The sequence below is a fragment of the Dietzia sp. NPDC055877 genome, assembly GCF_053615975.1.
Genome location: NZ_JBSHCV010000003.1, coordinates 285889 through 397199, shown reverse-complemented (window position 1 = coordinate 397199; position 111311 = coordinate 285889). Strand labels below are relative to the sequence as shown.

At 69.8% G+C, this 111311-nt stretch carries 106 protein-coding genes (1 of these 106 running past the window's edge); 80 read left to right on the top strand and 26 right to left on the bottom strand.

What is annotated here, in order from left to right; genetic code table 11:
• Positions 1–95: 95 nt before the first annotated feature.
• From ACWGLC_RS06230 to ACWGLC_RS06220, 3 genes are read right to left on the bottom strand one after another with little or no spacing between them, the layout of a single operon-like run.
• The gene (locus tag ACWGLC_RS06230) at positions 96–839 is read right to left on the bottom strand and encodes a succinate dehydrogenase/fumarate reductase iron-sulfur subunit (protein ID WP_452099052.1); all 744 of its coding nucleotides are present in this window, start codon (positions 837–839) and stop codon (positions 96–98) included.
• A gap of 52 nt (positions 840–891) precedes the next feature.
• A complete protein-coding gene (locus tag ACWGLC_RS06225) occupies positions 892–2868 on the bottom strand; it encodes a fumarate reductase/succinate dehydrogenase flavoprotein subunit (protein ID WP_452099051.1) in 1977 nt (658 codons plus the stop codon).
• The gene (locus ACWGLC_RS06220) at positions 2865–3521 is read right to left on the bottom strand and encodes a succinate dehydrogenase cytochrome b subunit (RefSeq protein WP_452099050.1); all 657 of its coding nucleotides are present in this window, start codon (positions 3519–3521) and stop codon (positions 2865–2867) included. The genes ACWGLC_RS06225 and ACWGLC_RS06220 overlap by 4 nt, the downstream gene beginning before the upstream one ends.
• Before the next feature lie 183 nt (positions 3522–3704).
• Between ACWGLC_RS06220 and ftsY the strand changes: the two genes are divergently transcribed.
• The 17 genes from ftsY to ACWGLC_RS06135 all read left to right on the top strand — a co-directional run bounded on the left by ftsY (position 3705) and on the right by ACWGLC_RS06135 (position 20100).
• A complete protein-coding gene (ftsY, locus tag ACWGLC_RS06215) occupies positions 3705–5183 on the top strand; it encodes a signal recognition particle-docking protein FtsY (RefSeq protein ID WP_452099049.1) in 1479 nt (492 codons plus the stop codon).
• 216 nt (positions 5184–5399) lie between these two features.
• Entirely contained in the window at positions 5400–6695 is a 1296-nt protein-coding gene (locus tag ACWGLC_RS06210; RefSeq protein WP_452099078.1) for an ammonium transporter, read from the top strand.
• 27 nt (positions 6696–6722) lie between these two features.
• Positions 6723–7061 (top strand): P-II family nitrogen regulator, encoded by a 339-nt coding sequence (locus ACWGLC_RS06205; protein WP_452099048.1) that lies wholly within the window; start codon positions 6723–6725, stop codon positions 7059–7061.
• A gap of 48 nt (positions 7062–7109) precedes the next feature.
• Positions 7110–9434, top strand: coding sequence for a [protein-PII] uridylyltransferase (locus tag ACWGLC_RS06200; RefSeq protein ID WP_452099047.1), 2325 nt, complete (start codon positions 7110–7112; stop codon positions 9432–9434).
• A 117-nt stretch (positions 9435–9551) separates the two neighbouring features.
• Positions 9552–11120, top strand: a complete 1569-nt coding sequence (gene ffh, locus ACWGLC_RS06195; RefSeq protein ID WP_452099046.1) for a signal recognition particle protein — start codon at positions 9552–9554, stop codon at positions 11118–11120.
• Between the two features lie 210 nt (positions 11121–11330).
• The gene (gene rpsP, locus ACWGLC_RS06190) at positions 11331–11816 is read left to right on the top strand and encodes a 30S ribosomal protein S16 (protein WP_295653159.1); all 486 of its coding nucleotides are present in this window, start codon (positions 11331–11333) and stop codon (positions 11814–11816) included.
• A gap of 5 nt (positions 11817–11821) precedes the next feature.
• A complete protein-coding gene (locus tag ACWGLC_RS06185) occupies positions 11822–12064 on the top strand; it encodes an RNA-binding protein (RefSeq protein WP_230928758.1) in 243 nt (80 codons plus the stop codon).
• Between the two features lie 29 nt (positions 12065–12093).
• The gene (gene rimM / locus ACWGLC_RS06180) at positions 12094–12627 is read left to right on the top strand and encodes a ribosome maturation factor RimM (protein WP_452099045.1); all 534 of its coding nucleotides are present in this window, start codon (positions 12094–12096) and stop codon (positions 12625–12627) included.
• Positions 12624–13433 (top strand): tRNA (guanosine(37)-N1)-methyltransferase TrmD, encoded by an 810-nt coding sequence (gene trmD / locus ACWGLC_RS06175; protein WP_452099044.1) that lies wholly within the window; start codon positions 12624–12626, stop codon positions 13431–13433. The genes rimM and trmD overlap by 4 nt, the downstream gene beginning before the upstream one ends.
• Before the next feature lie 164 nt (positions 13434–13597).
• Positions 13598–13939 carry a 50S ribosomal protein L19 gene (rplS, locus tag ACWGLC_RS06170; protein ID WP_230928760.1) on the top strand — a complete coding sequence of 114 codons (342 nt, stop codon included), beginning with the start codon at positions 13598–13600 and terminating at the stop codon, positions 13937–13939.
• 62 nt (positions 13940–14001) lie between these two features.
• A complete protein-coding gene (lepB, locus tag ACWGLC_RS06165; RefSeq protein ID WP_452099043.1) occupies positions 14002–14766 on the top strand; it encodes a signal peptidase I in 765 nt (254 codons plus the stop codon).
• 41 nt (positions 14767–14807) lie between these two features.
• On the top strand, positions 14808–15452 hold the full coding sequence (locus tag ACWGLC_RS06160; RefSeq protein ID WP_452099042.1) for a ribonuclease HII: 645 nt from the start codon (positions 14808–14810) through the stop codon (positions 15450–15452).
• A complete protein-coding gene (locus tag ACWGLC_RS06155) occupies positions 15449–15754 on the top strand; it encodes a DUF2469 domain-containing protein (RefSeq protein WP_007632861.1) in 306 nt (101 codons plus the stop codon). The genes ACWGLC_RS06160 and ACWGLC_RS06155 overlap by 4 nt, the downstream gene beginning before the upstream one ends.
• A 144-nt stretch (positions 15755–15898) precedes the next feature.
• Positions 15899–16315 (top strand): YraN family protein, encoded by a 417-nt coding sequence (locus ACWGLC_RS06150; protein ID WP_452099041.1) that lies wholly within the window; start codon positions 15899–15901, stop codon positions 16313–16315.
• Between the two features lie 2 nt (positions 16316–16317).
• Positions 16318–17835, top strand: a complete 1518-nt coding sequence (locus tag ACWGLC_RS06145; protein WP_452099077.1) for a YifB family Mg chelatase-like AAA ATPase — start codon at positions 16318–16320, stop codon at positions 17833–17835.
• Positions 17835–19040, top strand: coding sequence for a DNA-processing protein DprA (gene dprA / locus ACWGLC_RS06140; RefSeq protein WP_452099040.1), 1206 nt, complete (start codon positions 17835–17837; stop codon positions 19038–19040). The genes ACWGLC_RS06145 and dprA overlap by 1 nt, the downstream gene beginning before the upstream one ends.
• A gap of 100 nt (positions 19041–19140) precedes the next feature.
• Complete coding sequence (locus ACWGLC_RS06135) at positions 19141–20100, top strand: tyrosine recombinase XerC (protein WP_452099076.1); 960 nt, start codon at positions 19141–19143, stop codon at positions 20098–20100.
• Positions 20101–20151: 51 nt separating this feature from the next.
• Here ACWGLC_RS06135 and ACWGLC_RS06130 read toward each other — a convergent pair whose 3' ends face one another.
• The gene (locus ACWGLC_RS06130; RefSeq protein WP_452099039.1) at positions 20152–20757 is read right to left on the bottom strand and encodes a M23 family metallopeptidase; all 606 of its coding nucleotides are present in this window, start codon (positions 20755–20757) and stop codon (positions 20152–20154) included.
• A gap of 398 nt (positions 20758–21155) precedes the next feature.
• Between ACWGLC_RS06130 and rpsB the strand changes: the two genes are divergently transcribed.
• The 5 genes from rpsB (at position 21156) to ACWGLC_RS06105 (ending at position 25583) form a co-directional block, all read left to right on the top strand.
• Positions 21156–22037 (top strand): 30S ribosomal protein S2, encoded by an 882-nt coding sequence (gene rpsB / locus ACWGLC_RS06125; RefSeq protein ID WP_452099038.1) that lies wholly within the window; start codon positions 21156–21158, stop codon positions 22035–22037.
• A 208-nt stretch (positions 22038–22245) separates the two neighbouring features.
• The gene (tsf, locus tag ACWGLC_RS06120) at positions 22246–23070 is read left to right on the top strand and encodes a translation elongation factor Ts (protein ID WP_230928767.1); all 825 of its coding nucleotides are present in this window, start codon (positions 22246–22248) and stop codon (positions 23068–23070) included.
• Between the two features lie 238 nt (positions 23071–23308).
• Positions 23309–24034, top strand: coding sequence for a UMP kinase (gene pyrH / locus ACWGLC_RS06115; protein WP_230928768.1), 726 nt, complete (start codon positions 23309–23311; stop codon positions 24032–24034).
• A 56-nt stretch (positions 24035–24090) separates the two neighbouring features.
• Positions 24091–24648 (top strand): ribosome recycling factor, encoded by a 558-nt coding sequence (gene frr, locus ACWGLC_RS06110; protein WP_230928769.1) that lies wholly within the window; start codon positions 24091–24093, stop codon positions 24646–24648.
• Positions 24649–24704: 56 nt separating this feature from the next.
• Entirely contained in the window at positions 24705–25583 is an 879-nt protein-coding gene (locus ACWGLC_RS06105; protein ID WP_452099037.1) for a phosphatidate cytidylyltransferase, read from the top strand.
• 50 nt (positions 25584–25633) lie between these two features.
• Here ACWGLC_RS06105 and ACWGLC_RS06100 read toward each other — a convergent pair whose 3' ends face one another.
• On the bottom strand, positions 25634–26059 hold the full coding sequence (locus ACWGLC_RS06100) for a lipopolysaccharide assembly protein LapA domain-containing protein (protein WP_452099036.1): 426 nt from the start codon (positions 26057–26059) through the stop codon (positions 25634–25636).
• An 85-nt stretch (positions 26060–26144) separates the two neighbouring features.
• Here ACWGLC_RS06100 and rlmN point away from each other — a divergent pair, with 85 nt between their 5' ends.
• Positions 26145–27254 carry a 23S rRNA (adenine(2503)-C(2))-methyltransferase RlmN gene (gene rlmN / locus ACWGLC_RS06095; protein WP_452099035.1) on the top strand — a complete coding sequence of 370 codons (1110 nt, stop codon included), beginning with the start codon at positions 26145–26147 and terminating at the stop codon, positions 27252–27254.
• 82 nt (positions 27255–27336) lie between these two features.
• Here the strand turns inward: rlmN and ACWGLC_RS06090 are convergent, their stop codons facing one another.
• Positions 27337–27690 carry a DUF2631 domain-containing protein gene (locus tag ACWGLC_RS06090; protein ID WP_452099034.1) on the bottom strand — a complete coding sequence of 118 codons (354 nt, stop codon included), beginning with the start codon at positions 27688–27690 and terminating at the stop codon, positions 27337–27339.
• A 165-nt stretch (positions 27691–27855) separates the two neighbouring features.
• Here ACWGLC_RS06090 and dxr point away from each other — a divergent pair, with 165 nt between their 5' ends.
• From dxr to ACWGLC_RS06050, 8 genes are all read left to right on the top strand, one after another.
• On the top strand, positions 27856–29019 hold the full coding sequence (gene dxr / locus ACWGLC_RS06085) for a 1-deoxy-D-xylulose-5-phosphate reductoisomerase (protein WP_452099033.1): 1164 nt from the start codon (positions 27856–27858) through the stop codon (positions 29017–29019).
• A gap of 3 nt (positions 29020–29022) precedes the next feature.
• Positions 29023–30255 carry a M50 family metallopeptidase gene (locus ACWGLC_RS06080; RefSeq protein ID WP_452099032.1) on the top strand — a complete coding sequence of 411 codons (1233 nt, stop codon included), beginning with the start codon at positions 29023–29025 and terminating at the stop codon, positions 30253–30255.
• A 136-nt stretch (positions 30256–30391) separates the two neighbouring features.
• Positions 30392–31540, top strand: a complete 1149-nt coding sequence (gene ispG / locus ACWGLC_RS06075) for a flavodoxin-dependent (E)-4-hydroxy-3-methylbut-2-enyl-diphosphate synthase (protein WP_452099075.1) — start codon at positions 30392–30394, stop codon at positions 31538–31540.
• Between the two features lie 3 nt (positions 31541–31543).
• On the top strand, positions 31544–32398 hold the full coding sequence (locus ACWGLC_RS06070; protein WP_452099031.1) for a GNAT family N-acetyltransferase: 855 nt from the start codon (positions 31544–31546) through the stop codon (positions 32396–32398).
• Between the two features lie 144 nt (positions 32399–32542).
• Positions 32543–32980, top strand: a complete 438-nt coding sequence (locus tag ACWGLC_RS06065; protein WP_452099030.1) for a hypothetical protein — start codon at positions 32543–32545, stop codon at positions 32978–32980.
• Complete coding sequence (locus tag ACWGLC_RS06060) at positions 32980–33123, top strand: hypothetical protein (RefSeq protein WP_452099029.1); 144 nt, start codon at positions 32980–32982, stop codon at positions 33121–33123. The genes ACWGLC_RS06065 and ACWGLC_RS06060 overlap by 1 nt, the downstream gene beginning before the upstream one ends.
• 112 nt (positions 33124–33235) lie before the next feature.
• Positions 33236–34111, top strand: a complete 876-nt coding sequence (gene map / locus ACWGLC_RS06055) for a type I methionyl aminopeptidase (RefSeq protein ID WP_452099028.1) — start codon at positions 33236–33238, stop codon at positions 34109–34111.
• A gap of 104 nt (positions 34112–34215) precedes the next feature.
• Entirely contained in the window at positions 34216–35694 is a 1479-nt protein-coding gene (locus ACWGLC_RS06050) for a flavin-containing monooxygenase (RefSeq protein ID WP_452099027.1), read from the top strand.
• A gap of 79 nt (positions 35695–35773) precedes the next feature.
• On the opposite strand, the gene mtr is transcribed toward ACWGLC_RS06050, so the two are convergent.
• A complete protein-coding gene (gene mtr, locus ACWGLC_RS06045) occupies positions 35774–37174 on the bottom strand; it encodes a mycothione reductase (protein ID WP_452099026.1) in 1401 nt (466 codons plus the stop codon).
• Between the two features lie 5 nt (positions 37175–37179).
• Positions 37180–38211, bottom strand: coding sequence for an alpha/beta hydrolase (locus ACWGLC_RS06040; RefSeq protein WP_452099025.1), 1032 nt, complete (start codon positions 38209–38211; stop codon positions 37180–37182).
• Between the two features lie 216 nt (positions 38212–38427).
• Between ACWGLC_RS06040 and mqo the strand changes: the two genes are divergently transcribed.
• Positions 38428–39867 carry a malate dehydrogenase (quinone) gene (gene mqo, locus ACWGLC_RS06035; protein ID WP_452099074.1) on the top strand — a complete coding sequence of 480 codons (1440 nt, stop codon included), beginning with the start codon at positions 38428–38430 and terminating at the stop codon, positions 39865–39867.
• 136 nt (positions 39868–40003) lie between these two features.
• On the top strand, positions 40004–41230 hold the full coding sequence (gene cobA / locus ACWGLC_RS06030; protein WP_452099024.1) for a uroporphyrinogen-III C-methyltransferase: 1227 nt from the start codon (positions 40004–40006) through the stop codon (positions 41228–41230).
• 155 nt (positions 41231–41385) lie between these two features.
• On the opposite strand, the gene ACWGLC_RS06025 is transcribed toward cobA, so the two are convergent.
• On the bottom strand, positions 41386–42135 hold the full coding sequence (locus tag ACWGLC_RS06025; protein WP_452099023.1) for a YaaA family protein: 750 nt from the start codon (positions 42133–42135) through the stop codon (positions 41386–41388).
• Between the two features lie 58 nt (positions 42136–42193).
• Between ACWGLC_RS06025 and ACWGLC_RS06020 the strand changes: the two genes are divergently transcribed.
• Positions 42194–43945, top strand: a complete 1752-nt coding sequence (locus ACWGLC_RS06020; RefSeq protein WP_452099022.1) for a proline--tRNA ligase — start codon at positions 42194–42196, stop codon at positions 43943–43945.
• Here the strand turns inward: ACWGLC_RS06020 and ACWGLC_RS06015 are convergent, their stop codons facing one another.
• Together ACWGLC_RS06015 and ACWGLC_RS06010 are read right to left on the bottom strand one after the other, a co-directional pair.
• Positions 43946–44350: a DUF4439 domain-containing protein gene (locus ACWGLC_RS06015; RefSeq protein ID WP_452099021.1), complete on the bottom strand. Its 405-nt coding sequence runs from the start codon at positions 44348–44350 to the stop codon at positions 43946–43948.
• Complete coding sequence (locus ACWGLC_RS06010; protein ID WP_452099020.1) at positions 44347–44820, bottom strand: hypothetical protein; 474 nt, start codon at positions 44818–44820, stop codon at positions 44347–44349. The genes ACWGLC_RS06015 and ACWGLC_RS06010 overlap by 4 nt, the downstream gene beginning before the upstream one ends.
• A gap of 104 nt (positions 44821–44924) precedes the next feature.
• Between ACWGLC_RS06010 and ACWGLC_RS06005 the strand changes: the two genes are divergently transcribed.
• The 22 genes from ACWGLC_RS06005 (at position 44925) to ACWGLC_RS05900 (ending at position 70388) form a co-directional block, all read left to right on the top strand.
• Positions 44925–45470 (top strand): ribosome maturation factor RimP, encoded by a 546-nt coding sequence (locus ACWGLC_RS06005; RefSeq protein WP_452099019.1) that lies wholly within the window; start codon positions 44925–44927, stop codon positions 45468–45470.
• Positions 45467–46453, top strand: a complete 987-nt coding sequence (gene nusA, locus ACWGLC_RS06000) for a transcription termination factor NusA (protein ID WP_452099018.1) — start codon at positions 45467–45469, stop codon at positions 46451–46453. The genes ACWGLC_RS06005 and nusA overlap by 4 nt, the downstream gene beginning before the upstream one ends.
• A 143-nt stretch (positions 46454–46596) precedes the next feature.
• The gene (locus ACWGLC_RS05995; RefSeq protein ID WP_452099017.1) at positions 46597–46995 is read left to right on the top strand and encodes a YlxR family protein; all 399 of its coding nucleotides are present in this window, start codon (positions 46597–46599) and stop codon (positions 46993–46995) included.
• A 69-nt stretch (positions 46996–47064) separates the two neighbouring features.
• Positions 47065–49908 carry a translation initiation factor IF-2 gene (gene infB, locus ACWGLC_RS05990; RefSeq protein ID WP_230928790.1) on the top strand — a complete coding sequence of 948 codons (2844 nt, stop codon included), beginning with the start codon at positions 47065–47067 and terminating at the stop codon, positions 49906–49908.
• A gap of 115 nt (positions 49909–50023) precedes the next feature.
• On the top strand, positions 50024–50482 hold the full coding sequence (rbfA, locus tag ACWGLC_RS05985; RefSeq protein ID WP_230928791.1) for a 30S ribosome-binding factor RbfA: 459 nt from the start codon (positions 50024–50026) through the stop codon (positions 50480–50482).
• Positions 50479–51459 (top strand): DHH family phosphoesterase, encoded by a 981-nt coding sequence (locus tag ACWGLC_RS05980; protein ID WP_452099016.1) that lies wholly within the window; start codon positions 50479–50481, stop codon positions 51457–51459. Before rbfA ends, ACWGLC_RS05980 begins: the two co-directional genes overlap by 4 nt.
• Positions 51443–52840: an MATE family efflux transporter gene (locus ACWGLC_RS05975; RefSeq protein WP_452099015.1), complete on the top strand. Its 1398-nt coding sequence runs from the start codon at positions 51443–51445 to the stop codon at positions 52838–52840. Before ACWGLC_RS05980 ends, ACWGLC_RS05975 begins: the two co-directional genes overlap by 17 nt.
• Positions 52837–53763: a metallophosphoesterase family protein gene (locus ACWGLC_RS05970; protein WP_452099014.1), complete on the top strand. Its 927-nt coding sequence runs from the start codon at positions 52837–52839 to the stop codon at positions 53761–53763. Before ACWGLC_RS05975 ends, ACWGLC_RS05970 begins: the two co-directional genes overlap by 4 nt.
• The gene (locus ACWGLC_RS05965; RefSeq protein WP_452099013.1) at positions 53760–54566 is read left to right on the top strand and encodes a 4'-phosphopantetheinyl transferase family protein; all 807 of its coding nucleotides are present in this window, start codon (positions 53760–53762) and stop codon (positions 54564–54566) included. The genes ACWGLC_RS05970 and ACWGLC_RS05965 overlap by 4 nt, the downstream gene beginning before the upstream one ends.
• Positions 54563–55474, top strand: a complete 912-nt coding sequence (gene truB, locus ACWGLC_RS05960; protein ID WP_452099012.1) for a tRNA pseudouridine(55) synthase TruB — start codon at positions 54563–54565, stop codon at positions 55472–55474. Before ACWGLC_RS05965 ends, truB begins: the two co-directional genes overlap by 4 nt.
• Entirely contained in the window at positions 55471–56460 is a 990-nt protein-coding gene (locus ACWGLC_RS05955; protein ID WP_452099011.1) for a bifunctional riboflavin kinase/FAD synthetase, read from the top strand. The genes truB and ACWGLC_RS05955 overlap by 4 nt, the downstream gene beginning before the upstream one ends.
• 112 nt (positions 56461–56572) lie before the next feature.
• The gene (gene rpsO / locus ACWGLC_RS05950) at positions 56573–56842 is read left to right on the top strand and encodes a 30S ribosomal protein S15 (RefSeq protein WP_230928798.1); all 270 of its coding nucleotides are present in this window, start codon (positions 56573–56575) and stop codon (positions 56840–56842) included.
• 356 nt (positions 56843–57198) lie between these two features.
• Positions 57199–59469, top strand: a complete 2271-nt coding sequence (locus ACWGLC_RS05945; protein ID WP_452099010.1) for a polyribonucleotide nucleotidyltransferase — start codon at positions 57199–57201, stop codon at positions 59467–59469.
• 100 nt (positions 59470–59569) lie between these two features.
• Positions 59570–60916 (top strand): M16 family metallopeptidase, encoded by a 1347-nt coding sequence (locus ACWGLC_RS05940; RefSeq protein ID WP_452099009.1) that lies wholly within the window; start codon positions 59570–59572, stop codon positions 60914–60916.
• Between the two features lie 36 nt (positions 60917–60952).
• Positions 60953–61702 carry a 4-hydroxy-tetrahydrodipicolinate reductase gene (dapB, locus tag ACWGLC_RS05935; RefSeq protein ID WP_452099008.1) on the top strand — a complete coding sequence of 250 codons (750 nt, stop codon included), beginning with the start codon at positions 60953–60955 and terminating at the stop codon, positions 61700–61702.
• Between the two features lie 37 nt (positions 61703–61739).
• The gene (locus ACWGLC_RS05930; protein WP_452099073.1) at positions 61740–62192 is read left to right on the top strand and encodes a hypothetical protein; all 453 of its coding nucleotides are present in this window, start codon (positions 61740–61742) and stop codon (positions 62190–62192) included.
• Positions 62189–62641: a flavodoxin family protein gene (locus tag ACWGLC_RS05925; RefSeq protein WP_230928803.1), complete on the top strand. Its 453-nt coding sequence runs from the start codon at positions 62189–62191 to the stop codon at positions 62639–62641. The genes ACWGLC_RS05930 and ACWGLC_RS05925 overlap by 4 nt, the downstream gene beginning before the upstream one ends.
• Positions 62642–62677: 36 nt before the next feature.
• Positions 62678–63430 carry an FAD-dependent thymidylate synthase gene (gene thyX, locus ACWGLC_RS05920; protein ID WP_452099007.1) on the top strand — a complete coding sequence of 251 codons (753 nt, stop codon included), beginning with the start codon at positions 62678–62680 and terminating at the stop codon, positions 63428–63430.
• Between the two features lie 82 nt (positions 63431–63512).
• Complete coding sequence (gene dapA / locus ACWGLC_RS05915; protein ID WP_452099006.1) at positions 63513–64460, top strand: 4-hydroxy-tetrahydrodipicolinate synthase; 948 nt, start codon at positions 63513–63515, stop codon at positions 64458–64460.
• Complete coding sequence (locus ACWGLC_RS05910) at positions 64457–66703, top strand: ribonuclease J (RefSeq protein WP_452099005.1); 2247 nt, start codon at positions 64457–64459, stop codon at positions 66701–66703. Before dapA ends, ACWGLC_RS05910 begins: the two co-directional genes overlap by 4 nt.
• A gap of 61 nt (positions 66704–66764) precedes the next feature.
• Positions 66765–67394 carry a TIGR03085 family metal-binding protein gene (locus tag ACWGLC_RS05905; RefSeq protein ID WP_452099004.1) on the top strand — a complete coding sequence of 210 codons (630 nt, stop codon included), beginning with the start codon at positions 66765–66767 and terminating at the stop codon, positions 67392–67394.
• Positions 67395–67466: 72 nt separating this feature from the next.
• Positions 67467–70388 (top strand): DNA translocase FtsK, encoded by a 2922-nt coding sequence (locus ACWGLC_RS05900; protein WP_452099003.1) that lies wholly within the window; start codon positions 67467–67469, stop codon positions 70386–70388.
• A 32-nt stretch (positions 70389–70420) separates the two neighbouring features.
• Here ACWGLC_RS05900 and ACWGLC_RS05895 read toward each other — a convergent pair whose 3' ends face one another.
• On the bottom strand, positions 70421–70702 hold the full coding sequence (locus ACWGLC_RS05895; RefSeq protein ID WP_452099002.1) for a YciI family protein: 282 nt from the start codon (positions 70700–70702) through the stop codon (positions 70421–70423).
• A 76-nt stretch (positions 70703–70778) separates the two neighbouring features.
• On the opposite strand from ACWGLC_RS05895, the gene pgsA reads away from it, so the two are divergent.
• The 9 genes from pgsA to ACWGLC_RS05850 all read left to right on the top strand — a co-directional run bounded on the left by pgsA (position 70779) and on the right by ACWGLC_RS05850 (position 77596).
• Positions 70779–71366 (top strand): CDP-diacylglycerol--glycerol-3-phosphate 3-phosphatidyltransferase, encoded by a 588-nt coding sequence (gene pgsA, locus ACWGLC_RS05890; RefSeq protein WP_452099001.1) that lies wholly within the window; start codon positions 70779–70781, stop codon positions 71364–71366.
• Positions 71363–71905, top strand: a complete 543-nt coding sequence (locus ACWGLC_RS05885; RefSeq protein ID WP_452099000.1) for a CinA family protein — start codon at positions 71363–71365, stop codon at positions 71903–71905. The genes pgsA and ACWGLC_RS05885 overlap by 4 nt, the downstream gene beginning before the upstream one ends.
• Before the next feature lie 68 nt (positions 71906–71973).
• On the top strand, positions 71974–72288 hold the full coding sequence (locus tag ACWGLC_RS05880) for a helix-turn-helix domain-containing protein (protein WP_230929072.1): 315 nt from the start codon (positions 71974–71976) through the stop codon (positions 72286–72288).
• A 99-nt stretch (positions 72289–72387) separates the two neighbouring features.
• On the top strand, positions 72388–73215 hold the full coding sequence (locus tag ACWGLC_RS05875; RefSeq protein WP_452098999.1) for a PspA/IM30 family protein: 828 nt from the start codon (positions 72388–72390) through the stop codon (positions 73213–73215).
• A gap of 70 nt (positions 73216–73285) precedes the next feature.
• The gene (locus ACWGLC_RS05870) at positions 73286–73480 is read left to right on the top strand and encodes a DUF3046 domain-containing protein (RefSeq protein ID WP_452098998.1); all 195 of its coding nucleotides are present in this window, start codon (positions 73286–73288) and stop codon (positions 73478–73480) included.
• Positions 73481–73705: 225 nt separating this feature from the next.
• Positions 73706–74809, top strand: coding sequence for a recombinase RecA (gene recA / locus ACWGLC_RS05865; RefSeq protein WP_452098997.1), 1104 nt, complete (start codon positions 73706–73708; stop codon positions 74807–74809).
• 5 nt (positions 74810–74814) lie between these two features.
• Positions 74815–75432: a regulatory protein RecX gene (locus tag ACWGLC_RS05860; RefSeq protein WP_452098996.1), complete on the top strand. Its 618-nt coding sequence runs from the start codon at positions 74815–74817 to the stop codon at positions 75430–75432.
• 62 nt (positions 75433–75494) lie between these two features.
• A complete protein-coding gene (miaB, locus tag ACWGLC_RS05855; RefSeq protein ID WP_452099072.1) occupies positions 75495–77027 on the top strand; it encodes a tRNA (N6-isopentenyl adenosine(37)-C2)-methylthiotransferase MiaB in 1533 nt (510 codons plus the stop codon).
• Positions 77015–77596, top strand: a complete 582-nt coding sequence (locus tag ACWGLC_RS05850) for an Rv2732c family membrane protein (RefSeq protein ID WP_452098995.1) — start codon at positions 77015–77017, stop codon at positions 77594–77596. Before miaB ends, ACWGLC_RS05850 begins: the two co-directional genes overlap by 13 nt.
• A gap of 86 nt (positions 77597–77682) precedes the next feature.
• On the opposite strand, the gene ACWGLC_RS05845 is transcribed toward ACWGLC_RS05850, so the two are convergent.
• Complete coding sequence (locus tag ACWGLC_RS05845) at positions 77683–79074, bottom strand: DUF349 domain-containing protein (RefSeq protein WP_452098994.1); 1392 nt, start codon at positions 79072–79074, stop codon at positions 77683–77685.
• 256 nt (positions 79075–79330) lie between these two features.
• On the opposite strand from ACWGLC_RS05845, the gene ACWGLC_RS05840 reads away from it, so the two are divergent.
• Genes ACWGLC_RS05840 through ACWGLC_RS05830 form a run of 3 tightly spaced genes read left to right on the top strand, consistent with a single transcriptional unit; the run spans position 79331 to position 81767 of the window.
• A complete protein-coding gene (locus tag ACWGLC_RS05840; RefSeq protein ID WP_452098993.1) occupies positions 79331–80074 on the top strand; it encodes a hypothetical protein in 744 nt (247 codons plus the stop codon).
• Positions 80044–81024, top strand: coding sequence for a tRNA (adenosine(37)-N6)-dimethylallyltransferase MiaA (gene miaA, locus ACWGLC_RS05835; RefSeq protein ID WP_452099071.1), 981 nt, complete (start codon positions 80044–80046; stop codon positions 81022–81024). Before ACWGLC_RS05840 ends, miaA begins: the two co-directional genes overlap by 31 nt.
• Positions 81021–81767, top strand: coding sequence for an IclR family transcriptional regulator (locus ACWGLC_RS05830; protein WP_452098992.1), 747 nt, complete (start codon positions 81021–81023; stop codon positions 81765–81767). Before miaA ends, ACWGLC_RS05830 begins: the two co-directional genes overlap by 4 nt.
• Before the next feature lie 101 nt (positions 81768–81868).
• Here the strand turns inward: ACWGLC_RS05830 and ACWGLC_RS05825 are convergent, their stop codons facing one another.
• On the bottom strand, positions 81869–84049 hold the full coding sequence (locus tag ACWGLC_RS05825; RefSeq protein WP_452098991.1) for a malate synthase G: 2181 nt from the start codon (positions 84047–84049) through the stop codon (positions 81869–81871).
• A gap of 119 nt (positions 84050–84168) precedes the next feature.
• On the opposite strand from ACWGLC_RS05825, the gene dapF reads away from it, so the two are divergent.
• Together dapF and hflX are read left to right on the top strand one after the other, a co-directional pair.
• Positions 84169–85053, top strand: coding sequence for a diaminopimelate epimerase (gene dapF, locus ACWGLC_RS05820; RefSeq protein ID WP_452098990.1), 885 nt, complete (start codon positions 84169–84171; stop codon positions 85051–85053).
• A gap of 73 nt (positions 85054–85126) precedes the next feature.
• Complete coding sequence (gene hflX, locus ACWGLC_RS05815; protein ID WP_452098989.1) at positions 85127–86575, top strand: GTPase HflX; 1449 nt, start codon at positions 85127–85129, stop codon at positions 86573–86575.
• A gap of 54 nt (positions 86576–86629) precedes the next feature.
• On the opposite strand, the gene lexA is transcribed toward hflX, so the two are convergent.
• Entirely contained in the window at positions 86630–87298 is a 669-nt protein-coding gene (lexA, locus tag ACWGLC_RS05810; protein WP_452098988.1) for a transcriptional repressor LexA, read from the bottom strand.
• A 479-nt stretch (positions 87299–87777) separates the two neighbouring features.
• Here lexA and ACWGLC_RS05805 point away from each other — a divergent pair, with 479 nt between their 5' ends.
• Complete coding sequence (locus ACWGLC_RS05805; protein WP_452098987.1) at positions 87778–88020, top strand: hypothetical protein; 243 nt, start codon at positions 87778–87780, stop codon at positions 88018–88020.
• A 111-nt stretch (positions 88021–88131) separates the two neighbouring features.
• Positions 88132–88587 (top strand): transcriptional regulator NrdR, encoded by a 456-nt coding sequence (gene nrdR, locus ACWGLC_RS05800; RefSeq protein WP_295651783.1) that lies wholly within the window; start codon positions 88132–88134, stop codon positions 88585–88587.
• A gap of 9 nt (positions 88588–88596) precedes the next feature.
• Here the strand turns inward: nrdR and hrpA are convergent, their stop codons facing one another.
• Both hrpA and ACWGLC_RS05790 read right to left on the bottom strand, forming a co-directional pair.
• Positions 88597–92511 carry an ATP-dependent RNA helicase HrpA gene (gene hrpA, locus ACWGLC_RS05795; RefSeq protein ID WP_452098986.1) on the bottom strand — a complete coding sequence of 1305 codons (3915 nt, stop codon included), beginning with the start codon at positions 92509–92511 and terminating at the stop codon, positions 88597–88599.
• A gap of 34 nt (positions 92512–92545) precedes the next feature.
• Complete coding sequence (locus ACWGLC_RS05790; RefSeq protein ID WP_452098985.1) at positions 92546–92734, bottom strand: hypothetical protein; 189 nt, start codon at positions 92732–92734, stop codon at positions 92546–92548.
• Positions 92735–92781: 47 nt separating this feature from the next.
• On the opposite strand from ACWGLC_RS05790, the gene ACWGLC_RS05785 reads away from it, so the two are divergent.
• Entirely contained in the window at positions 92782–93642 is an 861-nt protein-coding gene (locus ACWGLC_RS05785; RefSeq protein WP_452098983.1) for a hypothetical protein, read from the top strand.
• Here the strand turns inward: ACWGLC_RS05785 and ACWGLC_RS05780 are convergent.
• Both ACWGLC_RS05780 and ACWGLC_RS05775 read right to left on the bottom strand, forming a co-directional pair.
• Positions 93617–94276 (bottom strand): potassium channel family protein, encoded by a 660-nt coding sequence (locus tag ACWGLC_RS05780; protein WP_452099070.1) that lies wholly within the window; start codon positions 94274–94276, stop codon positions 93617–93619. The genes ACWGLC_RS05785 and ACWGLC_RS05780 overlap by 26 nt on opposite strands.
• A gap of 76 nt (positions 94277–94352) precedes the next feature.
• Complete coding sequence (locus ACWGLC_RS05775) at positions 94353–95015, bottom strand: potassium channel family protein (RefSeq protein WP_452098982.1); 663 nt, start codon at positions 95013–95015, stop codon at positions 94353–94355.
• A 114-nt stretch (positions 95016–95129) separates the two neighbouring features.
• Between ACWGLC_RS05775 and ACWGLC_RS05770 the strand changes: the two genes are divergently transcribed.
• The 3 genes from ACWGLC_RS05770 (at position 95130) to dxs (ending at position 100437) form a co-directional block, all read left to right on the top strand.
• Positions 95130–97121 (top strand): APC family permease, encoded by a 1992-nt coding sequence (locus ACWGLC_RS05770; RefSeq protein WP_452099069.1) that lies wholly within the window; start codon positions 95130–95132, stop codon positions 97119–97121.
• Entirely contained in the window at positions 97118–98440 is a 1323-nt protein-coding gene (locus ACWGLC_RS05765; protein WP_452098981.1) for a class I SAM-dependent RNA methyltransferase, read from the top strand. Before ACWGLC_RS05770 ends, ACWGLC_RS05765 begins: the two co-directional genes overlap by 4 nt.
• Positions 98441–98559: 119 nt before the next feature.
• A complete protein-coding gene (dxs, locus tag ACWGLC_RS05760) occupies positions 98560–100437 on the top strand; it encodes a 1-deoxy-D-xylulose-5-phosphate synthase (RefSeq protein WP_452098980.1) in 1878 nt (625 codons plus the stop codon).
• Positions 100438–100485: 48 nt separating this feature from the next.
• Here dxs and ACWGLC_RS05755 read toward each other — a convergent pair whose 3' ends face one another.
• Positions 100486–101724, bottom strand: coding sequence for an HRDC domain-containing protein (locus ACWGLC_RS05755; protein ID WP_452098979.1), 1239 nt, complete (start codon positions 101722–101724; stop codon positions 100486–100488).
• Entirely contained in the window at positions 101721–102308 is a 588-nt protein-coding gene (locus tag ACWGLC_RS05750; protein ID WP_452098978.1) for a DUF3000 domain-containing protein, read from the bottom strand. Before ACWGLC_RS05750 ends, ACWGLC_RS05755 begins: the two co-directional genes overlap by 4 nt.
• Positions 102309–102430: 122 nt before the next feature.
• Here ACWGLC_RS05750 and hemE point away from each other — a divergent pair, with 122 nt between their 5' ends.
• Genes hemE through hemQ form a run of 3 tightly spaced genes read left to right on the top strand, consistent with a single transcriptional unit; the run spans position 102431 to position 105615 of the window.
• Complete coding sequence (gene hemE, locus ACWGLC_RS05745; protein WP_452099067.1) at positions 102431–103531, top strand: uroporphyrinogen decarboxylase; 1101 nt, start codon at positions 102431–102433, stop codon at positions 103529–103531.
• Positions 103531–104916 (top strand): protoporphyrinogen oxidase, encoded by a 1386-nt coding sequence (gene hemG / locus ACWGLC_RS05740; protein ID WP_452098977.1) that lies wholly within the window; start codon positions 103531–103533, stop codon positions 104914–104916. Before hemE ends, hemG begins: the two co-directional genes overlap by 1 nt.
• Before the next feature lie 3 nt (positions 104917–104919).
• Positions 104920–105615: a hydrogen peroxide-dependent heme synthase gene (gene hemQ, locus ACWGLC_RS05735; RefSeq protein WP_230928835.1), complete on the top strand. Its 696-nt coding sequence runs from the start codon at positions 104920–104922 to the stop codon at positions 105613–105615.
• A gap of 80 nt (positions 105616–105695) precedes the next feature.
• Here hemQ and msrB read toward each other — a convergent pair whose 3' ends face one another.
• The 4 genes from msrB to ACWGLC_RS05715 are packed head-to-tail and all read right to left on the bottom strand — an operon-like array spanning position 105696 to position 109695.
• A complete protein-coding gene (msrB, locus tag ACWGLC_RS05730) occupies positions 105696–106130 on the bottom strand; it encodes a peptide-methionine (R)-S-oxide reductase MsrB (RefSeq protein ID WP_452098976.1) in 435 nt (144 codons plus the stop codon).
• A 9-nt stretch (positions 106131–106139) separates the two neighbouring features.
• Entirely contained in the window at positions 106140–107336 is a 1197-nt protein-coding gene (locus ACWGLC_RS05725; protein ID WP_452098975.1) for a glycosyltransferase family 87 protein, read from the bottom strand.
• Positions 107337–107389: 53 nt separating this feature from the next.
• Entirely contained in the window at positions 107390–108904 is a 1515-nt protein-coding gene (locus ACWGLC_RS05720) for an alpha/beta hydrolase (RefSeq protein ID WP_452098974.1), read from the bottom strand.
• Positions 108901–109695 (bottom strand): dihydrofolate reductase family protein, encoded by a 795-nt coding sequence (locus tag ACWGLC_RS05715; RefSeq protein WP_452098973.1) that lies wholly within the window; start codon positions 109693–109695, stop codon positions 108901–108903. The genes ACWGLC_RS05720 and ACWGLC_RS05715 overlap by 4 nt, the downstream gene beginning before the upstream one ends.
• Before the next feature lie 51 nt (positions 109696–109746).
• Here ACWGLC_RS05715 and zapE point away from each other — a divergent pair, with 51 nt between their 5' ends.
• Positions 109747–110763, top strand: coding sequence for a cell division protein ZapE (gene zapE, locus ACWGLC_RS05710; RefSeq protein ID WP_452098972.1), 1017 nt, complete (start codon positions 109747–109749; stop codon positions 110761–110763).
• A 38-nt stretch (positions 110764–110801) separates the two neighbouring features.
• On the opposite strand, the gene ACWGLC_RS05705 is transcribed toward zapE, so the two are convergent.
• Positions 110802–111311 carry the 3' portion of an N-acetyltransferase family protein gene (locus tag ACWGLC_RS05705; protein WP_452098971.1) on the bottom strand. 24 nt of this gene lie beyond the right edge of the window, so only the last 510 of its 534 coding nucleotides appear in the window; its start codon lies beyond the right edge, outside the window; it ends in the stop codon at positions 110802–110804.

Below are 111311 nucleotides of genomic sequence, written 5' to 3'. Positions count from 1 at the left end.
TAGACAGCTCCACTTCACAACCGGAGGCCTTCACCTGTCAGCCGAACTCACCAACGCGAGTCGGGACAACCTCCCTGGACATCACATCTAGCCGCTCACCGGCGGCGGAACACCGAGCGCAGGCGCTCACGGTTGACGGCCCCGATCGCGCGTAGCGGGATCCCGGCGGGGCACACCCTCGAACACTCGCCGTAGAGCGAGCAGGGACCGAATTCGCGGTCCGCCTCCCGGACCATCTCCCGGGCCCGCGGGGCGCGGTCGAGCGCGGACACCGGCATGAGCGCCAGGTGCCCGAGCTTGGCACCGACGAACAAGTTCGCCGACCCGTTGGGGCACGCCGCGACGCAGGCGCCGCAGCCGATGCAGGCCGCGAAGTCCAGGGCGGTGTTGGCCGTGTCGTGGTCCTGCAACGTGCTGTCGGCGTCGGGCGCGGCCCCCGCGGGAATGCGCACGTACGCACCGGCCTCGATCACGCCGTCGAGAGCGGAGCGGTCCACCACCAGGTCCCGCACCACCGGGAAGGCGGCCGCACGCAGTGGTTCGATGCGCAGGGTGTCTCCGTCGGAGTACGCGGTGAGCCGCTGGTGGCACGACGGGGTGTTCGCCGCGGGACCGTGGGGGCGACCGTCGACCGTCACCCCGCACGCGCCGCAGATCCCCTCGCGGCAGTCGGAGTCGAACGCCACGGGCTCCCGACCGGAGTCCACCAACCGTTCATTGAGCACGTCGAGCAGTTCCAGCACGCTCATCTCCGGCCGGGCGCCGGACACGTCGTGATGCTCGTACCGTCCCGTGTCCTCCGGCCCGTCCTGGCGCCAGATGCGCAGTGTCAGATCCATGGTGTCCGCCTCCCGGTCTGAGACCGCATCGGTTGCCCCTCGTCGGTGGCTCTCATCGGTAGTCCCTCGTGGTCACACCGACCGTCTGGAATCCGAGAGGCTCGGCGTGCCGGGTGAAGGCGCGCGGGCCGCCCCGGTCGTCTCCCGTGGACTCCCACGCCGAGGCGAAGCACCACGACGCGTCGTCGCGCAGCGCCTCCCCGTCCGGTGTCTGGTGTTCGTCGCGGAAATGGGCGCCGCAGGATTCGTCCCGGTCCAGGGCGTCGACGCACATCAGCTCGGCCAGCTCCAGATAGTCGGCCACCCGGCCGGCCAGTTCGAGGACCTGGTTGAGGTGCTCTCCGGACCCGGTGACCCGGAGATCCGCCCAGAAACGGGCGCGCAGCTCACGGACACGGTCGATCGCCTCGGTGAGCCCCTCCGCGGTCCGCGTGACCCCGCACCCGGCGTAGAGGATCTGCCCGAGTTCGCGGTGGAAGTGGCCCGGCCCGGTCGTCCCGCCCACCGAGAGGAGGGCGTCCACACGCCGGCGGGCGCGGTTCACGGCGGACGCGACCACCTCGTCGTCGTCCGCCGGTAGTTCCCGTCCGAGACGGGTGGCCAGGTGCGCAGGTACCGAGAAGGGCAGGGTGAACCACCCGTCGACACTTGCGCTGAGCAGTGAGTTCGCGCCGAGCCGGTTGGCCCCGTGGTAGCCCCAGCCGCACTCTCCGCCCACGAACAGTCCGGGGACCGAGGTCTGGAGATCGTAGTTGCTCCACAGCCCACCCATCGTGAAGTGACAGGTCGGGGCGATCCGCATCGGGACCGTGTACGGGTCCTCGCCGGTGGCGTGGGTGTACATGTCGAACAGGTTGCCGTAGCGTTCGGCGATCACCTCGCGCCCCACGCGTACCAGCGCGTCCCGGAAGTCCAGGTTCACCGAGTTGCACCGGGGGCCGACGCCCCGGCCGGCCCGGATCTCGGTGGTGATCGCGCGCGAGGCCACGTCACGGGGCACCAGGTTGCCGAACGCGGGGTACCGGCGCTCGAGGAAGTAGTCCCGCTCGGCGTCGGGGATATCCCCCGGGGCCCGCGTGTCGTCGGCACGCAGCGGGACCCAGATCCGCCCGTCGTTGCGCAACGACTCGCTCATGAGGATGGTCTTGGCCTGCCAGTCGGTGTCCTTGGGCAGGGCGGTGGGGTGGAACTGGACGAACGAGGGCGAGGCGAACAGAGCACCCCGCTGGTGGGCGCGCCACACGGCCGAGGCATTGGAGTGCACGGCGAGCGTGGAGTCGCGGAAGACGGTGCCGTACCCGCCCGTGGCCAGTACGACCGCGTGCGCGGTCTCGGCCCGGATCCGGCCGGTGACCAGGTCGCGCACCACAACCCCGTGGCAGCCGGAGTCGTCGACGACGAGGTCGAGCATCTCGTGGCGGGTGTGCAGTTCCACCGCGCCCGCCCCGACCTGCCGCAGTAGGGCCTGTGTCCCGGCGATCTGGAGCTGCTGCCCGGTCTGGCCCCGGGAGTAGTACGTGCGGGAGACCTGCACCCCGCCGAAGGAACGGGTGGCCAGGACGCCGCCGTACTCACGGGCGAACGGGGCGCCGATGGCGGAGAAGTGGTCGATCACCCGCACCGACTCCTCGCCCAGTCGGAACGCCTCGGCCTCCCGACCACGGAAGTCACCACCCTTGACGGTGTCGGTGACGAAGCGGGCGACCGAGTCGCCGTCCACCCGGCGGCCCCGGGCCGCATTGATGCCGCCCTGGGCGGCGACGGAGTGCGCGCGGCGCGGCGCGTCGTGGTAGGTGAACGCCGTGACCCGGTAGCCGAGTTCGGCGAGCGCGGCGGCCGCCCCCGCGCCCGCCAGCCCCGTACCCACCACGACCACGTGGAAGTGCCGGCGGTTCCCGGGGGCGACCAGGGGGTAGGCGTCGCGACGCCGCGCCCATGCCGTGGCGGGGTCGCCGTCCGGCACGCCGCTCAACAGTGCCCGGCCGAGCGAGACGCCCGGGATCGACACCGGAGGCGGCGTGAACGTCATGTCAGCCACCCCATCTGGACAGCCACGGGGATCGCGGCATTACCGAGAAGGACCGCCACGGCGGCGATCCCGCCGATGACCGCGATACCGGCACGGCTCCGGACCCCGGTCACGCCGAGATCGCCGGCCGCTGTGCGGACACCGTGCGCGATGTGCACGGCCAGCAGCAGCATCGTGAACCCGTAGAAGGTGGCCACCCACGGCCGCGCGAGGCTCCCCACGAGGTTGGCGTGGGCCGAGCCCGGGACGAAGGAGGACGGCGCGACCGGCGGGGTGCCGGTGGTCATGTCCAGGATGTGGAAGACGACGAACAGCAGCAGCACCACGCCGGTCACCAGCATCGACCGCGCCCCGAACGATCCTGCGGACAGCCGCCGCCGATGCGGGCCCGCCGACGACCGTGAGCGGCGAACCAACACCACGGAGCACCACAGGTGGGCGACCAGGCACAGCGCGAGCACCACGCGGAGTGCCCACAGGACGCCCTCGTGCGGGACGAGGGGCTCGAGCAACGAACGCAGCCACGCGGCGTAACCGTTGAACGTGGCCGCACCGCTGAACACCTTGAGATTGCCGACCATGTGCACCACGACGAAGGCGGTGAAGACCAGCCCGGTCACCGCCATGACGGCCTTGGCGACCCAGGTGGGCACGACCGGGGCGCGGCGGATAGGGGCTCTGCGTGCACGGGGAGGGGTCGGTGGACCGGCGTGCGGTGGGGCGTGGACATCGGTCACGGCACGAGCACCTCCTTCCGGTGACGAGCGTCAGTCTAGGGCCGCTCCGGACCCCCGGGATCGAGATGACGAAGGGGGCGTTCGGCCATACTGGGCACCGTGAACACCACTACCTGGATCATCGTGGCCGTCGCCGTCGTGCTGTTGCTGGCAGTCATCGCGCTCGTCGTGGGACTGCAGCTCCGCAAAAACCGGCAGATCACCCTCAGCAAACCCGAGGAGAACAAGGAGCTCACCCAACAGGAGCGCTCCGGCAACTACCAGGCTGGAACGGGCTTCTCGTTCACCCAGGCCGGAGGGGCTGCCACCGCCGCGCCACCGAAGGAGCCGCTGCCGCGCGAGACGCCCGCCCCCGTGGAGCCCACGCAGCCCGTCGAGCCCTCGGCCCCGTCGGCCGATCCGGCGCCCGCCGCGCCGGTTGCCGAGCCCGCGCCGCCGGCTCCGACTGCCGTGCCCCCGGCGCCGTCGACGGAGCCGGAGCCGGCGCCCGAGCCGGACATCGAGCCCGGACCGAGCGCGGAGACCGTGGTCGTGGAGCCGACCCCTGTCGAGCCTGTGGTGGTCCCACCCGAGGTCCCCGACGACGAGGTGCCCGTCCACTCGCCGGACGTCATCACCGGCACCCCCGAGCCGGTCGCCCCCATCGAGCGCATCGATCCGTCCGCCGGACGCCTGGATCGACTCCGCGGCCGCCTGTCGCGGTCGCAGAACTCGGTCGGTCAGGGCCTGCTGGGACTGCTCGGTGCGGGCGATCTCGACGAGGACGCATGGGAGGAGATCGAGGACACCCTGATCATGGCCGACCTCGGCGCCGCCATGACCGAGCGCGTGGTCGACACCTTGCGCGAGGAGATCGCCACCCGCCAGGTCCGCACCGAGGCGCAGGTGCGCGACCTGCTGCGGCAGACGCTCATCGACAACCTCCACCCCGAGTACGACCGTTCTTTGCGGGCGCTGCCGAACGACGGGACGCCGGCCGTCCTCCTCGTCGTCGGCGTCAACGGCACGGGTAAGACCACCACCACCGGCAAGCTCGCCCGCGTGCTGGTCGCTGACGGCCGCGCCATCCTCCTCGGCGCCGCGGACACGTTCCGTGCCGCGGCCGCTGACCAGCTCCAGACCTGGGCCGAGCGTGTCGGCGCCGAGGTCGTGCGCGGCAAGGAGGGCGCCGACCCGGCTTCCGTGGCCTTCGACGCCGTCGCGCGGGGGGTGGAGACCGGAGTCGACGCCGTGCTGGTCGACACCGCGGGCCGCCTGCACACCAAGACGGGCCTCATGGATGAGCTCGGCAAGGTCAAGCGCGTCGTGGAGAAGAAGACCCCTGTGGACGAGGTCCTGCTCGTGATCGACGCGACCACCGGTCAGAACGGCCTCATGCAGGCGCGCGTGTTCAAGGACGTCGTGGACATCTCCGGCGTCGTGCTGACCAAGCTCGACGGCACCGCCAAGGGCGGAATCGTATTCCAGGTGCAGCACGAACTCGGCGTGCCGGTGAAGCTCGTCGGACTCGGGGAGGGCGCTGACGACCTGGCACCGTTCACCCCGGAGGCGTTCGTCGACGCGCTGCTCGGGACCTGACCCGGTCGGGGGCTGCCGTGTAGGTACCGGGACGCAGGACACAGGAACGGAACGAAAGGCGCCCGCGCGTAACCGACCGGAAACGTGCGCGCGCACCGGCCGCAACACGACGGCGGAAATCTCTTATCTCGGACGGGGTGGCGACAAGACGCCTCCCCGCGAGACGAGGAGGACCGCATCGTGACAGGTGAGTTCGATACGGGAGACACGGCCTGGATGCTCATGGCGGCATCCCTGGTGCTGCTCATGACACCCGCGCTGGCACTGTTCTACGGCGGGATGTCCCGGCAGAAGTCCGTGCTCAACATGATGATGATGTCGTTCGGGTCGATGGGCCTGGTCGGCATCATCTACCTGCTGTGGGGCTGGTCGATGTCCTACGGCGGACAGTCCGTCGGCGGCGTGTTCGCCAACCCCTTCGAGATGTTCGGGCTCTCCGGGGTGATCGGCGACGCCTCCGGCTGGGTGGCCTCGGGTTCCGGCGCCTACCCGCAGGTCGTCGACGTCGCCTTCCAGGTGACCTTCGCGATCATCACGGTGGCACTCATCTCGGGGGCGCTCGCCGAGCGGGTGAGGTTCGGGACCTGGCTGGCCTTCGCGGGCGTCTGGGTGACCCTGGCGTACTTCCCGCTCGCACACATGGTGTGGGGAGGCGGCCTGCTCTCGCACTCGGAGAACGGGATTGCCGCGAGGATCTTCGGCACCGTCGACGACGGTGAGGGCGGTTTGACCGCCGCGGTCGCCCCGATCGACTTCGCCGGCGGCACGGTCGTCCACATCAACGCGGGTATCGCCGCGCTCGTGCTGGTCCTGCTCATCGGCAGACGCCTGGAGTTCGGGCGCACCGCCTACCGTCCGCACAACCTGCCGTTGGTCATGCTCGGTGCCGCACTGCTGTGGTTCGGCTGGTTCGGCTTCAACGCCGGCTCCGCCTTCGGTGCCGACGGCGCGGCCGGGCTCGCATGGGTCAACACCACCGCGGCCGCCGCCGCCGCCATGCTCGGCTGGCTGCTCGCCGAACGGATCCGGGACGGTCACGCCACCAGCCTCGGGGCCGCCTCGGGTGTGGTCGCCGGTCTCGTGGCCATCACGCCGGCTGCGGGCTCGGTCAGTCCGCTCGGTGCTGTCGCGCTCGGAGCGGTCGCCGGCATCCTGTCCGCGCTCGCGGTGGGGCTGAAGTACCGGTTCGGATACGACGACTCTCTCGACGTGGTGGGCGTCCACCTCGTCGCCGGGCTCTGGGGCACCGTGGCGATCGGCCTGTTCGCCACCGGCACCTTCGACACCGCCGCCGGGCTGTTCTACTCCGCCGATGGTTGGAAACTGCTCGTCATCCAGGCGGTGATCGCGATGGCGGCGCTGGTGTTCACCGCGGTGATGACCACGATCGCCTGGGCGATCTGCAGGCCCCTCGGGTGGCGGATCGATGCGACCGACGAACAGTCGGGCATCGACGGCGCCCAGCACGCGGAGACGGCGTACGAACCCTCCACCACCGCGCTCATCCGCTGAGCCGGACCCACGAAAGGACATCACGACATGAAACTCGTCACCGCGATCATCAAGCCGTTCACCCTCGACGACGTCAAGGCGGCGCTGGAGCAGGCCGGAATCCACGGACTGACCATCAGCGAGGTGCAGGGTTACGGCCGCCAGAAGGGCCACACAGAGGTCTATCGCGGCGCGGAGTACGCCGTGGATTTCGTCCCCAAGATCAGGGTGGAGGTGGTGGTCGACGACGAGGCTGTCGACGCGGTCATCGCCCTGGTCGTCGACTCGGCCCGCACCGGCAAGATCGGCGACGGCAAGGTCTGGGTCACCCCGGTCGAGTCCATCGTCCGCGTCCGCACCGGCGAAGAGGGCCCGGCCGCCATCTGAGCGGCCCGCCGAGGCCCGGGTGTCGCCGCAAGGCGGAGAGGAGTCCCCATGAGCGGGACGTTCGGTATCCAGCGTGCCCGGGCGCTCCGCGAGGGACGCGCGGAACTCCTGGGTGTGTCTCCCGAGCACCTACCCGCGGACGCCCTGAGGGGCGCCCTGTGCGAGTTGTACGAGCGGGAACTCGCCCTCCTGGCCCAGGAGGCCGGCATCGGGGACCGGAGCGGGTTCGTGCTCGTCGCACTCGGCGGCCTCGGGCGCCGCGAAGTGCTCCCGTTCTCGGATCTCGACCTGGTCCTCGTGCACGAGCGGCGCCCGGACCGGGAGCTCGCGAGAATCGCCGAGTCGCTGTGGTACCCGTTGTGGGATTCCGGGATCGAGCTCGACCACAGTGTCCGGACCGTCGACCAGTGTCTGACCGTCGCCGCCTCGGACGTGTGTGCCGGGCTGAGTCTGCTGGACGCCCGCGTCGTGGCCGGCGACGCCGACCTGGGAGCGCTCGTGATCGACGGCGCGCGCCGTCAGTGGCGGAGCCAGATCGCCTCCCGATACGACGACCTGGTCGACGCGGCCGCGGCCCGCCGCCGGCGCGCCGGCGTGATCGCCCATCTCACCGAGCCCGACCTCAAGAACGGGGCGGGAGGCCTGCGGGACCGCCAACTCGTGTCGGCGCTGACGTTGGCGCACCTGTGTGACGGTCGGTCGGCCAGGCCCGAGGATCTGGCGACAGCGCATGCCAGGGTCCTCGATGCGCGGACCGAACTGCACCGCATCAGCGGCCGCCCGCGCGAGGTCCTGCACGCCCAGTACGGCGACGAGGTCGGCCGTGCGCTCGGCGTGGGTGACCGGTTCGAGTTGGCCCGGGCCCTCGGCGACGCCTCCCGCACGATCGCCTTCACCACAGACCAGGCGCTGCGGGTGTCGTGCGCGGCGCTGTCCACACGCGGGCTCACCGGATTACTGCGGCGGTCACCGGTGCGCCGTCCGTTGGCGGACGGGGTGGTGGAGCACGCCGGGGAGGTGGCACTGGCCCGGGGCGCGCGGGTCGAGACCGATCCGTGGCTGCCGCTGCGCGTCGCCTCCGCCGCGGCACGCGCGGGGCTTCCCATCGCTCCCGCGACTCTCGGGGTGCTCGCGGAGCGCTGCCCTCAGCCGGAGGGGCGGTGGCCCGCGGCCGCGCTGTCCGATCTGCTGGTGTTGTTGGGTTCCGGTGACACCCTGCCGCCGGTGTTCGAGGCGCTGGACCGCAGCGGGCTGTGGGAGCGGCTGCTGCCCGAGTGGTCCGGGATCCGCGACCTACCGGCCCGGGAGCGCACCCATGTCTTCCCGGTGGACCGCCACCTCATCCAGACGGTGGTGGCCGCCTCGCGACTCACCACCTCTGTGCGCCGGGCCGATCTGTTGTTACTCGGGGCGTTGCTCCACGACATCGGCAAGTGTCGCGCCGGGGATCACAGCGTGAACGGTGCGGAGATGGTGTGGCCGGTGGCGGTACGGCTCGGGTTGGATGATGACGACGACGAGACACTCGTGCGAATCGTTCGTCACCACCTGTTGTTCGCCAGGTCGGCAGTTCGTCACGACCCACGGGACCCGGCCACGCCCGCCATGCTCATGGCGGTGCTGGAACACGACACGGTGGCGATGGACGTCCTGGCCGCCCTGACCGAAGCGGACTCGATCGCCACCGGACCGACGGTGTGGACCGAGGGGCGGGCGGCCGCTCACGCAGCCCTGGTGGCCGCGTGCCGGGCGACACCGTCCGGTCGCCCCGGTGATCTCGAACCGCCCGCGGTGGACGCGGCCCGCCCGCACGGGCCACCCGACGTCGTCGTCGACCTCCGGACCCGGGGCGCCGGGACCCGCCACGACGTCACCCTCGTCGTGCCCGGTGGGGGACGCTCGCTCGAGGTTGCGGCACAGGTCCTGGCATTCCACCGGCTGGAGGTCGTGGACGCACGGATCGACCTGCGGCCGCCCGGCGGCATGCGGGCGACGATGACGGTGTCCACAGGATTCGGGGCGCCGGTCGACCCCCGGCTGCTCGCCAAGGACCTGCGGCGGTCGATCGATTCGGGATTACCGAGCACGATGCGCAACGCGCTGGGTCGGGCACCCGCGCACCGGCCCCCGGACGTCCCGGCGTCGGTCATCGTCAGCCCGCGCTCCGACGGGGACGGAATCATCCTGGAGGTGCGGGCCCGGGATCGGCCGGGGCTGCTCGCCACGATCGTCTCGTCGCTCCTGGGTGCCGGTGCGAGAATCGACTGGGTTCTGGTGAGAACCCGCGGCTCGGCGGTCGAGGACGCCTTCGCGCTGTCCGGGCGGGGAGCGGTTCTCGGTACGGCGGCGGTCGTCGAGACCGCCCTGTCCTGATACGGACTCGACGACCTCAGCGTGTGCTGACACGGTGTGTCCCGATACCCTGTGTGGAGTCGTCGCCGACGACACCGGGGTTCTCCGTCCCGGGCCGCGAACCAGGGAGCTGTTGCCGTGTTCGAATCCTTGTCCGACCGCCTCACAGGTGCGCTCAAGGACCTCCGTGGCAAAGGCCGGCTCAGTGACGCGGACATCGACGCCACGGCGCGCGAGATCAGGCTGGCGCTACTCGAGGCGGACGTCGCCCTGCCGGTCGTCCGCGCCTTCATCTCGCGGGTCAAGGAGCGGGCCAAGGGCGCAGAGGTGTCCGAGGCGCTCAACCCGGCGCAGCAGGTCGTCAAGATCGTCGATGCCGAGCTCACGGCGATCCTCGGCGGTGAGGCGCGGCGGATCGAGTTCGCCAAGCAGCCCCCGACCGTGATCATGCTGGCCGGCCTCCAGGGCGCGGGTAAGACCACCCTCGCCGGAAAGCTCGCACACTGGCTCAAGGGCCAGGGCCACACCCCGCTGCTCGTGGCGTGCGACCTGCAGCGCCCCGGCGCGGTGGATCAGCTGCAGATCGTCGGTGAGCGGGCCGGGGTCCAGGTGTTCGCGCCGCACCCCGGCACCTCCGTCGGTGGTGACGGCGAGGTCGTGGGGGTCCAGGAACCCGTCTCCGTGGCCCAGCGCGGACTCGCACACGCCCGCGCCAAGATGCACGACGTCGTGATCGTCGACACCGCCGGTCGACTCGGTATCGACGACGAGTTGATGGCCCAGGCGCGGGGGATCCGTGACGCCGTCCAGCCGGACGAGACCTTCTTCGTCCTGGACGCCATGATCGGTCAGGACGCCGTCATCACCGCCGAGGCGTTCCGTGAGGGAGTCGGCTTCACCGGCGTCGTCCTCACCAAGCTCGACGGCGATGCCCGAGGCGGTGCGGCGCTCAGCGTCCGCGAGCTGACCGGCACCCCGATCATGTTCGCCTCCGACGGCGAGAAGCTCGAGGACTTCGACGTCTTCCACCCGGAGCGGATGTCGAGCCGCATCCTCGGAATGGGCGACGTGCTCTCGCTGATCGAGCAGGCCGAGACCGTCTTCGACGCCACGGAGGCCGAGAAGACCGCCGCGAAGATCGGCTCGGGCGAGCTCACCCTCGAGGACTTCCTCGACCAGATGCTGATGATCCGGAAGATGGGGCCCATCGGGAACCTGCTCGGCATGCTCCCGGGCGGCAAGGAGATGAAGGCCGCCGTCGGCGACATCGACGAGAAATACCTGGACCGCATCCAGGCCATCATCCGCGGTATGACCCCGGAGGAGCGGGCCAACCCGAAGGTCATCAACGGGTCCCGCCGCCAGCGCATCGCCAAGGGTTCCGGCGTGACCGTGACCGACGTCAATCAACTCGTGGACCGCTTCTTCGAGGCCCGCAAGATGATGAGCCGGATGGCCGGCCAGATGGGCATGCCGGGCGCTGGCCGCAAGAACCAGCGCAAGGGCAAGAAGGGCAAGAAGGGGCGTGGCCCCACACCGCCCAAGAACCGCGGGATGATGCCGGGCGGCATGCCAGGTATGCCGCCCGGTATGCCCGGTATGCCTCAGGGCATGCCCGACCTGTCGCAGATGCCGCCGGGACTGGATCAGCTCCCGCCCGGCCTCGAGGGGATCGACATCAACGACCTGAAGTTCCCCAAGCGTTGACACACGCTGCTGCGCCGGGCGGGGCGATTGGTGCCCCGGCGGCACGGCGGTCTAGACTGGTCCGCCGGACGCCGTCACCGGTGGAACCACGCGCCCAAGCGCGGGTTCCGTGCCGACCGGCGGTCACCCGCAAGGCGAAACCGGGCCCCGCAACCAGTGCGGGCGTCGCTGAATCGCCACGTGACCTGCAACAGAAAGTGAGACGCCCACATGGCCGTCAAGATCAAGCTCACCCGCCTCGGCAAGATCCGCAACCCGCAGTACCGCGTGATCGTGGCCGACGCCCGCACCCGTCGTGACGGCCGGTCGATCGAGACCATCGGTCTCTACCGTCCCAAGGAGGAGCCCAGCTTCGTCCAGATCGACTCCGAGCGCGCCCAGTACTGGCTCGGCGTCGGCGCCCAGCCGACCGAGGCCGTCGAGCAGCTGCTCAAGCTGACCGGTGACTGGCAGAAGTTCAAGGGCATCGAGGGCGCCGAGGGCACCCTGAAGGTCGCCGAGCCCAAGCCCAGCAAGCTGGACCTGTTCAACAAGGCGCTCGAGGAGGCCCAGGGCGAGCCGTCCGCCGAGGCCATCACCACCAAGCGCAAGGCCGAGAAGGCCAAGAAGGCCGAAGAGGCCAAGAAGGCGGAGGAGGCCGCTGCGGCCGAGTCCACCGAGGGCGAGGCCGCCGAGGCCGAGTCCGCAGAGGCCTGAGTCTGATGAACGACATGGTTGTCGACGCCGTCGACCATCTCGTCCGCGGCATCGTGTCGGATCCCGACGCGGTGGCCGTGCGGTCGAGTGGTGGCCGGCGCGGCGCCGTGATCCGGGTGACGGTCGCCCCGTCCGATCTCGGTCGGGTGATCGGCCGTGGTGGTCGCACCGCTTCGGCGATCCGGACCATCGTCACCGCTGTGGGTGGCCCGGGAATCCGTGTCGACGTCGTCGACACCGACCGTTGACCCGCCAGTAGCCCGAGGACAAGGACACCATGGAGCTCGTCGTCGGACGCGTCGTCAAATCGCACGGCGTCCGAGGCGAGCTCGTGGTCGAGGTGCGGACCGACTCCCCCGAGGAGCGGTTCGCCCCCGCGAGCCGTCTCGTCGGCCGCACCGGCCGTGGCAACAACACGGCGGATCGTGACGTGACGATCGAAGCCGCCCGGAGTCACTCCGGGCGGCTTCTCGTGCGTCTCGAAGGGGTGGGGGACCGGGACACCGCCGACGCGCTGCGCGGCATGCTGCTGCTCGTCGACTCCGGGGCGCTTCCTGACCCACAGGACCCGGACGAGTTCCACGACCACCAGTTGCTCGGACTCCGTGTGCTCGATACCTCGGGCGACCGCCTCGGTGAGGTCGTCGAGGTCGTGCACACCGCCGCGGGCGAACTGCTGGGCATCCGTCTCGCCGACGGGTCCGACGCGCTGGTGCCATTCGTGACGGAGATGGTCCCGGAAGTGGATCTCGCCGGGGGCACGTGTGTGATCGATCCGCCGGAAGGACTGCTCGAACTGGGCAGCTCATGACCGCCGCCGACGAACGTGGTGGGGCCGGCCCGGCGCTGCGACTCGACGTCGTCACCGTCTTTCCCGAGTACCTCGCCCCGCTCCGGCTGGCCCTGCTGGGCCGCGCCGTCGACCGCGGGATCGTCGAAGTGGGGATACACGACCTGCGTGACTGGACGCATGACGTCCACCGATCCGTGGACGACACCCCGTTCGGCGGTGGCCCCGGCATGGTCATGCGCCCCACCGTGTGGGGCGAGGCACTGGACGATCTCGTCCCCGTGCCGCACCCGGACACCCGAGGGGACGACCGGCCGCTGCTGATCGTGCCCACCCCCGCTGGCCGACCATTCACCCAGTCCGACGCCCATCGCTACGCGCGCCGGCGACACCTGTTGTTCGCGTGTGGGCGCTACGAGGGGATCGACCAGCGTGTGGTCGACGAGGCATCCGAGACGATGGACGTCGACGAGGTCAGCATCGGCGACTACGTCCTCATCGGGGGAGAGGTGGCCGTACTCGTGATCGCCGAGGCGGTCGTCCGCCTCCTGCCCGGGGTTCTGGGCAATCGCCGCAGCCACGAGGAGGACTCCTTCTCCGACGGCCTGCTCGAGGGGCCCTCGTACACCAGGCCCGAGGTCTGGCGGGACCGCGCGGTTCCGGAGGTGCTCAAGTCAGGAAACCACGCCAGGATAGACCGCTGGCGTCGGGACCAGTCGCTGCGCCGGACCGCCGAGCGGCGACCGGAGCTGCTGGCCCGCGCCGAACTGGACACACCGGATCTGGCCCTGCTCGCCGAGCTCGGATGGGCGCCACCGCAGCCCTGATTTGGGGCGTGCGCACCAGTGATGGCACACTAGCGAGGTTGACCTTCCGGGCGTCCTGCACGCCCGTCGTCGGTCGCGCTGATCCGGGGCACGAACCGGTTGTCCCACCTACACGGTGGGCGCCAGGGTCCTCTGTCCTCATTCCTGACATGCAAGGAACATCAATGAACACTCTCGATTTCATCGACAACAAGTCCCTGCGGGACGACATCCCCGAGTTCCGGGCCGGCGACACGCTCGACGTGCACGTCAAGGTCATCGAGGGCACGAAGGAGCGTATCCAGGTCTTCAAGGGCGTCGTGATCCGTCGCCAGGGCGGCGGCGTCCGCGAGACCTTCACCATCCGCAAGGTCTCGTTCGGCGTCGGCGTCGAGCGCACCTTCCCGGTGCACTCGCCGAACATCGACCGGATCGATGTGCTGGTGCGCGGTGACGTCCGTCGCGCCAAGCTGTACTACCTGCGTGCTCTCCGCGGCAAGGCCGCGAAGATCAAGGAGAAGCGCTGATCGCGTAGAGCGAGTCCTACTCGGCCGCCGACGGTGGCAGGGAATCGACTACGCTCGTCCGGGTGAGCAGCACCGAATCGCCTGGACATGACCCCGCCGAGCCGGGGCCCCGTGAAGACGGGGCCCCGGCTCGCGGCGTCGAGAAGAAGGGCCAGCCCTGGTACATAGAGATCCCCCTGCTGGTGGTGATCGCGCTCGTCCTGGTCTTCGTGTTCCAGACCTTCGTGGGGCGGGTGTACCAGATCCCCTCCGAGTCGATGGAGCCCACGCTCCACGGCTGCGTGGGATGCACCGGGGACCGGATCTTCGTCGACAAGATCAGTTATCGGTTCGGTGACCCGGAGCCCGGCGATGTGGTGGTGTTCAAGGGGCCGGATTCCTGGAACCAGGGCTACCAGTCGATCCGATCGGACAATCCCGTCATCCGCACCCTGGAGAACATCGGCGGCGTCATCGGCGTCGTCCCGCCCGACCAGAACGACCTCGTGAAGCGCGTCGTCGCCGTGGGCGGCCAGACGGTGGGCGGATGTTCCCCGGACGGCCGGCTGCTGGTAGACGGTCAGCCGCTGGACGAGCCGTACCTCAACGAGGATCCGACGGTGAACCGCAATCCCATGAACTGTGCGTTCGGGCCCATCACGGTGCCCGAGGGCAACTACTGGGTGATGGGTGACAACCGGAACAACTCGGCCGACTCGCGTTTCCACATGGGCGACGAGTTCCAGGGGACGGTGCCGGGCGAGAACATCATCGGCAAGGTCCAGGCGATCATCCTGCCCTTCAACCGGATCGGGACGGTCTCCTCCCCGGACATCAGCGTCGGGTGAGGCCGGTCGGTCTCAGGCCGGCCCTGCCGGACCGCGCGCGGGTGACCCGCAGGGCTGGTCGTCTGGCTCTCGAGGCGGCCGTCTCACGTCGCGGTCTGGGTCCCGCCGCCGGGGTCGATGAGGCGGGCCGGGGTTGTTGCGCCGGCCCTCTCGTCGTCGCGGCGTGTGTTCTCGGAGACCGGTTACACCCCGAACTCGCGGACCTCGATGATTCGAAGAAGCTCTCGCCCGCCACCCGTGAACGACTCCACGACGCGGTCATGCGCCGTGCGGTGGCGATGTCTGTGGTGGTGATCGACCCGGAGCACATCGATGCGCGGGGGATCCACCGCTGCAACCTCGAGGGGATGCGTCGCGCGGTGGCCGGGCTGGATCCGTCTCCGGGTTTCGTGTTCACGGACGGGTTCGCCGTCGACGGGCTCGGGTGCCAGTCCACGGCGGTCATCGGGGGTGATGCGGTGGTCGCATCCATCGCCGCCGCGAGTGTCCTCGCGAAGGTGACGCGTGATCGGATTATGGTGGACCTCGACTCGCGGTACCCGGGCTACGGGTTCGCCTCCCACAAGGGATACGGGACCGCACGTCACGCCAGGGCGATCGAGGAACTCGGTCCCAGCGACATCCATCGCATGTCGTACGCCAACGTCCGTCGCGCCGCGCAGGCGCATTCGAGGAGCACGAGATGAGCGCCGAGGATCTGGAGAACTACGAGACCGAGATGGAGCTCTCGCTTTATCGCGAGTACCGCGACATCGTCGGGCAGTTCACCTATGTCGTCGAGACGGAGCGCCGCTTCTACCTCGCCAACGCCGTTGAACTCATCCCGAGGTCCGCTGACGGCGAGGTGTACTTCGACGTCCGCATGTCCGATGCCTGGGTGTGGGACATGTACCGACCTGCGCGTTTCGTCAAGTACGTGCGCGTGTTGACGTTCAAGGACGTCAATATCGAGGAGCTGGACAAGCCCGAGCTCCGCCTTCCCGAGTAGGCATCCGGGGCGATTGTCCACAGGCCCCGGACTCTCCACAGACCGTCTCCGACCCGGCCCGCATCCGGCGGGCCGGGTCGTCTGCGTCCGGCAGGGTGATCCCCGGCGGACCCGGGTGGGCCGGGTCGCCGGGAGGGGCGGGCGATGGCGGGTCACGAGGGGGACGGGAGCCGGAGGGCGGGGACGTCCGGGCGACGCAGGCCGGACCGGCGGCAACAGATCGGGAGGGCGGGGGAGAAGCACGCGGAATCGCTCCTGAGGTCCAGGGGCGCCGAGGTCCTGGCACGCAACTGGCGGTGTGCGGCCGGGGAGCTCGATCTGGTGGTGCTCGACGCCGCGGGTCGTCTCCGGTTCGTCGAGGTGCGCACCCGTACGGGCCCGGGCTTCGGCACCCCCGCCGAGTCGGTCACACCGGCCAAGCAGCACCAGGTTCGCATGGTGGCGAAGTACTGGCTCGCAGCCAACCCGGGCGGGTGGCGTCAGGTGTGCTTCGACGTCGTCGGGGTGGACCTGTCCGAGTCCGATCGTCCGCGGCTGGAGCTGTTCGAGGACGTGATGTGACAGTGGCGCTCGGACGCACGTGGGCGGTCACCCTCCAGGGGGTCGGTGGACAGTTGGTCGAGGTCGAGGCGGATGTGGGCCGTGGGCTGCCGGCGGTGAGCATCGTGGGTCTTCCGGACAAGGCGGTATTGCAGGCCAGGGACAGGGTCCGGGCCGCGGTCGTCAACTCCGGCCTCACCTGGCCGCCGGGCAGGGTCGTGCTCTCACTGTCGCCTGCGGCGGTCCCCAAACGGGGCTCAGGCTTCGATCTCCCGCTCGCGATCGGGGTCCTCACCGCGTCGGGCGAACTCCCGGCCGGGGCGTTCGAGGGGACGCTGCTGGTGGGGGAGCTCGCACTGGACGGGCGCATCAGGCCCGTGAGAGGCGTCCTTCCCGCGGTCCTCGCTGCGCGGGAGGCCGGGTTGGAACGGGCGATCGTGCCGGGGGCGAACCTGGCAGAGGCTCGTCTCGTTAGGGGAATCGCCACGGCCGGGGCGGACTCGCTCGCGATGATCGCCGTCTGGTGCCGCGGCTCAGGGGATCTGGTCTCGGAGGCGGCAGCGCCGCGGGGCGTCGCGGACGGTGATGACTCCGACCTGGCCGAGGTGGTGGGCCAGGACGATTGCCGGCGTTCCATCGAGGTCGCGGCGGCCGGCGGCCACGCGGTTCTTCTTCGCGGGGCCCCCGGGACGGGCAAGACGATGTTGGCGCGCAGGCTCCCCGGGTTGCTGCCCGATCTGGACGAGCAGGCGGCGCTCGAGGCCACCGCGATCCATTCGGTCATGGGCAAGCTCTCCTCCCGGGACCCGCTGCTGCGCCGTCCGCCGTTCGTCGCCCCACACCACGACGCGTCGACGGCGGCGCTCGTCGGCGGCGGGTCCACCACACCGCGCCCCGGGGCGGTCTCGCTGGCGCACAGGGGAGTGCTGTTCCTCGATGAATGTGCGGAGTTCTCCGGCCGCGTGCTCGACAGCCTCAGGACACCGCTGGAGGAGGGCGAGATACGGATCGCCCGGAGCGACGGGATCATGGTCTTTCCCGCGAGGTTCCAACTCGTCATGGCCGCGAACGACTGCCCCTGTGGCGCCGCGAGGCCGGACGACTGCACCTGCTCGCCTGACGCGCGCCGCCGCTACGGGCGGGCTCTGACCGGTCCGCTGCGGGACCGGATCGATATCGCCGCGCGGACTCTGCCGGTCGGTTCGGGATTGTTCGCGGTGGGGGAGATCGAGGACACCGCGGTCGTGCGGGCCAGGGTGACGACGGCGAGGGCCGCCGCCGCCGATCGGTGGGCGGGGTGCGCGGAGGCGAACGGCGCCGCGGCCAACGCCGGCGTGCCCGGGCGGGTCCTGCGATCACTGAAGGCGCTGGACAGGCGTGCCCTCCGCCCGCTTGACCGTGCGCTGGCCCACGGTGTCCTGTCTCCACGTGGTGTGGATCGGTGTCTCCGTCTGGCGTGGACGGTCGCGGACCTGGAGGGGGCCGTCGTGCCCACCGAATCGCATGTCGCCGAGGCGATGGTGCTGAGAGGAGAGGACTGATGGCAGGGCTGTTCGAGACGGCGGTCCCGGCGACGGATGAGGTCCGCGCGGCGTACGCCTATTTGGGTGCAGTGACGGAGAGGCCCACCGCACAACTCTGGGACCTGGTGGACACGGTCGGGCCGGTCGAGGCCCGCGACCGGATCCGGAGGAAGCAGGTGCCCGAGGGGCTGGCCGATCAGACCGAGGCACGACGAGACGTGGTCGACGGGGCCGGACTTCTGGATGACGCCCACAGGTCGGGGGCACGGCTGCTGGTGCCGGGCGATCCCGGCTGGCCGGACTGGCTGCTCGCGCCCCTCGATCGACCACGGGGGAGACGGCGCGATGGCACGGGCGGGGTGCCCACGGCGTTACGGCCGCTGGGGCTGTGGTGGCGTGGTCCCGCCGATCCGGCCACGGCGCTGGGTCGGTCGGTGGCGGTGGTCGGAACCCGCGCACCCACCGCGTACGGGCGGGCGGTGACCGCGGACCTGTCCGCCGGGGTATCGGCCGAGGACTTCACCGTGGTCTCCGGGGGAGCGTTCGGGATCGACGCCGCCGCGCACCGTGCCGTGTTGGGGGCGGGAGGGGTGACCATCGCGGTTCTGGCAGGAGGCGTGGACCGGCTGTACCCCCGGGGGAACGACTCCATGCTCCGGCAGATCGCGGAAACCGGGGCGGTGATCTCGGAACAGCCCCCGGGGACCGGCGTGACCCGGTACAGGTTCCTGGACCGGAACAGGATCATCGCGGCCCTGACATCCGCGACCATCGTGGTGGAGGCGGCCGCACGGAGCGGGGCCCTGAGCACCGCGGCGTGGGCGGCGGCGCTGGAGCGGCCGGTCGGCGCGATACCGGGTCCTGTGACGTCGGTGGCATCGGTCGGGACCCATCTGCTGATCCGCGATCGCGGAGCCGTGTTGATCGGACGGACGGCCGACGTGGTGGAGTTGGCCGGCGATATGGGGGAGACGGCGGCGCCACCGTCCGGGGGCACCTCGACCTGGGACGGACTGGATGACGTGACCCGGCGGGTGCTGGAGGCCCTACCGACCACCGGTGGTGTGGCACCGGCCGAGGTCGCGGCGTCGGCGGGGATCCCGCCGAGTACGACCCGGGCGGTACTGGGTCGACTGATGTCGACGGGAGCGGCGGTCCGGGGGCCGCAGGGGTGGCGACGATCCGGTGGGGGCGGCGTGCAGATGAGCCTGTCGGTGGGCTGACCGGGCGCCAGCGGGGCCGGCCGGTGATGGCTGCGCGAAGCCCGCGGCGTTCTTCTTGCGTGCGATCGCGGGTGGGGTGATGATGGGACTCATGGGACGCATGGGTTCACAAGGGGCGGTCGGTCGCGAAGTGCCTCCCGCGCTCGAACCCGTCCTGGACGACTTCGCCGACCATCTCCGCGCCGGCCGGTCCCGCTCCGAGGCGACGGTCCGCGCCTACCGTTCCGACGCGCGAGCGCTGCTGTCCCGGCTCTCGACCGAGCCGGGGGGCCCGGCCTGCGCAGCCGATCTCGCCGGGGCGTTCACCCTGCCCGCCCTCCGGGGGTGGCTCGCCGAACAGGTCTCCGCCGGGGCGGCGCGCTCGAGCGTCGCGCGGCGGGTGGCGGCGGCGCGATCATTCAGCACCTGGGCGAGCCGGACGGGACTCGTCCCGACGGATGTCGCCGCCCGCCTCGAAGCACCGAAGGCGCAGCGCCACCTTCCGGAGGTGCTGCAGACCGCCCAGGCCGCCGAGGTGCTCCGGACGACTGAACTCGGGGCGGCGGAGGGCGACCCGATCGCCCTACGGGACCAGCTCGTCGTGGAACTCCTGTACTCCTGCGGGATCCGGGTGGCCGAGCTGTGCGGACTGGACGTGGACGACCTCGACCGGGAACGACGCCTGCTGCGGGTACTCGGCAAGGGTGGCCGTGAACGTTCTGTTCCCTACGGCCGCCCGGCCGAGGCCGCATTGCGGCTCTGGCTCGACGCGGGGCGACGAGCTCTTGCCACCGACCGTTCCGGACCAGCTCTGCTGTTGGGGGCCCGGGGCGGCAGGCTCGACCCGCGGGCCGCACGTCGGATCGTCAACGAGGTGACGGCGGTGACCCCGGGATCGCCCAGGGTCTCGCCGCACGCCCTGCGGCACAGTTCGGCGACACACCTCCTCGAGGGCGGCGCCGACCTGCGCCATGTCCAGGAACTGTTGGGGCATTCGACGCCGGCGACCACGCAGATCTACACCCATGTCTCGGCCGATCGCCTCCGCGCCGCGTACCGCGGAGCCCACCCGCGGGCATGAGACCGGGGCGGGGGAAAGGGCGAGTAAGGCAGGCGCGGCCCGGCGCAGTGATCAGGCTTCGCCGTCCCCGGGACGGGTGGGCTTGAGTCGGATCGGCCGGTCCGAGACGAGTGTCAGCGACAGTGGGTCGACGTAGTCGTCGTCGTCACCTCCCGGGTTCCCCGAAGCGACGCGTGCGCCCCAGTGCAGGCACGCTTCCATGGGGCACCCCGGGTGTCCCGCGACGAGGTGCCCGACCGTCTGGCCCGTCGAGACCTCATCGCCTTTCAGGACACTCGCCGTCACCGGTTCGTAGGTGGTCCGTAGGCCGTGGCCATGATCCAGGGACAGCACCGGCTTTCCACCCACCGACCCCGCGAACAGCACGGTGCCGGGTGCCGGCGCGAGCACGGGCGACAGGGGCTCGGCCGCCAGATCGACGCCCCGATGCCCGGCGAGCCAGCGGTGTTCGGGGGGATCGAAGCCGGTCACCGGGACCGCCGGGCCCGGGACGGGGCTGCGGAACCGCACCGTCGGGGCGGCAGGCGCGGCGGGGTGGGGCAGCACAGCGGCGAGCAGAACCCCCGCCACCGCCACCCCCACCGCGGCGGCGCCGGCCCTTGTGGCTCCGGCACGGTCCATCCGCACGGCTCCCGGTACGCCTCGCTCGTCTCCCATGACCCCAGTGGAGCGTGTCCCGGGGCGCGGCGCGAGAGTCCCGGCGCCGGGTGTGGAGAAACTCGACGACCATCCACAGGTGTTCGTCGCCGTCGCCGTCTTGGCGGACAGACGCACCACCGGATATGCTTCCCGGTGCGGTCGACTCTGCAGTCGATTGACTTCGCGTGTCCTGCCCCGCCCGCGGGTGGAGCATCCGGACCCGTGATCCCCTGGATCACGGACCCTCCGGACGACGGACCAGTTGGTGCCCCTGGCTGTTCAGGGGTGAGGTCCGGCGCGGACACCAGGGCCCGAGGCCACCCGGCTGAAGGGCGTAACCCGATACAGATTCAGAAAGCGAGGACGAGGGCCTCGCGGTCCGGCTGCTTCCAAGCCGGACGAGCCCTCAACCCATCATGGCAGTTATCTCCATGAAGCAGCTGCTCGACGCAGGTGCTCACTTCGGTCACCAGACCCGTCGCTGGAACCCGAAGATGCGCCGGTTCATCTTCACCGACCGCAACGGCATCTACATCATCGACCTGCAGCAGACCCTGACGTACATCGACCAGGCGTACGAGTTCGTCAAGGAGACCGTCGCCCACGGCGGCACCGTCCTGTTCGTCGGCACCAAGAAGCAGGCCCAGGAGGCCATCGCCGAGGAGGCCGCCAAGGTCGGGATGCCGTACGTCAACCAGCGCTGGCTGGGCGGCATGCTCACCAACTTCCAGACCGTGCACCAGCGGCTCCTGCGCCTCAAGGAGCTCGAGTCGATGGAGCAGTCGGGTGGCTTCGAGGGTCGCACCAAGAAGGAAATCCTCATGCTCACGCGTGAGAAGAACAAGCTCGAGCGCACGCTCGGCGGTATGCGTGACATGACCAAGGTTCCTTCGGTGGTGTGGGTCGTCGACACCAACAAGGAGCACATCGCCGTCGGCGAGGCCCGCAAGCTCAACATCCCGGTCGTCGCGATCCTCGACACCAACTGTGACCCGGACGTCGTCGACTACCCGATCCCGGCGAACGACGACGCGATCCGCTCGGTGACCGTGCTGACCCGCGTGATCGCCTCCGCCGTCGCCGAGGGCCTCAAGGCCCGCTCGCAGGCCGGCAAGACCACCGGCGACCAGGCCGAGCCCCTCGCCGAGTGGGAGACCGAGCAGCTCGACCAGGTCACCGGCGAGGCCGCCGCTCCGGAGGCCGCCGAGGCCCCCGCCGAGATCACCGGCACCGAGTCGCCCGTGGCGGAGCCGCCCGCCGCGGAGGCCGCCCCCGAGGCGCCCGCCACCGAGGTCTGATCCTCAGGCACCAGCTCGAGACATGTCGGGCCCGGCCGCCCATGACCCCTCGCGGGGGTCCCCGGGTGGCCGGGCCCGACGTGTCACCGGCGGTGGGAACCGGTCTCCATCGGCGCTTCGGCGTCTAGGGTGGAGGCGGATTCGTCCGCCGACCGACGCGACTACTTTTCACGACACATCCAACCCCTATAAGGAGGGTCGCCCCACAATGGCGAACTACACCGCTGCCGACGTCAAGCGTCTGCGTGAGCTCACCGGCTCCGGGATGATGGACTGCAAGAAGGCTCTCGAGGAGACCGACGGCGACTTCGACAAGGCCGTCGAGGTCTTGCGCATCAAGGGCGCCAAGGACGTGGGCAAGCGCGCCGAGCGCGCCACCGCCGAGGGCCTGGTCGCCGTCAAGGACGGCGTCATGGTCGAGCTCAACTCCGAGACCGACTTCGTCGCCAAGAGCGCCGAGTTCATCGCGCTCGCCGACAAGATCGTCGGCGTGGCCGCCGCCCAGGGCATCTCCGATCTCGACGCGCTGAACGCCGCCGAGCTGGACGGCACCACCGTCGCCGACGCGGTCGTCGCCTTCTCCGCCAAGTCCGGCGAGAAGCTCGTCCTGCGTCGCGTGGGCAAGCTCGACGGCCCCGTCGCCGTCTACCTGCACAAGCGTTCGTCGGATCTGCCGCCGGCCGTCGGCGTCCTGGTCGCCTACTCGGGCGAGGGCGAGGCCGCCGAGTCCGCCGCCCGTTCCGCCGCGATGCAGATCGCCGCGCTCAAGGCCCAGTACCTCTCGCGTGACGAGGTCCCCGCCGACGTCGTCGCCAAGGAGCGCGAGATCGCCGAGGCCACCGCCCGCGAGGAGGGCAAGCCGGAGCAGGCACTGCCCAAGATCATCGAGGGTCGGCTCAACGGCTTCTACAAGGACGTCTGCCTCCTGGACCAGGCCTCCGTCACCGACAGCAAGAAGACCGTCGGTGCGCTTCTCGAGGAGGCCGGCGCGAAGGTCACCTCGTTCCTGCGCTTCGAGGTCGGTCAGGCCTGACCCGCGCCTGAGCCGCTTCGTGCGGTGAACCAGCGACGGCGGTACCCGGGGATCGGGTGCCGCCGTCGCTCGTCGTGCCCACCGGGTGCGCCCGCCTCCGGCGGGCTGCGCTGTGGAGGGCGTGCGGATAGGGCAGAATGTACCCGGCTCCACCATGGGCCGGACAGCTCCTCGACGACACGGTGTCAGGAGCGTCGACGCGCGACACGGGCTCGATCCGCCCGGGACGAGGAGAACGATGACCGACCCGCTGCACGGGTACAAGCGTGTGATGCTCAAGCTGGGTGGCGAGATGTTCGGCGGCGGTGGCGTGGGCATCGATCCGGACGTCGTGCAGTCCGTCGCGCGCCAGATCGCAGAGGTCTCGAGGACCGGGGCCCAGATCGCGATCGTGATCGGTGGTGGCAACTTCTTCCGTGGCGCCCAGTTGCAGCAGCGCGGACTCGACCGCGCCCGGAGCGACTACATGGGGATGCTGGGCACCGTGATGAACTGCCTGGCCCTCCAGGATTTCCTCGAGCAGGAGGGCATCTCCACGCGGGTGCAGACGGCCATCCACATGGGTCAGGTGGCGGAGCCGTACATCCCGCTGCGCGCCGAGCGGCACCTCGAGAAGGGCCGGGTCGTGATCTTCGGTGCCGGCATGGGCATGCCCTACTTCTCCACCGACACCACCGCCGCCCAGCGGGCGCTGGAGATCCGGGCGGACGTGTTGCTCATGGCAAAGGCCGTCGACGGTGTGTACTCCGATGATCCGCGGACGAACCCGGATGCCGAGCTGTACGCCCGCATCGAGCACCGTGAGTGCCTGGAGCAGGGTCTCAAGGTCGCGGACGCCACAGCGTTCAGCCTCTGCATGGACAACAACATGCCGATCTTGGTCTTCAACATGCTCACCGAGGGCAATATCGCCCGCGCGGTGGCCGGTGAGCAGATCGGGACCCTGGTGAGCAGCCCGGCCTGACCCGGCCGCAGTAGGACCACGCACCCACCAGCCGACACGAACGAAAAGAGACGAAGATGATCGACGACACCCTGCTCGAGGCCGAGGAGAAGATGGAGAAGGCGATCGAGCACGTCCGCGACGAGCTCTCCGCCATCCGCACCGGTCGTGCGAATCCGGGCATGTTCAACCGGGTCATGTGCGAGTACTACGGAACGATGACACCTATCACCCAGATGGCGACCATCACGGTCCCGGAGCCCCGCATGCTCATCATCAAGCCGTACGAGATGTCGCAGATGGGCCCCATCGAGAACGCGATCCGTAACTCGGACCTCGGCGTCAACCCGACGAACGACGGCCAGGTGCTCCGCGTGACCGTCCCGCAGCTCACCGAGGAGCGCCGCAAGGACCTGGTCAAGCAGGCCAAGGCCAAGGCGGAGGACGGTCGCATCGCGCTTCGCGGGGTGCGCCGCAAGGCGATGGATGAGCTCAAGCGCATCGACAAGGACGGCGAGGCGGGCGAGGACGAGGTCAACGCCGCGGAGAAGGAGCTCGACAAGGTCACGCAGCGCTACGTGGCCGAGGTCGACGAGATCGTGAAGGGCAAGGAAGCCGAACTGATGGAGGTCTGACCCCTCCCGGGTTCTCCGCCAGCCGTTCAACCACCACAACAGTCGAGGAGTACGCCGTGGATGACGCTCCGTCCGGCCCGCCCGGGCCCACTGCCGCGGCCGCGGCGCCCCCGTCCCGCGCCGGCCGCGACCTGACCCGGGCGATCCCGGTGGGGATCGGGCTCGGTGCCCTCGTGATCGCCAGTATCGCGTTCAATCCGCGGGCGTGGTATCTGGTCGCGGGCGGAGCCGTGGCCATCGGGACGTGGGAGGTTTTCAAACGCCTCCGTCAGGCCCGGTTCACGCTGCCCCTCGTTCCACTGCTCCTCGGCGGTCAGGCGATGGTGTGGTCAGGTTTCCTGATCGGCGCGACCGGGGCCTTCGCGGCTTTCGCGGCCACGGCGGTGGTGGTGCTGGTCTGGCGGTTGCTCATGGGCGGCCTCGACATCGCTCCGAAGAACTATCTACGGGACGTCTCGGTCACGGTGTTCGTCCTGGTCTGGATCGCCGTGCCGGGATGCCTGGGCGCGATGCTCTCGGACGGTGAGTACGGCGCGCAACGTGTCATCGCGCTCATCCTGCTCGTGGTGTGCTCGGACGTCGGTGGCTATATCGCCGGCGTGCTGTTCGGAAAGCACCCGATGGCGCCCGCCATCAGTCCGAAGAAGTCCTGGGAGGGCTTCGCCGGCTCACTCATCCTCGCGATGGTCGGCGGTGCGCTGGTCGTGTGGCTGCTGTTCGACGACGACATCTGGAAGGGCATCCTCCTCGGCGTGCTCGCGGTGTTCACCGCGACCCTCGGCGATCTCGTGGAGTCCCAGGTCAAGCGCGACCTCGGGATCAAGGACATGGGGACGGTGTTGCCGGGTCACGGCGGGTTCATGGACCGCCTCGATTCCGTTCTGCCCAGCGCGGTGGTGGTCTGGATCGTCTTCACATTCGTCGTCCCGACATAGCGGACACTTCGGCCGGCCGGACTGTCGTTCCGCGCGGCCGACCAGCGACATCAGCGGGATCGCGCCGAGAGCTTCCGGGCCTTGCGCGCCCGCATCCGGAGCTGCAGGATCCGGAACCCGGCGAACAGGGCCATGATCAATGCGCCGGCGATCGCGGCGAACAGGATCAGGACACCCAGCGGCAGGCTGAAATGCAGACCGAGGTACTGCACGTCCGTCGAGGTGGTGTTCTGTGCGATGAAGATCAGCAGGAGAATCGTGACCAACGCGCCCAGCACCAGACCGACCCACGCCGATCCGAGCCTGCCCGCCGCGCTGTCGGGCACGGCCTGAGGCGAGAGGCGATCGTGATCGGTCGCCTCCGGGGCCGACGGCGCGGGCACGTCGGCGGTTGCATTCTCGGCGGGCACCACGGCCGTCTCGGGGGACGACTCGGTGTTGCCGGCGTCGGCAGGGTCGTGTGAACGCGTGGTCATAGGTGAACTGTAAGCGTTCCCGGCGCTCGTGAGCACCGCCACTCGGCGTGTCGTCCGGCCTCGGTTCTGACACAATGGCCGCATCATGGCTGAACCACTTCCCCTCGTCTTCGATGCGCCCCGCCGCGGGCTGCCCCCTCGTCACTTCGCGGACCTCGACGCCGAGGGTCGGGCGGAGGCGATGGCGGAGTTGGAGGTCCCGGCGTTCCGCGCCAAGCAGCTGGCAAATCAGTACTTCGGTCGTCTCGAGGCGGACCCGCGGGAGATGACCGACCTCCCCGCCAGCCTGCGCGATCGGGTCGCGGACGAGCTGTTTCCGCCCCTGACGTCCTCACTGCGGCATATCACCACCGACGAGGGCACCACGCGTAAGACACTGTGGAAGCTCCACGACGGTTCGCTCGTGGAGAGTGTGCTGATGCGGTACCCGGATCGGGCGACGGTCTGCATCTCCAGCCAGGCCGGATGTGGCATGGCATGTCCGTTCTGCGCGACCGGGCAGGGCGGCCTCCAACGCAACCTGTCCGCGGCGGAGATCCTCGACCAGGTCCGGGTGGCCGCCCGGGCTATGCGCGACGGCGAGATCCCGGGCGGTCCCGGCCGCCTGTCGAACGTGGTCTTCATGGGGATGGGGGAGCCGCTGGCCAACTACAAGCGGGTGCTCACCGCGGTACGGGGTATCGTCTCGCCGCCTCCGTCGGGATTCGGGCTCTCCCAGCGCGCGGTCACGGTGTCGACGGTCGGCGTGGTTCCGGCCATCCACCGGCTCGCCGAGGAAGGCCTGCAGGTCACCCTCGCCGTGTCGCTGCATACTCCGGACGACGAGCTGCGCGACACGCTGGTGCCGGTCAACAACCGGTGGCCGGTCTCGGAGGTCATGGACGCCGCCCGCCACTACGCGGATGCGACCGGTCGTCGCGTATCGATCGAGTACGCGCTGATCCGTGACGTGAACGACCAGACATGGCGGGGCGAGATGCTCGGCCGTCTCCTCGCGCAGCGCCTGGGCGCGATGGCGCACGTGAACCTCATCCCCCTGAACCCGACCCCGGGGAGTGAGTGGGACGCCAGCCCCAGGCATCAGCAGGATGCGTTCGTCGAGGCGGTTCGTGCAGCGGGCGTGTCCTGCACCGTCCGTGACACACGGGGGCAGGAGATCGCGGCCGCCTGCGGCCAGCTCGCCGCAGAGGAGTGACACGCCGCCGCCTCAGCGACCAGAACAAGGGCCGCCCCGCTTCGAGCGGGGCGGCCCTCGTCAGCCGGGTGTGGTTCCGGAATCAGTTGGTGCCGGAGGCGGCGATGGCGCCGGTGGCCACACCGCCGGCCACGGCGTAGTGGTCCGCGGGGACCGAGAAGACCTTGTGCGACTTGGCGTAGGTGTCCTTCTTGGGGCGCAGCGAGAGGATCATCCAGATCAGCAGGAACGCGGCGATCGCGACCAGCCAGATGTTCTCGACGTTGCCGATGTGGTTGCCGAAGAGCATGCCGAGCAGGAACAGGACGAAGAAGCCTCCCACCGCCCAGCCGACCTTCGCGCTGTGCTTGTGCCAGCCCCACTCGACCGACGGCTCGTCGAGCGAGCTGACCCCGTCCACGACGACCTCTGCACTGGTGTGTCCGTCCGCGCTCATGCTCCCCGGTTCTCCTCACGGCTCGCTGGCAGCCCCGCGGGCCGCCGACATCGGACCCAGTTTGTCACACCGGGTCGGGCGGCCGACGGGTAACCCGCCCGTGTCGCCCCACACACCTGGTGCCGCGATGCGGCACCAGGCACCGATGATGTGGACAATGGCAGGGTGACCACGCGTGTTCTCGTCCTCGGCAGTACCGGATCGATCGGTACCCAGGCCCTCGAGGTGACCTCTGAGTCCGGCCCCGACCGCTTCCTGGTGGTGGGTCTTGCCGCGGGCGGTGGCCGCGTGGACCTGCTCTCCGACCAGATCCGCAGTACCGGGGCCGAGGCCGTCGCGGTGTCGGATCCGATCGCCGCGGAGAAGGTCCGGGCACAGTTCCCCGAGGTCAGGGTGCTCGACGGCCCGGAGGCCGCCACAAGGCTCGTCCGTGAGGTCGAGGCCGATGTCGTCCTCAACGGGATCGACGGGTCGATCGGTCTCGGGCCGACCCTCGCCGCACTGGACACCGGCGCCCGGCTGGCGCTCGCGAACAAGGAGTCGCTCGTCGCCGGCGGGGCGCTCGTGACGGGCAGGGCCGCGCCCGGGCAGCTCGTCCCGGTCGATTCGGAGCACTCGGCGATGGCCCAGTGCCTACGTGCCGGCACATCCGACGAGGTGGCTTCGCTCGTGCTCACCGCATCGGGTGGCCCGTTCCGTGGCCGGAGTCGTGCGGAACTAGCGGACGTGACAGCGGCGCAGGCCCTCCGGCACCCCACCTGGGAGATGGGCCGGATGATCACGCTGAACTCAGCGACCCTGGTCAACAAGTCCCTCGAACTGATCGAGGCGCACCTGCTGTTCGGGGTGCCGTATGACCGGATCGACGTGACGGTCCATCCCCAGTCGGTGGTGCATTCGGCGGTGACCTTCGTCGACGGCGCGACAGTGGCCAAAGCATCGCCGCCGTCGATGAAATTGCCTATCGCGTTGGCGTTGGGCTGGCCGACGCGGATCGCGGGGGTGTCGACGCCCCTGGACTTCTCGCGGTCGCACACCTGGACGTTCGAGCCCGTCGACGAGGTGACGTTCCCGGCGATCTCCGTGGCGCGTGCCGCAGGGGCGGCGGGCGGGTTGCGCACGGCTGTCTTCAACGCCGCCAACGAGGAGGCCGCGCCGGCCTTCCTCGACGGGCGTATCCGTTTCACCGAGATCGTCGACGTGGTCGCAGCGACGGTCGAGGCGGCGGACGAGTGGTCCGCCGACCCCCGGGATCTGGACGATGTCGTGGCTGCTGAATCGTGGGCGCGCCGTCACGCGGCCGCGCTCGTGACCGGGCTGGAGGGCTGAGTCGTGTTGGTCGTGGGGATCATCCTGTTCGCCTTCGGGATCATGTTGTCGATCGTGCTGCACGAGTTCGGCCATATGAAGGTCGCGCAGTGGTCGGGGATGAAGGTCCGCAGGTTCTTCGTCGGTTTCGGCCCGACCGTCTGGTCGACCAACCGTGGTGGGATCGAGTACGGGCTCAAGGCCGTCCCGCTCGGCGGGTTCTGCGACATCGCGGGAATGACGGCGTACGACGAGTTGTCTCCCGAGGACGAGCCCCGGGCGATGTGGCGGCAGGCGTGGTGGAAGCGCGTGGCGGTGTTGTTGGCCGGGCCGGCCATGAACATCCTCCTGGCGGTCGCGCTGTTCTACGGCGTGGCCCTCGGGTGGGGTCTGGTGAACCGGGATGTGCAGCCGATCCCGACCGATCGGGTGGCGGCGGTCGTGGGGGACACCTGCGCGGCCGGGCAGGCGGGGGAGCCGGCGTGTGGACCGGGGCTGGGCCCCGCCGGCGCGGCGGGGATCCTCCCCGGCGACCGGATCATCGCGGTCGACGGTGTGCCGGTATCGAGTTGGGCCGATCTGTCGGAGGAGATCGCGGGGCTACCCGGCGAGACCGTGCCGGTGGTCGTGGCCAGGGGCGGTGAGGAGACGACGACGACGGCGACGTTGACCTCGTCCACCGTCGACGGGCAGGAGCGCGGTGCGCTCGGTGTGCGGCTCTCGGATGAGGGGATCCCGCAGGAGATCCTGGACGATCCCGCCTATCAGACGGTCAACACCTATGACGTGTGGAGCGCGGTCCCGGCGACGATCGCGTTCACCGGGGACATGGTCGACGCGACCGTGCAGGGGCTCATCTCGTTCCCGTCCAAGATCCCGGCTGTGGCGGCGTCGATCTTCGGGGCCGAGCGGGCCGAGGATTCGCCGGTCTCGGTCGTCGGCGCGAGCCATATCGGCGGGCAGGCGGCCGAGCAGGGCGCGTGGTGGCTGTTCGTGCTGTTCCTGGCCGGGCTCAACCTGTTCCTCGGCGCCTTCAACCTGGTCCCGCTCACCCCGTTCGACGGCGGCCACGTCGCGGTCGTGTTCTACGAGAAGATCCGGGATGCCCTGCGCCGCCTCCGCGGCCTGGCCCCGGGCGGGCCGGCCGACTACGAGAAGCTGGCCCCGGTCACCATGACCGTGTTCGTGCTGTTGATCGGCGTGTCCGCGATCGTCATCACCGCTGATTTCGTCAACCCCATCCTGCTGACCGGGTGATCCCGGCGACTCCTGCTCGCACGCGGTGGCCCCGACCCGGATAATGGCGGGCGGGACTCATCAGCATCCGGCTGCCAAGCCCCTAAGGAAGGCCCTTCACGTGAACGACTCGTCCTCCATCCCCGTCGGTCTGGGAATGCCCGACGCGCCGCTGCCCGCCCTGGCGCCGCGTCGGAAGACCCGTCAGCTGTTCGTGGGACAGGTGGGTGTGGGCAGCGACCACCCGATCTCGGTCCAGTCCATGACCACCACCAAGACCCACGACGTGAACTCGACGCTCCAGCAGATCGCCGAGCTCACGGCGTCGGGCTGCGACATCGTCCGGGTGGCGTGTCCTCGGCAGGAGGACGCGGACGCGCTGGCGACCATCGCCCGCAAGTCCCCGATCCCGGTGATCGCGGATATCCACTTCCAGCCGAAGTACATCTTCGCGGCGATCGATGCCGGGTGTGCGGCCGTGCGCGTCAACCCGGGCAACATCAAGGAGTTCGACGGGCGGGTCAAGGAGGTCGCCAAGGCGGCCGGGGACGCCGGGATCCCCATCCGGATCGGCGTTAACGCCGGTTCTCTTGATCCGCGTCTGCTGGCCAAGTACGGCAAGGCCACCCCCGAGGCACTGGTCGAGTCCGCGGTCTGGGAGGCCTCACTGTTCGAGGAGCACGGGTTCGGTGACATCAAGATCTCGGTCAAGCACAACGACCCGGTGATCATGGTGGAGGCCTACCGTCAGCTCGCGGCCCGGACCGACTACCCACTGCACCTGGGCGTGACCGAGGCCGGCCCGGCGTTCCAGGGCACCATCAAGTCGTCCGTGGCGTTCGGGGCACTGCTCTCCGAGGGCATCGGCGATACCATCCGTGTCTCCCTCTCCGCACCTCCGGCGGAAGAGATCAAGGTCGGCACGCAGATTCTTCAGTCGCTCAACCTGCGACCCCGCAAGCTCGAGATCGTCTCCTGCCCGTCGTGTGGGCGCGCGCAGGTGGACGTCTACAAGCTCGCCGATGAGGTCACGGCCGGCCTCGAGGGCATGAGCGTCCCGCTGCGCGTCGCCGTGATGGGCTGCGTCGTCAACGGCCCGGGCGAGGCCCGTGAGGCGGATCTCGGCGTGGCATCCGGAAACGGCAAGGGGCAGATCTTCGTCAAGGGTGAGGTCATCAAGACCGTCCCCGAGGCGATGATCGTCGAGACGTTGGTCGAGGAGGCCATGCGGATCGCCGAGGAGATGGGCGAGCCTGTCGGAGAGGCCGCGGAGGGCCAGGGCCCCCAGGTCAAGGTCACGCGATAGGCCGTGACCGACACGGTTGCCCCACCTTCCGGGGTCGGTGACTGCCGGGAGGTCGGACCCGGAGAGTCCGCCGCGGTCTCGCGCGTACTCGCCGCCGATCCCTACGTGTCTGCTCCGGCCGCCGAGAAGTTCATGCTCTCGGGCGTCGCCGGGGGAGCGGACGGTCGCTTCCTCACCCGTGGCGGGCCGGAACGATCGCTGGTGTTCGTGGGCAACTCTGTTCTCCCGATCACCGGGGCCGCCGAAGATCACGCGGCGCTCGGCCGCGCCGTGGTCGACATGGGTTTCGGACCGATGTCGGTACACGGCCGTCGGGACCAGGTCGCGCTCCTGTGGCCGTCGCTGCGATGTGGCTGGGGCCCCGCCCGAGAGCACCGGACGGCGCAGTTCCTGATGAGGCTGGGGTCACCGGTCGATCCGGCCCTGGTCCTGGACGGGATCCGACCCGCCACGTTGCAGGAGTTCGACCCGGTACTCGCGGCCGCCGCGGACATGTATCGGGAGGAGTTGCTGGCCGACCCGTTCGCCGTGGGCGCCGGCGCTCCTTTCCGGCGGCGCGTGGCGCGGTCAGTGGCGCGCGGCAGAACCTGGGTCGGTGTCGACCGGGGCCGGGTGTACTTCAAGGCCGACGTCGCCGCGGTCTCCCCGCGCGTGGCGCAGATCCAGGGAGTGTGGGTCGAGCCGGCGCTCCGGGCAACAGGGCTCGGCGCCGGTGGCACGGCCGCCGTCTGTAGCGCCCTCCAGTCCCGCGGGCTGACCCCGTCGCTGGTGGTCAACGGCTCCAACGCGCCCGCGCGAGCAGCGTACCGTCGGGTCGGGATGGTCGACGTGGTCGACTACGCGACGATCCTCCTGTGAGGGGTGGGCCGCACGATCCGGGCCTTCGGCGGTCCCGGGGTGTTGTGGGACAATCGAGTCGAACCGTCAACCCGTCGACGCCGAGTGGTCTTCGAGCAGTGATCACGCAGCCCCGGATGTCGACATCGAAAGGTGCCACCGCCGATGACCGCGCCCGAGACCGATCGCGCCACTCCGGATCACGACGCGGGGGCAGCTGCCGGTGACCCGCGATTCCGGTCGGATTCCGCAGCGGACCGGGTGATGCGGCGCCTGCTGCGCGTCGACGGACTCGATCCGTCCGCCAGCACGGGCGCCCACCGTGCGTTCCGGACGTCGGTGCTCGTCTCCGCCGTGAGGTGTCTGATCACCTACCTGTTGATCCCGATCCTCGTCCCGCTGCTCAGCCTCTCCGGTTGGGTCGCGGCGCCGATCGGGATCGTGTTGTGCGTGATCGCGGTCGTCAACGGCGTCGTGAGTGTGCGCCGCTTCTGGGTGGCGGACCACCCTCGCCGCTGGGTGTACACGGGCTTCATGGCCGTCGTGTTCGTCATCCTCGGGGTGGCGATGGTCTCCGAGCTCCACCGGATGGGGGTGATGTGATGGAGTCGCACGAGAACCCGGACACCGAGGTCGAGCCCCGGAGCGGGCAGCAGCCGGCGGGTAGCTCGCGGGGCGAGGTGATCTCGATGGTCCTGTTCGGACTGATGGTGATCATCGCCTCGGTGTGCTTCGTGATCTGGTGACCCCACTCGCGTCCGGCCGTGTCCGTCCGGTCACGACCGGATGCCGCTGGTTCCGGGTCTCGTCGCAGGAGGGCGTGCGGCCGGGTCCCGGGAACGCGCCTATCCTTGGGGCATGACCGCCTCGACCCGTCCGCCCCTCGTCCCCGGCACGCCGACCCCGATTCGCACCGTGCCCGAGTCCATCCCGCGCCCGGAGTACGCGTGGCGAGACCGGGTCGACGAGGCGAACGGCGAGGCGTGGGTGCAGCCGCCCGAGGTGATCGAGGCCATGCGGGTGGCCAGCAGGCTCGCCGCGGACGCGCTGGTGCTCGCCGGCGAGGCCGTCGCCCCCGGGACCACCACCGACGAGGTCGATCGCGTGGTGCACGAGTTCCTGTGCGACAACGGTGCCTACCCGTCGACTCTCGGTTACAAGGCGTTCCCCAAGTCGTCCTGCGTCTCGCTCAACGAGGTGATCTGTCACGGTATCCCGGACAGCACGGTCATCGAGGACGGCGACATCGTGAACGTCGACGTCACCGCCTTCATCCACGGCGTGCACGGCGACACCAACGCCACGTTCTTCGCCGGTGAGCCCCGCGAGGAGATCCGACTCCTCGTGGAGCGGACCCGCGAGGCGATGAACCGGGGGATCAAGGCCATCCGGCCGGGCCGTGAGGTCAACGTGATCGGTCGCGTCATCGAGTCGTACGCCCGGCGATTCGATTACACGGTCGTGCGGGAGTTCACCGGCCACGGGGTCGGCCCCACCTTCCATAACGGTCTCGTCGTTCTCCACTACGACGACCCGAGTCGGACCGAGGTCCTCGAGCCGGGGATGACATTGACCGTGGAGCCGATGATCTCGCTCGGTGGTCCGGGCTTCGACGTCTGGGACGATGACTGGACCGTGACGACCGCGGACAAGGCCTGGACCGCGCAGTTCGAGCACACCGTCGTGGTGACCGAGGACGGGTACGAGATCCTGACGCTGCCCTCCGCACGCTGAGGTCCCGCTCGTCGCACGGCCCTCGAGGAGGCCCGAAATTCGATTTGGACGTATGTCCCACTAAGTCCTCCCGCCAGTGGACAACAGGGTGCATACTGTCCACCATGATCGACACCCCCAGCGGACCCGTGGACCAGATCGACCTCCTCGTCCTGGGAGCCGGCTTCGGCGGCATCGCGATGGCTGACAGGCTGCTCGGCGACGGCCGTGGCCGGGACTTCCTCGTGCTGGAAAGGGCCGAGGAGGTCGGCGGAACCTGGCGCGACAACACGTACCCCGGCTGTGCCTGCGACGTGCCCACGGCCTTGTACTCGTTGTCCCGCCACGCCCATCCGGGCTGGTCGCACTCATTCGGGCGGCAGCCGGAGATCTTCGCGTACCTGAAGTCCGTGGCGGACCGGATCGGACTGCGGGACCGCCTCGTGACCTCGTGTGAGGTGGAATCGGCGAAATGGGATGCCGAGAGTTCCCAGTGGGTCGTCGACACGAGCAGGGGGCGGATCCGTGCGCGCCATCTCATCGCGGCCACCGGAGCGCTCTCCGCACCCTCCGTTCCGAATCTCCCCGGGCTCGAGGACTTCGAGGGAGAGGTCTTCCACTCCGCGCAATGGCGCCATGACATCCCGCTCGAGGGCAAACGAGTGGCGGTGGTGGGCACGGGGGCATCCGCGGTCCAGTTCGTCCCGGAGATCGCACCGACCACCAGACACCTGACCGTGTTCCAACGGACGCCGGGCTGGGTCCTCCCGCGGCTCGACCGGAGCATCTCCGAGTCCCGGCGGCGGTGGTATTCGCGGATCCCGCTGCTGCAGCGGATCGTGCGTGGGCGCATCTACCTCGGGCGCGAGTTGTACGTGGTCGTCTTCACCCGTGCGCAGTTCCTCCTCCGGTTCTACGAGATGTTCGCGCGCTTCTACCTGTTCCTCCATGTGCGGGACCGGAAGATGCGTAAGGCACTCACCCCGGACTTCTCGATCGGATGCAAGCGGATCCTGCTCACCAGCAGGTGGCTGCCCGCCCTGACCCGGCCGGATGTCACGCTCGTACCCGACGCGGCGTCTGCGGTCACGCCGACCGGGCTGGTATCCGGCGACGGAACCGAGATCCCCGCCGACGTGATCATCTTCGGCACCGGTTTCCAGCCGTCCGAGCCGCCCATCTCGCGGGTCGTCACCGGCTCGGACGGTCGTACTCTGGCCGAGCACTGGGGCGGCAGTCCGCGCGCACACAACGGTGTCACGGTCGCCGGCTTCCCGAATCTGTTCCTGATGTACGGGCCCAACACGAACCTCGGGCACTCGTCGATCGTGTACATGCTCGAGTCCCAGGCCGAGCACATCGGCACGCTGCTCGACCTGTCGGACCGGGCGCGCCACAAGACCATCGAGGTCCGCGGAGACGTGCAGTCCGAGTACGCCGACCGTATGGACCGGGAGCTCGCCAAGACCGTGTGGAACGAGGGGGGCTGCTCCAGCTGGTACTTCGACTCCAGCGGACGCAACTCACTGCAGTGGCCGAGCTTCACGTTCCGCTATCGCGAGCAGTTGAGGAACCTCGACCCGTCCGACTTCGTCGTGGGCTGACCCGGGCCGCGGCGGCGTTGGGCCGCGGGCAATGGCGAGGGCCGGCACACCAGACGGCGTGCCGGCCCTTCGGGCTGCGTCAGAAGCCGCGGTCGGGGAAGTCGAGGCCGAGGAGCGCGTTCTCGACGACCTCGGCCATCGCGGGGTGGATCCAGTACTGGCGGCGGGCCATGTCGGGCACGGTCAGCCCGAACTCCATGCCCTGGATGAGGATCTGGATCAGGGACGGTGCGTGGGCACCCATGATGTGGGCACCCAGCAGGTGGCCGGTTGACCGATCGGCGATGAGCTTGCAGCAGCCGACCGAGTCCTCCATCGCCCAGCCGTAGGCCACGTCGCCGTAATCCTGGGTCTTGACCGTGATGTCGTGGCCGGCCGCACGCGCCTCGTCCTCGGTCATGCCGACCGACGCGATCTGCGGCCACGTGAATACGGCGTACGGGACGTTCGTGTGATGGAACGGCTGCAGGTCGTCGGGGTGATGCAGGTTGTGTCCGAGCACACGCTGCTCGTGGTTGGCGACGTGCTTGAGCTGGAACGGCGAACTCACGTCGCCCAGGGCCCACACGCCCTCGGCGGAGGTGCGACCGAACTCATCCACCTGAACGCGGTCGCCGTCCATGGCGATCCCGGCGGAGTCGAGCCCCAGCAGGTCTCCGTTGGGGGTGCGGCCGGTGGCGACCAGCAGCGAGTCCGCCGCGCAGGTCGAGCCGTCCTCGAACGTGATCTCCACGCCCCTGTTGTCGTCACCGGTGGCGGTCATGGTGGTGATGTGCTGCCCGAGCCGGACGTCCCAGTGGCCGCGCGCACTCTCGGTGAACCGTTCGGCGAGCTCGCGGTCGAGGTGCTTGAGAAGTACGTCCGAGCGGCCGATGACGGTGACCTCCACTCCCAGCGACGAGAACACGTGGGCGAACTCGCACGCGATGAACCCCGAGCCCTGGATGACCATCGACCGCGGCAGCTCGGGGATCCGCATCACGTCGTCACTGGTGTGGTAGTCCACGCCCGACTCCGTGACGATCTCGGGGATCGACGGCCGCGCGCCGGCGGCGATCACGACCTCATCGGCGGTGATGATCTCGCCGGTGCCGGTGTCGATGGTGCGAGGTCCCACGAAGGTCGCGTGACCGTCGTAGACCGTGACGTTCTCGCACCGGTGTCGCCGGTAGTCCTCGCCACTCGAGGCGATGGGGTCGATACGCCGGTCGAACACCCGGGAGACCATGTCCTGCCAGCGCACCCCGTCCAACGTCGCGTCGACGCCGTAGGTCCCTGCGTGCGCGACGGAGGTCGCGGTGTCCGCCGCGTAGACGAACATCTTGGTCGGGATGCAGCCCACGTTGAGGCAGGTGCCGCCGAACGACCCCTTCTCACAGATCGCGACGGATTTGTCGGCGAAGGACTCGTCGATCAACGAGTTGCCGCTGCCCGTGCCGATCACGATGAGGTCGAAGTGGCGCGAGGGGGTCTGCGTCATGGGGGTCAGAACTCCTTGGTGGGTGAGGACAGGGTGTGGTCCAGCCAGGTCCCCAGGCGGTCAAAGACCACCTCGAGAACGTCGGGCCGGGAGAGGAAGACATCGTGCCGCGCTCCCTCGACGGGCACCTCGGTGACCTCGGCGGACACCCGGTCGGCGAAACGCTCCATCGAGCGCACGTCGAGGATGAGATCGGTGTCCACGTCGACACGCGCGCCGCGCCTGCCGACCGACGAGGCCGTGGACCGGAGCAGGAGGACCGGCAGCGGCAGGTCGAGGCCGCGCTGCAGACGCCGTTGGGCCCGTCGGACGGCGGCCAGCCATCCTGCGCGTACGCCAACCCCACCCGGGGGCTTGAGCGTGACGTCGTAGTGGAAGTCCCCGTCGTGCTCCGCGTGCGTGCTCGTGACGTAGAGGTCCGAGGACGGCAGAGGGAGCCGGTAGTAGGGGCGCACCGAGGCGATCGTCCGGATGACCGGGTCGAGGATCCTTCGAGTCCGGTCCGGGACATCGAGTTGGAACCAGGGCGAGTTCAGGATCAGTCCCACGACGGGGTCGAGCCGACCGCCGTCACGCCGGCGGGCGAGCCACAGGGGAACGACCAGGCCGCCCGTGGAATGTGCGGCGACGACGACAGGGAGTCCGGGATGTTCGGAGGCGATCACCGCGAGTGACTGATCGAGCTCGTCGTCGTATCTGTCCAGGTCGGTGATGAAATGCGGCGTCAGCCCCTCCCGCCTCGAGCGGCCGCACTTGCGCAGGTCGACACCGTAGGTGGCGATGCCTCGCGCGGCGAGGAACTCCGCCAGGTGCGTGTGGAAGAAGTAGTCCGACAACCCGTGGACCACGAGTACGACCGCGACCGGATCCGCAGGTGCCTCCTCGTGCCGGACCAGCGTGGCAGAGATCGGCCCCTCGCCGTCCGGGTCCATCCCCAGCGGCAGTTCACGACGTCGGTAGGCCGGGCCGAGAAGGTCGGGGGTCCACTCTGCGGCGGATCCGGAGCGCCCGGCGGGATCAGAAGCGGAACTGGACACGGCGACCACCCTAGTCCGGTATGGCGGGCCCCCGGACCGGTGTGCCCTGCCGGTCGGGCCGTGAGTAGTCTTGTAGCCCTCAGGTCGCGGGCTCCCGCCGGGGTCCGCGACGACTGGAAATTCGGGTCCACGACCAACGAGCGAGGGTAGCCGGTGACTGCAGACCAGGTGGCAAAGCACGGAACGACGGATGTGGCGCTCATCGGCGCCGGCACCATGAGCGCGACGCTCGGTGCCCTGCTGCGTCGACTCCAGCCGGACTGGGACATCCAGATCTACGAGCGGCTCGAGGGGCCCGCGTTGGAGTCCTCCGACGCCTGGAACAACGCCGGTACCGGACACTCCGCGCTGTGCGAGCTCAACTACTCGCCGAAGACCGCCAGCGGGGACGTCGACATCACCAAGGCCGTGAGCGTAAACGAGAAGTTCCAGGTCTCCCGGCAGTTCTGGTCGTACGCGGTGGAGAACACCCTGCTCGGTGATCCGACCGAGTGGATCCGGCCCGTGCCGCACATGAGTTTCGTGACCGGCCGGGACGGTCAGGACTACCTGCGCAAGCGCTACGACAAGCTCGCCGGGCACCCGCTGTTCCCGGGCATGGAGCACACCACCGACTTCGGCGAACTCGAGCGACTCGTCCCGCTGATGGCGCGCGGTCGTTCGCCCGAGCAGCCCTTCGCACTGAGCCATTTCGCGGGAGGCACCGACGTCAACTTCGGCGCCCTCACCCGCCAGTTGGTCAAGTACCTCACCCGAACCGGGACCGAGGTCCACTACCAGAACCAGGTCAAGGATCTGGAGCGCAACACCGACGGGACCTGGCGCCTCACCGTGGCCAACCGCCACACCGGTGACGAGCGCACGGTCGACGCGAAGTTCGTCTTCGTCGGGGCCGGCGGCGGCGCCCTGCACCTGCTGCAGAAGTCGGGCATTCCCGAGATCAAGGGGATCGGTGGCTTCCCCGTGGGCGGCCAGTGGCTGCGCTGCACCAACCCCGAACTCGTCGAGCAGCACCAGGCCAAGGTCTACAGCCAGGCCTCCGTGGGCGCACCGCCGATGTCGGTTCCGCACCTGGACACCCGTGTCATCGACGGCAAGAAGGGCCTGCTGTTCGGCCCCTTCGCCGGCTGGACCCCGAAGTTCCTCAAGATGGGCAGCTTCATGGATCTGCCGAGCAGTGTCCGAGCCGGCAACCTGCTGCCCATGGCGAACATCGGCCTCACCGAGATGGGTCTCGTCAAGTACCTCGTCACCGAGCTCGCCAAGAACCACGGCGCCCGTGTCGACACCCTGCGCGACTTCGTGCCCTCGGCCCAGGACGGCGAGTGGGAGAAGGTCGTCGCCGGACAGCGCGTCCAGGTCATCAAGCCCAAGCCCGGTGGTCGGGGCGGCACCCTGGAGTTCGGCACCGCCGTGGTCAACGCCGCGGACGGGTCGATCGCCGGCCTGCTGGGCGCGTCGCCCGGCGCCTCGACCGCCGTGGACGCGATGGTCGACGTGCTCCGTCGCTGCTTCCCGACCCGTTTCGCGGAGTGGACCCCTGCGCTGGAGGAGATGATCCCCTCGCTCGGTCGCGACCTGGCCGCGGATCCCACGCTGTTCACCGAACAATTCGAGCGCTCCACCCGCACGCTGAAGCTCGACCAGAAGGTCTGACACCCAGCACCGCCCGCGGGGCGCCGCCACGCCACATCCCCCGACCTGCGTCCGCGCGAGGTCGGGGGATGTCTGTCATCACGGACACGGCGGCCCAGGGCGGGGAACGCGATCAGGGGCCGATAGGATCGACCGCATGATCCGGCCCGTGAACCCGTACCCCGTCGGCCTGGAGCTTGAGGGCCGTCGAGTCGTGGTGATCGGCGGCGGATCCGTGGCCCAGAGGCGCATCCCCGTCCTGCTCGAGTCCGGGGCCGCCGTCCACCTGGTGAGTCCGGAGATCACCCCCACGCTGCAGGGACTGGTCGATGCCGGCCGCATCTGGTGGCAGTCCAGGGAGTACCGGAGCGGGGACCTCGAAGGCGCCTGGTACGTGGTCGCGGCCACCAAGGACTCGCTCGTGAACGCCCGGGTCGCCGCCGAGGCAGAGCAGCTGCGTACGTTCTGCGTCCGCTCGGACGCGGTGAGCTCCGGGACCGCGGTCACCCCGGCAGTCGTCCGTCGCGGCCAGATGCTGGTCTCGGTTCTCACCGGGGACCGGGCACGGACCGCGGAGGCGCGGGACGTGGTGGCGCGCGCCCTGAGCGAGGCGGCTGCGGAGTCGCCCGAACTCGACGAGACGCTGCGCGGGACCGTGGCGCTGGTCGGCGGCGGGCCCGGCGCGGACGACCTCATGACCATCCGCGGCCGTCGGCTGCTGGCGCAGGCCGACGTCGTGGTGGCCGACCGGCTCGCGCCCCAGCGTCCGCTCGCCGAACTCCGGCCCGACGTGGAGGTCGTCGATGCGGCGAAGATCCCCTACGGGCGTTCCATGGCGCAGGAGGCCATCAACCAGGTGCTGGTGGAGCGGGCACGCGAGGGCAAGTTCGTCGTGCGACTCAAGGGCGGCGACTCGTTTCTCTACGGCCGTGGTTATGAGGAGGCCCAGGCGTGCGCGGAGGCGGGGATCCCGTGCTCGGTGGTGCCCGGGGTCTCCAGTGCGCTGTCCGTGCCGGCGCTGGCGGGGATCCCGGTGACCAACCGGGGGATGACGCACGAGGCGACGATCGTCTCCGGGCACCTCCCGCCCGGGCACGCCGACTCGCTCGTGGACTGGCAGGCGCTCGCGCGCATGCGCGGAACGCTGGTGATACTGATGGGCGTCAAGAACACGCCGGCGATCGCCGAGGCGCTCGTGGCCGGCGGCAGGGACGCTAACACCCCGGCTGCCGTGGTCATGGACGGCAGCCTCGAAGGTCAGGCGACACACCGGTGCACTCTCGGAACGCTCACGGCGGTGCTGGCGGAGAAGGACGTCCGCCCGCCGGCCATCGTGGTGGTGGGCGAGGTGGCCGGGCTCCCGCAGGTGCTGTCCGAATCCTGAGGGGCCGACCGCAGCCGCCCGACTCGGGCGTCATGGGGCCGTGAGCGCCCGTAAGAAGGTCGGTTTCCTGTCCTTCGACGATGTCACCACGGTTGGGCGACCGTCGGGGGGCCGGCCCCACCGAGCGGCGCCGGTGTCGTCGTCGTCCTTCTTCCTCAGGGTTCCGTGACCAGGGTCAGGACGGTGTCCGAGGTCCGTTCGATCGCGTGCCCGGCACGGCGGGCGACCCGCAGCAGCGAACCGAGATCCGACAGTTCGGCGCGCGAGGTCGCGAGCGTCCGCGCCAACAGCCCCTTGTGGTGCTTGGAGAAATGCGAGACGACCTTGCGGGTGCCGTCCGGGTACTCGGTGACCACATCCACGGTCACCGCGCCGGGCACCGGGCCCAGCTGGTGGTAGCCACCGGATCGTAGGTCGAGTACGAGCTCCTCCGCCCACTCCGCGACCGCGTCGGTGAGGGCGGTGCGCCACGTCGCCCGGAGCGTCCCCAACCCGGGCAGCTGGGTGCCCGCCGACAGCCGGTAGTGGGGGATGGGGTCCGCGGCGGCCACCAGTCCGAACAGCGCCGAACCGATCCACAGGCGCGCCTCGGCGCGCGCCCGGGTGACCTTGGTGAACGAGGCCTGGTCGAGGGCGTCGTACAGCACCCCCGTATATCGGCTCAGCGCCGGAGCGGTGGGAGATGTCCACAGCTCGGCGTCCAGCGTCACCTCGCCGGCCAGGGCGTCGCTCAGACCGAGCACGCGCTGGGCCTCGCCTGGATCGTCCGTGCATACCGCGACCAGTGCATCCGCGACCGTGCGACGGGTCGCGGTCAGTGACGGCAGGGACAGTCCGGCCAGGTCCAGGGGGGCCCCGGAGCCGCCGACGGACTTGGTCTCGGAGGGCGAGAGGAGGATGCGCACCCGCCAGAGGCTACCGTCGGGCCGGGCGCGCGCCGCGGGGCGGCTACGCTTGACCACCGTGATCACGCGTCTGTCCCACCTTTTCCTGCGCACGCTCCGCGACGACCCGTCCGACGCCGAGGTGCTGAGCCACAAACTGCTGGTGCGCGCCGGCTATGTCCGCCGTGTCGCGCCCGGCGTGTACTCGTGGCTCCCGCTCGGCCTGCGCACGCTCCGCCGCATCGAACAGGTGGTGCGCGAGGAGATGAACGTCTTCGGCGCGCAGGAGATCAGCCTGCCCGCGCTGCTGCCGCGTGAGCCGTACGAGACCACCGGCCGGTGGACCGAGTACGGCCCGGCGTTGTTCCGGCTCAAGGACCGCAAGGGCAACGACATGATGCTCGGCCCCACCCACGAGGAGCTCTTCACGCTCACCGTCCAGGGCGAGTACTCCTCGTACAAGGACCTGCCCGTCACGCTGTACCAGATCCAGACCAAGTACCGCGATGAGGAGCGGCCGCGGGCGGGCATCCTCCGTGGGCGCGAGTTCGTCATGAAGGATTCGTACTCCTTCGACGTCGACGACGCCGGTCTCGAACGGTCCTACCAGTCGCACCGCGACGCGTACCAGCGCATCTTCGACCGGCTCGGCATCGAGTACGTGATCTGCGCGGCGACCTCCGGGGCCATGGGCGGCTCCGCGTCCGAGGAGTTCCTCGCCGTATCCGCCGCGGGTGAGGACACCTTCGTCCGGTCGACCGACGGCGAGTACGCGGCCAATGTCGAGGCCGTCGAGACCCCGGCGCCCGCGGCGCTTCCGTTCGACGGTCTCCCCGAGGCCGTCGTGCACCCCACGCCGGACACCCCCACGATCGAGACCCTCGTCGCGTGGGCCAACGGTGCCGACCTCGGACGGGACATCTCCGCGGCGGACACGCTCAAGAACGTCATGCTCAAGGTCCGTGAGCCGGGCAAGGACTGGGAGTTGCTCGGTGTGGGTGTCCCGGGCGACCGCGAGGTCGACATGAAACGCATCGAGGCCGCGCTCGAGCCGGCCGAGGTCGCGGTGCTCGAGGAGGCGGATTTCACCGCCAACCCGTTCCTGGTCAAGGGTTACATCGGTCCCCGGGGCCTGCTGGCGAACGAGGTCCGCTACCTCGTGGACCCGCGGGTCGCGGAGGGCACGTCGTGGATCACCGGGGCGGATGTGGCGGGAAAACACTACGTCGGACTGGTCTGCGGCCGTGACTTCACGCCCGAGGGCACGATCGAGGCGGCCGACGTCCGCGAGGGAGACCCCGCCCCCGGTGGCCACGGAACCCTGACGCTCGCCCGTGGCATCGAGATCGGCCACATCTTCCAGCTCGGCCGCAAGTACACCGATGCCTTCGGGTTCGACGTTCTCGGAGAGAACGGCAAGCCCGCCCGCGTGACGATGGGCTCCTACGGAATCGGTGTCTCTCGTCTCGTCGCGGTGCTGGCGGAGCAGTTCGCCGACGAGAAGGGTCTGGTGTGGCCCGCCGAGGCCGCTCCCGCGGACGTGCACGTGGTGATCGCGAACAAGGACGAGGCGGCGATCAGCGGCGCGGGCACCCTCGTGGAGGCGTTCGACAGGGCCGGGCTGGAGATCCTCTTCGACGACCGCAAGGCGTCGCCCGGGGTGAAGTTCAAGGACGCCGAACTGATCGGCGTGCCGTGGGTCGTCGTGGTGGGGCGCGGTTGGTCCGAGGGCACGGTGGAGCTGCGTGAGCGGGCCACCGGCGAGGTCACCCAGATCGCCGTCGACGGGGCCGCCGAGGAGATCATCCGCCTCGTCCGCGCCGAGCGCTGATCAGGTAGCCGGCGGGAACCCGGGCAGCGCCTCGAACGGCGCTCCCGGGATCAACGTCCGCCACCGGGCGAGTTGGACCGCCGCGGCGGTGAGCGCGTCCAGGCAGAACTGTCGGCGATCGGGTTCCGCGGAGGTGCCCAACTGGGCCCGCCACGCCTCGCAACAGTCCGACTCGATCCGGATCGCGAGGAGCACCGGGGCGGTGGGTGTGTCCGGCCCGGCGAGGTACCCGACCGGCGCGGGCGGGGAGTCGGGCCACAGTTCCTCCGCGGCATCGCGGCGCGCCCGGTGCGCGGCCAGTTCACGCCGGACAGCACCGTGGATCGAGCCGTCCGCTGTCGCCAGCAGGAGTCCGTAGCCGTAGACGGCGGCGTCCTCTGCCGCCAGACCGACCGGAGTCGTCACGAGAGCTCCACCTCCACTGCCGCGGTGCACGCCGCCGAGACCGACCCGGTCAGTTCGGCCCGGGCCCCGTCGGCGGCCACCGCCACGTCCGCGGCCTGCTCGGCGTCGCCGCGGAGCCGGGATCTGACCTCGGCGACGGGCGGGCAGGACGTGGCGGCCCCGGGAGGGGGCGTGGTGGTCGCCGTACCCGACGCCGCGGGGTCGTCGACGAGTTCCCCCAGACGCTCGGCGTGGATCCGACGGACCTCGGCGAGACGCCGGAGGGCGCCAGCGTACTCGCCGTGGGACGCGTCCGCCGCGGCGAACTCGCGTGCGTCGCGCTCGGCGGCGCGAATGAGCTCGAGGATCGGGTCGGGACTGTCGTCGCCGGTCGGGACCGCGCACCCGGTGGCGACCGCCAGACCCACGACGCCGGAGGACACGGCCAGGAATCGGCGCCGCGAGAGCGCCACGGGGGAGGAGCTGAGCACCCCGACATCCTGCCAGGGGCGGGGGATCAAGGGCGGAGGCGGTACAGTGATTCGGCCCGTCCGTGATCCGGACCGGCCCTCGAAAGCCGCACACCAGGAGCACAGTGATCGTCCCCGAGCCCGACAGGGCCCACATTCGTAAGGCGGTCTCGGACCGCGGACTCGACCTCGAGGAACTCCGAGAGGACGAACGCGCTGAAACCTGGCGTGTGACCGTCGTCGTGGACGGCGACGGGGGCGTATCGCTGGACACTCTCGCCGCATTGTCGACCGAGCTGGATCCGCTCGCGGAGCAGTGGGGTGGAGCCGAGCGGCCGGTGACCCTGGAGGTGACGAGCCGGGGCGTCGACGCGCCCCTCGTCGAGCGCCGCCATTGGCGTCGCGCGCACGGTCGCCAGGTCGACATCGAGTACACCGACGGCGCGACGGGGCCGGCCCGCGGCCGGGTCGGCGAGATGGACGAGACCGCCGGCAGCGTGCGCATCGTGTCGAAGTCTGGTCGAGGGATCAACGTCGGCTCGGTAGCGTTGGACGACGTGGCCAGCGCCGTGATCAGGGTCGAGTTCCGGCCCGCCCCCCAGGACGAGATCGACCTGCTGCAGGAACCGGGCCAGACCGGGAGCGGTGCGCGAGAAGGAGAAGATCGGTGAATATCGACATGGCGGCACTGAACATGCTGTCGCAGGAACGTGAGATCCCCCTGGACGAGCTCGTCTCGACGCTGGAGAACGCTCTTCTCACCGCTTACAAGCGGACCGATGACGCCCACCGTGTCGCGCGGATCGTGCTGGATCGCAAGGCCGGAACCGTGGCCGTGATGGCCGCTGAGGTCGACGACGAGGGCAACCGCATCGGTGAATTCGACGCGACCCCGTCGGATTTCGGGCGGGTGGCCGCGGCGACGGCCCGCCAGATCATCCTGCAGCGCCTGCGCGAAGCCGAGACGGAGAAGATCTACGGCGACCTCGTGACCCGCGAGGGCGAGGTCGTCAGCGGCGTCATCCAGTCTGATTCCCGCGCCAACGCCAAGGGGATCATCGTCGTGCACATCGGCCCGGAGAACGGGGGGACCGAAGGGACCATCGCGCCGGCGGAGCAGGTTCCGGGGGAGACCTACGAACACGGCGACCGGATCAAGTGCCACGTGGTGGGAGTGCACAAGGGCCCCCACGGGGCGTCGGTATCGCTGTCGCGCACCCACCCGGACCTGGTCCGTGGGCTCTTCGCCCTCGAGGTGCCGGAGATCGGTGATTCCTCCGTGCGGATCGCCGCGGTGGCCCGCGAGGCGGGCCACCGCACCAAGATCGCGGTGGAGACGACCGTGTCCGGACTCAACGCGAAGGGTGCGTGCATCGGGCCCAACGGCGCCCGGGTGCGGGCGGTCATGGCGGAGTTGGGCGGCGAGAAGATCGACATCGTCGACTACGACGACGACCCCACCGTTTTCGTCGGTAACGCCCTCTCCCCGGCCAAGGTGATCTCCGTGACGGTCGCGGACGAGGCCACTCGCGCCGCACGGGTGGTCGTTCCCGACTATCAGCTCTCGCTCGCGATCGGCAAGGAGGGGCAGAACGCCCGCCTCGCTCATCGCCTCACCCAGTGGCGCATCGATATCCACAGCGACGCCGAGTGAGCGCACGCCGTGGGCCCGCTCCCACGCGGTCGGGCGCGCCGTTAGTGTCGACACCCCGTTATCTGTAGACTGATCAGTTGTCACAGTGACTTCACGTCCACCTGCCCCGTACGGGCGAGGCGGCGAGAAACCGAGGCGGCCGGATGCGGGTACGTAAGGACCAGCGCGAAGGCCCTGCCGAGGTAGCGGGACCCACAAGGACCTGCGTCGGCTGCCGTGGCCGGGATTCGGACTCCCGGCTCCTGCGGATCGTTCACGATCCGCGATCGGCTGCACTCTCGCCCGATCCGCGCCGCAGGGCGTCGGGACGAGGAGCCTGGGTGCATCGCGACGAGCGGTGCATCAGGACAGCACTCGACCGCAAGGCCTTCATCAGGTCGCTGCGAGTCGCCGGGAACGTGTCCCAGGATGCGATCTCGGGGGTGCTCGAGGCGGTACGTCTCGAGCACGACACCACCCGCCGGCCGAACGGCCCGGTAGGGGGAGCACAAGATAAGGAACGGATCAGACACGATGAGCACACCGTGAAGCTCCAGCGATGAACGTCCATCGAATGTAGACCGAGGTCGCGCGGCCAGCCCTGCCGTGAAGACCTCGCAGTGAGGAGAGCAGTGGCAGGCAAGCCCCGGGTACACGAACTGGCAAAAGAGTTCGGTATCACCAGTAAAGAACTTCTGACGAAACTCCGCGATCAGGGGGAGTTCGTCAAGTCGGCGTCATCGACGCTCGAGGCACCGGTGGTCCGGCGTCTTCGCGAGTCGCTCGCGCCGGCGGGTGGCAACGACGCCGCCCCGTCCGCCAAATCCGGCACGACCTCCGCGCCCAAGCCCGGCGCGGCGGGGAAGCCCGGCCCCCGTCCGGGCGCCGATCCGCGCACCGCCGCGCCCTCGCCGGCGTCGGCCGCCAAGCCCGCTGCTCCCGCCGCGGGTCCGAAGCCCGGTGCCGCACGGCCCACCCCGGCCCAGGCCGGGAAGCCGGCTGATGCGGCGTCGAAGCCAGGCACCTCCGCGCCCAAGCCCGGCGCTGCTCGGCCCACCCCGGCCGCGCCCGAGGCCCCGGCGGCATCGGCACGTCCGGCTCCCGGACCGCGTCCGGCCGGACCGAAGCCGGGTCCCAAGACCCCGCGCGTCGGCAACAACCCGTTTTCGAGCGGCACCACCCCGGCGCCGCGGCCCCAGGGCGGACCCCGCCCAGGACCCGGCCAGTCCGGCCCGCGTCCCGGTCCGGGGCAGGCCGGCCCCCGCCCGGGTGGCTCCCGTCCCGCACCGGGCCAGGGTGGACCCCGTCCGCCGCAGCGTCCGGGCGCACCGGGCCAGGGTGGTCCCCGCCCGTCTCCCGGCAACATGCCGCCGCGTCCCAACCCGGGTCAGATGCCCGGCCAGGTCGCGCGTCCCGCCGGCGGCCGTGGTCGCCCGGGCGGTCCGGGCGGCCGTCCCGGCGGCGGCGGTTTCCGCCCCGGCGGTGGAGGCGGCGCCCCTGCTGCAGGTGGCGGCGGTTTCCGCGGTCGTCCGGGTGGCGGCGGCCGTGGCCGCGGCGGTGCCGCGGGCGCGTTCGGCCGTCCCGGCGGCGCCCCCCGGCGTGGTCGCAAGTCGAAGCGGCAGAAGCGTCAGGAATACGATTCGATGCGGGCACCGGAGGTCGGCGGCGTCCGGCTCCCGGACGGTCGCGGGCAGGTCCTGCGGCTGGCCCAGGGTGCGTCGCTGAGCGACTTCGCCGACAAGATCGACGTCAACCCGTCACAGTTGGTCCAGGCGCTGTTCAACCTCGGCGAGATGGTCACGGCCACGCAGTCGGTCACCCCGGAGACGCTTCAGCTCCTCGGTGAGGAGATGGGCTTCAAGGTCCAGGTCGTCAGCCCTGAGGACGAGGACCGTGAGCTCCTCGAGTCGTTCGACCTGTCCTTCGGTGAGGACGAGGGCGGCGAGGACGATCTCGAGCGTCGTCCCCCGGTCGTCACCGTCATGGGTCACGTCGACCACGGTAAGACCCGGCTGCTCGACAGCATCCGGTCCGCGAAGGTCGGCGAGGCCGAGGCCGGTGGCATCACCCAGCACATCGGTGCCTACCAGGTCACGTCCGAGGTGGACGGTGTCGACCGCACGCTCACCTTCATCGATACCCCGGGTCACGAGGCGTTCACCGCCATGCGTGCCCGCGGTGCCAAGTCGACGGACATCGCGGTCATCGTGGTCGCGGCGGACGACGGCGTGATGCCGCAGACGGTCGAGGCGATCAACCACGCGCAGGCGGCTGAGGTGCCGATCGTGGTGGCGGTCAACAAGATCGACAAGGAAAGCGCCCAGCCCGACAAGATCCGCGGTCAGATGACCGAGTACGGACTCGTGCCGGAGGAGTACGGCGGCGACACCATGTTCGTCGACATCTCCGCCAAGCAGGGCCTGAACATCGACTCGTTGCTCGAGGCGATCGTCCTGACCGCGGATGCGTCTCTGGACCTGCGGGCGAACCCGGATATGGACGCGCAGGGTGTCGCCATCGAGGCGCACCTGGACCGCGGTCGCGGCCCTGTCGCCACGGTGCTGATCCAGCGCGGCACCCTCCGCGTCGGCGACTCGATCGTCGCCGGTGACGCCTACGGCCGCGTCCGTCGGATGGTCGACGAGCACGGCGACGACGTCACCGAGGCGACCCCGTCGCGTCCGGTGCAGGTCATCGGTCTCACCAGTGTCTGTGGCGCCGGCGACACCCTGATGGTTGTCGAGGAGGACCGCACCGCACGGCAGATCGCCGACCGTCGTAACGCGCGCAAGCGCAATGCGCTGGCCGCACGCAGCCGTCGCCGGATCAGCCTCGAGGATCTGGATTCGCATCTCAAGGAGACGAGCCAGCTCAACCTCATCATCAAGGGCGACAACTCCGGTACCGTCGAGGCCCTCGAAGAGGCCCTCATGGCTATCGAGATCGACGACGAGGTGCAGCTGCGGGTGATCGACCGCGGTGTCGGTGCCGTCACCGAGACCAACGTCAACCTGGCGGCCGCGTCCGACGCGGTGATCATCGGGTTCAACGTCCGCGCGGAGGGCAAGGCCACCGAGATGGCCAACCGCGAGGGCGTCGACATCCGGTACTACTCGATCATCTACCAGGCGATCGACGAGATCGAGGCTGCGCTCAAGGGCATGCTCAAGCCGATCTACGAAGAGAAGCAGCTCGGACAGGCGGAGATCCGCGAGATGTTCCGCTCCTCGAAGGTGGGCAACATCGCCGGTTGTATGGTGCTCGACGGCATCATGCGGCGTAACGCGAAGGCCCGGCTCATCCGCGACGGCAACGTCGTCCAGGAAGAGATGACCATCACGTCGCTCCGGCGCGAGAAGGATGACGCCACCGAGGTCCGCGAGGGCTTCGAGTGCGGTCTGACGGTGTCGTACTCCGACATCAAGATCGGCGACATCATCGAGACGTACGAGCTCGTGGAGAAGCCGCGCGACTGACGTCGCCGGTCACGACCGTGGGGGCAGGTTCCGTGGAGAACGGGCCTGCCCCCACGGCATGCTGTTGGAGAATGGTCGCGCCTGGTGCGACCAGACCATGTTCAGGAGGAGCGCCATGACCGGAAAAGGACGCGCCGGACGGCTCGGCAAGCGGATCGGGGAGATCGTCGCCACGGCGATCGACAACGAGATCAAGGACCCGCGTCTGGAGTTCGTGACCATCACCGATTCCCGCATCACCCCCGACCTCCGGGTGGCGACGCTGTACTACACCGTCCGCGGTGAGACGCTCGACGAGGAGCCGGACCTCGCGGCCGCGGAAGACGCCCTGGCCACGGCGCGGGGTCGGCTGAGGACGATGGTCGGCAAGCAGACCGGGGTGAAGTTCACCCCGGAGCTGACTTTCGTGCTGGACTCCGTGCCCGATGCGGCTCGCCACATGGAGGAGCTGCTCGCCAGGGCCCGCGCAAGCGACGAGGAGGTCCGGAGGGCGGCGGAGGGCGCCCGCCCGGCGGGGGAGGAGGACCCGTACCGGCGGCCCGAGGAGGCGCAGGCGGAGGACGACGACCGGTGACGATCCCGGTCGACGCCCGGGCGGCGGCGGAGGTGCTGATGCGGCACCGGCAGGTGACCGTGCTCTGTCACCTCCGTCCCGACGCGGATGCGCTCGGCAGTTCCGCCGGCCTGGCGCGCGCACTCCGCGCCGCCGGCGCGGCGGTGTACCACTCGTTCGACCCCGGCCGGGTTCCGGAGGCTCTCGCGGTGATCCCCGGGACCGAGTTCGTGATCCCGTTGGACGAGGTCCCCGCGCATGACGGGCTGGTGGTGACGCTCGACTGCGCGAGCGCTGACCGTGTCGGACGCTGGGATCATCTCGCCGAGGCCGCCTCGGAGGTCCTCGTCGTGGACCACCATCGGTCGAACCCCGGCTTCGGCAGCCACATGCTGTTGGATCCCGAAGCAGCCTCGACGGCCACACTCGTCCTCGACGTGTTGCGGGCCGGCGGGTATCCACTCGACCCGGTGGCCGCGACGAGCCTGTACGCCGGGTTGGTCACCGACACCGGCTCCTTCCGCTGGGGTGGGCCCGGCGCCCACGCCACCGCGAGTGAGCTTCTCGCGGCCGGGGCGGAGTCGTCCAAGCTGAGCTTCGCACTCCTCGACGCGCATTCTTTCTCGTGGCTGCCGGTTCTGGGTGCACTCCTCGAGACGGTCACTCTCGACGTGTCCGCCGTGGGCGGACGAGGAGCGGTCTGGCTCGCCGTACCTCACCGGGTCATCGCGACCTCTGACGAGGATGACGTCGAATCACTGGTCTCCCATCTGCGTGGGGTCAAGGAGGCGTGTGTGGCGGTGCTGCTCAAGGAGTACCGGCCGCAGGAGTGGGCGGTGTCGCTTCGTTCCCGCGACGGCGGCCCGGGCCGGGGCGTCGTCGACGTCTCGACGGTGGCCGCGGCCCTCGGCGGCGGCGGCCATCCGGCCGCGGCCGGATGCACGATGAGTGGTGACCTCGAGAGCATCTCGAAGAGGCTCCGTGAGCTCCTCGGCTGACCGTTCGACCGCGGACTCCTCTCGCGCGACCGTCGGGGTGGGGGAACTCGGCCGGAGGCTGTGGTCGATCGCGTTGCCCGTCCTGCCGGTGCTCGCCGCAGAGCCGGTCTACCTCCTGGTCGACGGGATCGTGGTGGGACGCCAGGGCCCGCAGGATCTCGCAGCGCTCGGGGTCGGCGCCCTCGTCCTGTTGGTGCTCGGAACCCAGATGAACTTCCTGTCCTACGGGACCACCGCGCGCGCGGCCCGGCTGCACGGCGCGGGCCGACGCTCCGATGCGGTGGCGGGGGGCGTCCAGGCCACGTGGATCGCTCTGGCGGTGGGCGCCGTCGTCGTGGCCGCGGTCCTGGCACTGATGGGCCCGCTGACGGCTGTGCTCGCCTCCGACGCGGAGGTCGCCGCACGAGCGTCGGAGTGGTTGCGGGTGGCGGTGTGGGGGATCCCGCTCATACTCATCGCCTCGGCGGGCCACGGTTGGATGCGCGGTGTGCAGCGGCTACGGACACCGCTCGTGCTGGTGGCACTGGGCATCGGTATCTCGACCATTGGCTGTGTGGTGTTCGTTCCCGGTCTCGGGCCGTTCCCGGAGTTCGGGTTGATCGCGAGTGCCTGGGCCAACCTCGCGGGTCAGTTCGTCATGGCCGGCGGCTTCGTCGTGGCGCTCGTCGTGGAGCACTCCGGTTCCCTTCGGCCGCGCCGCGCGGTGATCGTGAGCCAGCTGCGGATGGGCGTCGATCTGGTGATCCGGACCGCGTCCTTCCAGATCACGTTCGCCGTCGCGACGACCGCTGCGGCGGCCGCGGGCGTGTCCTCGCTCGGCGCCCACCATCTCGCCCAGCAACTGTGGGCGCTGTACGCGCTCGTGTTGGACTCCGTGGCGATCTCCGCGCAGTCCCTGGTGGGTGCGGCGCTCGGGGCGGGACTCGCCGCGCACGGCCGTGCGTTGGCCCGCGCGGTGGTGCTGTGGTCGCTGGGGTTGGGCGTGGTCCTGGCGCTGGCGACCGTGCTGCTGCGCGACCAGATCGCGGCCGTCCTGACCGGCGGTCCGGACGTGGCCGGACGCCTGGTGGTGGCCCTGATAGGGATGTCGGTGGTGGTGGTCCCGGCGGCGGTGGTGTTCGGCCTCGACGGCGTCCTCCTGGGCGCCGGGGACGCCGCGTATCTGCGGACCACGACCGTGATCGCGGCGCTGTGCGGATTCCTTCCGGTGCTGCTGGCCACCCGCCACTTCGGCTGGGGCCTCGTCGGCATCTGGTGGGGGATGGGGGTGTTCGTGATGATGCGCTTGATCGCCGTGGCGATCCGGGTACGCGGGGACCGCTGGATGGTGCTCGGCTCCGCCACTCCGGGCGGCTCGTCCGGGCGGGAGGCGGCGCGATGAGCGTCGGTCCGAGCCTGCGGGCGGTGGCCGACCTGCACGTCGGGCACCGTGGCAATGCCGGGGTGCCGGACGACATCCGGCCGCACCACCCCGGGGACTGGCTCATCGTGGCGGGGGATGTCGCGGAGAAGACCGGGGATATCCTCGACGCACTCGGGCAGCTTGCCAACCGGTTCGACAGGGTGCTCTGGGTGCCGGGTAACCACGAGCTGTGGATCGGTCGGGACGACGAGGGCACCAGTTCCACCACGAAGTACGACCGGCTGGTCGAGGAGTGCCGGGCGATCGGTGTGGTGACCCCGGAAGACCCGTACCCGCTGTGGGCGGGCCCGGGCGGACCGGCGTGGGTGGTGCCGATGTTCCTGCTGTACGACTATTCGTGGACCCCGGTCCCGGGGCAACCCACCGCGGCAGCCCTGGCGGGTGCCCGCGAGAGGCGCGTGGTGGCCTCGGATGAGTTCCTCATCGACCCGAGCCCGTTCCCGGACGCGCCGTCGTGGTGCCGTGACCGTCTGGTCAGCACCACCACGCGCCTGGCCCGGCTCGACCCCGCGTATCCCACGGTGTTGATCAACCACTGGCCACTGCTGCGTGATCCCACACGTGTCCTCCGGCACCCGGACTTCGCCCTGTGGTGCGGCACCGAGCAGACGGCGGACTGGCACCGCCGCTACCGGGCCGCCGCGTGCGTCTACGGCCACCTGCACATCCCGCGCACGACCATCCACGACGAGGTCCGCTTCGAGGAGGTCTCGCTGGGCTATCCGCGCGAGTGGAAGGGCCGCGGCAGGCCCGAGCCGTTGACGCGTCAGATCCTGCCGCCGCCGGCCGCCCCTCAGGTCCGTTGGGTCCGAGGGGAGTCGGGGATGCCGCGTATCGCCCGGCCGGGGGAGCCCGGCCCGTACCTGGAGGACGCACCGTGATCCGCGAGATCCTGCCGCCGGACGTGGTGTCGGTGACCGACGCCGAGCTGGGCCTGGATGAATCGGCCGTGGTGGCGGCGATGTACCCCGTCGAGGCGGAGCAGATCAGTAACGCGGTCGCGTCCCGCCGCGCGGACTTCGCCTGGGCGCGGGCGTGCGCCCGCGAGGCCATGACCCGTCTGGGAGCGCCGGTCGGGCCGATCGTGCGGGGCGGGAAGGGGATGCCGGTGTGGCCGCCGGGCGTGGTGGGCACGCTCACCCACACCGACGGTCTGCGCGCGGCCGCGCTCGGGTCCGCGGGACGTGTGAGGTCGCTGGGGGTCGATGTGGAGCCGCACGAACCGCTCGCCGCGGGGGTGCTCGACGCGGTCTCGCTGCCGGAGGAGGCGGCGTGGGTGCGCGCGGTCGGCGTCGAGCTGCCGTCGGTGCACTGGGACACGCTCCTGTTCACGGCGAAGGAGGCCACGTATAAGGCGTGGTTCCCGCTCACCCGCCGTTGGCTGGGCTTCGCCGACGCGCACGTCACCCTGGCGCCGGACCCGCCCCGCGGCGGGGCTCACGCCGGAGCCAACGACCGCGCCGACGACCGCGACAGCGCCGACAACAAGCACGACAACGACGACGACCGCAGCAGCCACACCGTGTTCGCCGGCGCCCTGCGTTCCCGGATACTCGTCGACCCCCGGGCGATCGACGGGGGGCCGGACCTGGTCGAGTTCCACGGCCGCTGGGTGGTCCGTGACGGCTATGTGGCCTCGGCGATCGTGCTCCGGCCCGCCGGTCTCGATAGCGTGGGCCCGTGAGCCCGCGCAGACCAGACTCCCGCCCCGCACCCGAGCCCGGACTCGTGGTGGTCGACAAACCTGCCGGGATGAGCAGCCACGATGTGGTCAGCCGTCTGCGCCGATTCTTCGGCACCCGCAAGGTCGGTCACGCCGGGACCCTCGACCCGATGGCGACCGGCGTCCTCGTGGTGGGCATCGAGCGCGCGACCAAGATCCTGGGTCAGCTCGCGCTGGAGACCAAGTCGTATGAGGCGACGATCCGCCTCGGGCAGACCACCACCACCGACGACGCCGAGGGGGAGACCACCGGCACCACCGACGCCTCCGGTGTCACGGATGAGGCGATCGACGCCGGTATCGCGGCCCTGACGGGTGAGATCGACCAGGTTCCCTCCGCCGTGAGCGCGATCAAGGTCGGCGGACGGCGGGCCTACGACATCGTGCGCTCGGGGGAGGAGGTCGAGCTCAGGTCCCGCCGCGTGACCGTCTCGGGATTCGACGTCCTCGAACGGGTGCGTGGTGGGGAGGTGATCGACCTCGTCGTCGTCGTCGACTGTTCCACCGGTACCTATATCCGGGCGCTCGCCCGTGACCTCGGTGCGGCCCTCGGCGTCGGCGGACACCTCATCGCACTACGGCGCACCCGCGTCGGGCCGTTCGGACTCGACGTGGCCCGCTCCCTGGAGCAACTCGAGGAGGACCCGGCACTGTCCCTCGACCTCGACGCCGCGGCGCTGGCCGCGTTCCCCCGCCGCGACATCGACGCGGAGCAGGCCGAAGGGCTACGGCACGGACGGTGGCTCGACGCGCGGGGCGACACCGGCGTCGTCGCCGCGGTCGGTCCCGACGGGCGCGTCGCGGCACTCGTGGCCGAGTCCGGCAGGCGTGCCTCCCCCGTGGTGGTCATGCGACCGGCCGGGCTGTGACCGGCGGGCGTAAGGTGGTCGCCGTGCAATTGTGGCGGACGTTCGACGAGATCGTGATCCCCGACGGCGGCTCCTCCGTCGCCCTGGGCGTGTTCGACGGACTCCACCGTGGCCATCGCGGCCTGGTGGATCGTGCCGTCGACCTCGGGCGGGACCTCGGGGCCGCCCCCGTGCTCGTGACCTTCGACCCGCACCCGGTCGAGGTGGTCCGACCCGGGACGCACCCACTGGTGCTCACCCCGCTCCGCAGGCGCGCGGAGTTGGCCGGCCAGTTCGGCGTCGAGGCGGTGTTCGCGCTGCCGTTCGACGAGGAGATGGCCTCGTGGGAGCCCGCGGCGTTCGTGGACAACGTCCTGGTCGACGGCCTCGACTGCCGCGCCGTCGTGGTGGGACGCAACTTCACCTTCGGCCGACGCGCGGTCGGGACCCCCGAGACCATGCGCGAGCTGTGTGCCGAGCGGGGGATCGAATGCGAGGTGATCGACCTGCTCGAGGACGGCGGTGAGACGGTGTCCTCGAGCCGGGTGCGCAAGCTGCTCGCCGGATCGGATGTGGCGGCCGCCGCCGAGATCCTCGGGCGCCCGCACCGGGTCTCCGGGCCCGTCGTGCACGGCGCCGGTCGAGGGGGACGGGACCTCGGTTACCCCACCGCGAACCTCGAACTGCCCGAATACACTGCCGTCCCCGTCGACGGCGTCTACGCGGGCTGGTTCACCGTCCTCGATGACGCGCCGGTCGACGGCTCGATCGTGCCCGGGCGCCGGTACCCCGCGGCGATCTCGGTCGGGACCAACCCCACGTTCGGCGACACCACCCGCAGCGTCGAGGCATTCGTCCTCGACGAGTCCGCGGACCTCTACGGCAGGCTCGCCGCCGTCGACTTCGTCGACCACGTCCGCGACATGGAGAAGTTCTCCTCCGTCGACGAACTGCTGGTCGCCATGGGCCGCGATGTGGCACGGACCCGGGATATCCTCGGCGCCTGAGCACGGATTGGGGACACGCCCCGCCGGCTGGTAACGTCTCCCGTCGGCCCTCCTGCGGTCCGCGGCGGCGGGGCCTGACATCATCTGCGGACTGGAACAACCAGGAGTCATCATGGCGCTGAGCACCGAAGAGAAGAAGGCCGTACTGGCCGAGTACGGGATCCACGAGACCGACACCGGCTCGCCCGAGGCCCAGGTCGCGCTTCTCACCACGCGAATCACGCAGCTCACCGAGCACCTCAAGACCCATAAGCACGACCACCACTCGCGTCGTGGCCTGCTGCTGCTGGTCGGCCGTCGTCGTCGTCTGCTCAAGTACGTCGCCAAGGTCGACATCAACCGCTACCGCGCGCTGATCGAGCGCCTCGGCCTCCGTCGCTGAGTATTCTCGGTCGCAAGACTTTTCCGATCCCCGTCCTGACTTCAGGGCGGGGATCGTCTTTTCCGCAGGGCGCATCGGGGGCGGCGCGCCCGTGCGTCCCGGTGCCCCGGCCTGTTTTCCCTGATAGCCTGGCACGCGGCCGGTGCGCACGTACCGGGGTGGTCGACAGGTCCGATTGACGGTCCTCGGTAGTGGCTGCCGGAACCTTAAGACGCCCGATGAGATGAGGCGCCGGATCCGGCCGCTTCGATCGAAGACCGAAGTCGTACCGGGACCCCCTGACGTGCCGCCCGGTGGCCCGCGGTGACACACCTGCGCCGCGCGCCCCATTCACCAGACACACGACAGGATTTTCTATGTCACAGATTACGGCCGTTGAGGTCGAAGACGGGGTCTTCGAGTCCGTCGCCACCATCGACAACGGTGACTTCGGTCGCCGCGAGCTCCGGTTCGAGACCGGTCGGCTCGCGCAGCAGGCCGCCGGCTCGGTCGTCGCGTACCTCGACGACGACACGATGCTGCTGTCCGCCACCACGGCGGGCAAGCACCCGAAGGAGCACTTCGACTTCTTCCCGCTCACGGTTGACGTCGAGGAGCGGATGTACGCGGCGGGCCGCATCCCCGGCTCCTTCTTCCGGCGCGAGGGTCGTCCCAGCACGGACGCCATCCTCACCTGCCGCCTCATCGACCGGCCGCTGCGCCCGACGTTCGCCGACGGCGTCCGCAACGAGGTCCAGGTCGTCGTGACCGTACTCAGCCTCGATCCCGAGGACCTCTACGACGTGGTGGCCATCAACGCCGCGTCCGCCTCGACGCAGCTGTCCGGACTGCCCTTCTCGGGCCCGGTGGGCGGCGTGCGAATCGCGCTCATCCCCACCGCCGCCGACCCGGCCGGCCAGTGGGTCGCCTTCCCGACCGTCGAGCAGCTCTCCGACGCGGTCTTCGACATGGTCGTCGCCGGCCGTGTCGTCGGTTCAGGGGACACCGCCGACGTCGCGATCATGATGGTCGAGGCAGAGGCCACCGAGAACGTGCTGGAGAAGGTCGCCGGTGGCGCCCAGGCACCGACAGAGGACGTCGTGGCCCGGGGCCTCGAGGCCGCCAAGCCGTTCATCGCCGAGCTGTGCGCCGCCCAGCAGGCGCTGGCCACCGCCTCGCCCAGCGCCCCGCGCGAGTTCCCGCTGTTCCCGCCGTACCAGGACGACGCCTACGCGGCGGTCGCCGAGGTCGCCGAGACCAAGCTCGGTGAGATCATGCAGATCGCCGACAAGCAGGAGCGCGACGACGCGACCGACGCACTCAAGGCGACCGTTCTCGAGCAGCTCACCGAGCGCTTCGCCGACCGTCTCGGCGAGGTGGGGGCGGCCTTCAAGTCGCTCACCAAGTCGATCGTGCGCAAGCGCATCCTGACCGATCACTTCCGTATCGACGGCCGTGGCATCCGGGACATCCGCGCCCTGTCCGCCGAGGTCGAGATCATCCCGCGCGCGCACGGCTCGGCCCTGTTCGAGCGTGGCGAGACCCAGATCATGGGCGTCACCACTCTCGACATGGTCAAGATGGCGCAGCAGATCGACTCGCTCGGTCCGGAGACCAGCAAGCGCTACATGCACCACTACAACTTCCCGCCGTACTCCACCGGTGAGACCGGCCGCGTGGGCTCGCCCAAGCGCCGCGAGATCGGCCACGGCGCGCTCGCCGAGCGTGCCCTGGTGCCGGTGCTGCCCAGCGTCGAGGAGTTCCCGTACGCCATCCGTCAGGTGTCAGAGGCGCTCAGCTCCAACGGCTCCACCTCGATGGGCTCCGTCTGTGCCTCGACCCTGTCGCTGCTCAACGCCGGTGTGCCCCTCAAAGCGCCGGTCGCGGGCATCGCGATGGGCCTGGTCTCCGACGAGATAGAGAACGCGGCCGGGGAGTCGGAACGTCGTTACGTCGCCCTCACCGACATCCTCGGGGCAGAGGACGCGTTCGGCGACATGGACTTCAAGGTCGCCGGGACCGGCATGTTCGTCACCGCTCTTCAGCTCGACACCAAGCTCGACGGCATCCCGTCCGAGGTCCTCGCCGGTGCGCTCACGCAGGCCCGTGAGGCCCGCCTGACGATCCTCGACGTGATGGCCGAGGCCATCGACGAGCCGGACGAGCTGAGCCCGTTCGCTCCGCGCATCATCTCCATCAAGGTCCCCGTCGACAAGATCGGTGAGGTCATCGGGCCCAAGGGCAAGATGATCAACTCGATCACGGAGGAGACCGGCGCCAACGTCTCGATCGAGGATGACGGCACGGTGTACATCGCCGCGACCGACGGAGACTCCGCACAGGCCGCGATCGACAAGATCAACGCCATCGCCAACCCTCAGCTGCCCAAGGTCGGCGAGCGCTTCCTGGGCACTGTCGTCAAGACGGCGCCGTTCGGCGCGTTCCTGTCCCTGCTGCCCGGTCGTGACGGGCTGGTCCACATCTCCAAGCTGGGCCAGGGCAAGCGGATCGCCAAGGTCGAGGACGTGGTGAACGTCGGCGACAAGATGCAGGTCGAGATCGCGGACATCGACAACCGCGGGAAGATCAGCCTCATCCCCGTGTCAGACGATGCGGAGCAGGCCGCGGACTCCGCGCGCGACGACTGATCACCGGCCGGGCCGCGCCACGCGACCCGGCACCCACGAGGCACGCACCCCGGGTCCGGGGTGCGTGCCTTGTTCGTCAGCGAAAAAGGGGGTCGATGACGTGCAGACCGCGATTCGTGTGGACCGGTCACTACCCGGCATCCGTGTCGTTACGGAACATCTGCCCTGGTGCCACAGCGCCGCCGTCGGGATCTGGATCGGCTCCGGTTCGGCGGAGGAGCGGCCCGAGGAGCACGGCGCTGCCCATTTCCTGGAACACGTCCTTTTCAAGCGCACCGCCACCGCCTCCGGGCGAGAGCTGTCCGAACGCATCGACCTCCTGGGCGGAGACCTCAACGCTTTCACCGGCCGAGAGCACACCTGCTATCACGTCCACGTGCCCGCGGACGGGCTGGCCGACGCGGTCGACGTCCTGACCGATGTGGTCGCCAATGGTCTGTGCCACCCCGAGGACGTGGAAGTCGAACGCGACGTGGTGCTCGACGAGCTCGCCGGTCGTGCGGACGATCCCGAGGACCTCGCATGTGAACTCTCCGCCACCGCGGTGCTGGGTGAGGATCCGCTCGCCCGGGCGATCATCGGGACCGAGGAGTCGGTGGCGGCCCTCGACGCCGCCACGTTGAGCGCGTTCCACCGCCGGATCCTGCGGTCCGGGAACGTGGTGGTCGCCGCCGCCGGGCGGGTCGATCACGAGGCTCTGATGCAGTGGATCGCCGACGGACCGTTGCCGACTGCTGTCGGACGAGACGAGAGCGCGGTCGACGCGGCGAGCGGCGCCTCGGCGGTCGACTGCGCACAGACAGTGAACGGTATGGCCGCCCAGGCGAGTGTTCCCGACCACGGGTGGGCGACGGAGCCCGTGGTGACGGGGCAGGACGAGGAGTCCGAGCAGGTTCTGTTCGCCCTCACCCGACGCACCCCTGCTCGAGACCATCGTGACCGTGCGGCGGCACAGATCGCCGCCGCGGTTCTGGGCGGCGGACTCAGCTCGCGACTCTTCCAGCGGATCAGGGAGGACCTCGGACTGGCGTACTCCGTGTACGCCTCGATGGACCAGTTCCGCCGTACGGGTCTGGTGTCCGTGGTGGCCGGCTGTGCGGCCGGCCGTGCGGACGAACTGGGCGACGAGATCGGCCGGGTGGTCGCGGGCATGGCCGCGAACCCTCCGACCGGTGGCGAGGTTGACCGCGCCGTCGGCCATCTCACCGGCTCGATACGCCTCGGGCTCGACGATCCGTTGTCCCGGATGGTCCGGATCGGTCGACACCTCCTGGACCGGGACACGGTGGTCCCCGTATCCGAGTCCATGGGCAGGTTGCTCGCGGTGACCCGCGAGGACGTCGTGGGCTATTGGAACGGCGAGTCGTCGCCGTGGTGTCTGGCGGCGGTCGGGCCCGGCATGCCCCACAGCGGCGCGGCTGGGCTGATCGCGGGCCTCTGCCGATAGTCTGGGAAGAAGTCCTGACGACCGACGAAGGAGACGATGACGGTGACGAAGGTCGGAGTGCTCGGCGCACGCGGCAAGGTGGGCACGGCGATCTGCGATGCCGTACGCGAGGCCGAGGACATGGAACTCGTGGCAGAGGTCGACCAGGGTGACGCCCTGCGATCACTGGTCGACTCCGGCGCCGAGGTCGTGGTGGATTTCACCCACCCGGACGTGGTGATGGACAACCTCGAGTTCTGCATCGCCAACGGCATCCACGCCGTCGTCGGAACCACCGGGTTCACCGAGGAGCGACTCGAGGCACTGCGTAGCCGGCTCGAGTCCAGCCCCGGAACCGGTGTCCTGGTGGCGCCGAACTTCGCGATCGGCGCGATCCTCATGATGCGGTTCGCCGTTCAGGCCGCCAGGTACTTCCCGTCGGCCGAGATCGTCGAGCTCCACCACCCGAACAAGGCGGACGCCCCGTCCGGGACCGCTCAGCGGACCGCGGCCATGATGGGGGCCGCACGCACCGCGGCAGGCCTGGGCGCGTCGCCCGACGCCACCTCCACCGGACTCGACGGGGCACGGGGCGCGGATGTCGACGGCGTGCGGGTCCACTCGGTCCGGGTGACCGGACTGGTCGCCCACCAGGAGGTGCTGCTCGGAACCCAGGGCGAGACGCTGACGATCCGTCATGACTCCCTGGACCGGACGTCATTCGCCCCGGGCGTGCTGCTCGGAGTCCGCTCGATCGCCAGCGCGCCGGGGTTGACCGTGGGCCTCGACACTTTCATGGACCTGTAGGTCGACCGTCGTGGACAGGTTCGTCAAGCCCTTGGTCATGTTCGTCGCGGCAGCAGGTCTGCTGGTGGCCTTTGGCTACCTGATCTTCCTCGGCTGGTCGATGATCGCGACATCGGAGCATCTCGCGATGCAGGGCCTCGGCGTGGGGATCATCCTGCTCACCGCGGTCGGCGCGTGGGCGACCTGGGCCATCCTGCGCAACGGCTTCCAGTTGCAGCGGATCTCGGCAGCGGCGGCTGCCGAGGGGATAGAACTCGACGTCTCGGATCTGGATCATCGCCCGTCGGGGCGGCTCCGGCACGAAGCGGCGGACGCGCTGTTCGACCAGGTCAGCGCGGAGTACCAGGCCTCCCCCGAGGACTGGCGTACGAACTACCGGCTGGCCCGTGCCTATGACCATGCCGGTGATCGCCTCCGCGCCCGCGAGGTGATGCGGGTCGCCATGGATCTGCTGGAGGCCGAGCGGGCGGCGCAGGGGAGCAGGCCATGAGCTCCGTCCTAGTGGTCCACCACGCGCCCTCACCGCGGCTGCGCCGGATCGTGGAAGCCATTGAAACCGGCATGGCCCACCCCGAGCTCGAGGACATCGCCGTGGAGTCCGTCCCCGCGCTCGCGGCGACGGACGATCACGTCCTGCGGGCCGACGGTTACGTATTTCTCACTCCGGCCAACTTCGGGTACATGTCGGGCGCGCTCAAGCACTTCTTCGATCGCACGTACTACACCTGCGAGGGGGCGGTGAGCGGACGCCCGTACGCGCTCTGCGTCCACGGGGACAACGACACCGCCGGGGCGGTGACCTCAGTCGAGAAGATCACGACCGGGTGGGCACTGCAGGCGGTCGCCCCGGCCACGCAGCTCATCGGTGAGCTCGGGCGGGACGACCTCGACACGGTGGCCGAGGTCGCGGCCACCGTTGCCGCGCATCTACTCGGTTGAGCGTCAGCACAGCCCGTCAGCAAAAGGAGTCCCATCATGTCCGAGCTCGTCCGGCGGCAGGTCCGCATGGTCGCGCACACCCAGTTCACCGTTCCCGAGGATCTCGGGTGGGAGACTGACGCCGAGGGCGGCTCGGCGCTGGCGGAGTTCGCCGGCCGGGCCTGCTACCAGAGCTGGGACAAGCCGAATCCCCGGACCGCGACCAACGCGGGCTACCTCCGGCACATTCTCGAAGTGGGACACCTCTCGGTCTTCGAACATGCCAACGTCACCTTCTACATCACCGGCATCTCGCGTTCGTGCACCCATGAGCTGATCCGTCACCGTCACTTCTCCTACAGTCAGTTGTCCCAGCGCTTCGTCCCGGAGCATGACTCGAAGGTCGTCCCGCCGCCCGCCATCGCCGAGGACCCCGAGTTGGTCGAGATCTTCAGGCGGGCGACCGACGCTTCCCGTGAGGCGTACGCGGAGATGCTGGCCAAGTTGGAGGAACGCTTCGCGGACGTCCCGAACCCGATGCTCCGACACAAGCAGGCCCGGCAGGCGGCCAGATCGGTGCTGCCTAACGCGACCGAGACCCGCATCGTCGTGACCGGGAACTACCGGTCGTGGCGGCATTTCATCGGGATGCGGGCGACCGAACACGCGGATACCGAGATCCGTGGTCTGGCAATCGACGTCCTTCGCCAACTCCGGGATGTGGCGCCCGCGGTGTTCTCCGATTTCGAGATCGCGACGCTCGACGATGGTTCGGAAATCGCCGTCAGCCCCTACGTGCTCGAAGGATGAGGAGGACCGCGGTCCCGATCGAGCACCCGAACGCCGGGTCTGAATCGGGATCCGTGTGGTTCTGCGGGTACCCTGGGACACCATGACACACGTGACCGCAGGGGGAGCAGAGTCGGCCGGTACCGGCCGGCCCCCCACCGAATCAGCGCGACCCGCGCCCTTCGGGACGGTCCTCACGGCGATGGTCACGCCTTTCGGGAGCGACGGGCATGTCGACCTGAAGGCCGTCGCCGGTGTCGCGAGACATCTCGTGGACTCAGGATGCGACGGACTCGTCGTGTCCGGCACCACGGGGGAGTCGCCCACCACCACTGATGCCGAGAAGACAGCGGTCCTCGAGACCGTCCTGGCTGAAGTGGGAGACCGGGCGACGATCGTTGCGGGGGTGGGCACCTACGACACCGCCCACTCCGTTCACGCGGCCCGCCAGGCCGCGGCCTCGGGTGCGCACGGACTGCTCGTGGTGACGCCCTACTATTCCAAGCCGACTCAGGCCGGCCTGGACGTTCACTTCCGCACGATCGCGGATGCCACCGACCGGCCGGTGATGCTCTACGACATCCCGCCACGGTCGGTGGTCCCCATCCAGGCGGACACCCTCATCGGGCTGTCCGGCCATCCGAATATCGTGGCGGTCAAGGACGCGAAGGGCGATTTCCACGACGCGGCGACCGTGATGTCGCACTGCGACCTCGTCTACTACTCGGGAGACGATCAACTCAACCTCCCGTGGCTGGCCGTGGGGGCCACCGGATTCGTCAGTGTGATCGGTCACGTGGCCGCGTCACGACTCGCGGAGATCCGCAGGGCCTACCTCGCCGGAGACATCGAGACGGCCCGTCGCATCAACCTCGGACTCCTCCCGCTCTTCGACGCCCAGCGGGCGCTCGGAGGCGTGTCGATGTCCAAAGCAGGACTAGAACTTCTCGGGATCCCGGCCGGTGTGCCGCGACTCCCGCAGTTACCACCAACCGATGAGCAGCGCGACGCCCTGGCGGCGCTGCTCCGCAGAGCAGGAGTCACCACATGACAGAAAGTTCCTCACAGAACCGCGGTCGCGGTCGTTCGCGTCGCGCAGCCGGCCGTCCCACGGGTGCCCCGGCACCGGTGACCGCCGTGCAGTTCACCGAGCCGACCCATGCCGCCTCCGAGGAGCGTCCGTCCCAGCAGCACTCCGCTGAGGGCAAGGCGCCCCGGGACGAGTCGCAGCAGCACACTAACCAGCAGGACGCGGGTGGACAGCCCCGCGGCGGCCGTGACACGTCCGGCCAGGATGCGGACGGGGGGTCGAAGTCCGGTTCGCGCGGTCGTCGCGGCTCGTCGTCCGACAACCGTGGCTCGTCCGGTCGGGACGACAAGAGTTCCGGCGGACAGGACAAGGGCGGGCAGCGGTCGGGCGGTCAGAACAGTGGCGGGCAGAACGGCGGCGGTAAGAACTCCGGAGGGCAGAACGGCGGCGGTAAGAGCTCCGGCGGTCAGAACGGCGGACGCAACCGGGGCGGCCGTGGTCGCGGCCGCGGACGCGGTGATTCGTCGACCGCCGACTTCGGCGGCGTCAAGACCATGCAGGGCGCGGACATGACCGTCCGGCTGCCCAGCCCGCCGAAGGCGCGCAAGGGGGCGATGCGACTCGTCGCCCTCGGCGGCATCTCCGAGATCGGGCGCAACATGACCGTCTTCGAGTACAACTCGAAGCTGCTCATCGTCGACTGCGGAGTACTGTTCCCGAGTTCGACGGAGCCGGGCGTCGACCTGATCCTCCCGGACTTCGACCACATCGAGGACCGACTGGACCAGGTCGAGGCACTCGTGCTGACCCATGGCCACGAGGATCACATCGGCGCGATCCCGTTCCTGCTCAAGCTGCGTCCGGACATCCCGGTCGTGGGCTCCAAGTTCACCCTCGCGCTCGTCGCGGCCAAGTGCCGGGAGCACCGCATCAAGCCGGTGTTCCATGAGGTCGACGAGTCGAGCATCTCGTCGTTCGGCGCCTTCGAGGTGCGGTACTTCGACGTCAACCATTCGATCCCGGAATGCCTCGGCGTCGTCATCAAGGCCGGCGGCAACTCGGTGATGATGACGGGCGACATCAAGCTCGACCAGCTGCCGACCGACAAGCGGCCGACCGACCTGCCCAAGATGTCGCGCTTCGGTGACGAGGGTATCGACCTGCTGCTGGTGGACTCGACCAACGCCACCACTCCGGGCATCAGCCCGTCCGAGGCGGGCGTGCGACCCGCCCTGGAGCGTCTGATCGCGGATGCGCGCAAGCTCGTCGTCGTCGCGTGCTTCGCCTCGAACGTCTACCGGGTGCAGTCGGCCGTCGACGCCGCCGCGGCGGCCGGCCGCAAGGTCGCGCTCAACGGTCGGTCGATGCTCCGGAACATGGAGATCGCGCTCGAGATGGGGCTGCTCACCGACCCTGCGCGGGTCATCGTGGACATGGACTCCGCGGGCAAGCTCCCGCCGGAGAAGCTCGTCGTGGTGACCACCGGTACCCAGGGCGAGTCGATGGCCGGTCTGTCGCGAATGGCCCGCCGTGAGCACCGTCAGGTCAACCTGGGTGAGGGCGACACGGTGCTGTTCTCGTCGTCGCTGGTTCCCGGCAACGAGGAGGCCGTGTTCGGGGTGATGAACAGCCTGTCGCAGATGGGCGTCGAGGTCATCACCGGTCGCGAGGCGAACATCCATGTGTCCGGACACGGATACTCCGGCGAGCTCCTGTTCATCTACAACGCCGTGCGACCCAGGAACGCCATGCCGGTCCACGGCGAATGGCGCCACCTGCGGGCCAACAAGGCGCTGGCGGTCGCCACCGGCGTGCCCGAGAACAACGTGGTCCTGGCCCAGAACGGTGTGGTAGTCGACCTGATCGACGGTCAGGCCGCAGTGGTCGGGCAGGTGCCCGTCGGCAACCTCTACGTCGACGGTCTCTCGACCGGTGACGTCGGTGACACGGTGCTCGCCGATCGTACGGCGCTGGCTGAGGACGGATTCATCGTCGCCACCGTGGTCGTCGATCCGCGCACGGGCCGTCCGGTGAGCAAGCCGCAGATCATCGGCAAGGGCTTCACCGATGAGCCCGGTGCGCTGGCGCCCGTGGTGGAGCTGGTCGAGAACGCGCTGTGGGACCTCGCCGGCGAAGGCGAGACCGATCCGTACCGCCTGGCGCAGGCGGTCCGCCGCACCGTGGGCCGGTGGGTCTCCGACAAGTGGCGTCGTAAGCCCATGATCGTCCCCACGGTCATCACCTCCGCGGTCGCCGAGAGCTGATCCGGTGGGGGTGGATCGCCGGTCCCTCGCCCGTCGGGAACGTGTCGCGCTGGTGGAGACCATGCGCGACACGGGCCCGGATGTGCCCACCCTGTGTGAAGGATGGACGGCCAGGGATCTGGCGGCACACCTCGTCGTGCGTGAGGCCCGACCGGACGCGGCGGCGGGGGTGGTGTTACCGGCACTGTCTGCGCGGCTCGAGACGCTTCGTCTCCGCGAGTCGGAGCGCCCGTGGGAGGAGCTGCTCGACTCGATCGCGTCCGGTCCACCGTGGTATTCGCCACTGCGTCTGGCCGACAGTCTGGCCAACACCGCGGAGTACCTGGTCCACCACGAGGACGTGCGTCGGGCCGGGGAAGGCTGGTCGAAGCGCGAATTCGACAGCCGTGACCTCGCGCGGGTGTGGACGCTCGCCACGATTGTGACCCGCAGCAGGCTGAGGAAGGTTCCCGCGCGGATCGACCTGAGCGTCCCCCGGGGCCCATCATCCCCGCACCCCGGGGTTGACGCTGAGGCGGCGAGCGCTGCGGCTCCGGTGTCGACAGGGGCGGCGCTGGCGCCCCTGGTGACCGTCGTGGCCGAGCCCGTCGAGTTGCTCCTGTGGACATTCGGACGAGAGCGCGTGGACGTCGAGATATCCGGTGCTCAGCGCGGTATCGACGCACTCGAGGCGGTTGGACGGAGCGTGTAGGTCGCCGTCGGGATACACCCGCACCGTGTGGCTGCTGTTACCAGTGTTGCTTGAGACGTTAGAGTGACCCCCATGGCATCCACTTCGAGCACGCGATCCACCCGTGCGCCCGGCGGCCGACGTCCCGCGTCGAAATCCGCCGCGCAGCGTTCGGCGACGTCCACCACCCCGAAGTCCCGGGGCGGCAGTGCGCGGCGTGGTGCGGTGGTCTCGACGCCGAAGTCCGGGACCCGGACCACGAACCGTGGGAACGGGCGCGGTGGCGCGCGGGCCTCGTCCGCCGCTCCCGAACGGACCTCCGGCGCATTCGGAGCGGTCGGCCGTGGCCTCCGTGGGAGTTGGTCGGCCCTGGCGAAGGGCGTAGGGCACGGGGTCCGTGGCCTGGGCGGGGGTTCCGACGACGACGACAAGGCGGCGCCTCCCCACAGGCGCGACGGTCTCGGAATGGTCCTGATCGGCGTGGCGATCATCTTCGCCGGCGCGGTGTGGTTCGGTGCTGCGGGGCCGATCGGGCAGTGGATCGATACGGGTATCCGCACGGTGGTGGGTACCCCGGGCGCCCTTCTTCCGCTGCTGATCGGCGGCTGGGGCGTGCTCATCATGGCGCGCGAGCCTCGTTCCGACGTCCACTCCAGGTGGCTGGTCGGGACGATCGTGTCCGCGCTCGGCGTGCTGGGGCTCTGGCACCTCGCCGCGGGGTCGCCGAGCGATCCGGGGGGCGTGCGGTCCGGTGGGGGAGTGCTCGGTCGGATCGTCGGGGGCGGCATCGAGGCCGGTCTGTCGGTGTTCGTGGCCGTTCCGCTCCTCGTGTTGATCGTGGCTTTCGGTGCCCTCGTCATGGTGGGGCGCCCCGCCCGGGAGATACCGGGCATGGTCCGCGGCTTCTTCGGCTGGGACGGCAGCGGCGACATTGTGGACGAGTACTACGACGACGCCTGGGAGGACGAGGCCACGACTGCCTACCCGATCGCGGAGACCGTCGGCTCGGCGGACGAGGAGTCGGAACGCCCCGCTCCCCGCCGCTCGTCCCGGCGTCGTGTGGCTACGTGGACAGACACCCCCACCACGGGAGAAACCGTCGAGATGCCGCCGGCCGCCGGTGGGCGCGGACCGGCGGCGGCCTCGGCCGAGCCGTCCGCGGACGTCGGGAGCCGGGCATCCGCGCCCGCTGCCCCCCGTCGTGGTGCGGAGGCCGCTGCTGCAACCCGCGACGTCGAGTCGGATCCAGAATCGACGACGGTGCCATCCGCCGTGGCGCCCGCGGGTGCGGACGGTGCACGGGTCGGCCGGACGGCCCGTGCGACGTCGGCGCGTGGGGAGACCGCACAGGCCAGGGGTGAGCAGGCCGGGAGCGGCTCGGCGGTTCCGCAGACCAACTCTCCTTCGACGCACACCGCCTCGGAGACGGAGGGCGAGCGTCTGGACTCCCAGACCCAACTTCTCAGCGGCATCGACTACTCGCTGCCGCCGCTGAACCTGCTCACGGCCGGGGATCCGCCCAAGGCACGCAGCGAATCCAATGATCAGATGATCGAGGCGATCCAGGGCGTCCTGGAGCAGTTCAAGATCGACGCCGCGGTCACCGGGTTCACCCGGGGGCCCACGGTCACGCGCTACGAGGTCGAACTCGGCCCGGGCGTGAAGGTCGAGAAGATCACCGCTCTCCACCGGAACATCGCGTATGCGGTCGCGACGGACAACGTCCGTCTGTTGGCGCCGATCCCCGGCAAGTCCGCCGTCGGTATCGAGGTCCCGAACCTCGACCGCGAGCTCGTGCGTCTGGCCGACGTGCTCACCGACCCCGGCACCGCGACCAAGCACAACCCGACTCTGATCGGGCTGGGCAAGGACATCGAGGGCGATTTTGTCACGGCCGACCTGGCCAAGATGCCGCACCTTCTGGTCGCGGGTTCCACCGGCTCGGGTAAGTCCAGCTTCGTGAACTCCATGTTGGTGTCGCTGCTCGCCCGCGCGACGCCGGACGAGGTGCGGCTCATCCTCATCGACCCGAAGATGGTCGAGCTGACGCCGTACGAGGGGATCCCGCACCTGATCACCCCCATCATCACGCAGCCCAAGAAGGCCGCCGCCGCGCTGGCCTGGCTGGTTGAGGAGATGGAGCAGCGTTATCAGGACATGAAGTCCACGCGCGTGCGCCACATCAGCGACTTCAACGACCGGGTCAGGTCCGGGGAGATCACCACGCCGCCCGGGAGCCAGCGGGAGTATCGCCCGTACCCGTACATCGTGGCCGTCGTCGACGAGCTCGCGGACCTCATGATGACGGCACCGCGGGACGTCGAGGACGCGATCGTGCGCATCACCCAGAAGGCCCGCGCGGCCGGCATCCATCTGGTCCTCGCCACCCAGCGACCGTCCGTCGACGTGGTGACCGGTCTGATCAAGACCAACGTGCCGTCCCGTCTCGCGTTCGCCACCTCCTCGCTGACCGACTCGCGGGTGATCCTCGACCAGCCCGGCGCCGAGAAGCTCGTGGGTATGGGCGACGGGCTCTTCATCCCGATGGGCGCCTCACGCCCCGTCCGGATGCAGGGCGCGTTCATCACCGACGAGGAGATCCAGGAGGTCGTCGACTACGCCAAGAACCAGGCGGAGCCCGAGTACGACACGTCCGTCACCGAGTCGAAGGACGACGGCAAGAAGGACATCGACGCGGATATCGGCGACGATCTGGACGACCTGCTGGCAGCGGTCGAGCTCGTGGTCTCCAGCCAGTTCGGCTCCACCTCGATGCTGCAGCGCAAGCTGCGCGTCGGGTTCGCCAAGGCCGGCCGGCTCATGGACCTGATGGAGTCCCGCGACATCGTGGGGCCGTCCGAGGGATCCAAGGCCCGCGAGGTCCTGGTCCGGCCCGAAGAGCTGGCATCCGTTCTGTGGATGATCAAGGGCGGCACCCCGCCGGAGGAGAATGCGGACGACCCGGCGGGGGAGCCCTCCGCGATCGGCGATCCCGTGGAGTCGCCCGTCGGCTGACCGTCCCGGCCGTTGCCGTCCGGGGCGGGCCCTCAGGCCAGCGCACCGAACACGGGCATCCATTCCCGGACGGTGATCTCCGGGACCACGCCCCGGACGCAGTGCGGGTCCTGAGCGATCAGTGCGCGTGCGGCCTCGTCGTCGTCGGCCTCGACCAGGAGCAACGCACCGGAGCCGTCCACGAACGGACCCACGGTACGGATCGAGCCCGCCTCGACCCGGGCCGCCAGCCATTCGCGGTGCGCGGGCTTGTTCGCCTCCCGCTCGTCGGTCTGTGCGGCCTCGTAGCGGTAGGTGACGGCGAAGAGCGGCATGTGGGGTCTCCCTCTGGTGTGGGTGGGCTGGCTGTGCCGTCAAGGGTAGGCGGGCGGCTCTGGCTAAGGTGAAGAGGTGACTACCTCCACGACTGGCGAAGGCAGCCCCACCGCCGAGGTCCCCGTTCTCAACATCGCGAACCTCCTCACGGTGCTGCGGATCATCCTGGTCCCGGTCTTCCTCGTCGTGTTCTTCGTGGCGGGCGCCCAGGACGCCTGGTGGCGGATCGGTGCGTTCTGCGTGTTCGCCGTCGCGATGTTGACCGACTACGCAGACGGTTACCTCGCGCGCAGACTCGGACTCATCACCGATTTCGGCAAGATCGCCGACCCGATCGCGGACAAGGCACTCATGGCCGCGGCAATGATCTCGCTCTCGCTCGTCCACGATCTGTTCTGGTGGGTCACCGTCGTCATCCTGGTGCGCGAAGTCGGGATCACGCTCTGGCGCTTCTTCGGCGTCGACCACGTGGTGGCGGCGAGCAGGGGCGGCAAGCTCAAGACCGTCACGCAGACACTCGGCGTCGGGCTGCTCATCCTGCCGCTGCCCTACTGGGTGTGGCCACTGGAGTGGCTCATCGTCGGCGTGGCGGTGGTGCTGACCGTCTACACCGGGATCGACTACGTGGTCAAGGCCCGGCAGGCCGCGGCGCGGGGCCGATGAGCGAGCCCGGGGCGGTCGAGGGGCCGGGGAAGGCGTCGGTGGAGGAGGCACTCGTCGCGACGCTGAAGGCCCGGGGATGGACCCTCGCCACTGCCGAGTCGCTGACAGCCGGCCTCGTGGCGGCCACGATCGCGGACGTGCCCGGGGCCAGTGCGGTGTTGCGGGGCGGGCTCGTCGTCTACGCCACCGACCTCAAGCATGTCCTGGCCGACGTGCCGCAGAACGTCCTGGACCTGCACGGAGCGGTGTCCGCGGAGACCGCGCGGGCGCTGGCCACGGGCGCGGCGGCCCGCTGCCGGGCGGACGTCGGACTCGCGCTGACCGGGGTGGCGGGCCCCGACGAGCAGGAGGGTCTTCCGGTCGGCACTGTGTACGTGGGGCTGTGCGTCCCAGGTCGTGCGGCATGGTCGGTGCGGTTGGCGCTCGCCGGTGATCGACGGCGGATCCGCGACCAGGCGTGCGACGCGGCGATGTCGCTGGTCACCGAGGTGGCGGCCGGGGCCCGCCCGGCCGGCGGGAACGGAGGGCGGGATCGATGAACGGACGTCCTGCGACGGGGATCGGGAAAGTGGGAACGAATCCGGAAGGTGACGCGTTGTACCCGGTGATGCCGAACATCCAGATGACCACACTGCCCCGCCCCGACCAGCCGAGCGCCCCGCCGTTGTTGCGCGAGACCCTCGGGACGGTTCTGCGTGGCCTGCGCGGGGAGTCAGGTCGGACCCTGCGGGATGTAGCCGACGCGGCGAGGGTCAGCCCCGGATATCTCTCCGAGATCGAGCGGGGGCGCAAGGAGGCCTCCAGCGAATTGCTTGCGTCGATCTCCGGAGCGCTGGAGGTGTCGCTCGGCGAGATCCTCATCCGCGCGGCGCTGGAGGTCTCGCCACCGGGCACGTTCACCGAGCCCGTGCTCGCAGCCTGATTCCCTTTCCGGGACAACTCCAGGTGGTCCACCCATGACGGCGTTCGGTACCGTAGAACAGACCCGTCGTCCGAATCGGCAGAAGGACTAAACGCAGCGATGGCCAATCCGTTTTCCAAGGCATGGCGCTACCTCATGGCGTTGTTCGATTCGAAGATCGACGAACACGCCGATCCGAAGGTGCAGATCCAGCAGGCCATCGCCGACGCGCAGCGTCAGCACCAGCAGCTCTCACAGCAGGCCGCGGCCGTCATCGGTAACCAGCGCCAGCTCGAGATGAAACTGAACCGGCAACTCGCGGACATCGAGAAGCTCCAGGGGTCTACCCGTCAGGCGCTGCAGATGTCGGACCAGGCCCGTCAGAACGGTGACGTGCAGAAGGCCACCGAGTACGAGAACGCCGCCGAGGCGTTCGCGGCGCAGCTCGTCACCGCGGAGCAGAACGTGGAGGACCTCAAGGGTCTGCACGATCAGTCTCTTCAGGCCGCCGGTCAGGCGAAGAAGGCCGTCGAGCAGAACGCCATGGTGCTCCAGCAGAAGGTCGCAGAGCGCACCAAGCTCCTCAGCCAGCTCGAGCAGGCCAAGATGCAGGAGCAGGTCAGTGCCTCCCTGCAGTCGATGTCGGAGCTGTCGTCCGGTGGTAACACCCCGAACCTCGATCAGGTCCGCGACAAGATCGAGAAGCGTTACGCCAACGCACTCGGCTCCGCGGAGCTCGCCCAGAACTCGGTCCAGGGCCGGATGATGGAGATCGAGCAGGCGTCCACGCAGATGGCGGGCCACAGTCGGCTCGAGCAGATCCGGGCGTCGATGCAGGCGGAGGGCGGCCAGCTCGGCCAGGGCAGCGGCTCCTCCGGTCAGCTCGGACAGGGCCAAGCGCAGCCGGCCACACCGCCCCAGCAGCAGGCGCAGACCGAACAGCAGTGATCTGTAGGCACACGGGCCGTCGGCGGGTTCGCCGGCGGCCCGTTGTCGTCCGAACAGGGAGGGGCAGCGGGTGACACTGACCGAGTTCAACGCCAGAACGGTGGAGGCCTTCGGTGAACTCCGCGCGGACCACCTCGTGCGGACGCACCATCTTGCCGCGTGCGGTGGCCGTACCGCCCATGAGGCGATCGATGGAGGACAATCGGTCAAGCAGGTCTGGCTCGCGCTCTGTGACGAGTTCGACGTCCCCGAACAGTTGCGCTAGCGCCATATGTACGGCGTGTCGTTCGACGTCGAACAGACGTTCCCCTACACTGGAACACGGATGACGGCGGGCCCCGGCTGTCCACAGGGCGTCACCAGTCCACAGGAGACGGTCGCCGGGCCTCGTATGGCGCTTCGTGTCGTACCCGGCCCGTAACGTCCGCGAGTGAAACCACACAGACCGATCGGCGAGGCGCCGGAGGTCGAGCACGAACGGAGCAGACACATGGCAGCTAAGGCCAAGACGGGCACGGGCAAGCCCGGCGCCGCGCAGAATCGTGAGCAGGCACTCGAACTGGCCCTGGCCCAGATCGACAAGGCCTACGGCAAGGGCTCCGTCATGCGGTTGGGAGACGACAATCGGCCGCCGGTCCAGGTCATCCCCTCCGGCGCACTGTCGCTGGACGTGGCGCTCGGGGTCGGCGGATTCCCCCGTGGCCGTGTCGTGGAGATCTACGGTCCGGAGTCCTCGGGTAAGACCACCGTGGCCCTCCACGCTGTCGCCAACGCCCAGGCCGCCGGTGGTATCGCGGCGTTCATCGATGCGGAACACGCACTCGATCCGGAGTACGCACGCAAGCTCGGCGTGGATACGGACAACCTCATCGTCTCTCAGCCGGATACCGGCGAGCAGGCGCTCGAGATCGCGGACATGCTCGTCAAGTCCGGAGCCATCGACATCCTGGTGATCGACTCCGTTGCGGCGCTCGTGCCGCGCGCGGAGATCGAGGGCGAGATGGGCGACAGTCACGTCGGACTCCAGGCCCGCCTCATGAGTCAGGCCCTGCGAAAGATGACGGGCGCCCTGCACAACACCGGGACCACCGCGGTGTTCATCAACCAGCTTCGCGAGAAGATCGGCGTGATGTTCGGCTCGCCCGAGACCACCACCGGTGGTAAGGCGCTCAAGTTCTACGCCTCGGTGCGGCTGGACGTGCGTCGCATCGAGACGCTGAAGGACGGGGCGGACGCGGTCGGTAACCGCACCAAGGTCAAGGTCGTCAAGAACAAGGTTGCGCCGCCCTTCAAGATCGCCGAGTTCGACATCGTCTACGGCGAGGGCATCAGCCGCGAGGGCTCGCTCATCGACATGGGCGTGGAGAACGGCTTCATCAAGAAGTCCGGTTCCTGGTTCACCTACGGTCAGGACCAGCTGGGGCAGGGTAAGGAGAATGCCCGCCGCTACCTCAAGGAGAACCCGGCCGTCCGGGACGAGATCGAGCGCAAGATCCTGGACAAGCTCAACATCGGAGCGGGGGCCGAGATCGCGGAGATCGAGGCGGAGTCCGACGAGGACGCCCCGATCGACGTGGTGCCCGTCGAGTTCTGATGCCGATGGATCGGACGCGCCCGGAAGGGCAGCGCGCGACCGGTCAGCGCCCGGAGCTCGATGCGGATGAGCTCCGGGCGGCAATAGCGGCGGTCGAAGCCCGTCCGTCGGGATCGTCGGACCTGCCTCCGCTCGCTCCGGAGGCGCACGAGGCGGCAACGGCGGCACTGCGGTTACTCCGCTACCGGCCACGTAGTGAGCATGAGCTACGTGGGCGTCTGGCCGAGAAGGAACACCCGGCAGAGGCGATCGACGAGGCGATCGACCGCATCCGGGTGTGGGGCTTGATCGACGACGCGGAGTTCGCTGCGGAATGGGTGCGGGGTCGTCGGCGGCGGCGGGGTCGAGCCCGCGGCGCCCTGGAACGCGAGCTCCGGGACAAGGGCGTCGCGGAGGCCCACATCGCCGACGCGGTGGCCGATATAGACGATTCCGATGAACGTCTGCAGGCCACGGAACTCGTGCGCGCTCGTTTGTCGAGACGCCCTGCCGGCGCGGCCAGCGGAGCGGCTCGCGCCGGGGAACGGCGTCGACTCGTGTCGTTCCTCGCCCGGCGGGGCTATCCCACGGGGCTGGCCATGGCCGTGGTGGATGCCGAGTTGGCGGCCCACGCTTCGTCCTGAGTACCCTGGCCTGCGTGGATTCTCTCGTGACCGACCTGCAGCAGGCGCCCGGGGACGCCCCGGTGGACGGCGCCGATCAGCGGACCTACCAGGTGCGCACCTTCGGATGCCAGATGAACGTCCATGACTCCGAACGGATGTCCGGGGTCCTGGAAGAGGCGGGCTATATCCCCTTCGAGGGGGAGGCCGACCCGGTGACCGGCGCCCTTCCGGACCTCGTGGTCTTCAACACCTGCGCGGTGCGTGAGAACGCCGACAACCGACTCTACGGAACGCTGGGGCATCTGCGCCCGTGGAAGGACGCCAACCCGCGCCTGCAGATCGCCGTCGGCGGGTGTCTGGCGCAGAAGGACAAGGACGTCGTCGTCTCGCGGGCGCCCTGGGTGGACGTGGTGTTCGGCACCCACAACCTCGGCCACTTGGCGACCCTGCTCGAGCGTTCGAGGCACAACGAGCGCGCCGAGGTCGAGATCGCCGAGTCTCTTCAGCACTTTCCCTCGACTCTGCCAGCGACCCGTGATTCGGCCTATGCGGGCTGGGTGTCGGTGTCCGTCGGCTGCAACAACACGTGCACGTTCTGCATCGTTCCCTCGCTACGTGGCAAAGAGGTTGACCGCCGGCCGGGCGAGGTCCTCGCCGAGGTCCAGGCCCTCGCCGACGAGGGGGTCATCGAGGTGACCCTCCTCGGCCAGAACGTCAACGCCTACGGCAGGTCGTTCCACGACCCGGATGAGCCCTCGGACAAGGGCGCATTCGCGAAGTTGCTTCGCGCCGCCGGTCGGATCGAGGGGATCGAACGAATTCGATTCACCTCGCCGCACCCTGCCGAGTTCACAGACGATGTGATCGAGGCGATGGCGTCCACTCCTACCGTGTGCCCGCAGCTGCACATGCCCCTGCAGTCCGGTTCCGACCGCGTACTGCGCGCGATGCGACGGTCGTACCGCTCGGAGAAGTTCCTCGGCATCCTGGACCGGGTCCGCGTCGCGATGCCGGACGCCGCGATCACCACCGATATCATCGTGGGCTTCCCCGGGGAGACCGAGGATGACTTCCAGGCGACGCTGGACGTGGTCGAGAAGGCGCGATTCTCCAGCGCGTTCACCTTCCAGTATTCTCCGCGCCCGGGCACCCCGGCCGCCACCATGGAGGACCAGATCCCCAAGGCCGTCGTCCAGGAGCGGTACGAGCGACTCATCGAACTCCAGGAGCGGATCACGCTGGAGGAGAACCAGGCCCGCGTCGGCCGGGTGGTGGAGGTCCTCGTCACCGCCGACGAGGGACGCAAGGATGCCGCCACCGCGCGGATGACGGGGCGAGCGCGCGACGGCAGACTCGTGCACTTCGCGCCGACCGGTGACTACGCGGATCGCGTCCGCCCGGGTGACGTGATCACCACGCGGGTCACGGCTGCGGCCCCACACCACCTGCTCGCCGACGACGGCGTGCTCAGCTACCGCGCCACCCGCGCCGGCGACCGGCACGAGGCGGGGGAGAAGCCCGAGACCCCGCCGATCGGCGTCGGCCTCGGACTGCCCACATTGCGTCGAGACGTCGCGGTCGACGACGTCATTGAGAAGGGATGCCCCACGTGAGTAACGCGGACCGCCCCGATCCCATCGCCGGGATCATGGAAGTAACCCGAAACGCGGAATCAGAGATGCGCCGCAAGGACCGGGTGCTCGGCCGGACGCTCGTGATCGGCCGGGCCTACCTCGTGTCCACGGTGCTCATCGTCATCCTCGCCGCGGTGCTTCTCCTTCCGCACAGTGACGGGGTGCGCGGTATCGACGTGCTGTTCTTCACCGACGCGGCCGCCGATCAGTCGACCTCGTTGCCCTCGCACATCTTCGTGCTGTTGTATTCCGTGGGCACGATCGGGTTCGGCGCACTCATGATCCTCACCCAGAAGTGGTGGGCGGCCGGAGTCGCTTGGAGTGCCACCTGCGTGTCAGCGGTCTACGGAATCCTGGCGATCTGGCTCCGTCAGTCCGGACGCGGGCCCGACCCGGATTTCCAGGGTTTCGGAGGCCCGGGTATCGGAATGTACCTGAGTGAGATCCTGCTGTTCCTGCTCATCGGAACTCTCGCCGGCGTGCTCTGGACGCGCACCCCCGAGCAGCGCCAGTTGGAAGAGAACGCGCGCAGCGGGGACGGCCTCTGATCTGATCTGGGCAGACATGACGACGGGGGCGGGGTTCCAGGCACCCCGCCCCCGTCGTCATCGGCCGGCGCGTATCGCTGACCCGGTCAGCGCGTGTCGACGGCGTTCTCCGCGGCCTCCGCCCACTCCCGCCACTGGGCGGCCTGGGAGCGTGCCTTGTCGGCGTCCTTGCTCTTGCCCGCGGCTTCGGCCTTCTCGGCCTGGTCCTCGAAGTCGCGGACCCGGTCCCAGAACTGCCCCGCGCGGGCTTTGGCCTCCGGATCGGTGCGACGCCACTCGGTGTCGGCGGCCTCCGAAACCGACTTCTCGATCGCCCGGATCCGGTTCTCGAGCGGACCCATCCGATCGCGGGGAACCTTCCCGATCTCCTCCCAACGCGACTGCAGTTCGCGCAGGGTCGTGCGGGCGGCGGCCAGGTCGGTGCCGGGCTTGATCCGACCCTCGTACTCCTCGAGGAGAGCCTCCTTGGCCTCGGCGTTCACCTCGAACTCCGCATCGCGTTCGGCGGCGGCGGCGTGCCGGGCGTCGAAGAAGGTGTCCTGCGCTGCCTTGAAGCGCTTCCACAGGGCATCGTCCGCCTCACGCGGTGCCCGGCCGGCCGCCTTCCATTCGTCCATGAGCCGCCGGTACGAGGTGGCGGTGTCGTTCCATTCGGTGGAGCCGGACATGGCCTCGGCTCGTTCGACCAGTTCTTCCTTGACCCGCTTCACCGATGCCCTGTTGCGATCGAGTTCGGCGAAGTGGGAACCGCGGCGACGGTTGAATGCCTCGCGCGCCTTGGAGAACCGCTTCCACAATGCGTCGTCGGTCTTCCGGTCGATACCACGGATCGTCTTCCACTCGTCCAGGATCTCCCGGAGCCGGTCGCCGGCCGCCTTCCACTGAGTCGACGACGCGCCGATCTCCTCGGCCTCGGACGCCAGTTCCTCCTTGCGGGCGATTGCCGCGGAGCGCTGCTCGTCCTTGCGCTGACGAGCCCGGGCCTCGACCTCACCCGAACGTTCGACCACGGCGGCCACCCGCACCGCGAGTGAGTCCAGGTCGCCCACCGCGGCGGCGGTGGGGATCTGTTGGGCCAGGGCCTCAGCGGACGCGCGAGTCTTCCGGGCGTCCTGGGGATGCGTGTCCAGGCGGGTCTCGAGGAGGGAGACCTCGGCGGCGAGATCATCGAAACGAAGCCCGAAGTGGGCCAGCCCTTCGGCCGGAACTCCCGCCTGCCACGAGCCGACCTGACGTTCACCGTCAGCGGTCCTGACGAACACCGCGCCCGATTCATCGACCCGACCCCACTCGGCGGGGTCGGACGCGCGGGTGGCCTTGGCTTCCGCTGCCGGGGCCGGGCTCGGCGTGGTCTTCCGGGCCATCGCGGCGGGGGAGGGGGCTCCCGGGCGCGGCCCGGGACGGGGCCCGGGCCCGGGGGTCGGCGACGTCCCTCCGGACTCCTGACCGCTCGCGGCGGTGGGTGACTGGTCGCTCATGTGGTCCTCGTTTCCTTCTGCCGCGTATCACGGCACCGTCGCCGGGCTGACATCCCGGTCATCGCCTCGCCGTCCCGCTACCGGGCCGACACCCTCCTAGTGTGTACCAACGCAGCCACGTTCGTCGGCTGTATCTGTACGTGGCGCCGGATAGTCGGCCGACTCCGCCGGAGAGGCGGGCCGCGGGGACGCCCGGCCACGCGCCCCCGTGTGGCATCGGAAGACCCTCCCCGCGGGAACAGTAGGGTTCCCTGATGTGAGCAGTCCCGTCGTCCTGATCCCCGGTGCACCGGTGCTGGTGCCCGAGCTGTCCGGCGCAGCAGCCGCGGAGAGCACCCGCGAGGTCGAGTTGCTGTGCGAACAGCTCCGGCGGGCGTCCGGCTCAGCGTCACGTGTCGTGGTGGTGGGCACCGACCCGCAGCGCAGGGCCGTGCAGGACGTCAGCTCGTCCCTGCGACGGTGGGGTGCCGACGTTCGAGTCGGACGTCCGAGCGCCCCGTCCGCCCCACGGGGGAGCGTGCCCGATGCGGCATTGATCGCGTGGTGGATGCTCGACCGGGCGGGCTCTGGGCTACCGCGGACGTTCGAGGCGGTGGATGAGCAGGGTCGGATCGCGAACTCGACACCGGTGAAGGTGTCCGACGGCGACGCTCTCGTCGTCGTCGCGGATGGCCCCGCCTCGTTGACCCCGCGCGCGCCCGTTCCGGAGGACCCGCGCGGGGTGGCTCTCGACGCCGCACTCACCGCGTGGCTGCGCGACGGTGGCGCCCTCCCGGACCCCGGGCCGGCCTCGGCGGCCGAGGTGGGGTGGTGGAGCCGCCCGTCCTGGTTGGCCCTCGCCGAGCTCATCGGGGACCGCACAGCGGTCGACACGGTCTCGTGGGCACCGTTCGGCGTCGGCTATCACGCCGCGCGGTGGGAACCGATCCCGCCCCGTGCGACGTCCGCCGCCGGCTCGTCTGCCACGGGATGCGCGGCCTACGACGGGGGCCCGCAGTGACCGACACGACCCCGATCGCGGTGGTGGGTGCCACCGGCACCGGTAAATCGGAGATCGCCCTGGGGCTGGCCGAGACCCTCGGCGGTGAAGTCATCAACTGCGACGCCATGCAGCAGTACCGCGGTATGGACATCGGCACGGCCAAGCTCCCCCCGGACAAGCGCCGGGGGATCCCGCACCACCGCTTCGACGTCCTCGACGTGACCGAGACCGCCAGCGTCGCCGATTTCCGCGATGAGGCCGAGCGGGAGATCTCCGAGATCCGCGGGCGGGGGAACGTGCCGATCCTGTGCGGTGGCTCGATGATGTACCTGCAGGCGCTGATCGACGGCTGGTCCATCCCCGACACCGATCCGCGGGTGCGGGCGCGGTACGAGCGCCGGCTCGAGGAGATCGGGGTGGCCGCGCTGCACGCAGAACTGTCACGTATCGACCCCGAGGCGGCCCGCACCATCCTGCCGACCGACCCGCGCCGCACCGTCCGGGCGATGGAGGTCGTGGAGATCACCGGGCGCCCGTTCTCGGCCTCCCGCCCGACCATCGGCGAGCCCCGGTGGGGGACCCGGATCCTCGGATTGCGGTGCGGGTTGCCCGAGTTGGACGAGCGACTGGCAGCGCGCACGGCCGCGATGTTCGCCAACGGACTGGTCGACGAGGTGCGCGGGCTGGTCGGCGTGGGCCTGCGGGACGGCGTCACCGCGCGTCGCGCAATCGGCTACGCGCAGGTTCTCGACGAGATGGACGACGACCTGGGCATCGACGAAGCCGGGGTCGCCTGCGCGGAGGAGCGCACGTTCATCGGCACGCGCCGCTACGTCCGGCGACAGCGCTCGTGGTTTGGCCGTGACCACCGGATCCACTGGATCGACACCGACACCCTTGGCGGGCAGGCGCGCCCCGGCGGACCGTTGCGCGCCGCCCTGGAGACTCTCGAGGAGGCCCGACGATGAGCGAGCCCGGTGCGGGCAGGTCCCGCGTCCAGTCCGTGGATCGCACCTTCGCGTTGCTGGACGCCCTCGCACTGCGCGGGGGGCGCGCGTCCCTCGGCGACCTGGTCGCCGACACCGGCCTGGCCGCCGCGACGGTCCACCGCCTGTGCGGCACGCTCGCCGAGAGTGGACACCTGCGCCGTGACGCGCGGCGCGACTACCTGTTGGGCCCCCGCCTTCAGCGGGTCGGCGACGCCGCCCGGCGCGCGACCCTGGAATGGGCCGAGCCGGTTCTGCGGGCAATCGTGGCAGGGACCGGCGAGACCGCGAACATGGCCGTCCGCGAGGGGGACGGTGTGGTGTATCTCGCCCAGGTGCCCTCCCCGCACTCGATGCGGATGTTCACCGAGGTGGGGCGCAGGGTGGAGGTCCACTGCACCGCCGTGGGGAAGGCGCTGGTGGCGGGCGACGACGACGACGAGGTCCGCGCGATGCTCGGTCGGGCCGGTATGCGTCGCTACACCTCGACGACGATCGTCCGCCCCGACGCGCTGATCGCCGAGCTCGACCGGATCCGTCGCTCGGGTTTCGCGACCGACGAATCCGAGCAGGAGGAGGGGGTGCGCTGCGTGGCGATAGCCGTGGGGGAGGGCGCCGCCTCGTTCGCGGTGTCCGCATCCGGCCCCGAGGCGCGGTTCACCTCCGATCGCAGGGACGCCGCTGTGGGGATCCTGCGTGCGGCGGTGGCCGGGCTGAACACGTGACCTGACGACGAGAGCCGGCAGTCCACCCGGGTGGACTGCCGGCTCTCGTCACGCGTGGATCGCCGATCGCGCGGGGCCGTGGTGGTCACCGGCCCCGGCGATCACTGACCGTTGGCGGCCTTGAACTCGCGGCGGCGCCGGTGCAGGATCGGCTCGGTGTAGCCCGAGGGCTGCGTTGTGCCCTCGAGGACGAGCTCACGGGCGGCCTGCCAGGCGATGGACTCCTCGACGTTCGGAGCCATGTTCCGGTACGCGTCGTCGCCGGCATTCTGGCCGTCGACGATCTCGGCCATGCGGCGCAGGGAGTCCTCGACGAACTCGGCGGAGACGATCCCGTGGCGGATCCAGTTGGCCAGCAACTGCGAGGAGATGCGCAGCGTGGCGCGGTCCTCCATGAGATTGACATCGTGGATGTCCGGAACCTTGGAGACGCCGATGCCCTGCTCGACCCAGCGCACCACGTAGCCGAGGATCGTCTGGCAGGAGTTGTCGACCTCCTCCTTCTTCTCCGCGTCGGTCCAGTCCGTGCTGGGCGCCAGCGGCACCGTGAGGATCTCGTCCACCGAGGCGCGCGGGCCGCCGGCCAGGAGCTCCTCCTGGCGCGTCATCACGTTCACGCGGTGGTAGTGCGTGGCGTGCAGGGTCGCACCCGTCGGCGACGGGACCCAGGCGGTGTTGGCCCCGGCCTCGGGCTGGCCGATCTTCTCGGCGAGCATCTCGGCCATGAGGTCGGTCTTGGCCCACATCCCCTTACCGATCTGGGCGCGACCGCGGAGACCGCACGCCAGGCCGGTGTCGACGTTGAAATCCTCGTAGGCGCTCATCCACAGCGCGGACTTCATCTCCGCCTTGCGGATCATCGGGCCGGCCTCCATGGAGGTGTGGATCTCGTCGCCGGTGCGGTCGAGAAAGCCGGTGTTGATGAACACGACGCGCTCGGTGGCCTCGGCGATGCACGCCGCGAGGTTGACCGAGGTGCGGCGCTCCTCGTCCATGATGCCGACCTTGAGCGTGTTGGCCGGAAGGCCCAGGAGCTTCTCGACACGGCCGAACAGCTCGCTGGTGAACGCGACCTCGGCAGGGCCGTGCTGCTTGGGCTTGACGATGTAGATCGAGCCGGAACGGCTGTTGCCACGCTCGTTGCCCTCGGCGATGCCGTGGATACCGGCGAGAGCGGTGACGAGCGCGTCGAGGATGCCCTCGGGGAGCTCGTTGCCCTCGGTGTCCAGGACAGCCGGGTTGGTCATGAGGTGTCCGACGTTGCGGACGAAGAGCAGGGAACGGCCGTGCAGGCGCACCTCGCCGGTGCCGTCCGGCGAGGTGAACACCCGGTCGTCGTTGAGGACACGGGTGAAGGTCTTGCCGCCCTTGGAGATCTCTTCGGACAGATCGCCCTTCATCAGCCCCAGCCAGTTGCGGTACCCGAGGGTCTTGTCCTCGGCGTCCACCGCGGCGACCGAATCCTCGAAGTCCATGATGGTGGTGACCGCGGATTCCAGGGCGACGTCCTTCACGCCGGCGGCATCGGTCGAGCCGATCGGGGAATCCGCATCGATCTCGATGTCGATGTGGAGACCGTTGTTGCGCAGGAGAACCGACGACGGCGACCCGGCATCGCCGAGATAGCCCACGAGCTGAGCGGCGTCCCGGAGTCCGGTGGTCGAGCCGTCGGCGACCGTGACCTGCAGAGCGCCGTCGACGACCGCGTAGCCGGTGGAGCCGACATGGCTGCCGGTCTCGAGCGGGGCCGCGTCGTCGAGGAACTCGCGGGCCCACTCGATGACCTTGTCGCCGCGCACCTTGTTGTAGGAGCTGCCCTGCTCCGCGCCATCGGACTCCGGAATGGCGTCGGTGCCGTAGAGGGCATCATAGAGCGAACCCCACCGCGCGTTGCCGGCGTTGATCGCGAAGCGCGCGTTGGTGATCGGCACCACGAGCTGCGGGCCGGCGATCGTCGCGATCTCCTCGTCGACGCCTGCGGTCTTCACCGAGACGGACTCGGGCGCGGGGACGAGGTACCCGATCTCCCGGAGGAACGTCTTATACGCGGCGGGATCGATCGGGGCCGGGTTCTCCTGATGCCACGCGTCGATCTTCGACTGCAGTTCGTCGCGCACCCCCAGAAGTTCCCGGTTACGAGGCGCGAGGTCGGTGAAGATCGCCGCCGCGCCGGCCCAGAACTCGTCGGGGTCGACCCCGGTACCCGGGATCGCCTGCGAATTGACGAAGTCGTACAGGACCTTGTCGACCTGGATACCGCCGACGGTGATGCGATCGGACATCGATGCTCTCCTCCTGTTAGGGGATCGTTCTCGGCTCCGACTCTAGTTGGCGCCTCTGACGGCTTCATCTGGCATTTCCACAGTGTGGAACGCCGGGCCCCCTGGGTAGGATTCGGCCCATGGCGCAGAACAGGTCGGTGGCTCCGGCGGAGATCACGTTCATCAAGGGGCACGGCACCATGAACGATTTCGTTCTCCTGCCGGACGACCGCGCCGAGCTCGAGCTCGACTCCGATCTCGTGCGTGCCCTGTGCGACCGCCGCGCGGGTATCGGAGCGGATGGGATCCTGCGGATCGCCACGGCAGGGGCGCTTGTGGAACAGGCGGTCCTGTCCGAGCTGCCGGACGGTGTGCTCGAGGCGGACTGGTTCATGGACTACCGCAACGCCGATGGCTCCATCGCCGAGATGTGTGGCAACGGGGTCCGGGTGTTCGCCCACGCGCTGGTCGCGACCGGCCGCGCGGAGACGGGAGAGGTCCGGGTCGGCACCCGTTCCGGACCCCGACCGGCCCGGATCCTCGAACACCGCGGAGATCGCGCGGTGGTCCGTGTCGATATGGGGCAGCCGGAGCTTCTCGGTCTGTCGTCAGTGCAGGTCGGGGATCGGACGTTCGCCGGGATCGCGGTGGACATGGGCAATCCCCACCTCGCCTGTGTCGTGCCCGGGCTCGATGGTGAGACGCTTGCGGCGCTTCCCCTCCACCGCCAACCGGGGTTCGACACGGACTTCTTTCCGGAGGGGGTCAACGTGGAGATCTCGACTCCCCTGCGGGAGGGCCGTGTCTCGATGCGGGTCCATGAACGTGGGGCGGGCGAGACGATGTCCTGTGGGACCGGAATCGTCGCCACGGCGGTGGCCGCGCTCGCGGATGCCGGCCGGACCGCCGGCGAGGTCGTCGTCACGGTGCCGGGCGGGGAGGTCGCCGTCGGCCTGACCGAGAGCGGATCCACGCTCACCGGCCCGTCGGTACTCGTCGCGGAGGGCACATTCCGGAGGTCGTAGCGCATGTTCTCCGTCTATCCCGGGGTCGGCGCCCGGCGGCATGACCGGGCTTGGTATGAGATGATGGCCGGGAATGACTAACGAATCCGGGGCGGCGGACCGCCCACTACGTAATCTCGACCCCTCCATCGGCGAACTGCAGCTCGAGGAACGCTCCTCGCTGCGCCGGGTCGCGGGTCTGTCCACAGAGCTCCAGGACGTCAACGATGCCGAGTACCGGCAACTCCGACTGGAGCGGGTCGTGCTCGTCGGGGTGTGGACCGAGGGCTCGTCCGCCCAGGCCGACGCGGCGATGGCCGAGCTCGCCCAACTCGCGGAGACCGCCGGGTCCGAGGTGTGCGACGCGCTGATCCAGCGCCGGGACAAGCCCGATGCGTCGACGTACATCGGGTCCGGCAAGGTGAGCGTGCTCAAGGATGTGATCGCCGCCACCGGCGCGGATACGGTGATCTGTGACGGTGAGCTGACCCCGGGCCAGCTGATCTCGCTGGAGAAAGCCGTGAACGTCAAGGTCATCGACCGGACCGCACTGATCCTGGATATCTTCGCCCAGCACGCCACGAGCCGCGAAGGCAAGGCGCAGGTCTCGCTGGCCCAGATGGAGTACATGCTTCCCAGGCTGCGGGGTTGGGGCGAGTCGCTCTCCCGGCAGGCAGGCGGCCGCGCCGGCAGCAACGGTGGGGTGGGCCTGCGCGGTCCCGGCGAGACCAAGATCGAAACCGACCGCCGCCGGATCCGTGAGCGGATGGCGAAGCTGCGACGCGAGATCAAGGGTATGAAGCAGGCTCGCGACACCAAGCGTCACCGCCGTCGTGCCACCCCGGTGCCGTCGATCGCGATCGCCGGGTACACCAACGCCGGTAAATCGAGTCTCCTGAACCGGATCACCGGAGCCGGGGTGCTCGTTCAGAACGCGCTGTTCGCCACCCTGGACCCCACGACCCGGCGTGCAGATCTCCCGGACGGGCGAACGGTCGTGTTCACCGACACCGTGGGCTTCGTCCGACACCTTCCCACGCAACTCGTTGAGGCATTCCGATCGACTCTGGAAGAGGTCGTCGATTCGGAACTGCTCCTGCACGTGGTCGATGGCTCGGATCCGATGCCGCTGCACCAGATCGAAGCGGTGCGCAGGGTGATCAACGACGTCGTCGAGGAGCAGGGCGCCGAGCGGCCCCGTGAGTTGGTCGTGATCAACAAGATCGATGCGGCAGACCCGTTGGTGCTGACCGAGCTGCATCACGCGGTTCCGGACGGCGTGTTCGTGTCCGCCGCGACGGGGGAGGGGATGGACGAGCTCCTCGAGGCGATCATGGACATCATTGCCTCCGGTGACACTGAGGTCACGCTACTCGTGCCCTACCGGCGGGGTGAGGTGATCTCCCGGGTGCACGCGGAGGGCGCGGTTCTCGCTGAGGCGCACACGCAGGAGGGCACGAGGATCACGGTGCGGCTGCCCCAGTCGGTGGCCGGCGAGGTGTCCGAGTTCCTGGCCGACGGCACACACGGCGGCGCCGCCTGAGCCCGGGTTCCGGGAGCAGGCGGCGCGGGCCGGACTGGGGACTTCTCGTGAACGTCACATCTTGCGGAAGACCGTGACAACCTTGCCGAGCACCGTCGCATGCTCGCCGGGAATGGGGCTGAACGCGGGATTATGGGGAAGTAGCCAGACGCCCGTCTCGTCCTTACGGAAGGTCTTGACCGTGGCCTCCCCGTCGATCATCGCGGCCACGATCTCGCCGTTGTCGGCCACGTTCTGCTGACGGACCACCACATAGTCGCCGTCACAGATCGCGGCGTCGATCATCGACTCGCCGACCACCTTGAGCATGAACAACTCCCCCGACCCCACCAGGTCCGCAGGTAGCGGGAACACTTCGTCGACCGCCTGTTCAGCCAGAATCGGCCCCCCGGCGGCGATGCGCCCCAGCACGGGAACATAGACCGCTTCCGTTGCCCCGGACGGGCGCCCCTGAGGCGGGGTGGGTGCGCGCCGACCCCGCGACTTCTGGCCCGGGACGCCATGCACGTCGACCGCCCGCGGCTTGTGGGGATCCCGGGTCAGGAAGCCCTTCTTCTCGAGGGTCCGGAGCTGATGCGCGACGGAGGAGGTGGACTGCAGTCCCACCGCATCGCCGATCTCCCGGATGCTGGGCGGATATCCACGGTCTTTCACCGTGTCGTGGATATGTAGCAGCACGCTCTTCTGACGAGGCGTGAGCGCCTCGAAGTCCGGTTTCGGCATCGCGATGTCCCTTCGGCGAATGGATGTTCGACGTCTCTCTTTGTCTACACCCTAGACGGGCCGGGAACGAAGCGCCACACACCTGTTCGAAGAAATTCGCGCTCGGGTGGTGACTGTGTCGGAGTCGCGTGATACAACTCTAGGCAGTGTTCGAGTTCGAACAGGTGTTTCGGGCAACACACACAAGCGTGCGATTCCGTGTCGCACAGTCTGTCGAGTAGGGAGTGGCCATGTCCGTTCAGGAGCTTCAGTCGCACGCGCACCTCACGCGGAGCTGGACCGAGGTCTGCGCAGGGGAACACGGCGTCGTCCCGGTCCGGGACTCGGGGGGCCGGGGCGGGCGGCCGGCGTCGGCTCTGCCGTCCGGCGCCTCACGCACCCGGCCGGTGGTCCGTTCGAAGGGCCGACGTGCCGGTGGGGCTGTGAGCACGGATCGCGCGCGGCCGGTATCGGCACGCCGGTCAGTGCAGCGCCGGGGTGTGGCATTCGACCGATCACCGGCGAGCGGTCGTTCGACTTCTGCTGCCCCGGTCGTGCCCGGTCGTCGGATCGTGGTCCGATCGGCGGGGTCTGTGCGCGCGTGCGACGTGCAGGCGCCGGCGACGGCGCCCGTGGGAGTGGTGGATGACGTGCCGACGTGGGCGCTGGTCGTCTGTGGAGTCCTTTTCGGGATCGCGATGCTCCTGGCGCTGGCCTTCCTCGGCGGGCCCGCCTACGCGTGATCGGGTGGTCGGCCTCTTAGACTGGAGTAGAGACGGCACATGGTCCGTCTCCGTCCCGGTGAGCAGTTCACCTGAGGGCGTGAGATCCGGTCAATGAAGGGCGGAACGGGAATGTACTGCCCGACGTGCCACAACGAGGACTCCCGGGTGATCGATTCCCGGTCCGTCGACGAGGGGCAGGCGATCAGACGCCGTCGCGAGTGTTCGGAATGCGGGCACAGGTTCACCACTCTCGAGACGCCTCTGCTGACGGTCCTCAAACGCAATGGAGTGACCGAGTCCTTCAGCCGCGACAAAGTGGTCAGAGGCGTGCGCCGTGCATGCCAGGGGAGGTCTGTGGAGGAAGCCGCACTCCGCAGGCTCGCGCAGCAGGTCGAGGACGCGGTCCGCGCACGAGGCGCCTCCGAGGTCCCTGCGCACGAGATCGGACTCGCCATCCTGGGGCCGCTGCAGGACTTGGACGAAGTCGCGTATCTGAGGTTTGCCTCCGTATACAAGCAGTTCAGTTCGGCGGACGATTTCGAACGAGAGATCATCGCTCTCAAAGAGCGCCGCGACACTCGGTAGCCGGCCGGCTCAACGCGAGGACTTCTGGGACAGTGCGGTACGGACAGCCTTGCCGATCCGCTCCGGCGATACCGACTGGGCCGTACCGAGCGACTGCGCGAACAGCCCGACCCGGTATTCCGCCAGCATCCACCGCAGGTCACGGATCGCTCTGGCGCCGCCCGGCCGCGCGCGAAGCACAGCACATGCCTCCTCGACCGTGGATTCCGAGCGGGCAACCCGTGCCGACAGTTCGGCGTGGCGCCCCGGCGCCTTCTCCGCCAGATCCAGGCGCATCGACACGGCTCGGACATGGCGCTCCAGATGCGGCAGCACGGACGCGGGATGCCGGGCCAGGAACCCTTTTCCGGTCAGGTACTCCAGAGAGGGACGAACAGTGTCAGCGAGCGTGGGCGGAGACTCCGCCAGGCGTGCCGAGACCTGCTGAGCCTGGACCAACGCTGTCACGACGGTCGAGATGGAGGTGGCGACAGCCCCCGGCACCTCGGCCCGCGCGGTGGCACGTAGTTCCAGGAAATCAGCGGCCTCGAGTACCGGCGCGCCCTGTCGGCTCGCGATCAGTCTGGCGCACACGGCGAGAGAGGCATCCGAGACCAGAGCATCGATGCCGCCGTACGGATACTGGCTGAGGGCGAGACGTTGCTCGACCGGGCGCCCCCGGAGGATCGACGACGGTGCGACGAGATCAGCGGTCATCAAGGACAGGACGGCCTTGGTCTGGGTCGCCCGGCGCTCTTCCTCGGTGGTGCACGCGACCCGGTGGATGCCGTCTGTCGCGATCCGCAGGGCGGGATAGACGGTCACCTCGACGCCGTCCACCGACCCCGTCACCGAGCGAGGCAGATCACCGATCGTGTCGGCAGTCCATTCGCGGTGCGGCCCGTCGTCGGGGATCAGCCGTCGATTGAGGGTGGAACGGACCTTGTCGGTGAGTCTGGAACGCAGTGCTCTGAGGTCGGTCCCCGCGTCGACCACCGTGTCGCCGTCGACGACCTCGAACCTGACACGCAGATGATCAGGTAACTGCTCCGGTCGGAACTCTCTCGGATCCACGGTGGTCCCGATCCGGGTCGACAGCGCCTCCGCCAACGCGACGGGCAGAGGGGCCGAGCGAGGTTTCACATCGGCGAGCAGCAGACCGGCGTACTCGGCCGGTGGCGAACACATCCGCCGTAGGTACTTGGGCAGCGTCCGCAGCATCTCGGTGTAGAGCTCCTCGCGCAACCCCGGGACGAGCCACTCGAACCCCGCTGCGGTCACGGAACTGAGCTGCGGGAGCGGGATACGGATGGTGATCCCGTCCGCGGCGCCACCGGGTTCGAACTCGTAGTGCAGTTCGAAGCGACGTTCACCCTGTTGCCAGAACGGCGGAAAGGCGGCGGCATCCGGCGCCTTCTCCGCGGTGCGGATGTCCTCGTCGGTCAGGCGCAGCGCAGCGGGATCGCGGTGGCCCTTCTTCTTCCACCATGATTCGAGGTGCCGACCGGAGGTGATGTCCGCGGGAAGGCGCTCGAGGTAGAACCCGGCCAGCGCCTCGTCGTCGATCACGAGGTCACGCCGACGGCTACGGGTTTCCAGCTCGCGGGCCTGCTCGACAGCCCGTGCGTTGTCGATGATCGCCGGGACCCGCGTCGTCCATCTGCCCTCGACGATCCCGTGGCGCACGAACATCTCCCGCGCCAACGGTGCATCGACCCGCGAGAGCAGGATCCGCCGCGCCTCTACTACCGTTAAGCCGAGCAGGAGTACCTTCTCGTATGTCATGGCGGCGCCCTGGGCGTCGGACCAGTGGGGTTCGGAGTACTGCGAGCGCACCAGGTGCTCTCCCAACTGCTCGATCCATGCCGGATCGATTCGCGCCACATCTCGCGCCCAGAGCCGAGAGGTCTCGACCAGTTCGGATGCCATCACCCAGCGGGGCGGCTTCCTGGCCAGGTCCGAGCCCGGGAACACCTGGAACCGGATCCCGCGGGTGCCGCGGAACTCGCGTGTGTCCTCGTCGCGCACTCCCACATTGGTGAGTAGTCCCGCCAGGATCGCCTTGTGGAGATCGTCCTCGACGGCGTGCTCGGACGGCGGGTGCCAGCCCTGTTCTCGGCACATGCTCCGCAGTTGGGCGGTGAGGTCCTGCCACTCACGGATGCGCAGCCAGTGTAGGTACTCGGCCTTGCACATCCTGCGGAACGCACTGCCGGACAGCTCGCGCCGCTGCTCGGTGATGTAGCGCCACAGATTGAGGTAGCCGAGGAAGTCCGAGCTCTTGTCCGCGAACCGGCGGTGCAACTGATCCGCCTTGTCCCGTTCCTCGGCCGGTCTCTCGCGCACGTCCTGTACCGTGAGCGCCGCCACCACGACGAGGATGTCGCCGAGAGACCCGTTCCGGTGGCCTTCCACGACCATCCTGGCCAGGCGCGGATCGAGGGGGAGGACCGCCATCTCGCGGCCGACCTTCGTCAGATGAGGCCGCTCGTCGTCGTCGATGCGTAGGGCGCCCAGTTCGGTGAGCAGCGTCATCCCGTCCCGGACGGACCTGCGGTCCGGTGGCTCCACGAACGGGAAGTCATCCACCGGCCCCAGGTCGAGGTCGGCCATGGACAGGATCACCGACGCCAGGTTGGTCCGGAGGATCTCCGGGTCGGTGAACTCGGGCCGGGATTCGAAGTCGTCTTCCGAGTACATGCGGATGCAGATCCCGTCCGCGACACGGCCACAGCGACCGGCGCGCTGGGCGGCGGAAGCCTGCGATACCGGCTCGATGGGCAGCCGCTGGACTTTGGTGCGGGTGGAGTAGCGGGAGATCCTGGCCAGGCCTGTGTCCACGACGTAGCGGATGCCCGGCACGGTGACGGATGTCTCGGCGATGTTGGTCGAGAGCACCACCCGGCGCGTCGAATGGGCGCGGAAGGCCTTCTGCTGCTCGGCCGCGGTGAGTCGGGCGAACAGCGGGAAGATCTCGGTGTTCTTGAACCGACGTCCGCGCAGCACCTCCTCGGCGTCGCGGATCTCGCGCTCGCCGGAGAGGAACACCAGGACGTCGCCGTCGTCCTCCCGGAGCAGTTCGGAGACCGCGTCAGCCAGCCCGTCCAGTGGGTCGAGATCGATCACCCTGTCGCCCTGCTCCACCTGTAGAGGGCGGTAGCGGATCTCGACGGGGTAGGTACGGCCGGAGACCTCGATGACCGGCGCGGGCCGACCCCCGGCGTCGGCGAAATGGCGGGCGAACCGCTCGGGGTCGATCGTCGCGGAGGTGATGATGAGCTTGAGGTCGGGGCGCTTCGGCAGGATCTGCTTGAGGTAGCCGAGCAGGAAGTCGATGTTGAGGCTGCGCTCGTGCGCCTCGTCGATGATGATCGTGTCGTAGGCGCGCAACAGCCGGTCGCGGCGGATCTCGGCGAGCAGCACGCCGTCGGTCATCAGCTTGACCGCGGTTTGCGGGCTCGTGCGGTCGTCGAAGCGCACAGCGGAGCCGACGAGACCGCCGATCTGCACACCCAGCTCCTCGGCGATGCGCTCGGCGACCGACCGGGCGGCGAGCCGGCGCGGCTGTGTGTGACCGATCATCCCGCGGACACCGCGGCCCAGTTCGAGGCAGATTTTGGGGATCTGCGTGGTCTTACCCGAGCCGGTCTCGCCGGCGATCACCACCACCTGGTTGCCGCGGATGGCCTCTGCGATCTCGTTCTTGCGCGTGCTGACCGGCAGCTGCCCGGGGTACTCGGGGATCGGGATCGAGTCAGCCCGACGCCGGAGCCACTCGGCTGCCTTGTCGACGCGCTCGGAGAGCTCGTCCAGTTGGTCTGCGCGGGCCCGCCGGATCCGGGGCCGGAGCCGGTGGGCGTCGAGGGTGCCGACCTCGTCGAGGCGGACGAGCAGCTCGTGGCGGGCCCGGCGGAGCTCAGGGGAGGGCGCGGAAGACGAGGACATGGTGCCCGCAAGGATATAGCCCCTCGCGCGGTGGTCAGTCGGCGCCGCTCTCCCGGCGGGATTGAACCCGTGCGTAGCGTTCGTGGAGCCGTTCGCGGATCTCGTCCGGCTCGTAGGCGCGACGCCGCCGTTCGGAGCGTGCCGCGAGGATTCCGGTTGCGGCGACTCCGGCCATGCCCGCCGCGCCGACCACCTTGAGCCACTGCCGTCCACGAGGAGCCATGCGACAACTGTAGGCGGAGAATGGCAACCGCCTGGCAGGATCTCATCATGACCGTCGACACCGTGCCCCTGGCGGCCGCCACCGAACGGACGAGGACCGGGGACCTGTGGGTGTTCCGTGGCCGCTCGACCGCCGACAGGCTCATCCAGACACTGACCAACGCGCCTGTGAACCACGTCGGGATCGCGGTGGTGCTGGAGGACATGCCGCCCCTGATGTGGCACGCGGAGATGGGCCGGGCGCTGCCCGATGTGTGGACGGGGCGTCGCCAGCGGGGTGTTCAGCTGCACGACCTCGAGGCCGCGGTTCGCCAGTGGGCCGGCCCGTACGGTCAGCGGGCGTGGTTCCGGCAGATCAGTCCGGAGGTCGGCCCCGGGCAGGAGGACGCGTTGCTCGAGTCGATCGCCCGGCTGAACGGCGTGTCTTTTCCGTCGACAGGACGCCTTGCCGCGCGATGGGCACGGGGCAGGTGGGCAGCCGGGAGGAGCGGGGACGTCGGCGCCGAGGAGGGGGTTGGCGGCCGCGCCGAACAAGGCGGGAGGAAACCCGGAGAGAGGGACGACGCCGACGCAGGCAGTCCCGACGGTCGCCGGGGCTGTTCTCCGCTGCCGGAGTTTCGGCGTTCGCGGACACAGGCGGCTGCCTCCGCCGTGCCCGCGGAAGCAGACGGGGCCGGGGCACGCGGGCCCGCTTTCGCGCGGGGGCCGGCCCGACGTCTCGAGGCGGCGTACTGTGCCGAGGTCGTCGGAGCCACGCTGGAGGAGATGGGGATCCTGCTGCCGGCGGGGGACACCAGCTGGTACGACCCCGGCCGCTTCTGGAGCGGTGACAGCCTCCCGCTCGCCCCGGGCTGGGGATACGGTCGTGAGATCGCGGTGACCGTCAGCCCCGGAGCACCACGTCGCTGAGCTCGGGCTCGACCTCCTCGGGTGCCACCACGAGCAGCTCGTCACCGGGTTCGAACGGTACGTCCGGGGCGGGGACGATCACACGCCCGCCGCGCAGGATCGCGACCAGCGCGGCATCGCGGGGGAACCGCACGCGGTTGACCGGCCGGCCGGCCAGCGGCGTCTGCTCGGGGAGCGTGACGCTGATGAGATTCGCCCCACCGCGGCGCAACGTCATCAGACGGACGACGTCGCCGACGGAGACCGCCTCCTCGACCATCGACACGATGAGCCGCGGGGGGGACACGGCGACGTCCACACCCCAGCGTTCGTCGAAGAGCCACTCGTTACGGGGGTTGTTGACCCGGGCGACGACCCGGGAAACGGCGAACTCGGTAGTGGCGAGCAGGCTCACCACCAGGTTGGCCTTGTCGTCCCCGGTCGCCGCGACCACCACATCCGCGTCCTCGACTCCCAGACGGGACAGAAAACTGAGCTCGCAGGCGTCCCCGGTGTGGAGATCAGCACCGTCGACCGGATCGGCCTCGAACACCGAGGCGTCCTTGTCGACGAGGATCACGTGGTGGCCGCTGGCGAGCAGTTCCCGCGCGATCGATCGGCCCACGACGCCGGCGCCGGCCACGACCACCGTCATGATCGCGGGACGGGCGGGCAGGATCGGCGACTCGTCGAGCAGTCCGGTCCCGTCCGCGTAGTCGGGGATCTGGTTCTCAGACATCGGCGGGACCTCGTCTCAGCACTTCGTCGAGTTCGGCGACCGTGGCGGAGGGGACCGCGAGGTGCACGATGTCCTGGGCCTGGACGAGGGTGTCCGCGTTCGGTAGACGGCCTTCGCCGAAGCGGGTGAGGGTCACGGCCCGTCCACCCGCCGCGCGGGCGAGCGCGTCGAGCGGCGCCCCGACCCACTCCTTCGGCGCATCGATCGCCACGAGTGACACCGAGTCGGTCTGGTCCCGCCAGAGCACCGGGCTGGATCCCGCGGTGATGAACCGCACCAGCCGGCCGGTCGCCCACGGGACGGTGGCGACGGTGGGTATACCGAGGCGCTCGTAGACCTCGGCGCGCCCGGCGTCATAGATCCGAGCGATGACCCGGTCGAGCCCGAACGTCTCGCGTGCCACGCGCGCCGCGATGATGTTGGAGTTGTCGCCCGATGACACCGCGGCGAAGGCATGAGCGTCGCGGATACCCGCGCCCTCCAACACGTCCCTGTCGAAGCCCGTGCCGGTCACGGTTCGACCGGTGAAGTCCTCGGACAGGCGGCCGAAAGCCCGCGGCTCGTGGTCGATCACCACCACGTCGTGCCCGGCGGCGTCCAACTCGGTCGCGAGCGCCGCGCCGACGCGCCCGCACCCCATGATGACGACCTTCATGGCGGTCTCACTCCTCACGGCGCACACCGCGTGCGTCCATCCGGTTACGCTACTTGCCCGCCTGCGGTGCTGTCCGAGATGGCGTGCGGGTCATACGATGTGTCGGTGTCCAGGATCTCCAAGGTCTCCGTGGGAGCCAAGCGGCTGCTCGTGGGTCGTCCGTTCCGCAGTGACACGATCGGGGCCACCCGCCTGCGTAAACGGATAGCCCTGCCGGTGTTCGCCTCCGACGCGCTGTCGTCCGTGGCATACGCGCCGCAGGAGATCTTCCTCGTGCTCTCGATGGGCGGGATGTCCGCGCTCGCGTTCACCCCGTGGGTCGGGCTGGCGGTCGCGATCGTCATGGTCGTCGTCATCGCCTGTTACCGGCAGAACGTCCGGGCGTATCCCTCGGGTGGTGGCGACTACGAGGTCGCGACGGTCAATCTCGGGCCCAACGCCGGCCTCGGCGTGGGGGCCGCGCTGTTGATCGACTATGTGCTGACGGTGGCGGTGTCGATCGCCGCGGCCGCCGAGAACATCGGCTCGGCGATACCGTTCGTCCACGATCATGAGGTGCTCTTCGCGGTCCTGGCGATCACGGGACTGGCGGCCGTGAACCTGCGGGGGGTTCGCGAATCGGGCGCGATGTTCGCCATCCCGGTGTACACGTTCATGGCGGCGATGACCGGTCTGGTGGCGTGGGGCCTGTTCCAGGTCGAAGTACTCGGGCGGGATCTGAACGCCGAGTCCGCGGGTTTCACGCTCGTCACGCCGGACGGCCTGTCGATCACCGGGCTGGCACTGGTGTTCATCGTGGCGAAGTCGTTCGCGTCCGGATGTGCGGCCCTGACCGGGGTCGAGGCCATCCACAACGGCGTACCAGCGTTCCGCAAGCCGCGCGCCCGCAACGCCGCCGCGACCCTGGGCATGCTCGGGGTGCTCGCGGTCTCGTTCCTGCTGGGTCTGATCGAACTCGCCCGCCGCCTCGACGTGAAGATCGCCGAGAATCCCGGCGCCCAACTGCTCGGCGCACCTGAGGGCTACCGGCAGAAGACGATGATCGCGCAGCTCTCCGAGCCCGTTTTCGCCGGCGTTCCGCTGGTCTTCTACGTGATCATGGGCGCCACCGGGCTCATCCTCGTGCTCGCCGCGAACACGGCCTTCAACGGTTTCCCGATGCTGGCGTCGGTGCTTGCGCGGGACAAGTACCTGCCCCGCCAGCTCGCGACCCGTGGCGACCGGCTCGCGTTCTCCAACGGCATCGTGCTGCTCGCCGTGGCCGCCGCGGCACTGGTGATCGTTTTCGACGCGCAGGTCACGGAGCTGATCCAGCTCTACATCGTCGGGGTCTTCGTCGCGTTCACACTGGGCCAGTGGGGGATGATCCGGCACTGGAACCGGCGTCTCGGCCACGAGGAGGACGCTGCGGTGCGCAGGGGGGTCAGGCGCGCTCGGATCGTGAACGCGACCGGGATGGTGTTGACGGCGAGCGTCCTGGTGATCGTCATGGCCACCAAGTTCCTGTCCGGGGCCTATATCGCCGTGCTGGGGATGGTGGGTCTGTTCGTGGTGATGAAACTCATCCGCCGACACTACGACTCCGTTGCGCGGGAGCTGGACGACTCGTCGTGGGAGGTCGTACTGCCCAGCCGGACCCACTGTCTGGTCCTGGTGTCCAAGCTGCACCTGCCGACGCTACGGGCACTGGCCTACGCCCGGGCGACCCGGCCGGACACCATCGAGGCGCTCACGGTCAACATCGACACCGCCGATACGCGAGCGTTGGTGCGCGAGTGGGAGGACCGGGGGATCCAGGTGCCGCTCAAGGTAGTCGAGTCCCCGTACCGCGAGATCAACCGGCCCGTGGTGGACTATGTGACGAGACTACGGGAGCAGCGACCGCGGGACGTGGTGATCGTCTACATCCCCGAGTACGTCGTCGGGCACTGGTGGGAGCAGTTCCTCCACAACCAGAGCGCGCTGCGGCTCAAATCCCGCCTGCTCTACGAGCGAGGTGTCATGGTGACCAGCGTGCCGTGGCAGTTGTCCTCGTCAGACGGCCGCGCGGAGCAGGCCCGAGACGAGCCGATCGTCGGACGCTGGCGTGAACCGGAGGCGCAATGACTGTCAGGGAATCGATCGACTGGACCGGCCAGGTTCTCCGGGTGCGGGTGGAGGGGCCGGCGCACGGCGGGGAGTTCGTCGCGCGACACTCCGGTCGCGTGATCTTCTGTCGGGGTGCGCTCACCGCCGAGCTGGTGGAGGTCGTCGTCGACGACGACCCGGGTAAGGGCTTCTGCCGGGGGACCGTTCGCGAGGTGCTGGAACCGTCCCCGGACAGGGTGCGGCCTGTGTGTGAGGCGGCTGCGGCCGGCGCGGGGTGCTGTGACTGGAGTTATATCGACGGCCCCGCAGCCCGAGACCTGGCGGGTCGGGTCCTCGCGGAGCAGGCGGCCCGGATCGGCCGTATCGGGATCCCGCACTCGCCGGTTCCTGTCGATCTCCCCGCCGGCGACCCCGCCACGACGGGGTGGCGCACGACCGCACGGTGGGTGACGGACGCCGATGGGCGCCCCGGAGTGCGCCGCGCCCGCTCCCGGGACGTGATCACGAAGCGCTGCAGCCAGTCGGATCCACGTCTGCTCGACGCGGTGCTCTCGGCGGGTATCGGCCCGGATCGCGAGATACTGGGTGTCCTGGACGACGAGGGTGCGATCCATGTGGCCCATCGAGCTGTAACGGAGGACCGGCCCCGCGGACGGGGGCGCAACGCGGCCCGTTCCGCGGCGACGAGAGCACGGGCCCGCCAGGCGCGTGGCCGGGGCTGGGAGCACGTGGTCGGTGGGCCGACGATGGTCCGGCGTGTAGGGGAACGTCGGTGGTACCTGCCGGTGGACGCGTTCTGGCAGGCCCACCGGTCCGCGGCCACCCACTACAGCGACGTCGTCCGTGCGGCCGTGGCAGGCGCGCCCGGGGTGACGGGGGCCCCGGTGGTGTGGGACCTGTACGGCGGCGCCGGAGTCTTCGCGGCGGCCACCCTGGATGCCGCGCCGGGCGCCCGGATCACGGTCGTCGAATCCGCGCCGGATGCGCTCGGCGCGGCGGAGGCGGCGCTCGATGCCGACGGAGGGATCCGCACCGTGCGTTCGCGGGTCGAGACCTTCCTCGAGCCGGGCGACGAGACCGATCCGTTCGGACGGCCTGACGTCGTGATCCTCGACCCGCCGCGGGGCGGCGCCGGCATCCCGGTGATGGAGAAGGTGGCCCGGACCGCGAGGTCGCGGGTCGTCCACGTCGGCTGCGACCCGGCCAGTCTCGCGCGTGATGTGGGGGTTCTCGTCTCCGCCGGGTGGTCGCTGCGCGAGTTCCGTGGGGTGGCGGCGTTCCCGGGGACCCACCACGTCGAGGGGATCGCGGTGCTGGACGCGCCCGGCCGGAACTGATCGTCGTAGGTGATGAGGGCCTCAGACTGCCGCCCACGGGAGGGCTCCCGCGTCAGCAGCCCGTAGACTGGCCGTTCGACCCAGCGGGGTGAAGGTCAGGAAAGGGGCGGTCGACAGCAATGAGCGTGCTCGATGAGGTGGACGGCCCGTCCGATCTGCGGGGCCTGGGTTCCGACCAGCTGAGCCGTCTGTGCGGCGAGATCCGAGAGTTCCTCATCCGCAAGGTCGCGGCGACGGGCGGGCATCTCGGCCCGAACCTCGGCGTCGTCGAACTCACCGTCGCGTTGCACCGCGTGTTCGATTCACCGCGGGACCCGATCGTGTTCGACACCGGCCACCAGTCCTACGTCCACAAGATGCTCACCGGCCGCAAGGACCGGTTCGACGGACTGCGCACGCGGGACGGTCTCTCGGGCTACCCGTGCCGCGCCGAGAGCCCACACGACATCGTGGAGTCCTCGCACGCCACCGCGTCGTTGTCGTACGCGGACGGCCTCGCCAAGGCTTTCGCCCTGCGCGGCCACTCGGACCGGACGGTCGTCGCCGTGATCGGCGACGGCGCGATGACCGGCGGGATGGCCTGGGAGGCGCTGAACAACATCGCCGCCGCGAAGGACCGTCCCCTGGTGATCGTGGTGAACGACAACGGCCGCTCGTACTCGCCGACCATCGGCGGGATCGCCGATCGGCTGGGCGCCCTGCGACTGCAGCCCGCCTATGAGAAGGCGATGGACCGCACCAAGACGGCGTTGACCTCTCGGAAGGGTCTCCTGGGCAAGGCCGTGTACTCCGTACTCCACGGCATCAAGGCCGGCCTCAAGGACGCGGTCTCACCCCAGGAGTTGTTCGCCGACCTCGGGATCAAGTACATCGGCCCGGTCGACGGCCACAATCTGGCCGCCACCGAGGCCGCGCTCCGACTGGCGAAGGACTTCGGCGGCCCGGTGATCGTGCACGCGGTGACCCGCAAGGGCATGGGCTACGTGCACGCCGAGAACAACGAAGCCGACCAGATGCACGCCACCGGGGTCATCGACCCCGAGACCGGCAAGCCGCTGTCCACCTCGTCCTCCGTCGATTGGACCTCGGTGTTCTCCGACGAGCTCTGTGCCATCGGCGCGGAACGGGAGGACGTCGTGGCCATCACGGCCGCCATGGCGGGGCCCACCGGGCTGACCGCCTTCGGCGACCGCTTCCCGGACCGGATGTACGACGTCGGAATCGCGGAGCAGCATGCGGTGGCGTCCGCCGCCGGCCTGGCGCTCGGCGGGCTGCACCCCGTCGTCGCCGTCTACTCGACCTTCCTCAACCGGGCCTTCGACCAGTTGCTCATGGATGTCGCCCTGCTCGGACAGCCGGTGACCCTGGTCCTCGACCGTTCGGGCGTGACGGGGCCGGACGGCGCGAGCCACAACGGGATGTGGGACCTGTCCCTGACCGGGATCGTGCCGGGCATCAGGGTGGCCGCGCCGCGCGACGACGTGACGCTGCGCCAGGAACTGCGTGAGGCGGTGGACGTCACCGATGGGCCGACGGTCGTGCGCTTCCCGAAGGGCTCGGTCGGGGAGTCCATCCCGGCGCTGGAGACCTCGGAGGACGGCGTGGACCGTGTCCACGGTCCGGGCTCGTCGGATGTGTTGATCGTGGCTGTGGGCTCGATGGTCGCCCCGGCCATCGCTGCGGCGCGCGAGCTCGAGTCGGACGGTCTGGGCGTGGACGTGGTCGACCCGCGCTGGGTCTACCCGGTCTCCGACTCGCTCGTCGGGTCCACCCGGGGCCGCCGCCTGGTCGTCACGGTCGAGGACAACGGTCTCCACGGTGGGGTCGGGTCCGCGGTCTGTGCGCGGCTGGACTCAGCCGGCGTCCGGGTCGACCGGATGTCGCTGGGGCTGTCGCAGGAGTTCCTGGACCACGCGTCGCGGGGAGAGATCCTGACCGACGCCGGGCTCACCGGTGAGGGGATCGCGGCCTCGATCCGGGCGCGACTCGCCGACTGACCGAGGGCGAGCCGCTCCACGTCGTGTGAGCTCGCGGCGCCGAGCGGGTCAGCTCGTCGCCCGGAACTCCCGAACAGCCTCGAGCAGGGGCGCGGAGGTGAGTACGCGCTGCCAGTCCCGGGCCTCCTCGCCCCGGAGGACCTCGTCCAGTAGCTCGCCGTCGTCCCCGGGACGAGTGGTGGCGGCCCGCCACACCCACAGTCGCAGCGTGGCGGGCTTCAACAGCAGGCCGGCCTCCAGTCCGAGCTCGTCGCCGAGTTCACCGATCCGGGCGCGGGCCAGCTCGAGCAGAGTGGCGGCCTCCGGTTCGTTACGCTTCCAGGACGCGTGGGGCGGGTGCTCGCCGCGGGGTCCCTGACGGGTCGGGAGGTCCGCACGACCGAGCCCCTCGGCCCATTCGAGGGCCTCCAGCCAGTCACCGGCCATCCTCCGACGGTGTGGCCCGTCGAAACCGTCGATCGCGAGCAGAGCTGATCTGCTGGCCGGGCCGATGCGCGCGGCCTCGACGATCGCGGCGTCGGGTAGGAGTCGCTTGGGGGCGATGTCCCGGTCCTCGGCGATGCGGTCCCGAGCCATCCACAGCTCCCGCGCCCGCGCGAGCTGGCGCACATCCCGGAGCGAGGTGAGCCGCGACAGGCGACGCCACGGCTCGGGTGCGGCGGGTGCAGGTTCGGATTCGACGAGATAGCGGCACTCCGCCTCGTACCAGTCGCGCCGACCGAGATCATCGAGACGTGGCAGGACTGCGTCCGCCAGTTCGTGGAGGAAGAGCACGTCGTAGGCCGCGTAGTCGAGCCAGGACGCGGGAAGTGGTCGACGGGACCAGTCGGCGGCCGAATGTGCCTTGGCCAGACCGATGCCGAGATGTTCGGAGATCATCGCGCCGAGGTTGACCCGCTCGGTTCCGAGGAAACGCCCGGCGAGCTCGGTGTCGGCCAACGACGAGGGGATGATCCCGAGCTCGCGCAGAGAGGGCAGATCCTGGCTCGCCGCGTGCAGCAACAGCGGGCGGTCGGACAGGAGATCGGCGAGCGGACCGACGGTGCGGCCCGGGGTCTCGGGGTCGACGAGGAGTGCGGGCCCGTCGGCGGGTCGGAGTTGGAGCAGGAACGCGCGTTCGGAGTATCTGATCCCGGAGGCCCGTTCGACGTCCACCGCCACCGGGCCGGACGACGCACTCAGCGCCCCCGCGACCACATCGAGTCCCGCGTCGTCGTCGACGAACTCGTACTCGGCCGGCGGCGGCGCCGCTCCCGGCGGGGTCTCACCCCTGCGGCGGACACTCACGCGCGACGATGCAGCGACGTCACGCCGACGGGAGGCAGACCGGCTGCGAGGGCCAGAGTCTTGCAGAAGGCGGACGCATGGCCGGTGAGGTCTGCTTCGAGCGCCGTCCACGAGGCCCGGAGTTCCAGCTGGTGTGCCTGGGGAGGGCCCGCGATATCGCCGTAGCGGACCGACGCGGTGCTGGTGACGGTACCGCCCAGCGCCGTATACGGTCCCGCCTCCTCGTCGAGCGCCTCGGTCAGCCAGCTCCATGCGACCTGCGGCAGGAGCGGGTCCCCGGCGAGCGCGGCCTCCATGTCGGCCTGGATGTAGGCCACCAGCCGGAGGGTGCCGTTCCAGGCGTCGTCGCCGGACGGGTCGTGGAGGAGGATCAGACGGCCGAACGCGTCACCGTCGGAGAACTCCGGGACGTCGTCTCCGGAGGGCGGGATGATCTCGACGCCCAGTGCGTGGCTGTACGGCGCCAGCCGCTGAGGGGGGCGGATCGGCCCGACCGAGATCTCGGGGCGCACCTCGAGCCGCGACAGGGACTCGACCGCCTCCTGGAAGACCTCCGGCTCGCCGTCATTGACCGATGTACTCACAGGGCGTCACGCTAGTCACCGCCCGGCGGCGTGCTCCGGAGGCGCGCCGTCAGCCATCGGGGTGGGCTGGCCGCCCTCCTCGGCCCATTCATGGGACCATGGAGGGCGTGTTGAACTCCGATATGCCCTCGACCTCTCCCTCTGGCGACGCCCCGACCAGCGCCGCGACCATCGGCCGCCGCCCGGGGACCGGCCCCTATCTCGACGAGGTGACCGGCAAGGGCGGCCCCCACACGCCGGTGTGGTTCATGCGCCAGGCGGGGCGATCGCTGCCCGAGTACAAGCAGGTGCGCGGCACCTCGAGCATGCTCGAGGCGTGCTTCGATCCGGCGATGACGTGTGAGATCACGCTCCAGCCGGTGCGTCGTCACGGCGTGGACGCCGCGATCTTCTTCTCTGACATCGTGATTCCGCTCGCCGCGGCCGGTGTGGACATCGACATCGTCCCGGGCGTGGGCCCGGTGGTGGCGGAGCCGATCCGCGACGAGGCGGGCATCGCGGCGTTCCCCGAACTGACCCCGGACCGGCTGGAGAAGATCGAGGAGGCGGTCCGCCTCATCATCGGCGAGTTGGACCCGGGTGTCGCGCTCATCGGGTTCGCCGGCGCCCCGTTCACGCTCGCGTCCTACCTGATCGAAGGGGGGCCGAGCCGTAACCACGAGCACACCAAGTCGCTCATGTACTCGCGTCCGGACCTCTGGAACGATCTCATGTCCAGGATCGCCGACCTCACGACGGTCTTCCTGCGTGCCCAGGTGGGCGCCGGCGTGGACGCGGTCCAGCTGTTCGACTCCTGGGCCGGTGCGCTCACGCAGCGCGACTACCGTTCACTGGTGCTGCCGCACTCCACCCGGATCTTCGCCGATGACGTGGTCTCGAGCGTCCCGCGCACCCACTTCGGCGTGGGCACCGGCGAACTGCTCGGCGCTATGGGCGAGGCGGGCCCGGAGGTCGTGGGCGTGGACTGGCGGATCCCGCTCGATGACGCCGCCACCCGCGTGCCGGGCAAGGTCCTCCAGGGAAACCTCGACCCGGCGATGCTGTTCGCCGATCGCTCCGCCCTCGACGCCGAGGTCACGCGCATCGTGGCCGAGGGACGACGTGCGCGGGAGGCCGGCGCACGCGGCCACGTGTTCAACCTCGGACACGGGGTCCTACCGAGCACGGACCCGACGGCGGTGACCCACGTCGTGGAGCTCGTCCACGAGCTGACCGCCGAGTAATGGCGGCCCCACGCGTCGCCGTGGTGGGTGGCGGCCTCAGTGGGCTGACGGCCGCCTATCAACTGTCCCGGGACCTCCCGGGCGCCCGGGTCACGGTGTTCGAGGCGTCGCCGGTGCCCGGTGGCTGCCTGGATACGGCCGACTTCCCGTCCGGCCCCATGGAGCTCGGTGCCGAGGCGTTCATCGGCAGGCGCCCGGAGGCCTCGGAGCTCGTCGCCGAACTCGGTCTGACACACGAACTGCGGCATCCCGGGACCCTCGGTCCCGCCATCCTCACCGGCGGCCGTCTCGTCCCGATGCCGGCCGGCACGCTGATGGGTCTGCCCTCCGATGCGTCGACACTGTCCGGGGTGCTCCGGCCGGCGGACGTGGAGCGGGCGGCGCGGGAGCCGGAGCTGCCTCTCGACTGGGCCCCCGGCGGGGACGTCGCCCTGGGCAGGTTGGTCGCCGACCGCTTCGGTGCCGCGGTGGTGGCCCGTCTGGTCGACCCGATGCTGGGTGGCGTGTACGCCGCGCCCAGCGTGGGGTTGGGGCTGCGCCAGGTGGTGCCCGGCCTGGCCGACGCGCTGGACCGCGGGGCGCCCAACCTCACCGCGGCGGCCAGGGATCTCACCGCGCACCGCACCCCCGGCCCGGTGTTCGCCACCCTGTCCGGTGGCTACCGCGTCCTCGTGGACGCGCTCGTCCGTGCGTCCCGGGCGCGGGTGGTGACCGGGGCGCGGTGCACCGCGATCCGACGGGACAGCGGGGGATACGCGCTGGTCGGCTCCGACGATCGTGGTCCGTGGACGCATGAGGCCGACCTCGTCGTCGTCGCGGTCCCGGTCCCGCTCGCCGCACCGCTCCTCACCGCGGCCGGGGGAGTCGACGACGCGGTGCGGGCGCTGTCGGGGATCCGCACCGCCTCCTCGGCGGTGGTGGCGCTCGAGGTCGACCGCTCCCTCGACCTGCCCGAACGATCCGGGGTGCTCGTCGCCACCGACGAACCCGTGCCGTTCAAGGCGATGACGTTCTCGAGCCGTAAGTGGCCACACCTGGACGACCGGCGCGGCCATCTGGTGCGGGTGTCCTTCGGCAGGCTCGACGACGACGAGATACTCGCAACGGACGACCTCACACTGGTCAGGATGGCGGTCTCCGCGCTGGCCGGGGTGTGCGGATCGACCCCCACCGTCCTGCACTCGCGGGTGCGCCGCTGGGACAACGCCCTCGCCGAGATCGGCCCGGGTCACGATGCGCTGATCGCCGGCATCCGCGGCCGTCTCGTCGAGGACCTCCCCGGAGTCGAGCTCGTCGGCGGTGCGACCGAGGGGGTCGGGGTGCCCTCCTGCGTGGGGTCGGCCCGGGTCGCGGCCCGCCGGTTGGCCGGGAAGTGGCAGGATTGAGCCATGGCACGCCTTGACTACTCCAAGCTTAACTCGACTCTTCGCTACCTGATGTTCTCGGTCTTCACCGTGACGCCGGGGCAGCTCGGGGAGGACCGGGCCGCGGTGGCCGCGGATCTCGAGAAGTTCCTCGCCGGGTACGAGGACACCGACGTCGTGGTCCGCGGGATGTACGACGTCTCCGGCCTGCGCGCCGAGGCCGACTTCATGATCTGGACCCACGCCGAGCACATCGAGGACCTCCAGGGGTTCTACAACGAGTTCCGCCGCACCACCCTGCTGGGTAAGGCCAGCACCGCGTTCTGGTCCAACACGGCCCTGCACCGCCCGGCGGAGTTCAACAAGAGCCATATCCCGGCGTTCCTCGCGGAGGAGGAGCCCGGTGCGTTCATCTCGGTGTACCCGTTCGTCCGCTCCTACGAGTGGTACCTGCTGCCGGACGAGGAGCGGCGCCAGATCCTCGCCGCCCACGGCCGCGCCGCCCGGGAGTTCCCGGATGTGCGCGCCAATACCGTCCCCGCGTTCACGCTGGGTGACTACGAATGGCTGCTGGCGTTCGAGGCACCCGCGCTCGACAGGATCGTCGACCTCATGCGCGAGATGCGCGCCACCGAGGCCCGGCGCCACGTGCGCGAGGAGATCCCGTTCTTCACCGGGCCGCGCGTGACCGCCGAGAAGCTCGCCACCACGATGCCCTGACTCCTGCAGGGGAGACGAGCAGAGCCCGCCGGGGATCGACCCCGGCGGGCTCTGCTCGTCTCCGGTCGCGCGGGCGCGGATCAGTTCTGTGTCGGCTCGAGCGTCAGGCTGAGGGAATTGATGCAGTAGCGCAGGTCGGTCGGGGTGGGGTAGCCCTCGCCCTCGAAGACGTGCCCGAGATGGCCGTGGCAGTTCGCGCACAGCACCTCGATCCGGCGCATCCCCATGGAGTCGTCGACGCGCTCGATCACCGAGTCGCCGGCGAGCGGGGTGAAGAACGACGGCCAACCGCAGCTGGACTCGAACTTGCCCTCGCTACGGAACAGTTCGGCGCCGCAGCCGCGGCAGCGGTAGACGCCCTCGGTCTTGGTGTCGTTGTACTCGCCGGTGAAGGGCCGCTCGGTGCCCGCCCGGCGCAGGACCTGATACTCGTCGGGGGTCAGCCGGCGGCGCCACTCGGCGTCGTCGAGGGTGAAGTTCGGCTGCGGGGCGTTGGTATCGGTGGACTCGCTCATGACCGCAGGCTACGCCGACGTGGCGGCGGGTGCGATCCGCTCGTGCCGGCCCGGGGCCGCGCGGCGCCACAGGAGCACGACCAGGATCGTGGCGAGGATGAGGAGCCAGCCCAGCGTCGGGTGCGCGAACTCCATGACCCGGCCGTAGTAGGGCCAGCGCACGGACTCCCAGTTGTCCGGGAAGAAGAACGCGTACGCCGCCAGCCAGGCGGGCCAGGTCCGCACCAGGGACCCCTTGAGGACCACGGTGAGCATGAGCGGGATCAGCATCATGGAGTAGTACATCTGGCCGAGCGTGGACACGAGGAATACCCCGGCCAGGACGACTCCCGAGGTGGTGGCCAGCCACAGCACCTCGTTGTTGTGCCGGTAGTCCAGCAGCAGCCACACCGCGAGCAGGGTCGCCGCGACGACCAGGATCCGGGCGACCAGGATCAGCGGCTCGGGAATGCCGTAGTAGACGCCGAGACCGGCGATCGAGCTGTTGTAGTAATCACGCACCTGCCCCATGTACGGCATGGTGGTGTCGAGGTACCGGGAGGCGTCGACCGTCAGCGCCCATCCCGCCGCCATCGCGGCCGCGGGGATGGCCAGCGCGCCCACGAACGGCTGCCACTGCTTACGGATCAACGGCAGTACCAGCAGCGGGGCGAGCATCGGCTTGACGGCCAGCGACAGCCCCATCGCGACACCTGCCCACCAGAGACGCCGCGTGTGCAACAGGTACAGGAACGCGGCCTGGCAGAGGAAGATCACGCCGTTGATGTTCGTGAACACCAGCGTGTTGGTCACCGCTTCGGTGCTGAACGCCGCGAGGAGGATCGCGGGGGCGGCGAACGACTTCACGTCGAGGTCGAACATCCTCATGAGCAGCCACAATGCGGCGATGATTGCCGCGGTGTTGATGAGGATGAACAGCCACCTGGAGATCGTGTAGTTGTCGATCACCCCGAATGGCGACAGGAGCAACGTCCCACTCGGGGCGTACAGGTAGTGCGGCTGCACGGTGAGCAGGTTCTCGGAGTAGACGGGCTCGCCCGCAAGGAAGCGCCGGGTGGCGGCGTACACCGTGGCGAAATCGTTGGTGATCGCGCCGTTGACGGCCCTGATCAGAACACGGTGGATCACCGTCATGACCGCCAGTGGCCAGAGGACATTGGCGAGGATGCGGGGCACGGTCGTCGAGCTTCGGGTGGGCAGCGGCACGCTGAGGAGGCTACCGCCCGGGCCCCTGCCCCCGGGTGAGGCACTCCGGTTCGTCAGGACGGACAGGCGGTGGATTTCTCGGCTGCCGCCGGGTCGTCGAGGAAGGTCGTCACCGCCTCTCGCGCACAGCCGGAGTGCAGCATCACCGCTGAACCGGGAGCCCCCCAGCTGACGGTGCGGACCTCGGTGGCGCCGGCAGCGGTGAGTCGGCCCGCGGTCGGTTCGAGGTAGGCGGCGCCGGCGACGGGATCGGCGATACCCGCCAGCAGGAGAACCGGAACCGTGGGCGGGACCTGTAGCGGCATCGGGGCCGGGACGGGCCAGGTGGAGCACGCGGAGAGCTGGGCGGCGAGGATCTCTCCGAACGGCGGGGTGTCGGCCCATTCCGCCTCGAGTTCGTCGACCCGGCTGACGGGAACTCGTTGCGACAGGTCGGAACAGCCGGCGACGTAGGGGAGGGAGGACCGACTCAGCGTCTCGGCCCGCCCCCGCACGCTCTCGGGAGTTTCTCCGGGCCCGGCGGCGATGAGGTCGCCGAGGATGATGTCACCGCCGGAGGGCTCGGGCGCGGAGGCGCCGGACAGATCGCCCAGCGCGGAGCGGACAACGTCCGAGAGCAGCGCTGCAGGGATGTCAGCGAGGGGTTCCTGCGCCCTGTCGAGCGCGGCGGAGACCGCCTCGACCTTCTGGTCGGCGTCGCCGGGCCCGCATTCGGGCCGGGTGCACGAGGATGCCCACAGCCGGAGGGCGGCATCCGATCCGGCGAGGGCGGCCCGGGCGGTGCCCTCCTGATCGCCGTCGTCCGGCGCCGGGGAGTCCAGCGCGAGGAGCGACAACCTGTCGGGGTGGGTGGAGGAGTAGGCCAGCGCGGTCTGCGCGCCTGCCCCGATGCCGAGGATCGCCAGACCCGGCACGTCCCAGTGCTGGCGGAGTACCTCGAGGTCCTGCGCCGCGCCCACGGCGCCGTAGTCGAGTTCGCGCCCCTGGAGTTCGTCCGTGCACGACTGGGAGGCGTCGGCCAGCTCGCCGCGGAGCTCGGGCGAGCCGGGGTCGGCCCCGGCATCGGCGAGGCCGTCGAGGGTCCGTCGCGCCGCGAATGTCAGACACGCGCCTGCGGCGTCGGTGCGGCCCCGGTGGTCGACGACGACGAGCGGCCGACTGTCGACCAACTCGGTACCGGAGGAGACCAGGCGGGGAGCCAGCTCCGATGCGGGGGTCTCGGGGCCGGCGACGACGACGAGAGGTGCCGCGTCGTCCGGCGTGGCAGTCGACGACAGACGGATCGAGGGTGATTGCCCGGCGAGTCCGCACCGGGCGGTCACTGTGTCCGGGATCCCGCTGATTCCGCGATCGCCGCAGTTCACCCACTCGGGTTCGGACTCCGGGGCGAGCCACTCCGGCCGTTCCGGTGGGCCGCTGCCGTCGGTTCCCGTCCCGCCGTTCGAGCGGGGGTCGTCGCCGGTGGCCAGCCGTGGGCCGGTGGCCGGCAGCGGTGCGCACGACGTCGCGGCCAGGAAGAGAACCGTCAGTCCGGCGGTGACCAGTCGACCCGCTCGTGTGTGCCTCATCCGTTCGCCTCGTTCGTCCGATCAACGCTGTCGGTGCGCCCGACATCCGTCGGGGCGTGATCGACGACCCACCGGGTGTAGAGACCGCCCCGGGGGCATGTGAACGCGGTCACCACCCGCATCGGCACGCGCCGGGGCTCGTCCGCGTTCACCAGCCCCGGACCCCGGCCGCCCACGACGACCTCCGGTGCCAGCGAGAGCACGAGTTCATCGACCAGGCCCTGTGTCAGGAACTCCCCGAGCAGGCGAGGGCCACCTTCGAACGCGACCTCGCCCGCTCCGAGGTCACGAAGGAGTGTGCGCAGTGCCTCTGCATAGGGCCCGTCGGGCATGACGTGGACCGTCACACCCGCCTCGCGGGCGGCGTCGACCCGATCCCGTGGGGTGGTGGCGGCGGCCGCGATCTCCAGTCCGCCGCCGGCCGAGCAACACTGCGCGATCAACTCGCCGGGAATCGAACGGGTGACGACGAGGACCGGCGGGGCCGGACGTGACCTACGGCCCGCCCAGGCACTCGCGATCCGGGCGGGGCCGTAGCCCTCTGCGAGGGCGGTTCCGGAGCCGACCAGCACGACGTCGGCGCGTGCGCGCATCGCGTCGTAGACCAGGCGGTCGGTGGGCGTCCCCAGCGGCCCGCTTCGTCCGTCGACGGCGGTGGTTCCGTCCACCGAGGAGATCATCACCGCACGAATCCGGACATCCGTGCCGCCTGGCTCGGGATGCAACGCGTGCCACAGGACATCCTGGGCCGCGGGGTCGTCGTCGAACACGGCGGGTCGCGTGCTGTGCACCTCGGATGTCCTCCATTCTGACGTGGGGTTCCCCCACGATAGGCTCTGCCCATGGTCTCCCGCCTCGTAGACGTCACCCCGGTGGTCCCCGCCGATCAGCTAGTGGCCCAGATGGTGCCGCCGACGATGTTCGACGACGTGAGTTTCGATTCGTACATCCCCGACCCGGCCCAGCCCTCGCAGGCCGCGGCGGTCAAGGCGTGTCGCGAGTTCGCCGAGACGGTCACCGCGCGTCGGGCGCCCAAGAAGGGGTTCTTCGGCCGTCGTCCGAAGGTCGTGAAGGGGACGGGCATCTACCTCGACGGTGGGTTCGGCGTGGGCAAGACCCACCTGCTGACCTCGATCTACCACGACTGTCCCGCACCCAAGGCGTTCGGAACGTTCGTGGAGCTGACGCATGTGGTCGGCGCGCTCGGTTTCAACCGGGCGGTCGAGGAACTGTCCGGACATTCCGTCCTGTGCATCGACGAGTTCGAGCTGGACGATCCCGGTGACACGATGCTGGTCTCGCGCCTTCTCGCGGAGTTGACCGCTGCCGGCGTGAGCGTCGCCGCCACGTCCAACACCCTTCCCGAACAGCTGGGGGAGGGCCGGTTCGCGGCCAAGGACTTCATGCGGGAGATCCGCAAGATGTCCGGCATCTTCGATTCGATCCGCGTCGACGGCCCGGACTACCGGCACCGCAACCTGCCGCCGGCTCCCGAGCCGATGTCCGACGAGGCACTCGCCGCCGATGCCGCGGCGGCACCGGGAGCGACCCTGGACGATTTCGACGCGCTGTGCAAGCACCTCGCGACCCTGCACCCGTCCAAGTACAACCGGCTCGTGGACGGGGTCAGCCGCGTGTGTCTGAGCGGGGTCAAGCCGCTCCCGGACCAGTCCATCGCGCTACGACTGGTGGTTCTCGCGGACCGTCTCTACGACGCCGGTATCCCCGTACGAAACTCCGGGATGAAACTCGATGCGATCTTCACTGACGAAATGGTGGCCGGCGGTTACCGGAAGAAGTATCTACGGGCCACCTCTCGACTGCTCGCACTCTCCCGTTTCGACACTGTCGGCGGCTGAACGGGGCCGTCCTGCACGGGCTTTTCGGACACCACTTCCTACAGGGGCTTCTCCAACACCACGTCGTTGTTCTCAGTGCCGCCGACGGTGAAGACGCGTGTCCCGCGCTCGGCGAAGCCGTTCCTGACGTAGAACGCCCGGGCCCGGGCGTTGTCGACGTTCGTCGCTAGCCAGAGACTCGACGCACCGGCCTGCCGCGCTGTGGCGACCGCGGCGTCGAGCAGGACCCCGGCCACGCCCAGGCCGTGCAATGCCGGGTCGACGTAGAACTTGCTCACCCCGACCGTGGACAGGCCCGTGAGCACCGACGCGCACTCCGGATCCATCCCTGTACCGTCGACGAGCAACGCATACGCCCTTACCTCGCCATCCTTGTCGAGCCCGACCAGCACCGTATGCCCGGGGGTCCGGAGGTACTCGGCGAAGGCCGCCTCGCAGAGGTTCTCGGCGACGAAGGCGTCGATGGCGGCCGCGGCCAACCCGGGCGGGCACGCCAAGGGAAACGTCCGTGCAGCGAGGTCGGCGAGGGCGGGCACGTCATCGGGGCA

Bases quoted from the DNA above. Each gene is read 5' to 3' on its own strand.
- hemG (WP_452098977.1), top strand. From the start codon at position 103,531: ATGGCGGCCCCACGCGTCGCCGTGGTGGGTGGCGGCCTCAGTGGGCTG.
- rpsB (WP_452099038.1), top strand. From the start codon at position 21,156: ATGGCAGTTATCTCCATGAAGCAGCTGCTCGACGCAGGTGCTCACTTC.
- dapF (WP_452098990.1), top strand. From the start codon at position 84,169: ATGGCGCAGAACAGGTCGGTGGCTCCGGCGGAGATCACGTTCATCAAG.
- ACWGLC_RS06200 (WP_452099047.1), top strand. From the start codon at position 7,110: ATGAGCGGGACGTTCGGTATCCAGCGTGCCCGGGCGCTCCGCGAGGGA.
- dapA (WP_452099006.1), top strand. From the start codon at position 63,513: ATGACACACGTGACCGCAGGGGGAGCAGAGTCGGCCGGTACCGGCCGG.
- ACWGLC_RS05850 (WP_452098995.1), top strand. From the start codon at position 77,015: ATGCCCCACGTGAGTAACGCGGACCGCCCCGATCCCATCGCCGGGATC.
- dprA (WP_452099040.1), top strand. From the start codon at position 17,835: ATGGCAGGGCTGTTCGAGACGGCGGTCCCGGCGACGGATGAGGTCCGC.
- ACWGLC_RS05830 (WP_452098992.1), top strand. From the start codon at position 81,021: ATGAGCGAGCCCGGTGCGGGCAGGTCCCGCGTCCAGTCCGTGGATCGC.
- ACWGLC_RS05970 (WP_452099014.1), top strand. From the start codon at position 52,837: ATGAGCGTCGGTCCGAGCCTGCGGGCGGTGGCCGACCTGCACGTCGGG.
- rplS (WP_230928760.1), top strand. From the start codon at position 13,598: ATGAACACTCTCGATTTCATCGACAACAAGTCCCTGCGGGACGACATC.
- ACWGLC_RS05860 (WP_452098996.1), top strand. From the start codon at position 74,815: ATGGATCGGACGCGCCCGGAAGGGCAGCGCGCGACCGGTCAGCGCCCG.
- ACWGLC_RS05925 (WP_230928803.1), top strand. From the start codon at position 62,189: ATGAGCTCCGTCCTAGTGGTCCACCACGCGCCCTCACCGCGGCTGCGC.
- ACWGLC_RS05845 (WP_452098994.1), bottom strand. From the start codon at position 79,074: ATGAGCGACCAGTCACCCACCGCCGCGAGCGGTCAGGAGTCCGGAGGG.
- rbfA (WP_230928791.1), top strand. From the start codon at position 50,024: ATGACCGGAAAAGGACGCGCCGGACGGCTCGGCAAGCGGATCGGGGAG.
- ACWGLC_RS06230 (WP_452099052.1), bottom strand. From the start codon at position 839: ATGGATCTGACACTGCGCATCTGGCGCCAGGACGGGCCGGAGGACACG.
- ACWGLC_RS05995 (WP_452099017.1), top strand. From the start codon at position 46,597: ATGCGGGTACGTAAGGACCAGCGCGAAGGCCCTGCCGAGGTAGCGGGA.
- ACWGLC_RS06210 (WP_452099078.1), top strand. From the start codon at position 5,400: ATGCTCATGGCGGCATCCCTGGTGCTGCTCATGACACCCGCGCTGGCA.
- lexA (WP_452098988.1), bottom strand. From the start codon at position 87,298: ATGCCGAAACCGGACTTCGAGGCGCTCACGCCTCGTCAGAAGAGCGTG.
- ACWGLC_RS06150 (WP_452099041.1), top strand. From the start codon at position 15,899: ATGGCGGGTCACGAGGGGGACGGGAGCCGGAGGGCGGGGACGTCCGGG.
- ACWGLC_RS05905 (WP_452099004.1), top strand. From the start codon at position 66,765: ATGCGCGACACGGGCCCGGATGTGCCCACCCTGTGTGAAGGATGGACG.
- ACWGLC_RS05765 (WP_452098981.1), top strand. From the start codon at position 97,118: ATGACTGTCAGGGAATCGATCGACTGGACCGGCCAGGTTCTCCGGGTG.
- msrB (WP_452098976.1), bottom strand. From the start codon at position 106,130: ATGAGCGAGTCCACCGATACCAACGCCCCGCAGCCGAACTTCACCCTC.
- rlmN (WP_452099035.1), top strand. From the start codon at position 26,145: ATGGCTGAACCACTTCCCCTCGTCTTCGATGCGCCCCGCCGCGGGCTG.
- ACWGLC_RS06205 (WP_452099048.1), top strand. From the start codon at position 6,723: ATGAAACTCGTCACCGCGATCATCAAGCCGTTCACCCTCGACGACGTC.
- ACWGLC_RS05945 (WP_452099010.1), top strand. From the start codon at position 57,199: ATGTCACAGATTACGGCCGTTGAGGTCGAAGACGGGGTCTTCGAGTCC.
- recA (WP_452098997.1), top strand. From the start codon at position 73,706: ATGGCAGCTAAGGCCAAGACGGGCACGGGCAAGCCCGGCGCCGCGCAG.
- pyrH (WP_230928768.1), top strand. From the start codon at position 23,309: ATGACCGACCCGCTGCACGGGTACAAGCGTGTGATGCTCAAGCTGGGT.
- ACWGLC_RS05900 (WP_452099003.1), top strand. From the start codon at position 67,467: ATGGCATCCACTTCGAGCACGCGATCCACCCGTGCGCCCGGCGGCCGA.
- hemQ (WP_230928835.1), top strand. From the start codon at position 104,920: ATGGCACGCCTTGACTACTCCAAGCTTAACTCGACTCTTCGCTACCTG.
- ACWGLC_RS06135 (WP_452099076.1), top strand. From the start codon at position 19,141: ATGGGTTCACAAGGGGCGGTCGGTCGCGAAGTGCCTCCCGCGCTCGAA.
- ACWGLC_RS06090 (WP_452099034.1), bottom strand. From the start codon at position 27,690: ATGAGCGCGGACGGACACACCAGTGCAGAGGTCGTCGTGGACGGGGTC.
- zapE (WP_452098972.1), top strand. From the start codon at position 109,747: ATGGTCTCCCGCCTCGTAGACGTCACCCCGGTGGTCCCCGCCGATCAG.
- ACWGLC_RS05785 (WP_452098983.1), top strand. From the start codon at position 92,782: ATGACCGTCGACACCGTGCCCCTGGCGGCCGCCACCGAACGGACGAGG.
- ispG (WP_452099075.1), top strand. From the start codon at position 30,392: ATGCCCGACGCGCCGCTGCCCGCCCTGGCGCCGCGTCGGAAGACCCGT.
- ACWGLC_RS05895 (WP_452099002.1), bottom strand. From the start codon at position 70,702: ATGCCGCTCTTCGCCGTCACCTACCGCTACGAGGCCGCACAGACCGAC.
- dapB (WP_452099008.1), top strand. From the start codon at position 60,953: ATGACGGTGACGAAGGTCGGAGTGCTCGGCGCACGCGGCAAGGTGGGC.
- ACWGLC_RS06060 (WP_452099029.1), top strand. From the start codon at position 32,980: ATGGAGTCGCACGAGAACCCGGACACCGAGGTCGAGCCCCGGAGCGGG.
- ACWGLC_RS06050 (WP_452099027.1), top strand. From the start codon at position 34,216: ATGATCGACACCCCCAGCGGACCCGTGGACCAGATCGACCTCCTCGTC.
- hflX (WP_452098989.1), top strand. From the start codon at position 85,127: ATGACTAACGAATCCGGGGCGGCGGACCGCCCACTACGTAATCTCGAC.
- ACWGLC_RS05910 (WP_452099005.1), top strand. From the start codon at position 64,457: ATGACAGAAAGTTCCTCACAGAACCGCGGTCGCGGTCGTTCGCGTCGC.
- rpsP (WP_295653159.1), top strand. From the start codon at position 11,331: ATGGCCGTCAAGATCAAGCTCACCCGCCTCGGCAAGATCCGCAACCCG.
- hemE (WP_452099067.1), top strand. From the start codon at position 102,431: ATGCCCTCGACCTCTCCCTCTGGCGACGCCCCGACCAGCGCCGCGACC.
- ACWGLC_RS06065 (WP_452099030.1), top strand. From the start codon at position 32,543: ATGACCGCGCCCGAGACCGATCGCGCCACTCCGGATCACGACGCGGGG.
- ACWGLC_RS05780 (WP_452099070.1), bottom strand. From the start codon at position 94,276: ATGACGGTGGTCGTGGCCGGCGCCGGCGTCGTGGGCCGATCGATCGCG.
- ACWGLC_RS06225 (WP_452099051.1), bottom strand. From the start codon at position 2,868: ATGACGTTCACGCCGCCTCCGGTGTCGATCCCGGGCGTCTCGCTCGGC.
- tsf (WP_230928767.1), top strand. From the start codon at position 22,246: ATGGCGAACTACACCGCTGCCGACGTCAAGCGTCTGCGTGAGCTCACC.
- mqo (WP_452099074.1), top strand. From the start codon at position 38,428: ATGAGCGCGACGCTCGGTGCCCTGCTGCGTCGACTCCAGCCGGACTGG.
- ACWGLC_RS05885 (WP_452099000.1), top strand. From the start codon at position 71,363: ATGAGCGAGCCCGGGGCGGTCGAGGGGCCGGGGAAGGCGTCGGTGGAG.
- rimM (WP_452099045.1), top strand. From the start codon at position 12,094: ATGGAGCTCGTCGTCGGACGCGTCGTCAAATCGCACGGCGTCCGAGGC.
- ACWGLC_RS06185 (WP_230928758.1), top strand. From the start codon at position 11,822: ATGAACGACATGGTTGTCGACGCCGTCGACCATCTCGTCCGCGGCATC.
- frr (WP_230928769.1), top strand. From the start codon at position 24,091: ATGATCGACGACACCCTGCTCGAGGCCGAGGAGAAGATGGAGAAGGCG.
- mtr (WP_452099026.1), bottom strand. From the start codon at position 37,174: ATGACGCAGACCCCCTCGCGCCACTTCGACCTCATCGTGATCGGCACG.
- ACWGLC_RS06100 (WP_452099036.1), bottom strand. From the start codon at position 26,059: ATGACCACGCGTTCACACGACCCTGCCGACGCCGGCAACACCGAGTCG.
- cobA (WP_452099024.1), top strand. From the start codon at position 40,004: ATGATCCGGCCCGTGAACCCGTACCCCGTCGGCCTGGAGCTTGAGGGC.
- dxs (WP_452098980.1), top strand. From the start codon at position 98,560: ATGAGCGTGCTCGATGAGGTGGACGGCCCGTCCGATCTGCGGGGCCTG.
- nrdR (WP_295651783.1), top strand. From the start codon at position 88,132: ATGTACTGCCCGACGTGCCACAACGAGGACTCCCGGGTGATCGATTCC.
- hrpA (WP_452098986.1), bottom strand. From the start codon at position 92,511: ATGTCCTCGTCTTCCGCGCCCTCCCCTGAGCTCCGCCGGGCCCGCCAC.
- map (WP_452099028.1), top strand. From the start codon at position 33,236: ATGACCGCCTCGACCCGTCCGCCCCTCGTCCCCGGCACGCCGACCCCG.
- ACWGLC_RS05790 (WP_452098985.1), bottom strand. From the start codon at position 92,734: ATGGCTCCTCGTGGACGGCAGTGGCTCAAGGTGGTCGGCGCGGCGGGC.
- ACWGLC_RS05930 (WP_452099073.1), top strand. From the start codon at position 61,740: ATGTTCGTCGCGGCAGCAGGTCTGCTGGTGGCCTTTGGCTACCTGATC.
- ACWGLC_RS05825 (WP_452098991.1), bottom strand. From the start codon at position 84,049: ATGTCCGATCGCATCACCGTCGGCGGTATCCAGGTCGACAAGGTCCTG.
- miaA (WP_452099071.1), top strand. From the start codon at position 80,044: ATGCGCGGCCTACGACGGGGGCCCGCAGTGACCGACACGACCCCGATC.
- ACWGLC_RS06130 (WP_452099039.1), bottom strand. From the start codon at position 20,757: ATGGGAGACGAGCGAGGCGTACCGGGAGCCGTGCGGATGGACCGTGCC.
- thyX (WP_452099007.1), top strand. From the start codon at position 62,678: ATGTCCGAGCTCGTCCGGCGGCAGGTCCGCATGGTCGCGCACACCCAG.
- ACWGLC_RS05880 (WP_230929072.1), top strand. From the start codon at position 71,974: ATGCCGAACATCCAGATGACCACACTGCCCCGCCCCGACCAGCCGAGC.
- rpsO (WP_230928798.1), top strand. From the start codon at position 56,573: ATGGCGCTGAGCACCGAAGAGAAGAAGGCCGTACTGGCCGAGTACGGG.
- ACWGLC_RS05775 (WP_452098982.1), bottom strand. From the start codon at position 95,015: ATGAAGGTCGTCATCATGGGGTGCGGGCGCGTCGGCGCGGCGCTCGCG.
- ACWGLC_RS06155 (WP_007632861.1), top strand. From the start codon at position 15,449: ATGAGCGCCGAGGATCTGGAGAACTACGAGACCGAGATGGAGCTCTCG.
- trmD (WP_452099044.1), top strand. From the start codon at position 12,624: ATGACCGCCGCCGACGAACGTGGTGGGGCCGGCCCGGCGCTGCGACTC.
- ACWGLC_RS05720 (WP_452098974.1), bottom strand. From the start codon at position 108,904: ATGAGGCACACACGAGCGGGTCGACTGGTCACCGCCGGACTGACGGTT.
- ACWGLC_RS05875 (WP_452098999.1), top strand. From the start codon at position 72,388: ATGGCCAATCCGTTTTCCAAGGCATGGCGCTACCTCATGGCGTTGTTC.